Consider the following 115,343-nt stretch of genomic DNA (forward strand, 5'->3'; position numbering starts at 1 on the left):
GGCTGATCTGAATGTCATCGCTGTCCAGGTCGATCGCGGTGCCACCGACATCGATCGTGACTTTGCCATCGGATTGCATTTGAGCCATCATCTGGCCGCCATCGGCTTTGCCCAGCAATTGCTTGACTTGCGGGATCAGTTTGCCGACGCGAGGGCCCAGGCGTTTGAAGTTCGGCTGTACGTTGTAGGTGACGTATTTGTCCGCTTCGGTCGTGTAATTGACTTGCTTGACGTTCAGTTCTTCACGCAGCAAGGCGTCGTGCATTTCCAGCCACGCTTGATGCGAGTTGTCCGCCAGGACGACTTCGACGCAGGCCAGCGGTTGGCGAACCTTCAGCTTTGCGTTTGCGCGAGCCGAACGGCCCAACGAAGCGATCTCGCGCAGAAGGCTCATCCGCTGCGAAAGCGTTTCGTCGATGTAGTCTTCGTTGGCGGCGGGGTAATCGCACAGATGGACGCTCTTTCGCGGGGTCCCGACCGAAGCGGAAGTTGCCGATTCGGTGAAGGGGGCCGTCAGGTTCTGCCAAAGCGTTTCGGCCAGGAACGGCACAAACGGCGCGATCACCTTGGAGACTTCCAACAACACCTCGTACAGTGTCCAGTAGGCGTCTAGTTTGTTTTGGTCTTGCTTGTCGGCGGCCCAGAAACGATCGCGGCTGCGGCGGACGAACCAGTTGCTCAGTCCATCGACAAGTTCGTTGATCGCCTGGCAGGCGGCGTAGTTGTCGTAGGCATCCATCCGCTCGACGACGATCGCAACGTTGCGATGCAGTTCCGAAAGGATCCAGCGATCGATTTCGGCACGCTCCGAAACGTCGCGGTATCCGTTGGCCGAAACGAGTTCGGCCGGCGACAATTGGTCGACTGAATCGATTCCGGCGGTCGGATCGAACCCGTCGATCTCGGCATAGATGCTGAAGAAACTGAAGACGTTCCACAGTCGCAGCAGGAACTCGGGGATCGATTCCTTGATCGTCCGCTCGCTGTAGATGATCGAATTCCATGGCGCTTGGTTGGCGAAGAAGTACCACCGCAGCGCGTCGGCGCCGTACTGGTCGAAGATCTCGTTAGGACTGCGGTAATTGCGCAGCTGTTTCGACATCTTGCCGGTCTTCTTGTTGAAGCCTTTGTCGCCGCACGCTTGGCGGGCTTCGTCTTCGGAAAGGTATCGCTTGCTGGGATCCTTCTTATCTTCGTACCACTCGGCCAGCATCAGCCCCAGCACGATGCAATTCTTAAACGGATGCGGGTAATCGACGGGATGCTTCGGATCGCCCGCGTTCAACAGCGTGCTGATCGCCAGCTGGCTGTAGAACCAACCGCGGGTTTGGTCCAACGCTTCGCTGATGAAGTCGGCAGGGAATTGCGACTTAAACTCGTCGGCGTTCTGGTGCGGGTATCCCCACTGGGCAAACGGCATCGCACCGCTGTCGTACCAGCAGTCGATGACTTCGGTCACGCGTCGCATCCGCGATCCGGCGGCGAACGGCGAGTCGTACGAGACCTCATCGATATACGGTTTGTGGACGCGGAGATCGTCGACCAGTTCGGGGTTCTTCGCTTTCGCTTCGGCCCAGACTTCGGTCCCCGTGATGCCTGGCTTGGCGAGCAGTTCGTCGTAGCAACCGATCGCTTCCATCTGGCCGGTTTCATCGCAGACCCAGATCGGCAGCGGCGTTCCCCAGTAGCGTTCGCGCGATAGGGCCCAATCGACGTTCGATTCCAGGAAGTTTCCGAACCGCCCCTCTTTAATATGACCTGGCAACCAGTTGATCTTTTGGTTGTTGGCCAGCATCGCATCCTTGAACTCGGTCGTCCGCACGAACCAGCTCTCGCGAGGATATTGGATCAACGGATCTTGATCGGCTCGCCAACAGAACGGGTAATCGTGCAGGTACTGTTCTTGGTGCAGCAGCAGGCCGCGGTCTTTCAGATCGCGGCTGATCGCTTTGTCGGCATCCTTGACCCACTGGCCTTCGAATTCGGGGAAGGCTGCGGTGAACTTGCCGTCGGGACCGACGCAGTAGAGCAGTTCGGGAGCCTGGCCGTCGGCGAAGCGAGTTTGCTGTTGAGCCAACACGTCGTAATCGACTTCACCAAACGCAGGGGCTTGGTGGACCAAGCCGGTTCCGCTGTCGGTCGTCACGAAATCGGCAGCGACAACGCGCCAATAGAGGTGCTGTTTGCCCGAGCCATCGGCCAGCGCTCCCTCGGCGTCGGCGAGCTGCTTCGAATAGATATCGAATGGCGGCGTGTAACGTTTGCCGATCAGATCGGTTCCCTTGCAGGTGGAGACCACCTCCAACGTCAGCTTCGCTTTATCGGCGATCGTCTCGACCAATTGGCTGGCGACGTAGAACTGCTGGTCCGAGTCGGCATCTTTGACCAACGCGTATTCCAGCTCGGGATGGACCGCGGCAAACATGTTGCTCGGCAGCGTCCAAGGAGTCGTCGTCCAGACCAGCAGACTGGTGCTGGGATCATCGACCAAGGGGAAGCGAACGTAGACGCTGGGGTCGGCAACTTGGCGATAGCCCTGGCCAACTTCGCCCGCCGACAGCGCGGTTCCACCTTGCGACCACCACCAAACGATCTTGTGCCCTTTGTACAGCAGGCCGCGATCGAAGAAGTTTTTCAGGCTCCACCAAACGCTTTCGACGTAGCTCTGGTGATAGGTGACGTACGCCTTTTGCAGGTCGACCCAGAACCCGAGCCGGCGGGTCAGGTGTTCCCATTCCTGCATGTAACGCCAAACGCTCTGTTGGCATTTTTGGATGAACGGTTCGACGCCGTAAGCTTCGATCTGTTCCTTGCTGTGGATTCCCAGTTCCTTGCCGACTTCGACTTCGACCGGCAGCCCGTGCGTATCCCAGCCCGCTTTGCGTTCGCACAGATAGCCTCGCATCGTGCGGTATCGCGGGAACAGATCCTTGATCGCGCGGGTCAAGCAGTGGCCGGGGTGCGGCATGCCGTTGGCGGTTGGCGGACCTTCGTAGAAGACAAACGCCGGGGCATCCTTGCGCAGCTTCAGCGATTCTTGATAGATCTGGTTCTGATCCCAGAACTCCAGGATCTGTTGTTCTTGCGCGGGGAAGTTTACGTCCGTGGAAACTGCTTTGAACATGAGTTTATGTCGCGTGCTCTGGCGAAGAAGTTGTAGTGCGTCGGCTCGGTGAGGGCGTCCCGCGTTGGGAGTCCATGCTGCGTTGGGGCCCCGCGGCGATGCGGCCCGGTTCGATCATCGAAGCGCACCGCTTGGTCAGCGGCGGCCGAGCGTTGCTTTAGTCGATGTCTTCGAAATCGCCATCGGCATCGTCTTTGTCGTTGCCGGTGGAGAGATCGTCGTTGAGATCCAATTCGTAATCGTCTTCGAGTTCTTCTTCGAAATCGTCGTCGAAGTCGTCGTCGAAATCATCGTCGTCGATATCTTCGAAGTCGTCCAGGTCGTCGCTGTCGAGGTCGTCGCCAAAATCATCGTCGGCGAACTCGTCGTCCTCTTCCTCGTCGTCGTCGTCATCATCGTCGTCGCTGTCGTCATCGTCGTCGTCGAAATTCGACAGCTCCGCTTGCGAGCCGCTACCGATCCAGCCGGGGGAAGCTGGAACTCCTGGCGACAGGGGCGAGATGAAGGTTTCCGGTACGATCGGGGCAGCTAGCGAGGCGAGCATAGGGTGGCGGTTCCGGTACGCGATTGGGGGATTGGGTGCAGTTGGGTTCAAGAAGATATCAAAGTTTCGTCAACCTGGTTGGTTTGTCAACGCAACTTGATGCCAGTTTACAGTTTAGATCTGCGGGTTTTGTCCAATTCTGGGACTGCATCGGCCAGATTTCGAAAGCCGAGCTTGATCGATGACCGATCATGCCTGTAGGACCCTATATATTCCGCGGCCAATTCGTGGGGAGTCGCTCCGCGGCCCCCCAATTCGACGGATTGGCCCGCAGTTAGCTAGCAATGGAGCCCGCGCGATGGATCGCCGAACTTTTCTGTGCCTGACCGCTGCCACGACTGTCGCAGCGACCGGCTGCCGCAGCCACAATTACGCCCACATCCTCAAAGGGGACGACATCGATCTGGTCGGCAGCCACCAGGCCGGCGCTGCGGTCTGGAATCCATTGGTCGACGAATCGGTCGCCAAGTTGATGGGCCGATGCGTGCCGGGGGTTCAAGCAATCCAACCAGCGGGCCCCGAGGAGATCCCTCCTGGGGTGATGATGCCCGCCAGCCATCAATTGCCGCTGGTCGGAACTCGTCCCGCGACGGTCTGCTTTGTCGGGATCGAGAACAAGAGTTCTGAAGAGATCGGCGACTTCAAGGATCAATTGTACGAACGGATCGATTCGCAGGTCTCCGGGCACGATTCGTTCCAATTGGTCAGCCGGCGGATGGTCGAAGCGGCGCTTCGCGAAACCCGGCTCCGCCCCGATTCGTTGTTCCTGCCGACCAACCGCGACGTCTTTGCCGGGACGCTGGGACGCCAGGGATCGCCGATCGATTTCTTGATGCACGCCACGATCACGTCGGGAACGACCGAGCGGAACAAGTCGACGCAGCGCGATTATCTGCTGTCGTTGGAGATTACAAATATTCACACCGGCGAATACTTCAAGGAATCGGCGACGATCCGCAAGGGCTACCACGGTTCGCGTGGCGGCAAGTGGTGGCAATACGGAGTCTTCCAACAGGGCGATGGTTGATCGCGTGGCCGCTGTGAAGTCGGGCATTTACCGCCAACCCGAATCGGGCGGGCGGATGGCGACGCTGCGTCGCTGGTGTTTGGTTGGGCTGGCACTTCTGTGCTGTCTGCCGGCGGGATGTCGTGGCGGGATGCAGCTGACGACGGCTCGCAACCAGTTCTACCACGGCGCGTTCGACGATTCGCAAGCGACGCTCGAGAAGATCAAAGAGTCCGACCGGAAGGCTTCGGTCGTTTCGACGCTCGACCTGGCGATGGTCCACTTGGCCGCCGGTGAGACCGATGCCGCCGAGCAGTTGTTGCTGGAAGCTCGCGGTACGCTCGACGAAAATCAGGCGGCCGATCCGGTCGCCGGGACGATCAGCTACATCACCGATGATACCGCCCGCCAGTATCGCGGCTGGGGTTACGAACAGGTGATGATTCGGGCAATGTTGGCTCTTACCAGCATGATGTCCGACGCCGTCGATGCCGAAGCGTATGCGTTGCAGGCGCAAAGCAAACAGATGGAGCTGCAGCAGGCGGCGATCGATGCCGGCATGCTGGACGCCGACAAACACTATCAACCGTTGGCCTTCGCACCGTATGTGCGCGGCGTGCTTCGCGAGATGAACTACCGCGATTACGACGACGCCTCGCGGGCCTATCGCTTGGTCTCGGAGATCCAGCCGAGCTTTGCTCCCGCAGAAATCGACATCGCCCGCGCCGAGAGCGGAGTCCATTGCCAACCGGGGCACGGCGTCGTCTACATCTTTGCTTTGGTCGGCCAGGGACCGCAGCGAGTCGCTCAGCAGGCTCCCGTCACCAGCAATGTATTGTTGCTGGCCGACCGCGTCGTTTCGGCGGTCGGAAAGTACAGCGTCCCACCGACGATGGCTCCGATCGAGATCCCGGCGGTGGCGATTCCCGAGACCGCGATCGACACAGTTTTTGTGATGGCTGACGATCAGCCACTGGGGCTGACGCAGTCGATCACCGACGTCGGCCAGATGGCGGTGCAGCAGTACGAAGCGGAGAAGACCGACCTGTTGGTCCGAGCTGTCGCGCGGCGGATCGTCAAGAAATCGGCGGTCGCCGCCGGCAAAGACGCTTTCGGAATCCAAGACCCGATGTTGCAATTGGTCGTCGATCTGGCTGGCAGCGCGTGGGAGGCGACTGAAAAGACCGATACGCGATGTTGGAGCCTGCTGCCTCGCGAGATCCAAGTCCTCCGCGCCGAACTGCCGGTCGGCACGCACAACATCAGCATGCAAGCCTTTGGCCGCGGCAGCCCGTTGCAGCGAGATCCGACAGCTCGCACGATCGAGGTCGAAGACGGGCGCAACACCTACGTCCTGGCCACCGCCCCCAGCGACCGCGTGATCGCCGCGGCGGCGCGATAACGCTGCGATTGCCGCTCGGACGCATCTTTTTTCCGGGCGACCGCGAACCCTCTGCTCCACATCCCGCTCTGGGTTGTGGATTTGCTCATTTGGGCCAGGAAAGGCTTGCCAACCGACCGGTCGGTCGGTATGATCGCCGCGATGTCAAATTGCGAACAACCTAGCGAAGCTACCGACACGGTGACGAGGATCCTCGACGCGGTGATGGTGCTGATTCGCGATGGCGGACTGCCGGCGGTAACATTGTCCGCCGTCTGCCGCAAAGCGGGGCTCAGCAAGGGAGGGCTGATGCATCATTACCCTTCCAAAGAAGCGTTGGTCAACGCGTTTCTGCAGCGGGGCGGGCAGGAGCATTTGGCGCTTATTCAACAGGCGATCGAGCGACATCCCGCCGGTTCGGGGAATCGTTTGCGGGCGTATGTCGATTTGTTGGTTGGCGAATCGACAACCTTGCAGTGCGACGAGGACCGCGATTGCGCCGCCGTGATGATGGCGTTGATCCAAGGGGGCCGCGACAGCGACGAGGTCCGGAAGTTCTACGAGAGCTTGCATCAGATGTTGAGCGGCGATGGCGTATCGGATGAATTCCTGGAATTGATCCTGGCCACCGTCGACGGCGTTTGGTTGCAATCGGTGATCGAACCGCCCGAGACGATCGGGCCGCGGTCCGAACGCATTCGTCAGAACTTAAGGCGTTTGATCGCCAATGAAATCGCCGGCAAATAACCGAACACTTTTAGGAAACTACAACGATGAATCAAACGGTTGCTCCCGGCTCACGCCTGCGGTGGCTCCGCACTGCGATCGGGTCGATCTTGGTCGTGTTGGCCGTCGTCGGCATTTTGGCGGCGATCGGGTATGCCAAGGTCTGGCAGATCAAGTCAGCGATGGCCGCTCCACCGCCCCCAGAGATGCCGATCTCGGTCACGCTGGCGGCCGCCGAAGAATCCTCCTTCCGCCGCTCGTCGGTTGTTGTCGGAAATGTCCTGGCTCCCGAATCGATCACGCTGAAGACCGAACTGGCGGGCACCGTGACCGAAATCCCAATGATCCCCGGTGGCGAGGTGCAACGTGGCGAGGTGCTGTTGCGGCTGGATATCCGCACCGAAGAGGCGATGCTGAAAAGTCTTGAGGCGTCGCGAAAGCTGGCCGAATCGACTGTCCAGCGGTCGCGGCAACTCAATCGCATCAACGCGGGAAGCGAGTCGGAATTGGACATCGCCGAAGCGGAGCTCTCGCGAGCCGAGGCGGGAATCGAAGAGCTGCGGGTGCGGATCGACAAGAAGACGTTGCGAGCTCCGTTTGACGCGCGGGTTGGTTTGTTCGATTTGCACGTCGGCCAGTACCTGGTCGAAGGGAACCAGGTCACGACGCTGGAAGGGATCGCCGATTATTTCTTCATCGACTTTTCGATGCCCTCGCACGTCGCCGACGCGATCGAGATTGGCGACGACGTGTTTCTGCAGATCGGAGCGGACAAATTGCAGGCGACCGCGACGATCGTGGCTGTCGATGCATCGGCCAATCCGATCTCTCGCTCGGTGACGGCCCGCGCTCGGCTGTCCAATCCTCCGCCAAAGTTGCAGCCGAACGATTCGGTACACGTCACGGTGATGTATGGGCAACCGATTCCCGTTCGCCAGATTCCGGCGACAGCGGTTCGCCGCGGTCCCAGTGGATCGGTCGTTTTTGTCGCCACCGAAACCGAGAGCGGCTTGCGAGCCCAGTCGCGGAACGTGGTCGTGGTTCCCGGCGGAAGCGCTGTCGCGCGGGTGATCGATGGGATCCAGGCGGGCGAATCGATCGTGGCCGATGGATCGTTCAAAGTCTACGAAGGGGCGCTGTTGGCCGACGCGCGGTCGACGGCGGCATCCAACGATGAATCGGCGGCGTCGGTGCAAGATGCGGGTGTGCCGGCGGCAGTTGCGGCTGACGGTGCAATTCAGAATCGGGAGGCGGGAGAGTGAAATCGTTTACCGATATATTTATCCGCCACCCGGTCCTTGCGATCGTGGTCAATCTGATCCTGGTTTTGGTGGGGATTCGGTGCGCGTTGTCGCTGCCGATCCAACAGTTTCCGAAACTCGAAAGCACATCGATCACGGTCACGACCGTCTACTTTGGCGCTAGCGCCGAAACGGTCCGCGGCTTTTTGACAACTCCCATCGAACGAGCTGTCTCTTCGATCGCGGGGATCGATTACGTCGAATCGAGCAGCATCGCCGGGATCAGCACGGTCACGCTGCGATTGAATCTGAACCACGATTCGACCAAAGCGCTTGCCGAAGTGAACGCGCGGTTGCAACAGGTTCGCAGCGAATTGCCTGCCGAGGCAGAACCGCCGTCGATCGAATTGGTCCGCGCCGACCGGCCTTACGCCACGTTTTATCTAAGCTTCACGTCGGACCGATTCGATCTGCCGGCGCTTACTGATTATCTGACTCGCAACGTGCAACCGCGGCTGTCGATCATCAACGGCGTGCAGAAGGTAGGGATCGAAGCGGGGCAGACGCCAGCGATGCGGATCTGGATCTCGCCACAACGGTTGAGCGAATTGAACCTGACTCCGGGCGACGTTTATTCGGCGCTGCAGCGGAACAACTTTTTGGCGGCGATCGGACAGGTCAAAAACGACTTGGTGCAGGTCGACCTGCTGACCAACACCGACCTTCGCAGCGTCGATGAATTCGACGACTTGATCGTCTGGCAGGCACCAGCGTCCAGCACCGCCCCGGGGACGATCATCCGTCTGTCCGATGTGGCTCGCGTGGAGTTGGGGAGCGAAGAACCGACAGCGACAGCGCTCTATCGCGGTGAGAAAGCGATTTATGTGAGCGTTTGGCCACTGCCCGGCAGCAACGAGATCGAAGTCGCGACGCGGTTGCGGGCGGCGATGGCTGATCTACAACCCGATCTGCCGACGCACGTCGACATGCAACTGGCGTACGACGGCACCAAGTTCATGACGAAATCGTTGTCGGAGATCTCCAAGACGCTCACCGAAACGATTCTGATCGTCGGCTTTGTCGTCTTCCTGTTCATGGGCTCGGTCCGAACCGCGATCGTTCCCTTGGTCGCGATGCCGGTCTCGCTGGTCGGTGCGGCGATCGTGATGTATCTGATGGGATTCTCGTTGAACCTGCTGACTCTGCTGGCGATCGTGTTGGCCGTTGGTCTGGTTGTCGACGATGCGATTGTTGTCGTCGAAAACGTGCAGCGCCACCTGCAGGAAGGGAACGACAAAATCAAAGCCGCGCTGATGGGATCGCGCGAATTGGTCGGTCCGATTTTGGCGATGACGATCACGCTGGCGACCGTTTACGCACCGATCGGTTTTCAGGGAGGGCTGACCGGGATGCTGTTCCGCGAGTTCGCCTTTACCTTGGCCGCGGCGGTTGTCGTTTCCGGGATCGTGGCGGTGACGCTGTCGCCGATCATGAGCGCCTATCTGGTTCCTTCGGGAGGTCGCGAGGGAGCGATGACTCGTTTCGTGAACCGCATGTTTGCAGCGGTTCGCGATTTCTATGGCAAGCTGTTGGGCGGAGTCTTGCAGCTGCGTTGGTCGATCGCTTTGGCGACGCTGTTGGCCGGTGCGGCGGCGGTTCCGTTGTACATGTTCTCTCCGAAAGAACTCGCGCCGGTCGAAGACGAAGGGGCTGTTGCGGTGATGCTGACGGCCGCTCCCGATTCTACGCTCGCTTCGTCGACGCGGTGGACTCAGCAATTGTCCGACGGTTTTCAGGGGATCGAAGAGACCGATTACATGTGGGCTGTCGTCACGGCGAGTGGCGGGTTTGGCGGTTTGATCACCAAGGATTGGGACGACCGCCAGCGGAATACTCAAGCGATGTTGCCCGAGGTGTTTGGTGCGGCGTCGCAGAGTGCTGGGCTGGAAGCGTTTCCAGTCCTGGTGCCTCCGTTGCCCGGAGCCGGAAATTTCGATGTCGAATTGGTGCTCAAGAGCGATCTGCCGGTCTCGCGGCAGCGCGAATTGGCTGAAGAAATTGTGAAACGTGGCCGCGAAGCGAACATGTTTATGTTTGTCGACGCCGATTTGAAAGTCGATCTGCCGCAGGCGCGAGTGATCGTCGACCGGGAACGGCTGGCTGATCTTGGGCTAGACCAAGCCGCGGTTGGCCGCGAGCTTGGCGTTTTGCTGGGCGGTGGTTACGTCAACCGCTTCAATTATTTCAACCGCTCGTATCGAGTGATTCCACAGCTGGAGGCCGCCGATCGACAATCGACCGGCGCGCTGATGGACCTTCGCGTCCGTGGCCCTTCGGGAGAACTGATCCCCGTTTCGACATTTGCTTCGATCGAACCCGAGACCGCCCCGCGGACGCTCAGCCGATTCCAGCAGCAGAGTTCGTTTAAGGTCTTCGCCGCAGTCTATCCCGGCGTGACTAAAGAACAGGGGCTGACGACGCTGGAGAATATCGCCACCGATGTTGTCGGCGGATCGATGACGCTCGATTACGCGGGCGAATCGCGGCAGATTCGCCACGAAGGCGGCTCGCTGGCGGTCACGCTCGGCTTCGCGCTGCTGCTGATCTATCTCGTCCTTGCGGCTCAGTTTAAATCGTTCCGCGACCCGTTGATCGTATTGTTGGGGTCGGTGCCGTTGGCGATGACTGGAGTTCTGACGTTAACCTGTTTGGACTTCACCACGATCAATATCTATTCGCAAGTCGGGCTGATCACGCTTGTCGGGTTGGTTGCCAAGAACGGGATCCTGATCGTCGAGTTTGCCAACGCGTGTCAGGAGAGTGGAATGAGCAAGCGGGCGGCGATTCTCGAAGCGTCGCAAACGCGTTTGCGTCCGGTGTTGATGACATCGGCGGCGACGATTCTGGGACACCTGCCACTGGTCTTTGTGACCGGCGCGGGAGCTCAGGCTCGTAACAGCATCGGGATCGTGTTGGTCGCCGGAATGGCGGTGGGAACGATCTTTACGTTGTTTGTCGTCCCCGCTCTCTATCTGATTTTGGCAGCGGCGCATCGCCACGATACCAGCGAATTCGAACGCATCGAACAATCGTTGCAGTCGCCTTCGCATGCCAATGTCGGTTTGGAACAGCGTGAGCTGAACGCCAGCCAGCAGGATCAGCCGAGTTTGGCGTGATCCGTTTCCGTCGCTGAAGTTTGCGTTTCAAAGTCCGATCGCAGGTTGCCAACGCCGCAGCCTGCGATCGATCTGACGCTGCCGCCGCCGAGCATTTGGGGCGGCCAGCGTCGTCATGGGAGAGGTGTCGCGGGGCCCGCAAGCTTTCTTTTGCCATCGGCCGGTTTAGGGGTGTACAATCGTGGCTCGGTTCCATCGACCGATTTCACTCCTGCTACCACTCGCCCCCACGAGTTCTTCATGATTCGCCTGTCGTTTGCTCTTTTGTTGCTGACGTTACCCGCCACCGATTTGATCTCAGCCGATCCGCCCACCGTTGTCAGTTGGGAGACGCACCAGTTGTCGACGCAGTTCTTCAGCGAAGGAGCGACGGTCGGCGATTTCAATCGCGATGGCATCGCCGATGTCGCATCGGGACCCTTCTGGTACGAAGGGCCTGACTTCAAAGCACCACATCGGTTTTACGCCCAAGACGCCTTCGATCCCCATGGCTATTCGAACAACTTCTTCGCTTATACCGACGACTTCAACAACGACGGTTGGGACGACATCCTGATCTTTGGCTTTCCCGGCAAAGATGCGTCGTGGTTTGAAAACCCGAAGGGGCAGGATCGATTTTGGCCGCGTCACAAAGTGTTGGACGTCGTCGAAAACGAATCGCCAACGTTCGCCGATCTGACCGGCGATGGATCTCGCGAGATCGTTTGCAGTTCGGGAGGCTTCTTCGGTTATGCCGAGATCAACCGCGACGATCCGACAGCGCCGTGGAAGTTCCATAAGATCAGCGACCAATCGGCGGGCGGCCGGTTTACGCACGGTTTGGGCGTTGGCGACGTCGACGGCGATGGGCGGATGGATCTGTTGGAGAAGAGTGGATGGTGGCAGCAACCGGCATCGCTCGACGGAGATCCCGTTTGGAAAAAGCATCCCTTTGAATTTGCCCCCGGCCGCGGCAGCGCTCAGATGTTTGCATACGACGTCGACGGCGATGGCGATCAGGACGTGATCACTTCGTTGGACGCTCACGGATATGGACTGGTCTGGTATGAACAGCTCGACAGCGCCGCCGGTGGAACCGCTTCGCCGTCATTCGAGAAGCATACGATCCTCGGCTCCAAGACGAGCGAAAGTCCGTTTGGAGTCCTCTTTTCACAGCTGCATGCTATCGATTTGGTCGACGTCAATGGCGATGGACTCAAGGATATCGTGACCGGAAAACGCTGGTGGGCTCATGGTCCGCGAGGCGATGCCGCACCCAACGATCCGGCGGTTCTGTATTGGTTCGAACTGACGCGCCCCGGCGGCGACGATGGCGATGTCGTCTGGGTGCCTCACCAAATCGATGATGCTTCGGGAGTGGGGACCGATGTCCGCGTCGCCGATCTCAACGGCGACGACGCTGTCGATGTGATCGTCGGGAACAAAATGGGGACGTTCGTCAGCCTGCAACGACGCGAGTCGACCGATGCGGCGACGCAGGCTCGCCAACAACCGCGACCGCTGTCGATGAATGCGCGCAGCGCTAGCGATGGCCTGCCGACTAACGAAGGGCTGTCGCCCGCTGATGCCGCGGCGGCGATGACGGTTCCCGAAGGCTTCCGCGTGCAATTGGCGGCCGGTGAGCCGATGGTGCATCAACCGATCGCGATGACCTTCGATGCTCGCGGCCGATTGTGGATCGCCGAAGCCCACACCTATCCGGTCCGCGCCGCCGAAGGGGAGGGGAAAGACAAGATCATCATCCTCGAAGACATCGACGGGGACGGCGTCTTCGACAAACGGAAGATCTTCGCCGAGGGGCTGAACCTGGTCAGCGGGATGGAGGTCGGATTTGGCGGCGTGTGGGTTGGTGCCGCTCCTTACTTGATGTTCATTCCCGATCGCGATGGCGACGACAAACCCGATTCGGAGCCACAGATTCTCTTGGACGGCTTTGGATATCAAGACACGCACGAGACGCTCAACGCCTTCATCTGGGGCCCCGAAGGCTGGCTGTACGGATGCCACGGTGTCTTCACGCATTCGAAGGTCGGCAAACCGGGGACTCCCGAAGATCAGCGGACGCCGATGAATTGTGCTGTCTGGCGATACCATCCGACGCGGCACGAGTTCGACATCTTCGCTCGTGGCACCAGCAATCCTTGGGGCGTCGATTTTAATGAGCATGGTCAAGCGATGATCACCGCCTGTGTGATCCCGCATATGTTCCACATGATCCAAGGGGGCCGCTACCAACGTCAGGGCGGACAACATTTTAATCCCTACGTTTACGACGACATTAAAACGATCGCCGACCACGCACATTACGCCGGCAATATTCGCGATCACGCTTGGTGGGGACGCGACGCGGCGGCGGATCAAACCGACACCAACGCTGCCGGCGGTGGGCACGCTCACTGCGGCGCGATGATCTACCTGGCGGACAATTGGCCGGCGCAATACCGCGGTTCGATCTTCATGGCGAACATTCATGGCAATCGGATTAACAACGACATCCTGCGACGCAACGGCAGCGGCTACATCGCCTCGCACGGCGCCGACGTGCTGTTTGCCAACGACCGTTGGTTCCGCGCCATCAACATGAAATACGGCCCCGACGGCAGCGTTTATCTGATCGATTGGTACGACAAAAACGCTTGCCATCGCCGCGACATCGAGGTTTGGGATCGTACCAACGGCCGCGTTTATCGCGTCGCGTTTGGTGGCACCGATCTTCCCCGACCGACCTTTCACGACGCGTCGCTGCAGGAATTGGCGACAGCGCACCGCAGCACCAATGAACACCATGTCCGCACCTCGCGGCGGTTGCTGCAAGAAAGGTTCGCCGCTGACGCGGGGTTGGCGAGTTCTCCTGAGGGAGCGAAGGCGATCGGGCTGTTGCGTGAACAAGCGTTTGGCAGCGACAGTGTCGAGGACCGGTTGCGAGCGATCTGGACGTTGCATGCGGTGCAGCAGTTGACCGAAGCGGACACGATCGCGTTGTTGGACGAGCGTGGCCATCGATCGGAATACCTCCGCGGTTGGGCGATCCAGTTGGCGCTGGAGGACTTGGAAGTCAGCGATTCGCTGTTGCAGCGTTTCAGCGAAATGGCACGCGGCGAGCAATCGGCGTTGGTGCGTCTGTATCTCGCATCGGCGCTGCAGCGTCTTCCATTGCAGCAGCGTTGGGAGATCGCGGCGGGACTGGTTTCGCACGGCGAGGATGCGCAGGATCACAATCTGCCCAATCTGATCTGGTACGGGATCGAACCGTTGGTGCCAAACGATACGACGCGGGCGCTGGCGTTGGCGAAGGAGACGCGGATTCCCAAGGTCCGGCAATTCATCTATCGCCGTGCCGCTGCGGATGTCGATAGCATCGGTCCGCTGTTGGCTGAGCTGGGAAAAACGGACGACAAGGCGATGCAAGGGACGATCCTGAACGAAGTCGTTGCAGCGATCAAGTCGCAGGGACGGCTGAAGATGCCCCCGGGTTGGCCCGCCGTTTACGCAAAGTTGTCGGCGAGCGAAGACGCCAAGATTCGAGAGCAAGCGCAGCTGATCACGGTCAAATTCGGCGACGTGTCGATCTTCCCAGTGCTCCGCGAAATCGCAGCGAATCCAAAAGCTTCGCTCCCACAGCGAACGAGCGCGTTGGACGCTTTGCTGACGGGAAAAGATCAGGCGTTGGTGCCGACGCTTGTCGGTTTGCTGGACGATCAAGCGCTGCGAGGCAAAGCGATTCGCGGGCTGGCGCGGTACAGCGATGACACGATCGCTGACGAACTGTTGCAACGCTATCCCGCCTTGGATTCCGATTTGCGGAGCGACGCGGTTGCGACGTTGGCTGCTCGAACCGCTTGGGCGGATCGTTTGATCGACGCAGTCGCCGCGGGGAAGGTCGATCGACAAGAGCTTTCGGCGGCGACGATCCATCAGATCCAATTGCTCAGCGACGCCAAGCTGTTGGAAAAAGTGCAGCAGACCTGGGGGACGATCCGGTCGATGTCGGCTGATAAGAAGCAGCACATCGCGGCTTGGAAAAAGCGGCTGACGCCGGAGGTTTTGAGCAAAGCGGATCGCTCGCATGGACGCCTGGTCTATGACAATACGTGCGGCAAATGCCATCGATTGTTCGGATCGGGAGGCCAGATCGGTCCCGACATCACCGGCAGCAATCGAGCCGACTTGGACTACACGCTGTTAAACATCTTGGATCCCAATGCCTTGGTCGGCCGCGATTATCAAACCACGATGGTCGTGACCTTGGACGGGCGAGTGATCAACGGGCTGCTGAAAGAAGAGAACGAAAGCGCTATCGTGTTGCAGACCGCCAACGAACGCTTGGTGATCGACCGCGATGATATCGACACGCGTCAGCTGGCTGAAACATCGATGATGCCCGAGGGGCAGTTGGATCAGATGAAGCCGGACGAAGCCCGCGACCTGATCGCTTATCTGGCCAGTGCCACTCAAGTTCCTCTGCCCGGTGAAGGGCCGTTTCTGGATGAGAAGACGGGCCGCGTTGCGGGTGCGATGGAAGGGGAATCGCTGCGTGTGATCGAGAAGTCGGCGGGAACCACACGTGGCCAGCAGATGGGAGCATTTAAAGCGGATCGCTGGAGCGGCAACGATCACTTGTGGTGGACTGGCGCGAAACCGGGGGATACGCTGACGCTGAACCTGCCGGTTGAAAAAGCGGGAGAATACGACGTGTTTGTCGCGATGACCAAGGCCCGCGACTATGCGATCGTCGACTTTGCCGTCAACGCCGCGGCGGTTCCTGGCAAGCACGACCTCTATCACGGGAACAACGTGATTTCGACCGGCCCGGTTTCCCTGGGTAGACACCGTTTGAATCAGGGGGACAATACGTTGCAGGTGTCGATTGTGGGATCACATCCCGACGCGGTGAAAGGTTTTATGTTCGGATTGGATTATGTCTATCTGAGCGACAAAGAGATTTCGGAATAGTCCGCGCGGAGAACTCGCTTGACGCCATCGGTTTTGAATCGCCCCGCCAACCAAGTCGATCACAATCAAGTGGCTTGGATTCGCAAGCTGGAAGCCCGCGCGTCGGCGCGTTACGCCTGGCACTACGAACCGGTCATGGCCGCGGGCAAGCGACGTCGGTTTGCCTCGGCAACCTGTCCCGACGATCTCCTTGTTGCTGCGACTAAGCGACAGGAAGCGGGGGAACAGGGAGTCGAAGAACCGTTTTGGGCGACGGTTTGGCAGGCAGCGGTGGGACTCGATTGGTTCATCGAAACGTTTGATCTGCCTGGCCGCCAGGTGCTTGAACTGGGAGCCGGAACGGGCCGTGCTGGCCTGGCGGCGGCGCTCCGCGGTGCGGAGGTGACGATCACCGACGGGATGACCGATCCGCTGTTGCTGGCTCAGCTGTCGACTTGGGATCTGCCCAATTGCCACGTCCGCCGCTTGCGATGGGGCGAAGAGCAATTGGACCGCAAGTTTTCATTGATCCTCGGTTCCGACGTGACCTACAACCGCAAGTTCTGGACGGAGTTGGAAGTTGCGATGCGGCAACATCTGGAGCCCGGCGGAGTGATCCTGTTTTCGGATCCCTGCCGTTTGATCGCCAATGAGTTTCGCGACTGGATCGGGCCGCGCGGCTGGTCGTACAGCGAGAGCCACGTGCCACATTGCCAAGACGCCCACCGCAGCATCCGCATCATGCAACTGCGCCTGTCCTAACAACGCACCGACCCTGACGCGCTGGAGTCAAGGCTTCAGCCGATCGACACGCGCAGGGCGACGCCCCCGTCGTTTAACCGCGTGCCCATCGGGCCGCGCGTTTCGAGAGTTCGATACTGACGCGCGGGGCGTTGCCACCGCGGTTAAACGATTGTGTCGGCGTGCGAACTCGTTTAACCGCGTGCCCATCGGGCCGCGCGTTTTTGGAGCGAGACTCGGACGCGCGGGGCGTTGCCACCGCGATTAAACGATTGTGTCGGCGTGCGAATTCGATTAACCGCGTGCCCATCGGGCCGCGCGTTTCGAGAGTTCGATACGGCCGCGCGGGGCGTTGCCGCCGCGGTTAAACGATTGTGTTGGCGTGCGAACTCGTTTAACCGCGTGCCCATCGGGCCGCGCGTTTCGAGAGTTCGATACTGACGCGCGGGGCGTTGCCGCCGCGGTTAAACGATTGTGCCGGCGTGCGAATTCGTTTAACCGCGTGCCCATCGGGCCGCGCGTTTCGAGAGTTCGATACGGACGCGCGGGGCGTTGCCACCGTGGTTAAACGATTGTGTCGGCGTGCGAACTCGTTTAACCGCGTGCCCATCGGGCCGCGCGCTTCGAGAGTTCGATAGGGCCGCGCGGGGCGTTGCCACCGCGGTTGAACGATCGGGATCGTACTTTCACACCAGCAGCTTCGGCAGCAGATCGGCTAGGCGATCGATCTGCTCGACGTCGTTGTAGGCTTGCAACGAAACTCGCATCAGACGCGTGTCGGGTTTGGGGCCGGGATAGATCGGGAATTCGAAGCCGTGTTGATCGCGGAGAATTTTTTGCAGCGGAGCGTCCGAGATGGGCAGCGGCAACGCGACCAAGCTGCCGAGCATCGCATCGGGAGCTGGCGGTTCGATGTCGAGCGCCGCACACAATCGATCGCGCGACTGCAATGCCATGCGATGGTTCGACTGCATCAGTTCCGCGATCCCGCCGGGAAACAGCGAGTCGAGGAACTCGATCGCGGCGGGAACCGCCAACAACGGCGAGGGATCAAACGTGCCGGTCCAATCGAATTCGCTGATGAAGCGCGAGCGGCCATCGATCGCACGGTTGGCAGCATGGCTGATCACCGTCGGCCGCACCTGTGCCTGCAGCTCTGGCTTGACCCACAAAAATCCGGAGGTCTTTGGCGCGCAGAGCCATTTGTGGTGATTGGCGGTGTAATAGTCGACGCCGAGTCGCGGCAGATCGATCGCGAGCATTCCCGGTGCGTGAGCGCCGTCGACAAGCACACGCACGCCGCGTCGGCGGGCGACGTCGGCGATCGCTTCGATCGGGAAGACCAAGCCGGTCGGACTTGTAACGTGGTCGATCAAAAGCAACCGTGTGGCGTCGTCGATCGTCCGCCCGATCGCGTCAACGACTTCGTCGGGACTTGCGATCGGAAACGGGATCTCAGCCACTCGCACCTCCGCGCCGCAGCGCTCGGCGGCGTAGCGAACGGCGTTGCTGCACGCGTTGTAACCGTGATCGGTCACGACGACGTTGTCGCCCGGTTTCAGGGGGAACGATTGCACGACCGCGTTGACGCCGTCGGTGGCGTTGCGGACCCAGGCGATGTCGCGTGCGTCGGCATTCACAAGCTGTGCGATTACTTCGCGAACACGATCCAACTTGGGCAGCAGTTCGCGTTCGGGAGCAAGGAACTCGATCGGATCGCTTTCCATCGCGTCGCGGAATCGACGTTGGGCTTCCAGGACCACGGTCGGTGTTGCACCAAAAGAACCGTGGTTGAGGAAGTCGATCGCCGGATTCAATTGCCAATGCTCGCGGCGATGTTGCCCGGTCGCGCTATCGTTCATGGTGTTCCTTTCTGAATCGGTCCGAATCCAAGATGGTCGCAGATGGTCGCCTTTCGCTCCGCGAAAGTGCGGACGGAAAGAAAAATCAGGGTACGCACTTTCGCGGAGCGAAAGGCGACCATACTAGCACGAAGCGCGAGCGAGTGATTTCACCCGGAACACTCGCTTGCGCTTTTTGATGTTGCGCCGATGGATGCTTTAGTCAGGCGAGGCACCGGTATTCCTGGGATAAAAGCTCAGTGTAGCGTTTCCTCAGTGTGCGGAGGCCGTGGTTGGTTTTTAGCCGTCGCAGATGCCACTGGTGCTCGCGATAGCGAATGCCTAACAACAACGCCTCGCGGACGGTGTAGCTGCGAGCGTGCTTCCAGCATTTGCGCTGCCGATCGTCGATTCGGCGATCAGCCAGCTTGCGGCGACGAGTCCATTCCAGATAGCAGAACGTGATCAAGACGATCCCCATCCAGCTCTCGACCGCCTCGAAATCTTTGAAGCTGTACTGGTTCATTCCCAGCGTGCTCTTGAGTTCTTTAAAGAACAACTCGATCTGCCAACGTAGACTGTACAGCTCACACACCTGCCGAGCCGACAAGTGCTTTGCATTGGTCATCAACAACTTCGTCCCTTCACGTTGAATCTTTTTGCCAATCGGCTTACTCGAGGAAAAGACGAGCATGACCATGCCCACATTGTGGACCTCGCTTCTCTCGCTGTGGACGTGATACGTCCGAGTTGACTTCGTCCCGTCGCGGCGGAGTGCCGTTCGGTGGCAGGAGGCTCGACGCTGAGCAGCGTAAGGCCCCGAACCGATCGAAAGACGAATGGTTTGGAAACGTGATGCAGGAAGTTGTTCGATTCGCAAACTCACACGAGGCCGCTTGCCGTGCTTCTTTGCAGAGAAGACGCGATTGGTGTTGACCGGAACGATCCAGAAATAGCCTCGCTCCTGGCAAGCCGCACGCACGCATTTGGCGTCAAATGCGGTGTCTCCGAGCACAAGTCAGTTCGATGCCGGCGGGTACCTGCGCGTCGCAAATCAACTGCGCCGCAAGCTGCGCCTGCGTCCGATGTTTGATCTTGTGGGCCTTCGCATAAGGCTTGGTGTAGTACGGCAGCCACATCGGTACTCGTAGTCCATCGGGGGGCAGCAGCAATGCGAACACGAAACAGTGGCAACTCTTTCGTTGATACTTGTACTTGGTGTAGCGGCGATTCTTGGCTGGTCGTCGCTTGGAGTTACCGGTGCTGAAGGTGTTTTCGATGGTCTGGCCGGCAGTGGCGACGAGCGTTGAATCGAGCAGCAGGAGATAGCGGCCGTTCCAATCCTGATCACGAAGCATCTTTAGGGTTATCGCCGCGAGCAAATCGGCGATCGCCTGCCGGTACCGTTTAAGGAAGCGTCCGGGTTGTGCCCGATGCCGCGGTTTTCCCTCGATGGCGGAGGCAGCAGACATGCACGAGTTTCGACCGTGCCGCGTAAGAATAGCGATTAAGAATCGCAGCAGCATACTTCGAAAGTGAGCAGAAACCTGCGTGTTCGGCAGAAACGACTTGATCGCGGGGAGGGAATCTTCCATGATTGCCATCGGTGAGCTCCTGGGCTTTGTTTGTGTGGTAACTCACAAACTCAGGATGTCTCACCTCTTTCTGCAATACCAATTTTCGCTAGCAACCCCATCAACGCGCAACATCAAAACTTGCGCGTCGTGCTAGTATTGCCATCCCCCAACTTCGTTTAACCGCGTGCCCATCGGGCCGCGCGTTGGGGCTCCAGGTAGCGCGGGGCGTTGCCACCGCGGTTAAACGACTGCTCTCGATCGAGCTTGTGTGACCGCCAACAATGGCACTTACCCCTCGCGAAAATTGCTGAACTGATTCGGCAACAGCTCGCTCAATGAAATCCGCTGGGTGATTTGGCGGGTCGACGCTTCGACCAGCACGATTTCCAACGCCGCACCAAATTCGATCAGGAACTGTCGGCAGGCGCCACACGGCGAGACGCTGCCGGTTGTTACCAGCACCAAGGTTTTGAATGCGCGTTCGCCCGCGGCGACCGCAGCGCTAGCGGCCGTTCGCTCGGCGCAAAGGGTCAGTCCAAACGAAACGTTTTCGACGTTGCAACCTCGGTAGATCGCTCCCGATTCGGCCAGCAGAGCCGCACCGACTTGGAAGTTGCTGTACGGTGCATACGCTTGTTGGCGGACGTCGCAAGCGACGTCGATCAACGGAGTCAGCGGATCGGGATCTTCGGCGGCAGGCTTAGCGTCGTTAGGATTCATGGTTTCTTCGATTCGATGCGTTGAATGATCAATGGCCGCGGCGCGACAACTTCATCGGCGATGATAAATGCCTGCTGCAGTTCCTTCGTCCAGCGTTCGGCTTGGTCATCGCTGCAGAAGACGAAGCCGAGTGGTTGCCCCGATTCGATCCGTTCGCCGATCGCGACGTCGACTTGCACACCAACCGCCGGATCGATCGAGTCGCCGGTGCTGCGACGTCCGCCTCCCAGTTCGACCACGCATTGGCCGATCGTCGAGCACTCGATCGCGCTGACAAATCCCGCCCGCTGCGTTACGATCGGGTGCTTTGCTGCGACGGGCAGATGGCCGGAGATCCGGCCACCTTGTGCGGCGATCATCTTTTCAAATCGCTCCATCGCCGAACCATCATCCCAAACGCGTTGCAGACGCAACAGGGCCTGGTCGCGCGATTCGCAGGCCTTCGCGGCGAGCAAGGCTTCAGCCGATAACTGAAGCGTCAGTTCGCGAACTTCCCGCGGCCCCTCGCCTCGCAACAGGTCGAGGACTTCGTTCACCTCCAACGCGTTGCCGACAGCGCGGCCCAGCGGTTGATCCATATCGGTCATCAACGCCGTCACCGGCAGCTGCATTTCGCGGCCGGTCTCGACCAGCGAGTTCGCCAGTCGCATGGCATCGGCTTGCGATTTCATAAACGCCCCCGAACCAACTTTGACATCCATCACCAACGCGTCCAACGACGCTGCCAGCTTCTTGCTCAAGATGCTAGCCGTGATCAACGCCGCCGATTCGACAGTCCCCGTGACATCGCGCAGACTGTACAGTCGGCGATCGGCCGGCGCCAACCGCTCGCTGGCGCTAACGATATGGCAGCCGACCTCCTTCAGAAGAAGGGCGGATTGATCGAGATCGAAGTTGCAGCAGAACCCGGGGATCGATTCGAGTTTATCCAACGTGCCGCCGGTCAGGCCCAACCCGCGGCCGCTGATCATCGGAACCTGCACGTCGCAGCAGGCCAACAACGGAGCGAGGATCAAGGAAACCTTGTCTCCCAAACCGCCGGTGCTGTGCTTGTCGACTCGCGGAACGCTTGAAGAGTCGCGTGGCAAGGTTTCGCCACTGGCCAACATCGCCGCCGTCAACGCCGAGATCTCCTGCGGCGTCATGCCTCGCAAACAGATCGCCATCGCCATCGCCGACATCTGCGGATCGGAGACCTCACCGCGCATGAAGGCCTCAATGAACCAAGTGATCTCGGCGTCGTTCAACGGATGTCCATCGCGTTTCTTCGCGATCAATACTGCGGGGATCAATCCATTGCCTCCATTCGTAAAATCGACTCGATTCAGCAGCCTGTCCAGCACCCGTTATACCACGCTTCGCGTTCGTTTCGCACGCTGAGAAACGAACGCCAAGCGTGTTGGCGGCCCCCAAAAGATTGTCCTCCACATTGCGAGTGGCATAAAATGCACTCCAGGGATCGTCTCTTCTCGAAAACCGAAAGGCTGGTACAACGATGTCAAAAGCGGAGTCCAATCACAACGGAGCGGCGGAGTCACGGCGACCGATGGCCAACCTGTCGATCGGGGAATATTTGATCCGACGACTCAGCGATTATGGAATCGAACATCTGTTTGGGATCCCCGGCGACTACGTCCTGTCGTTCTACAGCATGCTGGAACAGAGTCGCTTGAAGGTGATCGGCTGCACGCGAGAGGACTGCGCCGGATACGCCGCGGATGCGTACGCCCGACTGCACGGCATGGGCGCTGTCTGCGTGACCTATTCGGTCGGCGGACTGAGCGTCTGTAACAGCATCGCCGGTGCGTATGCCGAAAAGTCGCCGGTCGTCGTGATCTCCGGAGCACCGGGGATGAACGAGCGGAAGAACAATCCGCTGCTGCACCACAAGGTCCGCGACTTCCGCACCCAATTGGAAGTCTTCCAAAAGGTGACGATCGATGCACTGGAGTTGACCGATCCATTGACCGCCTTTGCCGACATCGATCGGGCGCTCGATGCCGCCGACCGCTTCAAGCGACCGGTCTATATCGAACTGCCGCGCGACATGGTCCACGCCGTCCCGCCGATCACGCATTCGTTCCGCCAGCCGACGTGGGAGCCCGACGTCAAAGCGATCGACGAAGCCGCCGCCGAAACGGCGCAGCGGATCGCCGCTGCGGAGCGTCCCGTGATCGTCGCCGGTGTCGAACTGCATCGATTCGGATTGCAGAACCAATTGGTCGAATTGGCGGAAAGGATGCAGATCCCGATCGCCACGACGATCCTTGGTAAAAGTGTGATCAGCGAACACCATCCGTTGTTTGTCGGATTGTACGAAGGGGCGATCGGCCGCAACGAAGTGACCGAGTTTGTCGAACAGAGCGATCTGATTCTGCTGTTGGGCACCTTTATGACCGACATCAATCTTGGCATCTACACCGCCAATCTCGATCTCGACAAATGTGTCTACGCGACCAGCGAAGCGTTGCAGATCTCGCATCACCATTTTCATAACGTCGCGCTGGGCGAGTTCCTCGACCGGCTGAACTCCTTGGACCTGAAGCCGACGACGCGAACGATTCCCGATGCGATCACCTTCCATCGAGACCGCGAACCGTTTGAGATCGAACCGACAGCACCGCTGCGGATCAGCCGCTTGATGTCGCGACTGAACACCTGTTTGGATCTCGATACCGTTGTGATCGCCGACGTCGGAGACGCACTTTTTGCGGCGACTGAATTGGTGACTCACGATCGCGGCGAATTCCTCAGTCCCGCCTATTACACTTCGATGGGCTTTAGCGTTCCGGCAGCGGTTGGTGCCGCGGCGGCGAGGCCCGACCATCGCGTGGTCGTATTGGTTGGCGACGGCGCGTTTCAGATGACCGGCTGCGAATTGTCGACCTTGGTCCGCAATGGGTGCAGCCCGATCGTGATCGTCTTGGACAACCACGGTTATGGAACCGAACGCTATCTGCAAGCGGGCGACTGGGAATACAACGAGATCCAGCCGTGGGCCTATCACAAGATGCCCGAACTGCTCGGTGGCGGTAAAGGATTTTTGGTCGACACCGAAGCGGAATTCGACGCGGCGCTGTCGGCCGCTTGGGACGATCGATCCCAGCCGACGATCATCCAAGCCCGGCTGGTGGAAAACGACGCCAGCGAAACGCTGAAACGTTTGGGACAACGAATGGGCGAAAAGGTTGCCGGTCGATAAGCCGGTTTCAATAGTCGTCTTTTGCGAGAGCCCAGCCAGTCACGGTTCGGCTGGATCTCGCTGGTTACCGATCACAGATCGAAGCCCCCTCTCCGATCAGCCATTGCGACACGACGGCGCTGTTCTCGAGCGAGTCGCAGTGACGGCTGGGCAACCAAGCTGACCGATCATACGCCTGACCGGTGGTTGCTGTTTTATCTGCAACTGCTCCGCAACATCGACGGGGCCGACCGCTTTTCTTTTATTGCATGTGGCTCTCTCCATATCGATCGGGCTTAGAGCCGCGTTGCGTTTTTGGTTGGCACGCGATGTGCCATTTAGCCAAACATTACGATGGGCTGCGATGTCGAACTCGGGTGGGTCCGACGCGATCCGCGGCCCCATTCCCCCGACTGATTTGGTACGGAGAAATTTGCGATGAGACGAACTACATTTTGCACCGCCGCATTGGCTGCAAGTTTATTTGGATTCCAAGCCGCGAAGGCTCAGGATGTTGGCGACGCCGTCGACGGGGCGTTGAATGCGACCGGCGAGGCGGCTGCCGAGCTGGGGCAGGAGATCGGTGACGCTGCGGAAGCGGCAGTGCCGAATCAGCCAGCAGCCGAAGCGCAGGCCGATCTGGACGTTGATGCCGATGTCGAAGCAAAGGCGAACGTCGACGCGGATACTGACACGAAGGCTCAGGTCCAAGGCGATGGGCCGACGGCTGCCGATGTTCAGACCGGAACGAACACTCCGCTAGGTGTAGGCGTCGATGAGAATGGCAACCGACCCGCTGGAGTCGATGCCGATGCGGGAATCAATCCTCAAGCCGATCTGCAGTCGCAGCAGACTCGCGATTCGCAGGCACTACTGCAAGGCGACGCGGCACTTTCGGGAGACGCCGAATCGCAAGCCGATGCCAACGCAAACGCTCAAGCGAATAACGATGCCAACGACAAGTGGCGTTTCCGTCAACACAACGATCGCTGGTGGTATTGGTTGGGTGATCGCGGCAACGGTCGCTGGGCCTACTGGGATGATGGTCGCTGGTTCGACTACACCAACAACCGCTACCTGAACCCACGCCGCCAAGCGGGACACGACGACGGACATCAACCACGACATCGTATGGGCTACCGCGGCGATGCCAATAACCAAGGCGAGTTCGATGGTCCCTACTACTTCGACCGCGACGGCCGCCGATACCGCCGCGATGGCGATCGCTACATGAACGATTCGCAGTGGAACGACCGCGTCTGGGATGATGGCTACGGCCAACGCCACCAAGGCTATTGGAACGATCGCAACAACGGACGTTCCAGCACAGGAGCTCGCACTGGAGCATCGATCGGTGCAGAAGCAGGCGAGGCGATCGGCGGCCGTGCCGGCAGTCGAATCGGAGCTGAAGTTGGCGGAGCGATCGGTCGCGATCGTTAATCCGGACCGACGCAATCAACAATTGCAACCACATGACGCCCGCTGCACCATTCGCGTGCACGGGCGTCGTCGGGCGATTCGCTGTAGTTCTCAGTTGTTGTCGACGTATCCAAATTCCACGAGACTGCGTGGGCGAAACTTCACCGCCATTACAACGGTCGAAACTGAAGACTAATGTGAAGCGTAGTCCACCTCTCGAACACGTTTACGATCACGCAATTCTTCAACGACCGTTCTCAATCTTTCACGAACCATCTTAGCCCGGGTTGCAGGGATACTTTCGATGGATGTATATGGCGTCGAACTATCAGACGACGTAATCGAAATCGTCGCAAGGCCCGTAAGTCTCTGGAAAAACGTCTGAGAAAAGCCAATGTCTTTCACTCGATACAACTCCAGTTCGTTCATGTGCCGAGACAATACGCCCCACGAAACCCTGAACCTCTGATTCGTCAGTTCGTACCGAATAGAGTTTACGACCAAGTATCTCCAAATCGCGACGAAAATTGGGACAATGAGCCAGCAGAACAGGGCGCACATGATGTACGATTTTATATTCGTGATCTGGGACGGGCGGCCCTTCCACAACTCCTCTTCGCCACGCGAAATATTCTGTGTCGCATTCGACGTGATCGCTTCAGGCACAAAAGGAGGTGCTGGCTCAGGGATCTGCGGTGGCAGTTCAGGCATGACGTTGGTGGCAGCCTGATTCTTCAATTTAAGACTCGTCAACCGAGTGACCGGATGCCACGGCCCTGATTTGTCGTTTGCAACTTGAGCTGTGGATTCGATGCGACCTTCAGACGCAAGTAACTTCAATTTATCTGATCTATAGGGACCAAAACTTTTTCCACCCTGACGAATAAACCATTCTTTGGCCATTCAACGTCACCCAATTTGCGTAGTGTGCTTTCGAAACTGCTATCCTACTCGGTTTTACGATAGCTTCAAGATTGGGCAAAGCGGCGGATGCTCAGTACCGCTACGATTCAGCGGTCATAGACGTGATATGTTTCGCCGGTCACTGCTCTCAATTAAAGAAACGCGTGAGCCTCCGCTTGGCCGCAATAAGACGCGGACCTCATTGGATACCGCATGCTTCTCATCACTTACAGATAATACAGCAGCAGACAGACGGCTAGCAGCAGGGTGGCCCAGAGGGTCATTGTGCTGCTGGACCAGGTGCGGCCCAAGATGCCGTTTTCGTTGAACGTCGCTCGAGTGAAGTCCATGATGCCGTGGACGATCACCACCATGTCGCTGCGGAATGCGTCGTTGACGACATCGTAAACAGTTCGCAAGCCGCGGATGCAGGCGGGCAACAAGCGGCGGTAGATCCAGTCGGTGTCGAGATTCGTCGACCGCTGTTCGGCGGGATACAGCCCCGACTTCATCAACACGACAAAGGCCAGCAGTGCGAACAACAACAACTGCATCTGCGTGACCACATGCGTCACGGTGTAGGGATGGTAGTCGACCGCGTAGGGGAGCATCCGGTACAGCAGCGGATAAGCGATTCCCAAGCCGACGCAGAAGAAGGCGGCGATCGCCATCGCGGTCAGCATATTCCAAGGTGCCTCTTCCACTCGCTTGCCCGAATCGTGAGCGAAGAAAGCGAAGAAGGGGATCTTGATTCCCGAGTGCTCCATCACGCCCGCCGATGCGATCAGCAGCACGATCCAAACCCAGAACTGATGCTGTTCGGCGGCGGCGGAGATGATCATCGATTTGCTGATAAATCCGCTCAGCAACGGGAACCCCGAGATCGCTCCGGCACCGATGATGCAGAAGAGCGTCGTCCAAGGCATCGATTTGTGGAGCCCACCCAACTCGGTAGCCTTCGTCGTGCCGACGCGATACAGCACAGCTCCCATCGACATGAACAGCAGCGATTTGTAGATGATGTGACAGAACGCGTGAGCCACCGTGCCGTTGATCGCTAGTTCGGTTCCGATCCCAACGCCGACGACCATGAACCCCAATTGGTTGTTCAGACTGTAGGCGAGGACGCGGCGAAGATCGTTTTCGATCACTGCAAATACGATCGGGAAGAGCGTCATCGCGCAGCCGATCGGGATCAAAAGATCGAGCCCCGCAAAACCGCGGATCAATGAATAAACGGCCAGCTTCGTCGTAAACGCACTCAGAAAAACCGTCCCCGTCGCTGTCGCTTCGGGGTAAGAATCTTGCAACCAATTGTGCAGCAGCGGGAAGGCGCATTTGATACCTAGAGCCAGCAGGATCAAGGTCGCTGCGAGTCCCAACGGTTCCCCTTCGACGACAAAACTGGCGAACGTCAAGCTGCCGGATTGCACGTAGTGGATGATCGCTCCAGATAACAGCAGCACGCCCGAGGCGACTTGAATGATCAGGTAACGCATTCCGCTGCGATACGATCGCTCGCTGTCGCTAGCCCAGATCAGAAAGACGCTCGACAGCGCTGTCAGTTCCCAGAACACGAACAGCGTGATCAGGTCGCCAGCGCAACAGGCGCCGATCGCTCCGCCAGCGTAGACCAACGCGGCGATATGCTGTCGCGGATCCCGGACATGCAGCGCGTAGATCGACGACACGATCGCGGCAATATGAAACACGATCCCAAAGATCCGGCTCAGCGAATCGATCCGGACCATATTCAAGGTCATGCCGAACAGCGTGATGTTGCCATGTTCACCGGCGGGCGTGATCAAAAACAGGGCAAGGCTGATCACCGAAAGGGCCAAGACGCCGTAGGCTTGCAGCCGACGAGCGACAAAGGGCAACACGAGGGCCCCGAGAATCATGACCAAGCCAGGAGGCAGATTAGCGATCATAATAATCCTCCTTGCGGCCCACGATCATTCGCAGGATGCGGCCCAGGAAAACGATCACGACAAAGGAGACGAAGCCGAACCAAGCTTGGAATCCAAACGAGGTCTCGAGGTCGAAGTGCGGATGCGGATTGGTGTAGAACAGATCGGCGACAACCAACAATCCGCAAACGATCACCAATCCGGCGATCATCGCGTTGATGTTCCGCGGCTGTTCGAACCAGCTGGGCGGATCGGTCACTCGTTTGGATTTATGTTTGGAGGCATTCATTGCGATGAGACCAGCGGCAGCAAGACTTCGTAAATCGAACCGGCGGTGAAAAACAGCACGATGCTAAGCGCCGCGGTCAGGCACAGCGGCACGACGCACATCCACGGAGCCTCTTGAATCCCTGAGGGGGCAGCGTGCGGATCGGCTGTCGTTTCCTGGGGAGCCATGAAGGCGCGGATCGGAATGGGAATCAGATAGGCGATGTTCAACAGCGAGCTGACCATCAGCGCAGCGGTCAACAGATAGTGCTGCGTTTCGACAGTGCCAACCGCCAGGAACCATTTGCTCCAGACGCCACCACCAGGAGGCAGGCCGATAATGCTGAGCGATGCGATCAGGAAAGATGCAAACGTGAAGGGCATCTGCCGCCCCAGTCCCTGCATTTCGCTGATGTTCTTTTTATGCGTCGCCACGTAAATCGCACCGGCACAAAAGAACAAGGTGATCTTGCCGACGGCGTGCATCGCGATGTGCATCCCACCGCCGATCACGCTCGCGGGCGTCGCCAACGCGGCTCCCAACGAGATGTACGCCAGTTGGCTGATCGTCGAATAGGCAAGCCGAGCCTTCAGGCTGTCCTTCGTCATCGCGACGAGCGAAGCGGTCACCAGCGTCCCCGCGGCGACATAGGCTAGCCAGATGCTGACGCCCGTCGTTCGTAACAGGTCGATACCGAAGATGAAGACGGCGACTTTAAGGACCGAAAAGACGCCGACTTTCACGACAGCCACCGCGTGCAGCAGAGCACTGACGGGCGTGGGTGCGACCATCGCCGCTGGTAGCCAGCGGTGGAACGGCATCAAGGCAGCTTTGCCGATTCCAAACGCAAACAGCCCCAGCAAAACGCCGAGTTGTGTTTCGGTGATCTTCCCATCGGCCAAGGGCTCGGCAAGGATCCCACCCAATCGAAAGTCGAGTGTGCCGGCGATGTTCGACGTCCAAGCGATCGCGAACATAAAGAACGCAACCGAAGTCGAAAGCAGGATCCCCAAGTAGACGCGGCCTCCGTTGCGAGCCTCGCGGGTGCCGTGGTGCGTGACCAACGGATAGGTGGAGATCGTCATGATTTCGTAAGCGACGAACAGCGTGAACAGGTTCGCGGAAAAGGCGGCTGCCAAAGCTGCGAAGATCGCCGCGGCAAAGCAGGCGAAGAACCGCGTCTGGTGCGATTCGTGGTTGCCACGCATGTAGCCCGCGGCATAAACGGTCGTCAAAATCCAAAGCCCCGACGCGACCAAGGCGAACAGCATCCCCAACGGTTCGACCGCAAAAGCGATCTCGAACCCAGGGATCATTTCACCGATATGCCACTCGGGACGTCCGCCGGCAAAAACGTGTGATGCCAACAGGCAGGTGATGCCAAACAGCGCGATCGCGATCGTCAGCGAAGCGGCTTCGCGCACGTTCGGCAGCTTGCCAACCAGGAAGACCAGGCCGACGCCGATCAACGGCAATCCCATCGCCAGGATCAGAAGGTTTTCAGGAGTCATCAGGGTGTTCCTCCCAACAAACCGATCGCAGCAAATTGAGCCAAGCCGGCCGAATAGACGGTCCAAACGCCAAAGACCAATGTCGATCCAATCACCAGATAGGTCGGAATCAACATTCGCAGCGGCGGTTCGGTCGCTTGGCCCGCGATCTCCGTCGGCTCGTTAAAGTACAGCGTCTCGACGACTCGCCAGATATAAAGCAACGCCAACAGGGAACTCAGCAGCATCAAGATGCCGACCGGCCAGGCTCCCGAATCGATGACCGCCGTCAACAGCATCCACTTGCTGACAAAGCCGGCGGTCACGGGGACGCCGATCAAACCGAGGCCGCCGACGGTCCAGGCCAGCGCGGTCCAAGGCATCGTCCGCCCGGCGCCTCGCCAGTCGCTCAATTGGCTCGAACCCAATCGCAGTGTAAAGCAACCGACGACCATAAACAGACCACCTTTGATGATCGCATGGTTAAACATGTGAACGATCCCGGCGGACAGTCCCGCTTCGTTGCTGATACTGATCCCCAACAACATGTATCCGACTTGGGCGATGCTGGAGAAAGCGAGGATGCGTTTGACATCTTGTTGATAGATCGCAGCGAGCGAGGCGGCGAAGATGCCGACGATCGCCATCATCATCAGCCCCTTGGCCAACGGCAATTCGACAAACGCAAACTGCGGTGAGATGATTCCAAAGACGATGCGAATAAATGTGTAGACCGAGACCTTGGTCGCCGTTGCGGCGATGAAACAGGTGACAACCGAAGGGGCGTAGGTGTACGCTCCGGGCAGCCAAGTGTGCAGCGGAAAGACCGCCATCTTGATGCACAGCCCGATCGTTAAAAACGCAAACGCCACCAACCCGGTTCGCGTTTGCAAACCAACCGGCAACCGCTGGGCGATGTCGGCCATATTCAACGTGCCGGTCATCTGATAGATCAGCCCGATTCCGATCAGAATAAACGTGGCCCCCACGGTTCCCATGATCAAATACTGAAGAGCGGCCAACGGCGCGCGGCGGGTTCGCCCCAGACTGATCAATGCGTACGACGACAGCGACGAGATCTCTAAGAAGACAAAAACGTTAAACAGATCGCCGGTGATGCAGATCCCCAACAATCCGGTCAGGCACAACAGATAGGTTGCGTAAAACAGATAGTGCTTCGACGCCGGGATCTCGGCTTCCACGCTTGGCGGCGCGTATAGCAGCACGACCACACCGATCGCAGAGACAAACAGCAGCACAAATCCGCTGAGTCCATCGACGACGTATTCGATACCGTAGGGAGGCGCCCAATTGCCGATGTTGTAGTGAATCGGACCCGATCGAACGACCTCGGCCATCAGACCAACCGACATCGCAAAGACGGCGCAAGCGACGGCGAGAGCCAGCAAATAAACGAGCTTGCGATTTCCAATCAGCACGCACAGCGGTGCTGCAATCAACGGTACCACGATCAGCAGGACCGGCAGGTTTTGAGCGATCACGGCAGCCGATCCATTTCCAAAATCTTCTCCTCATCGATCGTTCCGTAGTCTTCACGGATACGCACGATCAACGACAGCGCCAGTGCGGTCGTGGCGATACCGACCACAATCGCCGTCAGCATCAAAACACTCGGCAAGGGATTCGAGTAGATGATCCCATCGACTTCTCCCGACATCCTCGCTCCCGCTTCGATCACCTCTTCCACACTCTTGCCCGTTGCGTGAGCCACTTCGGCCGCGTGCGAGGCGGCGTGTCCGGCGGCTTCCCCGTCGGCATGTCCATCGTGAGCGTGGTTCTGCACGATCCGAGGAGGAACGATCGGCGCGGTGCCGCCGTGGATCTTCCCCATCGTGATGTACAACAGGAAGACCGAGGTTTGGAAGATGTTCAGGCCGATGATCGATTTCATCAAATTGCGTCGGGCAATGACCATATAGAACCCGGTCATCATCAAAAAGATGACAACCCAGTAGTTATACAATCCGACGACTTGTTCCATATTCACAGAACGTGTTTCCTTCCCGCAAACGTGTAGAAGATCATCGTCATCACCGCGGTCACCGTGATCCCTACACCAAGCTCCACAACAAAGATCCCCAAGTGTTGGCCATGCGGCAGGATGCCGGGCAACAGATGGTGATCGAGGACTTCATAGTCGAGGAACTTTCCGCCCAACAAGATGGTGGTGATCCCCGTCCCCGCGTAGATCAAGACGCCCAACGCCATCATCTTTTCAACGGCCCAAGCTGGAACGACACGCTGCACCGCTTGCAGTCCGAAGACCAAGCCGTACAGGATCAACGCTGCAGCCAAGATCACGCCGGCTTGGAAGCCGCCGCCGGGGCCAAAGTCGCCGTGGAATTGAACGTAGAAACCAAACAACAGGATGTAGGGAATCAGTAGTTTGGTGACGACTCGAATGATCGGAAACGCAATCATTGGGAGACAGCCTCCCGTTCGGGTTCGTCTTTCTCTTTTCGTAAGATCAGCAGCACCGCGATACCAGCGGTCAAAACAACCGTCGTTTCGCCAAGCGTATCGTAACCGCGATAGCTGGCCAAAACGGAGGTGATCACGTTCGGCAAGCCGTGCATGTCGACTTGCGATTTTTCGACAAACGATGGCCGCGGATGCAGGTGAATCGGATCGTTGGGATCGCCAAAATGAGGCATGTCCAGCGTGCCGTAGACCAACGCACAACCGGTGATCGTGACAACCGTCAACGGCACCAGGGCAGGCTTGCGACGGCCGGCGTCGCTGGGACCGACCAGGACCAATGTGCTGAGCATCAGGACGGTCGAGATCCCCGCGCCAACAGCAGCTTCGGTAAACGCGACGTCGGGCGCGTCGAGGATCAGCATCCAACTGGCGCTAAGAAAACTGTAGATCCCCGTGAACATGATCGCTGCCCACAGATCGCGGATCCGCGCGACAGTGACCGCGGTCGCGGCGAGCATTGCGAGAATGGTAAAGACGATCAGATTCATACTTCCGTTCCCGAGCTTCCATCGCGTGGTGGGGAATCCAACACAGGCTTCAACCCATGTGTGACGGCGGACCGCGCCAACGCGTGGCACGAACTGGGGCTGGTCACCAGTAAGAAGAACAAGATCATTATCAACTTCACGGCGGCGAGACTTAGCCCTACTTGGAAGACCAGTCCCAACAAGATCGCTCCGGCCCCCATCGTGTCGGTGATTCCAGCGCCATGCAGTCGCGAGAAGAATTCGGGCAAGCGGACGATCCCGATTCCACCGACGATCGAAAAAAAGCCACCGATCAACATCAGGGCCCAGCTGAGGATATCCAACGCGATCATAGCTCGGTCCCCTCGCGGCTGAAGCTGCCGTATTCGGTGAATCGCAGCAGGGCGACCATCCCGATGAAGTTCATCAGGCTGTAGAGGAGTGCGAGGTCGAGAAAATCACCGCGTTCGGTGGCGACATCGACAACGGAAATCAGCAGAACGGTTTTTGTTCCGACCATGTTCAGCGCCAGCACGCGGTCGAAAACGGTTGGGCCGAGCATCGCACGGATCAGAGCCAACGCCATCGTGATCAGGATCGCGATCGATGTTACCAGGAAGATGCCGGTCATGATCGTTACTTCTCCAATGCGCAAACGCGGCGATCCATTTCGCCGGAGAGGTCTTCGGCGGCCCCTTCAAACGACAAGGCATGGACCAGAATCGAATTGCCTTCGACGCGAACGGTCACCGTTCCGGGAGTCAGGGTGATCGAGTTGGCGAGAATAACGCGGCCCAACTCGGTCTTTTGATTCGCCGAAACGCGGATCATGCTCCGTTGCAGCGGCATTTTGGGTGACAGGATGATCCGTGTGACTTCCATGTTCGACTGAACGATCTCTTTGATCAGCCACGGCGCGTAGGAGGTGAACGGTCGCAGGCCCAGATGAGCCGGCGCCCCTTCCTCGTCGACGATCTTCATCCGTCGCGAGATCGCCACTGAAATCAAACACGACCCAACTCCCAAAGCGATCAGGAAGGGATCGTCAAAGTGCCCCGACCACAACAACCAGGTTGCGAACAAGGCGATGCTGAGAGTGATGATAAACAGGTATTTCACAGTATGCTCTACGCATTCACGAACGATAGGCAAGATGGAAGCACTATAACGATCGATCAAGTCGACTTGCAGGGGGGCAGTTAGCCATTTCATGCTCTCGCTCGCCCCGTTTTCACCGCCTCCCCGCCAATGGCAACCGGTCCCGCCCAACGCCGACGCGGCGGCATCGAGGTCGCCTCTATAGACGCAGCGATCGAACAGCCCCGATCTTCGGCAAAACCGATTGGACCATCGACCCTTTGCTAGCCGCAGTGGTTCGATTGCGATTGCTGTTGCAGCGGCTAGAGCTAGATTTCCGAGGCGATACCCTAAACGTCTCCCCCGCGCCGACTAAGGTTGCGGCAACCCAAACGCCAGTTTCACCAACGCCCAAACAACGTGACGAATTACCAAGGCCTGCCCGATTCGCTGAGTCTGATGCTGATGAGTATCAGTCTATTGGTGGCGTTTTGGATCAGCGGCCCGCGAGATTCGGGCGGCGGCGTTGCCGCGGCGGTCGATTCACTCTCCAAACGCCCCTGGATCAGCCTGCTGCTGGTGTTTGCCGTCTCGTTGTTGACGAATCTCGGACTGACGCTGATTCGGTATCCGTTGCCTCGAATTCACGACGAGTTCAGTTATCTGCTGGCCGCTGACACCTACGCCTCGGGGCGGCTGACCAATCCAACGCACCCGTATTGGAAACACTTCGAGACCTACCACGTCCTCTCGCAGCCCAGCTACATGTCCAAGTATCCGCCGGGGAACGGGATCTTCCTGGCGCTAGGGCAGGTGACTACTGGGCATCCGATCGTCGGCAGCTGGCTGGCGTTGGCTCTGGGAATCGCCGCCACCTATTGGGCGTTGCGCGGCTGGATCCATCGTCGCTGGGCTCTGATTGCCGGACTGTTGCTGGCGATTAACGTCCCGATGCTGATGGCTTGGGGACAGACCTACTGGGGCGGCGGAGTCCAACTGCTCGGCGGTTCGCTGTTGATCGGCGCCCTGCGGCGGATCGTCGACCGCGATCGCTGGCCACGCCCAGTCTGGCAATACGCGAGCCTGTTTGCATGCGGAGCGGTCATTTTGGCGAACAGCCGCCCGCTGGAAGGCTTTTTGCTGTGCGGCGTCGCAGCCGTTGTGTTGCTCCACTGGCTCTGGAAGTCCCCCGCCTCGGATCGCATCAACAATTTGGTTCAGTTAGCGCTGCCGAGCCTGTTGATCGGCGGCATCGGGATCGCGAGCCTAGCGATCAACAACGCGGCGGTCACTAGCCGGGCGACTCAGTTGCCCTATTCGGCTCACTCCAAACAATACACCGCCACGTCGATGGTGATATGGAACGCATTGCCGCCGGTTCCGAAATACAACCTTCCCGCGATGGAAGCCTTTTACCGCGACTGGTGCCGACAACGGCAGCTCGATGCGCAAACGTTCGCTGGCTATACCGCCTTGGTTTCCAGCAAGCTGCAGCACCTGAGTCACTTTTACACGTTCATGGGCGGTCTGTGCCTGTTGCCCGCGTTGGCCCTGGTCCGCCGCGACCGATGGTTGCTGTTTGCCGTCGCCGTTGTGCTGGGGCTGTTGGTGATCGAGTTTCAATTTGTCCATTCGCGGACCTTCCCGCACTACGTCGCTCCGGTCGCTTGTCTATTTTATGTCGCAATGTTTCAGTCGCTGCGGTGGCTGCACGCCGCCGGACACCGCAATCGGCTGGCCCGCATGGTCTTGCCGACGATCGTCTTCTACAGCCTGTTAGCCTTGATCGCTTATGGCGTCGGCAACGCGACGCGAATCGAATCGCCCAACCGATCCGAGATCGCCGAACTTCTGGAACAAGAGCCGGGCAAACATCTTGTGTTGGTGGAATATTCGCCCGATCACAACGTCCATCGCGAGTGGGTCTACAACCGCGCCGACATCGACAACGCTCCAATCGTCTGGGCCCATCGCCTGGGGCCCGAAGCCGACGCGCCGCTATTAAAACACTTCGCCGATCGCAACACCTGGCTCTGGCAAGCCGATCGCGGCGCCGAAGGTCTAACGCAGTTCGAGCCACCGGCCGACAAACGGTATCGAGCAATCTTCTCTCAGTGACTGCTACCTAAGTTTCACCCCAAACTCCTAAGCCCGGAGGGCGGAACACGAACTGCCGGTGGTGTGCACCACCGAAACCGCGGAGCACCAAACCAGCTTCAAAGGCCGGAGGCCGACAAATTCTCTGCCGGTGGTGTAAACCACCGGAACCGGGGAGCCGCAAGCATTTTTAAAGGCCGGAGGCCGACACACTACAACCTGCCATTGGTTTTGGTTGGGGAAAGCAAGGCCTTGTGCCGGCCTCCGGCCTCGTGTTTTCGGGGTTGCTTGCTACCGGTGGTTTACACCACCGGCAAAGAATATGCCAGCCTGCGGCCTCCACCACCGGCAGAGACTTTGCCGACCTTCGGCCTGACGGGCGATACCCCCTCTCAACCCGCATCATTCAACTTCTGAAGCTGCTGGTCCGAGAGGGTTGGCGGTTGGGGCGGGTAGAAGTTTTGGTAGTAGGCTGGAAAGCGGTAGTAGGCCAATTGTTGGTCGTACCAACGGGTCAGAACATCGTGCAGGACCGCCGCAATGACGGGGTGTTCGCCCGCCACGTCGGTCGATTCCTGCGGGTCGTTTTCCAAATCGAACAACTGGACCGAATGACGCTGGCGATCGATCACCAGCTTCCATCGGCCGGCCCACTGCACTGCATCGCCGAGAGCGGCGCCGCTGTTGACGTGATGAAAGATCAGTCGCTGCGACAAGGGCGTTCGCTGATCCGACAACAGATCGCTACCTTGCAAATTGGGATGCGCCGGCCAATCGAGCAGCCCCATCACGGTTGGCAACACGTCGATATGTTCCAACGGATAATCGTCGGTCGCCGGAGCGATGAGATTGGGAGCGTGGATCACCGTCGCCACGTGCAGCGCCGGTTCGACCGGCTCGCGGGCGTGCCCCACCGATCCGTTTTCGTGGAACGCTTCACCGTTTTCACCCAATACGACCAAGATCGTATCGTTCAAAACGCCTTGCTCTTGGAGATGCTCCACCAACCGGCCAAGCTCCTTGTCGCAGTTGTGGATCGCGTTGTAATAGGCGTTGCGAACCAGCGGCGTCTTCTCCGGCGGATGGTACATAAACGTCACGTCGCGATCCATCCGCGCCGGCTGAAACGGCTCCTCCGTCCCCGGCGGCAACTCATACGGAAAGTGCGAAGTCTGCAGGTTCATGCTAATGAAATAGGGCGTCTGGCTGGCGAGTTGATCATCGATCCATTGCAGCGTGCGGTCCATCGTTTGGTTGTCGTAAAGACTGCCCGCGTGGAACGCTCCCACCGCTCGTTCCAACGCAAACCCGGGATCGCGAGCTGATGTGTAGGTCTCCAGGTTGCTGCGAGCCGAATCGAAGAACAGATCCAACGAAGGAACCTGCAGGAATTGATCCATCCCGCCCCACGATTCGTTTTGGCTGGACATGATCGCTGTCGCGTAGCCCGCTTGCTTGAATAGATCGAAAGCCAACGTCTTCGGCCATGGATCGTCGCTGCGGTAATAATGGTGCCGCTGAGTCCGCAGCGGATAGAGCGACGAGACGATGCAGACGTCGGCATAATCGCTGTGCGTCGATTGCGCGTAGGCTCGATTCCAAGTGAGTCCTTCGGCCGCCAGGCGAGTCAGGTTGGGAGCGACCAGTTTGCCCTGGTGCCGCAATCCGACGACGTCCGATCGCAGCGATTCGATGGCGAGAAAGATCACCGATGGCCTCGCGCTGTTTTCTGGCACGGTCCACGATGCCTCGCGAGCGACCAACGATTTCGGATCGATCGACGCCTGGATCGGCTCATGAGCCAGCAGGTCGTAGCTGGATGAGGCGAGCGTGACCAACGGGTGCAAGCGGCTGCGAACCGATTCGATCCGCGTCGCCGATCGATGGGCGCTGAGATCGCTGGCGATGGGCGTCCAGATTCCCACGAGTACGATTCCAGCCAAAATCCAGCTGGCGCGAAGATCGCGCGGCGAGCGGTCGCGGGACAGCGACGGCGTGTGCCGCAACAACCAACAAAACGCCCAGATCACCGCCGGAGCGGCGAGGCTTGCCAGGACGATCGATCGCCGTTCGCCCGGGCCCATATGATCCCAAGTCGAGAGGAGCGGGTTGGCGACGAGAAACAGCAGCGTATCCAAAGTGGCGAAGCGACCGATTTGAGTGTTCAGCCCCCAGCTGCCGATGCTGATCGCAACGATCATCGCCAGAGTGCAACCGACGGCCACGCGGAACAGTCGGGCGGCGAGCAATCCGCCACGCTGCTGAATCCAGTCGGCAGCCCGCGCCAGTCCGTAGATCGCCCAAGCGATCGTGATCCACAGCCAAGCCATCATCGCGATGGTGAATTGCGCCAACGGCGAGCCTTCGGCCAGAATGCCGCTCGCGTTGGTGATCTGCAGCGTGAGATCGATTCCAAAACCGAGGGAGCAGAGCGCCGCGAGGATTCGCGTCGGGAAGACCGTATCGACGGCATACGCCAGTCCGCGAAGCAGTTTCCGTTTCATCATTGGTCTCAATTGGGTTTTCAAAAGTTCGGCGGCAAGTCGTGGGTAGGCACGTCCGGCCCCTTCGTTTAACCGTGTGCCCATCGGGCCGCGCGTTTACGTTGGGATAGTGCTTCGCCGCGCGGGGCGTTGCCCACGCGGTTAAACAACGCGTCCCTCCCCCTTCGTTTAACCGCGTGCCCAGCGGGCCGCGCGTCAAACCGCATCCCAAATCTAAAAGCGCGGCCCGCTGGGCACGCGGTTAAACTAACGAGCGTGTGCCGGTGGGTTTGTCGTTGGCGTTCGCGCGACAGGGAAACCTACAGCGCAGCACGTTGTTTTCTGGCAACATTCGATTGCATCCCCGTCCTGCGAGCCGCGACGGGCAGGTGAGTTGAACGGTTGCAGCGATTGTGCTGTTTGCATCATCGCGTCGCTTGGGGAAATCGATGCGGGCAAGCTGCATGCGTTGCGATTTCACATCATCGACGAAAACGATGTCGTAGAGTCGTGCAGCAATTTGCAGATTCCCTCGCGATCTTCGATCGCCTATTTACCGCACGATCCGATCATGAAAAACCCAATCCGCATGCTGATGCTGACGCTATCGTTGACGATCGTCTGCAGCCAGGCGATGGCGACCAACGTCATGTGTCCGGTGCTGCGCGATCGCGAAGCAACCGACGAATACGTGACGACCTATCAAGGGAAAACGGTTCGCTTTTGCTGCAATGAGTGCCGACAGGAGTTCGAGCAAAACGCGGAACTGTACGCCAGCGAAGTGCCTCAATTACAAAACCTTGCCTGGAGCGATCGGCTGCGTGATTTCTTCGACACCAACACCCGATACGTCGCGATCGGTTTACTGCTAACGCTACTGATCGGATTGCGAGCCTACGGCTACCAGTCAACGAATCGAATCGGCGACGATCCGCCCACCGAAGCGGCGATCGACGTCGATGAACAATTTGCTCAACCAGCGTCCCTTCCAGCCGAACGCTTGCCACTGCGGCAGCGGTTGCTGACCGGCAAGGTCTCACCAGTGATCCCGTTGGTGATCTTGTGCGGATATTTGGGATACGAGATCTGGTCGCTGCGCGATCACATCGCGTCGACCGCCCTCGCCGAAGAGATCCACTTTGCAACCTTCTACGATTTCGGAACACCTCCGGTCCCCGAGCGGCCTGCCGATCTCGAGAATCGTTTGTCGGGATCGTATTATCGCGGCAACGACGAGCGCAGCCCGCGGTTGTTCAACGAAGGGAACTACCGCACCGCAACCTTTCATATCCAATTAGTCGACGCGCAAGGGACGCCACTGGTTGCCGGGGACGACATTTCCGATCGCGAGGTCTTCCTGAACCTCGACATCGATCGGCCACCGTTCACTCCTGATTTCCTCTATCTGCCACGGGTGATGGAGACGATGTTCTTGACCCGCAAGAGCGAGATCTTTTTGGGACGCGACAGTCCGGTCGAAGATGCGGTCATGTTGGAAACAGTCGAGCCGATGCAGCGTTGGAACGCACGTTTTTCGCTGGGCAAGATCTCCTGCTGCAGCAAAGAACTGCGCGGCGTCGTCTACGTCAGCGAACAACGGTTCTACAAGCCGCACTGGTGGTCCAGCAGCGAACAGGTCGGCGGCGCACGGATGCATTACGGCATTCGGTACGATCTGGCGACCGAAGTCGGACGACTGACCGAGGCGTCGGACATGTACATGGGAGCGCTCTATCGGACGCGGAAGTTTCCCAAATGGAAGGTCCCGATGACCGAGTGGTTCTCGCACCAACCGATCCCCGAACTGCCCGGCCCCAACGTCGAAGATAAAGCGCTGCTGGGAATCGACGACCACGAAGCCGATCGCGGCGTGATCGCCGAAACGCTATAAGCGGCCGCCCGAAGGCACGGCTTCTCTAGCAGCTTGCTGAGGTAGCCCACTTCAACAACAATGCAATCCACCCGCCGGGCTTCGCCAGGCGGGTGAAGTGCATGTTGCCAACGCGAGACTTCACCCTCCCACAAACGAAGTTTGGCAGGGGAGGGTCGAACCAGCGAAGCGAGGTTCGGGGAGGGGAGTCCACAAGGCAATTCCGCATCGATCGAAACAGCGTAAGGCCCTCCCCGAAAAACTTGCTAAACGCTCGTTTTCCGACCCTCCCGGCTTCGCCAGGCGGGTGAAGTGCTCGCGGCGTGAAATGCTCGCGGGGAAGAAGGCGTTTGGGAGAAGCTCAGGATTTTTCGCCCAAGGCGTCGACGGGGCGGTCTTCGGGATAGATCGACAGCCCGCCGGAAGCTCGCAATTCGATGAGGTACGACTTGCCAGCTTCGGTCTTCACCGAGACTGCTTCGCCATGGGCGGCGCGGATCCCTTTTTCGGCCGCCAGTTTGCGATCGTTGGCGAACTCCCAAAATTTCGACCAGATCTCCTGCTCGAATTCGTTGGGTTCTCCGCCTCGCAGATAGGCCTGCGGCATCGACCCAACCTCATCGATCACAAACCCATCGCTGGGCGTTTGGTGTTCGCCAAAGACGCGGCGGAAGAGGGTCAGCGACGTACCGCGGGCGATGTCGGCCGATTCGACAAACTTGTCCTCGAACTTCACCACCCAGTTATCGATGTAGACGACATCGCCATCGATCGTGAAGACCTTTGGTTTGCCGATCGGGTTCCCCTCGGGAGAGAGTTCGGTGAAACGGACTGTCGTCGAGACCATCTCCGACGCCAGCTGCGGTTGCTGGCTGAGCACTTCCAATCGCGCCAGACGCTGGTCGACCTTCAACAACTGAAGCGCCGTTTCCATCCGCGTGATCGTCTTGGCTTGTTCCGCGATCTCGACGCCGGCGTTTTCGAGTTCGACCTGAGCCGTTGCAAGTGCCGATTCGGTCTCGGCCAGCTTGCGTCGCTCGGCGTCGAACATATCGTAGGTCACGTATCCGGCGCTTCCCAGGATGCCCGCGACGCAGACCATCAGGAACGTGCGGACCGTGGTGTTGATCGTGTGTATCGTTTCTCCGACACGTCCCATCGTGAGGACTCCTGAGTTGAAAACATGGCATCGCGCCGCGAGGCGATAGCAATGCGAGAATTTCGTTTCGAATTCAACCGCCTCGACTTGCATTCAATCGGCTGGTCGCATTGATTTGCAACAAGCTGTTTCTCCTTGAATAGCAATGAGTTACGGAGATTTCTTGTCAATTCCTGAAGGATACACGGATTTCACGATGCCGACTATCCAGTTTTTGCAACTGATTTCCTGGGTGCGGGTGAGTTGAACTCCAACCTCGTCATCCTTCTCGACCGGCAAATGCTAGCTGCGGGGGCGGATGCGCTACAGGATGCCGTCCCCCCATGATCTTTACGATTATGGGCCGTTGTATCACGCGGTGAATGCTTTGACGGTGAGCATCTCGGATAGGGCGGGAAATAGAGAGCTCAAAAAAGCGAGTCGACTATTTCAGTTCCACCTTGAAACGGTTGATCGTTCCATTGAACGCAAACGGTCGTTTGTCGTAGTAGTTCAGCGATACGGTCGAACCGAGATCCGTGCCGACGTCGAAGGTTTCACTCGCCGAGAATGCGGCGGGGACCGTACGAGCGAGTTCGACTTGCCCGACTTGCTTCCCGTCGACGATCAGGGTCGCCGTGCCACTTTTGCCCGGCCCCGCGATCGTCGTCTCAATCTCGATTTGATGTTTACCAGCATCCAGCGGCTGGCGGCTGCGAGCTTCATACTGTTCGATGATGAACAGGTTGTACAGGTAAACAAGATGTCCATCCTCTAGGTACACCGTCACTCCGCCGCCAGCGCCGCCGAGTGCATAAAGCACGCCGTTGGCTTTCTCGGGAACTTCGAGATCAATCGTGATCTTATTGCTTTGGCGGCCGATACCCGGCGCAGCGAACTCCGGCATTCGCTTCGTGTTGGCGGTAAAGTTCCAACTTTTGTAAGCGGTCTTCACGCGGTCTTCAGGGTGCAGCCGCAGCCATAGTCCTGCTCCAATTGGAAAGTCGTTGTTGTCTTCTGCCAGCGCCAGAAACTGTTTCTTCAGTTCTTCGAGCTTCTGAGGTTGGTCCGCCGCTAGGTTGTTGGCTTCTGAAAAATCTTCGCTGATGTTGTAGAGCTCCCATTCATCCGAAGCAGAATCCCACTTCGCAACGCGAGGAACCGATGCCGGTGTGTTCCACGGAATGAACGGGCCAAACGCACAGGCAACCCAGCCGTCCTTGTAGATCGCGCGGCTGCCGTTGTTGTCAAAGAACTGGACGTCCTTTTTGGTTTGTGCATCGCCGTCAGTAAAAGTGTAAGCGAGACTCGTGCCGTCGATCTCGATCTGGTCCAGACCATTGACGGTCCGCGGCGGAGTGATCCCCAGTATTTCGTAGATCGTCGGTGCGATGTCGACGACGTGATGAAACTGGTCGCGGATCGTTGTGTCGGGTTTGATCCCCTTTGGCCACGAGACAACCATTGGATTCCGAGTGCCGCCGAAATGTGAGGCGACCAACTTGGTGGCTTTGAATGGAGTACTGCCGGCCCAAGCCCATCCCGAATGATACATGTTGTCCGTCTTGGGCGAGCCCAACGCATCGAGTCCGCCGATCTTGTCGAGTGCAGCAATTTGTTGTTCGACGGTGTTGGGAATATTGTTCTGCGCAAGCAACTCACTGATCGAACCTTCCTGTCCTTCGGCGCTCGATCCATTATCGCCCCAGATGTAGAAGATCAACGTGTTATCGCGCAGCCCACGTTCCTCCAGTCCGGCAACCAATCGGCCGACCTGCGCGTCGGTGTGTTCGGCGAAGCCAGCGAAGATCTCCATCCCACGACGTTGAAATGCGAGCTGGTCTTCGGGGATGTCTTCCCACGCGGTCATCGTGGGGTCGCGCGGCGTGAGTTTCGTTCCTGGAGGAATGATCCCCATTTCGAGTTGTCGTTGGTGAACGCGCTCGCGGTAGGCATCCCAACCGTCGTTGAACTTGCCTTTGTATTTGTCGGCCCACTCGGGAAAGATATGGTGTGGACCATGGACTCCGCCGGATGCCCAATACATCAAAAAGGGTTTGTCGGGAGCAAACGCCTGTTGATCATCGAGCCACGCGAGCGCCTTGTCGGTCAAATCTTCGGTGAGGTGATAGCCTTCATCTTCCGGCGGTTCGACGGCGTCGTAGTTTTCGACCAGTCGCGGTTCCCACTGCGATGTTTCGCCGGCCAGGAAGCCATAAAAGTATTCGAAGCCGTAACCGTTGGGCCAGCGATCCTTCGGGCCGATCGAAGTCGTTTCTGTCGCCGGGGTGTTATGCCATTTCCCAAACGCGGAGGTGTGATATCCATACTGTTTCAGCACCTCGGCAAATGTAGCGGCCGTCTTGGGGATAACACCTGTGTAACCGTCGAAGGCAACCGCCCGTTCGGCGATCGTCCCCGAAGATACACGCGTGTGGTTCCGCCCCGTCAACAACGCAGCTCGAGTAGGCGAACAGATCGATGTTGTGTGAAAGGCGTTGTATCGCAGTCCTTCGTTCGCAAGCTTGGTCAACGTCGGCGTGTGGACCTCCCCACCAAAAGTCTCCGAGATTCCAAAGCCCACATCGTCGACAAGCACAACTAAGATATTCGGCGAATCCTTGGGCAATCGTTGCGCAGGCTCGGGCCATTTCATCTGCGAATCTTGCAACCGAGGTTTCGTGACGCTCTTCATTTCCTGCGGAGGAAACGGAAGAACCGATCCGTCATCGGGAGGAGATTGCGAGAGGAGTTGGTTCGGTTGGATCGCTGCGAGCAAGCTCAGGAAACCGGCACAGAATAGAGTTCTTATCATTACGTTTTCCCGAAGCTCTTGAATCGTATTAACAACAGGTAAGGAACTCGCCGCCGACGTCAGGGTGTGAGGCAGAGGCGAGCGAGGAATCGCGGATCGCGCTGCGGCGAATTACAGCCCGACGTCTTTGGGTGGATACTTTTTGAAGGTCGCAGCATGTTGCTTAAGCTTCCCAAGGACCGTTGCCAGGAATGCATTTCGGCGGTGGCCGACTGGCATCTGTTCCTTCGGGTCGATGTAGAGGTTGAACAGCCACGGTGCTAGTCCAACATCCTGTATGGTCGCGTAGTCGATATGCATGTGCGTCGATTCGGGAAGTGCAACCTTAAGGTGTACTTTATATTCCCGCATCCGGCAGGCCATCAGTTCCGTGCCCCACCAAAAGTAGACGGCTTCACGTTGGGAATGACCTTCGTCGTGAAGCAGGAACGAAGTTTGATCGATGAAGTCGTAATACCGATCGGTTGGCAAGGTGTCGTGTTTGACACCACCGACGTTAAGGGCGACGCCGAAGAGATCCATCAGGTCGAACAGGTCATCGCTTTCGCGGCCCGGTTCGATCATTCCTTTCCAGTAGGCGATGCCGGGAACCCGGACACCTCCTTCAAACGTGGTCCCCTTCGCGCCACGAAACGGCGTGTAGCCCGCGTCGGGCCATCCATCCATCTGCGGGCCGTTGTCGCTGGTGAAGAAGACGAACGTGTTCTCCAGCACGCCCGCCTCGTCTAAGGCTTTGATGATTTCACCGACGTGCAGATCGACTTCCGCAACGGCTTCCTTGTAGAAGTACTTCGCGGCGCTCAGAGACCCGAGATCTGGGTTGGGAAAGTTGTCGCAGTGAACCTTCATGAAACAATGTTCGATGAAGAAGGGCTTGTCCCCTTTGGCCAACTCTTTGATCTTCTCAATCGTGAAATCTGCCAGGACCTTTTCGGCTCGCCCCATGTCTTCGAGCGATTGCACCTGTGCAAGCTTCTCGGTGCGGCCCCCCTTGAAACCGTGGGTGAGGTGATTGTCAGGCGCGATCGCCTCGAAGGCCCGCATTCGTTCCGGATCGTTGACGAGATCGGGGAACCGGCGGGAATCGAACCGTTGGGAGATCTCCTTCTGCGCCGGGTAGTAGCCGTAATATTCATCGAATCCGATATCGTGCGGCCGCATTCCCTCGGGTTCTCCCACATGCCATTTACCGGTGAGCATCGTGAAATAGCCGGCGTCGCTGAGCAACCTTGCCAAGCTCACTTCGTCCGCCCAAGGATTCTTGGTGAGTTTGTCGCCCGCTAGGATCGGCCGCGTCAATCCGGTTCGGTGAGGGAGTCGCCCTGTCAGAATCGCCGAACGCGTTGGCGTGCATGTCTGTTGCGAATAACAACTGGTCAGCTTCAGCCCTTCCCTCGCCAAGCGATCGATATTCGGAGTCGCTGCACCGACCGCGGCACCGCCGCCATAACATCCCGGGTCGCCGTATCCCATGTCATCGACGACCAACCAAAGAATATTCGGCTTTCGGCCTGTCTCCATCTTCAGCTTCGCAAGCTTCGTCGCAACAACGTCGTCCTGATCCGAACGTGGTATCGCCGGTTCGAAGTTGTCCGCGGTTCGCAAGGTGCGATCCAGATTGGGCTTTTGACCGAGTCCGACTGAAACCGGTCCCAACAATATCAATCCCAGCAACGTCGAAGTGGCGATCGGGTAAACAGTTCTCACGTGTTGGCTCTCAGGTTGGCGGATGCGGTCGAGATATGCTCGCGGATTTGAAAAGTTGCGATTGCCGATGACCGCTGTTCGACAACGAGGAATGAGCCGGCATGAGTTACCGATCTCATGGAACGAAGGTACAAACCGTGAACGATTCGCAGGGCTTGTTGGATCGATGTATCGCTGGAACGATTGCTTTATATCTTTCCAGAACCTGATTTACTACTTCTAGCCAAACACATTTGCTGCCGATGCGTCCGGTCGACAAAGTGATTCCGGCAAAGACATGCCATCCGAGGCAAATTCTAACTGTCACAGTGCCGAATCCCGCGGGATTGAATTTCTGTTTAATTTCGCAAAGTTTTCCCTAAGTCGTTTCGCCAACGATGTTTGCGACGGCACTTCCAACCGTTTGCTGTCTGAAATCGCAAAGTGGACGCACCGCGATCTCCTATAATCGGGATAAGCGGGAAACTTCCGATCGGTGCGTCGATTGCGCCCCTCGGTTTTGTCGACCGCCTGTCGGATGACGGGCGACTGCGAACTGCTTCGCATTCTCCGGCAACCGACGTCCTGCCGCCGTGAATCTAGTCTTTGCCCGCCGCAAGTAATCCAAACGACGAATTTTCGCGGGTGGGACTTCAAGCTTTTGCGCATTTGGGAGATTGCACATGGCCACCACAAACCGAACGGACATCGTTCAGCTTTATTCCGAGAGCTATTCGCAACACAAACAAGTCCGACTCTCTTTAAAGGAATATCTCGAAGCCGCCGGGAGCGATCCAAGCCTCTACGCATCCGCGTCGGAGCGGATGGTCAAGGCGATCGGCGAGCCCGAACTGATCGATACGTCCAACGACCCACGGCTGGGCCGGATCTTTATGAACCGGACCATCAAGTCTTATCCCACGTTCAAGAGCTTCTACGGATTGGAAGAGACGATCGAGCGGATCGTCGGTTTCTTCCGCCACGCCGCCCAAGGCCTAGAGGAGCGTAAGCAGATCCTTTATCTGTTAGGCCCCGTCGGTGGCGGCAAAAGTTCTTTGGCCGAAACGCTGAAACGGTTGATGGAAAAGCAACCTGTTTATGTGCTGTGCGCCGGCGACGAGATCAGCCCGATCTACGAGAGCCCGCTGGTTCTGTTCGATCCCGTCACGATGGGATCGGTGCTGGAAGAGGAATACGGCATCCCACGCCGCCGCTTGGCGGGTTACATGTCCCCCTGGGCGATCAAGCGGCTGGATGAATACGGCGGCGACATCTCCAAGTTTTCCGTCGTCCGCGTGACGCCGTCGGAGCAGCGTGGCTGCTGCGTGGCCAAGACTGAACCGGGCGATGAGAACAACCAGGATATCTCATCGCTTGTCGGTAAGGTCGACATTCGCAAGTTGGAATACTTTGGCCAGGACGACGCCGACGCCTACTCCTACACCGGCGGCCTTAACCGCACGACGCAGGGGCTGTTGGAATTTGTCGAGATGTTCAAAGCGCCGCTGAAGATGCTGCATCCGCTGCTGACCGCGACTCAGGACGGGACTTACGTCGGCACCGAAAACGTCGGCGCGATGCCTTACCAAGGGATCATCGTCGCCCACTCGAACGAGTCCGAGTGGGAGACGTTTAAAGCGAACCGCAGCAACGAAGCTTTCCTTGACCGGATCTGCGTCGTCAAGGTTCCGTATTGCTTGCGAGTGACCGAAGAGACGCAGATCTATCGCAAATTGATCCAGAACTCGCAGCTGGGGAACGCTCCGTGCGCTCCCGATACGCTGGAGTTGATGTCGCAGTTTTCGGTCCTGACGCGTTTGAAGGAGCACGAAAATTCGAGCCTGCACGCCAAGCTGCATGTCTACGACGGCGAGTCATTAAAAGATACCGACCCGCAGGCGCGGACGGTCCAGGAATACCGCGACGCCGCGGGCGTGACCGAGGGGATGGACGGGATCTCGACCCGCTTCGCCTACAAAATCCTCTCGGAGACTTTCAATTTTGACAACGAAGAGGTGGCTGCCGACCCAGTCCACCTGATGTACGTGCTGGAACAGTCGATCCGCCGCGAGCAGTTGCCCGAGGAGACCGAACAGCGGTACTTGGAGTTTGTCAAAGAGGAATTGGGAACGCGGTACGCCGAGTTCATCGGCAACGAGATTCGCAAAGCCTATCTCGAGTCGTACCACAGTTACGGCCAGAATCTGTTCGACCGCTACATCTCGTACGCCGACGCCTGGATCGACGACCAGGACTACAAGGATCCCGACACCGGCCAGTTGATGGACCGCGATGTCTTGAACGAGGAACTGGAGAAGATCGAACATCCCGCGGGGATCGGCAACGCCAAGGACTTCCGTTACGAAGTCGTCAAGTTTGCGCTGCGGGCTCGCGCCAAGAACAACGGGCGGAATCCCGATTGGACTTCGTACGAAAAGATTCGCGAGGTGATCGAGAAGCGGATGTTCAGCCAGATCGAAGAGCTGTTGCCAGTGATCAGCTTTGGCGCCAAAAAGGACAGCCAAGCTCAGCAGAAGCACAGCGAATTTGTCGACCGCATGACGCAGCGTGGCTACACCCCACGCCAAGTCCGCCGCTTGGTCGATTGGTACATGCGGGTCAGTAAATCGAGCTGACCCGTGGGTCGTCGTTCCGTGATCTGTGCCGCCTTCATTAGTTCGCAGGGAGATTATCGCGATGCACGTAGTCGATCGTCGTCAAAATCCAAAAGCGAAAAGCCTTGGCAATCGCCAACGTTTTCTGCGGCGGGTGAAGTCGCACATGCGGAAGGCATTTGCCGAATCGATTCGGCAGCGGAAGATCGCCGACCTCGAAGGAGGGCAAGAGGTTTCGATCAGCTCCAAAGATCTGCACGAACCGACGTTCCACCACGATCCCAAAGTCGGGCATCGCGATTACGTGCTTCCCGGCAACCACGACTATCGCCCCGGCGACGAGATCGAAAAACCGAGCGGTGGTTCGGGCAGCGGATCGGGGGGCAGTGCCGATGGCGACGGAGAGGACAGTTTTGTCTTCGCCCTGACTCGCGAGGAGTTTCTGGATCTGTTCTTCGAAGATCTGGAGCTGCCCAACCTCGCCAAGCGGAAACTGAAGTCGATGGCTTCTCCATCATGGGTCCGCGCCGGGTATTCGACCGATGGTTCGCCGCAGCGGCTGAATAAGCGCGAGACGATGCGCCGCAGTCTGGCTCGCCGGATCGCCTTGGGCCGGCCAAAGCTTGCTGAAGTCGAAGCGTTGCAGGCCGAATTGCAGCAGGCGGAGACCGCGGGAGACGCCGACGAGATCGCCCGACTGCGGAAGCTGATCGACGCGCAGCAGACTCGGATGCGAGCGGTTCCCTATCTGGAGACGGTCGACCTGCGTTACAGCCGCATCCAACGGGTCCCCAAACCGACGACACAGGCTGTGATGTTCTGTTTGATGGACACGTCGGCGTCGATGACCGAACAGCTGAAGGACATGGCGAAGCGGTTCTATATGTTGCTGCATCTGTTTCTGAAGCGGCACTACAAAGCGGTCGAACTCGTCTTCATCCGCCACACCTACACGGCTCAAGAAGTCGATGAGCAGACGTTTTTCCATGGCCGCGAGACGGGCGGCACCGTCGTTTCGTCGGCTCTCGAAGAGATGTTGAAGATCGTCAAACAGCGGTATCCGGTCGAGGACTGGAACATCTACGCCGCCCAAGCTTCCGACGGGCACAACTTCGATCACGACATGCCGCAGACGCTGCGTCTGTTGGAACAAGAGATCCTGCCGATCTGCCAATATTACGCTTACATCGAAGTCAACGACGACCAATGGCCGGGGGATAGCGTCCTGTGGCACGGCTACTTTCCTTTGGTCGATCGTCACGACAACTTCGCTCAAGCGGAGGTTGCCACGGCCAGCGAGATATTCCCCGTCTTTCGCGATCTGTTCGACAGCAGGCAACGTTCGGGCTCAAGCACCAAACCGCGGGTGGATCGATGAACAAACGGCACGGCAAGCTTTTATACAGCGGGTCGCAGTGGGACTTCCGTCTGCTGCACCGCGTCTACGATGCTGTCGAAGAGATCGCCTTGGGCGAACTGGGGCTGGACGTCTATCGCAACCAGATCGAAGTCATCACGTCCGAACAGATGCTGGACGCTTACGCGGCGATCGGGATGCCGCTGCTGTACCGCCACTGGTCGTTTGGCAAGCGTTTCGCCCGCGAGGAATTGCTGTACCGCAAGGGAGCCCAATCGCTGGCGTATGAATTGGTGATTAATTCGCAGCCCTGCGTCTCGTACGTGATGGAAGAGAACACGATGACGATGCAGACGCTGGTGATCGCTCACGCAGCGTTTGGCCACAATCATTTCTTTAAAAACAACCACCTGTTCCGTCAGTGGACGCGAGCCGATCGCGTGCTGGATGAACTCGCGTATGCAAAGAGCTACATTGCCGATTGCGAGCAGCGGTATGGATTTGCAGAAGTCGAATCGCTGTTGGATTCCGCTCACGCGCTGATGTCCCACGGCGTCAACCGCTACGCCACGCGGCGTCGTTCGCCGCGCGAACAGCAAGCGCGCAGCGAAGCCCGCCGCCAGCATCTCGAATCGACTTACAACGACTTGTGGCGGACCGTCCCGACCGAATCGAGCGACGCAAATGAAGTGCGGTCCATCGAACAAGATGAAAACGACATCGAAGCGGCAGCGTTGGAGCTTCCCGAGGAAAATCTGTTGACCTTCCTCGCCAACCACGCACCAAAATTGAAGGACTGGCAGCGGGAGGTGCTGCGGATCGTTCGCACGCTGGCTCAATATTTCTACCCGCAGCGACAGACCAAGATGATGAACGAAGGTTGTGCGACCTTTGTGCACTATGAAATCATGAACCGCTTGAACCATCGCGGTCAGATCGACGAGGGATCGATGCTGGAATTCCTGCACATGCATTCGGCGGTCGTCGCCCAACCGAATTTCGATTCCCGCGGCTTCGGCGGAATCAATCCCTACGCGTTGGGTTATGCCATGGTCCGCGATATCGCCAGGATCTGCGACGACCCCGACGACGAAGACCGCCAATGGTTCCCCGAGATCGCCGGGAAGGGGCGTTCGCTGGAAACGATCCGCGACGCTTGGGAACACTATCGCGACGAGAGCTTTATCCTGCAGTACTTGAGCCCGCGGTTGATCCGCGAGATGCGGTTGTTCAAAGTCAGCGACGACGCCGACGACGAACATATGACGGTCACCGCGATCCACGACGAATCGGGATACCGCGAGGTCCGTCGCCAATTAGCCGCCCAATACGACATCTCCAAGCAGGAACCCGATATCCAGATCAGCGACGCCAACCTGAAAGGGAACCGACGATTGGTCCTGACCCACCGCGTGCGCGATGGCAAGCTGTTGGAGAAATCCGAAGCCAATCGGATCTTGCGGCATCTGGCAAAACTGTGGGGCTACCGCGTCCGGATGGTCGAAGTCGACGCCGAGACTAAACGTCCACTCAGCGAATACGACGCCGTCTCGATGCCGTAAAGAAGCAGCTAGCATCGAGTGCTTTCGTTTATTCAACGAAGCGTAGTGGACGAGGTTACGAGTCCCAGCGATTTGGTCTGATGCAAAAGGACTCGTAACCTCGTCCACTACGTCCCGCCGATTCTATTCTTGCGGTTCGTCGCGGACGTTGAATTCCAACTTCCAGCGGCCGTCGCCATGAACCGCCACGCACCACAGTTCCAGAACGCCCAGTTCGGTGATGTTGGCATGGAATTTAACCGGCACGTGCGATTCGGTCGCTCCATCGGCCAGCGTTAACGTCGCTTCCATCGGATCGGTTTCGGTTAGTTCTGTGTCATCCCACCAATCCAATTGTTCGCCCGGCGTGTCGTCGGTGCGGACATTCGAACTGAAGAACCGGAACCGAGCCGGTTTGCCGACAACCAGACCGATCTCGCCCGAAGGGACGTCGGTCTCGGTACCCTCTTCCATTCCAAAGGGAACCACGCAGAGCGCCTTCAGCGGACGTGGGGCTCCTGGAATCGCCAGCCCCGCGGTTTCGATGCCGACGTAATATGAACGGGCCGTGCCGCCGCGAATCCGCAGACCGCCACGCTGTTTGTTCAGCCCGTAGTAACAGGCGCCGCGAGCGACGGCGTGGTCGAGGTCGTGAACGCCCTGCAGCGGTTGGACCTTCGAATCGCCCGCGTCGGCGGACCAGCTGTTGACGATCTCCAGCATCCGATTGCGGAATCCATCGGCTTTGAAGACGCCGCCGTTGAACAACACAAAATCGGGAAGCGACACGCTGTCGCTCTCCGCCGCGGCGCAGTGATTGGAGACAAACGAGGCCAAGTGCCGCGTGATGCCCGGATCGGATTCGAAGGGCAGTCCGATCTCTTGGAAGCCCGACGCGGCTTGCCGCTGCGGGACAGCATCTAATCCACACTTGGGAAGGAAGCCATCGACCAACAGCTGCGATATCGATTCGCGATCGACTTCGACACTCACCGTGCCGCCGATCAATTTGCTGCCGCGGCCAAGAACCGAGATCGTCTGTTTTTCGGAACCCTCGGGAGCCAGCAACGCCTCTTTCGCCGCGCGGCACGAATGCCACAGCGAGACCGATTGCCAAGGGTTTAGTTTCGTCTTCTTCTTGGCGAATTCCCCGGCCACGACATGGGCCATCGTCAGATCCATGTTGTCGCCACCGACCAACAGATGATCGCCAACCGCTTCGCGTCGCAGCGTCAGATCGCCTCCGTCCTCGTCGACGGTGATCAGCGTCAGGTCGGTCGTACCGCCACCAACGTCGCAGACCAGCACGCGTTGGCCGACGGTCAACATCTTTCGCCACTGGTCGCCAACGACCGACAGCCAAGCATAAAACGCGGCTTGCGGTTCTTCCAGCAAAACAAAGTTGGCTGGCAGTCCGGCCGCGATCGCAGCTTCGCGGGTCAATTCGCGAGCGACAGGATCAAACGATGCCGGAACCGTTAAGACGACTTGTTGTTGTTCGATCGGTGCGTCGGGGAACCGCTGCTGCCACGCCTGTACTAAATGCTGCAGGTACCGCTGCGAAGCGGTTACCGGCGAGATCTTCTCGACATCCTCGGGAGCTTGCCAAGGGAGGATCGGTTGGCGGCGATCGACACCGGTGTGGCAGAGCCACGATTTTGCAGCCCCCACGGTTCGGTCGGGAGCTTCGCCACCACGATCCCGGGCAAACTGACCGACAGCGTACGATTGATCCTTGCCCCAGGGAGCGTCCATGCCACCGGCGGATCGCTCTGCTGCATTGGCCAGATAGACAAACGACGGCAGGCTGTCGCGTTCTTCGACGGTTCCGGCGGCGACCAATTGCGGAATCGGCAGCAACTGGATCTCTGCCGCTTCCGAACTGCCCGCATTCGATTCGGGCTGAACCGGCGTGTAAGCCAGGACGCTGTTGGTCGTCCCGAGGTCGATACCGATGATGTATTTGGCTGTCATGCGATTTCCAATTCGATCGGTGCGATCACGCGATCCGATTCGGGGCTGCCCGACCAGCGAGGAAGCTCGCACTTCGCGGCCTTCCAGCCGTGATGGGCGATCGTTCCGCTGAAGGGAGCGGCTCCGTGGACGTTGCCGGTCAAACGGATCTGTCCCGGATCGACTTCCGCTGGCGTCTGCATCGAATCCCCTTCTTCGGAATCGGTCAGCGGAGCGATCGCAAACATGCGGTCGAGCACTTTTTTCGTGTCGCGAAGGACGTCGCGAGCTGCCGCACCGACCTGTTCGTCGCTGTAAGCGTCCAGCGATTCTTGGACGAGGTCGACAAAGCGGGCTTCGCGCTGCAGCGCCGCCAACAAACCGATCGCATCGCTGCGCGTCGGTTTAGGTGGCGCAGGGGCTTGGGCTTTGGCCGGAGCTTCCGCTGGAGTCGATTGGGCCGCCGCCGGCGTCGGTTGATCGGCAGCCTCGCCGCTGGTCAGCCGTTGATACGCCGCCGCAGCTTCGCGGTTAGACAGGATCTTAAAGAACGCCTGGATGGCTAAACCGATGCTCACGGCAATACGTCTCCAATAAACCGACGGGGAGAATTCGTGGTCAGATTTCTATCAGCCGCCACGCGCGCGGTCCCCGACCGCGAACCGCACGCTAGCGTCGAACGAATGTAGCTTACGCTTCGTCCAAGATATCGACAGCCTTAAACGCTTTGCCTTCGAGCATTTCCAAGCTAGCACCGCCACCGGTGCTCACGTGGCTGACCTTGTCGGCCAGACCGAACTGCTCGATCGCCGCAGCGCTATCGCCACCGCCGATGATCGTCGTGCCGGGGCAATCGGCAACAGCTTGAGCAACGACGCGGGTACCGGCGTCGAACGGAGGCATTTCGAAGACGCCCATCGGCCCGTTCCAAACCACGGTCTTGGCCGACTTGATGATCTCGGCGTACATCACAGCGGTCTTCGGTCCGACATCAAAGCCTTCCCAGCCGTCGGGGATCTGCCCCGCATCGACAACTTGTTTGTTGCAGTCGCCCGAAAAAGCGTCGCCGCAGTGGGTGTCGACGGGAAGGACCAATTTGTCGCCACCCTTTTCGATCAACTCGCGAGCCAAATCGACTTTGTCCTTTTCGACAAGGCTGCCGCCGACTGCGCCGCCGCGAGCCAACGAGAAGGTGTAGGCCATCGCACCACCGATCAAGATCTTGTCGCAGACCGACAACAGGTTGTTGATCACGTTGATCTTGTCGCTAACCTTGGCTCCACCCAGGATCGCCACAAACGGACGCTCGGGGCTGCTGATCGCATCGGCCAGGTATTGGATCTCTTTGGCGACCAGGTTGCCGACAACCTTGGGGCCGTCGATCTTTTGAGCGACTGCGTACATCGAAGCGTCGGTGCGGTGGCAGGTGCCAAAGGCATTGTTGCAGTAGATGTCAGCCATCGCCGCGATCTGGCCGGCGAAGGTTTCGTCACCCTTCTTTTCGCCTGGATTGAAACGCAGGTTCTCCAACAGAACGACGTCGCCATCCCCCATCGCAGCCACTTTGGCTTTGGCATCTTCGCCGACGGTGTCGGTAGCAAAAGCAACGGGTTTGCCCAGCAGTTCGCTCAACCGCGCCGCGGCGGGAGCCAAGCTGTATTTGCTGTCGCTGGCATCGCCACTGGGACGGCCCAAGTGGCTGCCGAGGATCACGCGGCCGCCACGATTGACGATCGATTGGATCGACGGCAACGCCATCCGGATCCGGCGGTCGTCGGTGATCTTCAGCGAATCGTCCAACGGCACGTTGAAGTCAACTCGCATAAAGACTCGTTTTCCCGCCACATCGATATCTTCGATACTTTTCTTGGCCATTGTTCGTTCTCGTGAATTGGTTCTTGTGGAAGCAGTGGGATCGTCGCCGACACTCGCTTGAAAAATGCTATCTCAACGGACTGATTATCTTGATCTTGGGCCACCTGTCGAGGGCGTACAAATAGCTAGCCTGAGCAAATCAGGCAGCTTGCGGGAACCTTTCCGGCTGGCATTCGACGGCTTCGCAGGATTGTCTGAACTTGAGGCCCCTCGGTAGACGAATAACCCATAAAGACGGCAGATTCGTAGTGGACGGATCGGCCAATTGCAGCCGCTTTGGGACGCGAAATGCCGATGCCTGTTCGCCGGTTCACAACCGTCCTGCTGTATGTCGTCTGCTGCTTGATGCTACTTGCCGGCCCCGTCCAAGGACTGGATTTCGGCGACAAAAGGGCTGAACGGGAGGCAGCGATCGCAGCATTACCGCTCGATCGCTTGACGCAGACCGCTCGAAAACGCGTGGAACAAATCATCTCGCATCCGACGATGTTTCGTCGCTTGCCGACCCAGGGGATGGATTGTGACCGCGATATGTTTTTGTTTCTGGTGCGACACCCCGAAGTGCTCGTCGGAATTTGGGACGTGATGGATATCACCCAAGTTCAGATGAAGCGGACCGGTCCCTACAACTTGGTCGCCAGCGATGGCCAGGGGACAACATGCGAGATCGAACTGATCTACGGCGACTCGCAGACCCATCTTTATATAGCCCGCGGTAAATACGAGGGCTCGATGGTCGCCAAACCGCTGACCGGCAGCGGCGTCTTTGTCCTGCACAGCAGTTACGCCCGCAGCAGTCGAGAGCGGGAGACGATCGGCGGACGGATGGATGTCTTCTTGGAACTCGACAGTCTCGGTGCCGACCTCGTCGTTCGCACCCTGGGACCGTTGATCGGTAAATCCGCCGACCATAACTTCATCGAGACGGCGAAGTTCATCGCCCAGATCTCGCAAGCTTCGGAAGTGAATCCCGAGGGGGTCAAGAAACTGGGGCTGCAGTTGCCTCAGGTTAGCGAGCCGGTGCGGTCGGGCTTCATCGACACCGCGATCGCTGTCGGACGCCGTAACGGGAACACGATCGCCGATGAACCTCCGATCGCCATGAACGATTCACCGCTTGGGCGGACTCTCGATGGCAAGCCGGCTGTCGAAACCAAAGTTCCAACGCCCGTTCCGGTACGCGTCGCTTCGAGTCGCCCGGCCGCGATCGACGCCGATCAAGACGCCGTCGATCGTTATGACAACCCGGTGCAACCGCGCAAGCTGGGCATGAATCTGCGTCGCTAGCCGAAGCGGTTGCGAAATAGCGGCCACTGGTGCCAGGCTTCGTCGGTTGCTGCGTTCTTAAACGAAAAGATCACGCGACCGGAGTCGCGTGATCATGTTTGAGTGACCACATTGCGTGGCCACATTACGTGGCCACAATTTTCAACTTGTCGCTATTCGGGCAGGCGGTTTTCTTCGACCTTCGGGAACGGACCGGTCAGCCCTTCTTTCATGAACGCGACCACATCCTTCTCCTCTTGCTCGGTCAGGTTCAGCGGCTTGACCTTGTCGCTCAACCACGGGTTCTTGTGCCCGCCCTTGTTGTACCAAGCGACGACTTCTTCGAGCGTCTTTTGGCTGCCGTCGTGCATGTAGGGTTCCGACAAGGCGACGTTGCGTAGCGTCGGCGTCTTGAACGCTCCCTTATCCTTCTCTTCTTTCGTCACGACGTAACGTCCCAGATCGGGATCGTCCACTTCCATTCCGACGCCCAAGTTGTGGTACTGTTCGTCGGCGAAGTTACCGCCGGCGTGGCAGAGTGCACAATTCGCTTTGCCGAAGAAGAGCGTCATGCCGCGCTGCGCCGATTCGCTCATCGGGTGCTTCTGAGCCGCTGCGACCATGTCGTCGTATTGCTTCGCCAAATCGGGATCTTCGCTTCGCAAAGCGTCCATGTCTTCCAGGTCCAAGGCGAAGACCTCTTTGAATTTCGCCAGCGGATTCCAGTAGTCGTAGGGAGCCGGGCCGGTGACGATCGCTCGTTCAAACGACGCCAATGCCTTGCCGACATTGTCGATCGTCACGCCGTCGTCGAAGATCGCTTTGAACTGCATTGCGTAGCCCGGAATCGCTCCCACGCATTCGATACACGCGTCGTGTGTGTTCCCCATCTCGATCGGGTTGGCGATCGGTCCGACAGCCTGTTCTTCCAGCGAAGCGGCACGGCCGTCCCAGAACTGAGCCTTGCTGAGGATCCGGTTGTAACTGATCGGTGAGTTCCGGTTGCCGGTCTGACCGCCGACGCCGACACCAAACTGAGTCTTGGCGCCGTAGCCCTCGCTGGGACTGTGGCAGCTGGCACAGCTGATCGTTTGGTCGGACGAGAGTCGCGCGTCGAAGTAGAGCTGGCGGCCGAGTTCGATCTTGGCGCGAGTCAGCGGATTGTCTTCGGGAATCGCCAGGTTGGCGGTCGATGCGTCCAAGCCCTTGGGCAGACTGACCTCGAGCGTCACGTGGTTTTCCGGCTTGGCCAACCAGGCCTCGATCTCCGCTTCTTTCAGCGGGCCCTCTCCGGGAATTCCCGTCAGCAATCCATCCTCTCCCAAGTTCACCCGCGCCGATTTGGGTTGTTCGGCTTGCAGGACGAGTCCGCTGTGCAGCAGCAATGTGACGATGAAGAAACGCGTGACCGGTCGCATTGAGGATTCTCCGAGTTGAGTTGTCGATAGGGGAAAGCCAACAGGCGGCAAGATCAGCCTGGGACTGTGGGGAGGGGGTGGGAAGGTTGTGCAACCAAAGCAGGAAAGCTGCACAAGCTACTTTCAAATTATACCAGAAAAAAACTGCAGATAGTGATCCCAATTGACAGCCAGCGGGCGAAATCGAGTGGATCTTCGATGTTGGCTGCCGTTGCAATCGGTGGGAACCGCGCTGCCGTCGGTGCAACCAGCTTTTCAGCATTCTGCCAACCGGCCCCCGACAGTTCCAAACGGCGAGTCAAACGCTGCAGGGAAATCAGGGGTTCAATTTGAGGTATCAGCCGGCACAGCGTCCCGAAATCACTCCCCGTCGGTCAGGCCTAGTTGAGCCAGCCATTTGCGGCCCTTCGACTCCGGTTTCCCTTCGGCCTTGGTCGCTTCGCGCATTTCGGCCAGTCGCTGTTCGATGTCGATCCGTTCGCGAGCCAGTTTTGCCCGTTCCAACGAGACGTCGATCTCTGCCTGCCGCAACTTCTCTTCCCATTCGGCTTGGATCCGCTGCAGCTTGGCTCGTTCCTCTTGAATCAGTTCGTCCTGATCGAGCATCTGCAGAACCGCAGCTCCGCCGATCGCCATGTCGCCCGCCGCCATGCTCTGTTGTTCCAACAAGCACCGCAGTTCGGCGATCTCGGCATCGCGCTTGCTCAATTCGCGATCGGTCTTATCGATCACCTCTTCGATTTTCAGTCGCTGTTGCGCCAGTTCGCTGTCGTTTAGTTCGTCGTCTTCGGCGTTCAAACGCTGCAGCATATGTAGCTTCCGCTGCTCCCACGACATGCTCTCCAGCGAGACCTGTCCGTCGGTCCCCGCACCATCGACTTGGCTCGCCGCCAGCTTGGCCGCCAGTTCGCGATTCTGACTCCTCAGCTCCTCGATCTCGTCTTCCGCTTCGTCGCGGCGTTTCCTCAGCCCATCGACGGCAGCTTGCAGCGTCGCGTTTGCTTCGCCGCTATCGCCTGTCGTCTCCCGATCGGCTTCGATCGCTTGCAGCTTCTGCCGCGTCAGTTCCAATTCGGCTTCCAGTCGTCGGCAAGCATCGCGTTCCGCTTCGACATGCGCCAGCGCCCGCTTCAGATCCTCGTCCAGCTGCGCCCGCACCTCGGCGACAGCTTGTTCGCGTTCGGCATCCCACTGCGAACGCTCGTCGGCCAGCGACTGATGTTGATCGCGCTGCGACTGCAGATCGGCCAACGCCTGTTCCTGTTCGGCTGCGTGCTGCGACCGCAAATCGGCTAGCGATTGTTCCCGCTCGGCTTGGTGCTGCGACCGCAGATCGGTCAGCGCTTGTTCGTGTTCGGCTTCCAGACGAGAGCGCAGTTCAGCCAGCTTCTGTTCCTGCTGCTGAGCCTCTTGAACGCGGGCTTCGGCCAGCTTTTCTTCCAGCTGTTGTTCGTGCTGCGACGCCTGATCGGCCAACCGCCGTTCCAACTCGGCGTCGAACTCCTCCCGCACTGCATCGAGATCCATGTCGCCGGCGCGGCGCGCCAGTGCGACTTCGGCCCGCTGAGCTCGCAATTGTTGAGCGATCAGCCGCCGCTGCTGCGACGTCTTCGCCTGCCGCTGCTGCAGCTGTTGTTCTGCTTCGGCGATCCGCTGCGCGTCGGCGTCCAACGCTTCGCTGCGTTCGAAGAGTTCCCGTTCGAGTTCTCGCAGCTCCTCTTCGCGCGGCTCCAGATCGCCTTGCATCTGAGCCCATTCGCTCTGCTGACGATGAAACTCCTGCTGTTTATCGTTCAGCTGAGTCAGCATCGTGTTGATCATGCAGAGCGATTGCAGCAGCGAATTGGACATCTGCGGCGGCTCGGGGCTTTGCGCTCCGGCCAGATTCGCATCGATCGAATCGAAGAGATTGTCGGCCTGTTGCTCGGTCGTTGCCGCGTTGGCTGCATTTGCATTGGGCGCTCGATCGACCTCGCGATCCGAACGTCCCTGATTGGCGACGTCCGAAGCGTTCGATAGCGGCTTTTGCTTTTTAATGCGTGACGAACGAGCCATAAGTACTTTTGGGGAAGAGCCGAGCGGCGCTCGACTCTCGATCTGCATGGGAGAAGTGTTCCGACGATTTCGGGGAGATCATCTCTGTTTAAGTACGTTGTATAGCGTTGCACGTCAAAACTTCATGAGCCTCAGATCGCCGGAACGCCGCAGCGACCGGCGAGCGCTTCGTCAAAATCGAATCGACCGCGCTACCCCCAACGATCCCACTCCCCCTTCAAGTTCCGCCCCGATCGGTTTCCCAAAATTGCAAACCGTTGTAAGAACGTCCAATCGCGCCGATCGCTCACCGGCCACCACGATCCCTCTGGACCAGCTTCCAAAAGAGCCAAACCCTTTACCTGAATAGACTTAGACGTCCCCGGAAGAAATGTTTAGCGATTCTGCCGCTGCTTTGGCACGCATTGTGCAATATCCCACCTTCGTTACCGAGTACTACTCGGAACGAGGTTTCAAACGGAAAGCTCTTCACTTAGGCAAAGGAGAATGCCATGTTGGTTCTAACACGCAAAGCAAAACAACAAATTCGATTGGGCGACGACATCATCGTGACGGTGTTGCAAGTCAAAGGAAATTCGATCCGCTTGGGAATCGAAGCCCCCCGTGAGACGCGAGTTGTGCGAGGTGAATTGGAGTTCTACGAAGAGCAGCCCAAGAGCGAAGGGGCATCGGGATCCCGAAAGCAGCCGGAACCGGCTGCCGTCGAAGCGAAGCCTGTCGCAGCCAAGCCGACCACGGCCGCTGGTCGATCGAGCGTTCGCGGCGCTTCGAAATCGAACGCCGCCGCGGTTCAAGTGCTGGGGCCGACGAAGCTGAAGATCCAGCAAAACTCGGCGGTCGCCACCCGCTTTCCGCGGACGGCTGAGCGAGGTCAGACCGTCGTCTCCGAAGTCAGCCCACTGAAACGCTTCATGCCCAAATCGATGGTGGAAGCTGTCGGGAACGTCTCGGTTTAAGTGGTGGCGGCCTCCAGCGGTCGGCAATCCAGGAGGGATTCCGGATTGCCCCTGAAGCGCCTGAGGGGGCTTAGGTAGCTCAACAAGTAGACCTTGTTTTCATGGGTGCGAAACGTTTAGAATTTTGATCGACCTCAACGGTCCACATGCCAGGCAGACGCCAACGCTAGCAGCTTTGGGAGTCGCCAGCAGCCTCCCCCGATCGCAAAATTCAACGGACGACGCGCGAATGCCAATTCTGGGCGAAGAACCGGACATGTTTCCGGAAACAATCCTCGAGCTTCCCGATGAGCCCGATACGCAGTGGTGGGCGATGTACACCCGATCGAGGCAGGAGAAGCAGTTGATGCGGAAGCTGCGCGAGTTAGAGGTGGGGCATTATTCGCCGGTGATCAGTCGCCGTTATAAGAGTCCCGCTGGGCGGCTTCGGACGACGCATCTGCCCCTGTTTGCCAACTACGTCTTCGTGCGGGGCACTGGGGAATCACGCTATCAAGCGGTTTCGACGGGCTGCGTTTCGCGATGCATCGACATCGCCGATCCAACTCAATTGGTCACCGACCTGCAACAGATCCACGCTCTGATCGAAACCGGCGCCGCACTGGCTCCCGAGGAGCGGTTGGAGCCGGGGGATTTGGTTCGCGTGAAGAGTGGTCCGTTCAACGGTTTCGAGGGGACTGTCGTGCAACGCGACGGCCAGCGACGATTGATCGTCGCCGTCCGTTTCATGAATCAAGGCGCCTCGGCCGTGCTGGACGATTGCCAGCTGGAATTCCTCGGCAAGTCGACGCCCGCCAAATAACCGCCCGCCGACCAAGCTCACTTTCATTTACCCGCGGCGGCAACATTCCATTTCGTTTAGCCGCGGTGGCAACACTATCTTTCGTTTAACCGCGGTGGCAACGCCCCGCGCGTCAAGCACGAGATAACGCTTCGTGCACCCGCGGCGACAACGCCGCGCGTGTCGATCGGCTATCGCCTGTCACTCCACGGCGCGGCGGCGAGTGCGCCGCGCGTGTTACAGCGGCCCGATGGCCGGGCGATGCTACTTCTTTTCAGCGTGGTCGTGATCGTCGGCGTGATCATGCCCTTCGGCGTGGTCATGGTCATGGCCGTGCTCGACCTTGATTCCGGTTGCGGTTTGCAGAGCTTCGACAGCTGCGGTGATCTCGGCGGATACGTCAGCGTAGTCGACGCCTTCGTCGCCGTGCATCTTGGCATCGACTTTGCCATAAGCATCGATCAACTTCTTCAGCGCTTCGCTGGCACCCTGCTTTTGTTCGTCCGACAGATCGCTTTTCGCGACCATCAGGCCAGCGGTTTGCAAGACGCTACCGATGTCATGCAGAGGGCCGTGAGCTCCATCGGGATCATCGGCGGCAAACGACTCTTGAATTTCGTCGGCCATATGATCGATCGACTCGACAGCTTCGGCGAGAGTTTCGGGAGCGGCGTGGTCGCCGTGGCTGTGGCCGTGATCGTCGCTGAGCGTTGGCGGAGCATCGGTGGTTGTCGAAGCGGCGGGGCAACCGAGGTTCAAACAAACGACAACGCCGCACAGCAAGCCGAGGCAAAGGGAGGTCAAGTGACGCATGATCTTTAGGTTCCTTGGAGACACAAGAAGGGAAACGGATGTGGGTTTGGAAACGGAGCTACAACCACAAACCGAGCAACCTCCCATTATGACCTCCCCCCAACGCCTCAGCCAAGAGGGCCCAAAGTCCAAGCGGTCCCGCGCCCCAAAACGCCGCAGGAGGGCCAGTCGCCCCCAGTTCGCAAGGTTGCCGGATAAAAAGGAAAGGCTCAGAACCGGCCCGCGAATAGCACGAATGCACGCGAATCGAAGACCAGGCAAGCGCACCAACTTTACAATGGTCGAGCCCCAACCATTCGCGTTATTGGCGTGATTCGTGGGCAAGTCAATGAGCACACCGGAGTTTGCCCGCGAATCGCGCGAATGCACGCGAATTGGAGATCAAGCAAACGCACCAACTTTAAATCGGTCGAGCCCCAACCATTCGCGCTATTGGCGTGATTCGCGGGCAAGGTGATGAGCGCACCGGAGTTTGCCCACGAATGGCGCGAATGCACGCGAATCGAAGACCAGGCAAGCGCACCAAATTTAAAATGGTCGAGTCGCATCATTCGCGTTATTGGCGTGATTCGTGGGCAAGTCAATGAGCGCATCGGAGTTGGCCCGCGAATGGCGCGAATGCACGCGAATCGAAGATCAGGCAAACGCACCAAATTTAAAATGATCGAGTTCCATCATTCGCGCTGTTGGCGTGATTCGCGGGCAAGTTGACGAGCGCAACGGAGTTTGCCCGCGAATGGCGCGAATACCGCGAATTTTGAGGCCCTGCATTTCGAGCTCGCTACTTCTCAACTCCTTTCAAATGATTCGCGTTATTCGTGTGATTCGCGGGCAAGAAACACCAGCGCATCAATGCCGGCCTGCAAATTGAAGACCGACAAAATCCTTGACTATCGGTGTGTCGCCTCGACTTAAATTTCGCGTGATAGGTGGGGCAATGGGGATGAGAATAAGGAGCGAATGTTTCTGCTCCAACAACGCCCCGCCGTGTCGGCTGTTTTACGCTGTTTGCGGATCCAGTCGCCGCACTGTCGAAGCCAAGTTGTGATGTTTGGTGGTACGATCGGTCAGGAGTTGACGTGTGGCCATAAGCCATCCCAACAAAGAAATCCGAGCGGCACTTGCAGCGGCGGAAGCGGCTGGTTGGGCGGTAAAGAAAAGTGGACCACGTGCTCACGCCTGGGGTACAATACACTGCGGATTGGGGCACACCAGTTGTTGGATAGCGATCTATTCGACTCCAAGAAACCCACAAAATCACGCAAAACAAATCAAATGCAAGCTGGCAGCGTGTCCGGGGCAAGGCGGAGGCGACGAGGAATCAGATGACTGAATACAGGTTTCGGGTGGTGATAAACCATCGCGTAGTCAACGAGCATCAGATGCTGGAGCTAGCGGACCGGCTCGCGGCAGCGGGATGCGATGACGGTCACCTCGGTGGCCACTCCGACGGCATCGAAGTTGTATTTGACCGCGAAGCGGCATCGCGCGACGAAGCGATGCGGTCAGCTATCGAACAGATCGAAGGCTGCGGACTTGTTGTCAAACGAATCGAACTCGACAGAGAAGTACTTGCCGCATAGAGCCCTCGGATCGAACAGTAAACCCACCTGCTCTGCCCGCCAATCACGCGAAGCTAAGTCCCAGCACGTAGAGTTGGGTACCTGCCAACTCGTTCCAATACATTCGCGCTATTGGCGTGATTCGTGGGCAGGTTGATGAGCGCACCGGAGTTGGCCCGCGAATAGCGCGAATGCACGCGAATTCGAAGGCCAGGCAAGCGCACCAACTTTAAAAAGCTCTAGTCCCAATCATTCGCGTTATTAGCGTGATTCGCGGGTAAGGTGATGAGCGCATCAGAGTTTGCCCGCGAATAGCACGAATCACGCGAATTCGAAGGCCAGGCACGCGCACCAACTTTAAAATGTTCGAGTCCCTGCCATTCGCGCTATTGGCGTGATTCGTGGGCAAGTTAATGAACGCACCGGAGTTTGCCCGCGAATAGCGCGAATGCCCGCGAATCGAAGACCAGGCAAACGCACCAACTTTTAAAATAGTCGAGCCCCTGCCATTCGCGCTATTGGCGTGATTCGTGGGCAAGTTAATGAACGCACCGGAGTTTGCCCGCGAATAGCGCGAATGCACGCGAATCGAAGACCAGGCAAACGCACCAACTTTTAAAATAGTCGAGCCCCAATCATTCGCGCTATTAGCGTGATTCGCGGGCAAGTTAATGAGCGCACTGGAGTTTGTCCACGAATCGCGCGAATGCACGCGAATCGAAGACTAAGCAAACGCACCAACTTTAAAATGTTCGAGTCCGATCATTCGCGCTGTTGGCGTGATTCGCGGGCAAGTTATTGAGCGCATCAGAGTTGGCCCGCGAATTGGTGACTCTGCATTTTAGAGTTCGGCACCTGTTCGCTCGTTTTAAACCATTCGCGTTATTGGCGTGATTCGTGGGCAAGTCAATGAGCACACCGGAGTTTGCCCGCGAATCGCGCGAATGCACGCGAATTGGAGATCAGGCAAACGCACCAACTTTTAAAATAGTCGAGCCCCAATCATTCGCGCTGTTGGCGTGATTCGCGGGCAAGTTGACGAGCGCAACGGAGTTTGCCCGCGAATGGCGCGAATGCACGCGAATCGAAGACCAGGCAAACGCACCAAATTTAAAATGTTCGAGTCCCACCATTCGCGCTATTAGCGTGATTCGCGGGCAAGTTGATGAGCGCACCCGAGTCTGCCCGCGAAGCGACGTGAATGAGACGCCCGGGAATAGCGTAACGGCTGTTGACTCGCGATCGAGACGCCGGTTGCGTTTCGACTGATTCCCGCGGTGGGAACGCGATCGTTTTGAGGTCCACTGGCAGTGGAGGGTGCTTGGAGGCGACGTGGTGCTTCTTGACGCTGGCGTGGCAACTGCGGCTTTTGTGTTGCGCATGGAGCGGCTGGGGATGGTATGTTTTGTCCAATCCGCCGCGCTCCGCGGCCGATTAGAATCAGACTCTCCCCCTAAATCTCCAACCGCAAAACCTCGGAGCGATCGATGAGCCTCCCGCGCCGCAGCTTTCTTCTCTCCTCCGCCTCCGCTTTAGCCGCCTCCCGCTTCGCCTGGGCCGCGCCAGCCAAACGCCGCGTCGCGGTGATCGGACATACCGGACGCGGCGACTTTGGCCACGGACTGGACACCGTCTGGCAACAGATCCCCGAAACCGAAATCGTCGCGGTCGCCGACGCCAACGAAGCTGGTCTGGCGCGGCAACTCAACAAACTGAAGATCGATCACGGTTTCCGCGACTACCAACAAATGCTCCGCCAGGTGCAGCCAGAATTTGTTGCGATCTGCTCCCGCCACGCCGATCAACACCATGCGATGGCATTGGCGGCGATCGAAGCTGGCGCACGCGGCCTGTATATCGAGAAACCGATCTGCCGTACGCCGGCGGAAGCTGATGCGTTACTGGCCGCCTGCGAGAAACACGACGCCAAGATCGCCGTCGCCCACCGCAACCGCTACCATCCCGCGCTGCCTCAAATCGATAGCCTGATCGCCGACGGCCGGATCGGGAACCTGTTGGAACTGCGGGGCCGCGGCAAAGGGGACCACCGCGGCGGAGCGGAGGATCTGTGGGTGCTGGGCAGCCATGTGCTGAACCTCGTCGACCATTTTACCGGGCCTCCCCAAACCTGTTCCGCCGTGATGTTGCAGGGAGGTCGCCGAGTGACAGCGGCCGACGTGCGTCCGGGAGCGGAGGGGTTGGGGCCGCTGGCCGGCGACGCCCTGCACGCTCGCTATGAAACCACCGCCGGCCCGATCGCCTATTACGACTCCGTTGCCAAAGATGGCACCGCGGGGACCGCGTTTTGTCTGCAGTTGATCGGCAGTCGCGGGACGATCACGATCCACATGGACGGCCGTCCGTTGGCTTATCTGTGCGAGGGGAGTCCGTTTCGGCCGCCAGCCGAACCGCGGCGTTGGTTGCCGATCAGCAGTGGCGGAGTGGATGTGGCGGAGCCGAATCCCAAAGCGGTCGCGGAGGCGACGCACCACATTGCGGCAGTCAAAGACCTTATCGAATCGGTCGATTCGGGACGTCGGCCGCTGTGCGATATGCAAAACGCTGCGACGACGGTGGAGATGATCTGCGGCGTCTTTGAATCGCACCGCCAGGAGAGCGCCGCCGTCGCACTGCCGCTAGCGAAAAGAGACAACCCGCTAACGCGACTGTAGGTTCGAACGCCGAACTCGCTCGGCCAAGCCAACGAGAAAGCCAACGCCAATACCCTCCGCCGCACTAACGCGAGCGGAGCAGTCCGGAACCGGAGAGCCCTTTAGTTGCGAACGATCTCCGAGACGGTCATCTGTTTGACGAACGTCTGCGAAGGATCCTCAATCCTCAACAGCACCTGAATCGCTTCGGGTGCCTGTCTCAACGGCGGTCGGCTCTTCAAGCCTGCCCCACGCTATTTCAACAACGGATTACAGATCTTCCGAGACGGTTAACTGTCGGATCTGCCGACTCCGTTTGTCCTCGATTCGCAGCGTAACTTGGATCGCGGCTGGCTTCGTTTGAAATGGTGCAACTGCATTTCCCAACGCGTCCAGCTCACCACCGATTGGTACCGTTGGCACGGTGCCGGTGGGAATCGGCCAAACCATCGTGTTGTACGTCGCGTCGTAATCGAAGGGAAAGCCCTCGGAATACTCCACCGACCACGTATCAAACGCGGGTTGATACCATCGCGGGCCTCCCGCCGCGGACGAATAACCATATTTCCCCGACAGCCGTAGAGACCTCATATGATCGAGTGCTCCGGTGTTATCGTCGTATACTGCTCCGCTGAATTCCGACTCAAGCAGAAGTCGAGCATTGACGCCAACATTAGACGGCATGGTTTGAATCATGGGATCCATCCGAGCCCGCACATTGCCGCCACGCAACGTTGCGTAGCCCAGATCGACAAATGCGCCACGAGAGATCAGCAGCGGATCGTTATCGGCAGCGCCACCCGGATGATTCTGCGCCGAACGGACAGCGATCGAACTATCGTCGGTTCCATCCCAATCGAGATTGGTATCGAAGAAATATCGATATCCTGGATCGTTTGGCGTAATCAAGACGTCGTCGCTATTGGCTTCCCCCATGTATTGCCACGCGTCTGGAAACGTTGGCGCAGTCCGATCATTCCCCGGATTGCCATCGTCTCCCGGCAGCATGACCAATGCCGTGCTGCGATCGAACAACTTTACGTCAAAACCAAGCATGTCGTCCAACACAACATCTTCGCCACGTCGGTCGCCGCCCCAGCCCGCGGGCATCGCGTACCCGTACGTTGTTGTTTGACTGGTTAGATCCGCAGCCGTTTGCGGGACCTGATATTCTTGTTTGAGCCCCAAGGCGAAATCGGGAAGCAAGAAGCCTTGCAGAAGGTGTGGACTTCCAAACGCCCAGGCTGGGTTGGTGTTTGCTCGAGCGACTCCAGAGGCAGCGGGCGTCGGCAGTGCGGACAACGCACTTGGATTCCCCATCGCCAGCAACGGCAAAGTTGTCTTGGCAACACCGGTGGTCGGCAGTGGCATCCGAACGTGCGCAAACCGGTTTTCGGGCCGCGACAGATCCTTCAGCGAGTTGGCGCGGATCTCGGTGCGTGGCTGGTCCCAGCCAATCGAACCTGACAGCGCTGACTGCGTTATGCGCGAGACCGAGAGGTCGCACATTTGATGAATCTTGGCCATCCCCGTAAGCCATCCAGCAGTTGCAATATTGTTGGCCCATGCGCCAGCCTGATACGCCGCGGGCAGCTGGAGATAGGGTTCGCCCCAAGCCATCGTGTTGTTATTAAGATCGGGGCGGATCAGTAGCACCCGACGATGCAATTGCAGTCGATTGGGGACCGGGACCGCGGTCGGCAACGTTCCACTGACGGGCAATGGCGGAATCGTATCGATCGAAAACGCTCCACCGGTTTCGGTGTAGGTAGGACCAATCCAATAGATGATCTCCGCATACTCCGACCGGATCGTAACCGGTGTCATATCGGTTCCCGTACCATCGGCGATAAACTTCGGCACGCTGCCGGTGAAGTAGGCGCCGGGAGGGGCTTGTGCGGTGAAGGCGAGGTAGTCATCGAAATCGCCCCACTTCGAAACATCTTCGCGGCCGATAGCCACCGAAGTCGTAACGTCAGCGACGGGCCCTTCGTAATAAACGAAGTAGCCGTCTTCCTGCCCGCGATCGAAGGAGATGTTTTGGACGGTGCGGTATTCGAGATCGTTCCGCAACTGCATCGCGACGCCACGCAGTTTGGTGCTCAGTCCGACCTCGACAGTCGTTTCGCGAATCCGCGTTCCAATCACGCTAAATGTCTGCGCCAACCCTGCCATGATCAGCAGAGTCACGGTCATCGCGATCAACATTTCGACCAGGGTAAAACCCGGCTGTTTTCTATATTTGACAAACATCAGGCTCAGTCCAAATTTCGTGAATGAATAATGGCGCGTTTGGCCGATTCCCCGTCGCCTGGTTCGTAGCGAACGGGAATCGTGCGATCGATGATATAGAACGATCGATAGCGACGGTCCTCGCCAATATCGGCACCGTATTCGTCCGCGGGGTCACCATTGGAATCGATGTTGAACAAACCAATCGTTGTCCAAACGGCAAACACCTGGGAGTTCGAATCGGTCAGATTCGGCAATCGTGTGATGCCCAAATTGCGATGGAATTGGCTGCGTGTATTCGACATGGCGCGTACCGTATCGTCATCGTTGCGACGAAACAGCGGTTTGGTCGCCGAGGCAGGATCAGGACGCAAAAGTCCGGTACTCAACGGAGTCCCGTTTTGCATCGTGGTTGAATACGACGGCGTATTGGTTGATGCGTCATAGTTGATCACCAACGGCCCAACACCAGCAAACCCGGAAGGCTTAAAGGCTCCCGCAAATTGAGTCGGACGTGTTCCATCCAAATAGGGCGATACCGGAACAGTAGACGTTGCTGGAATAGCATAGCCACGCCGACTTTCAATGTATGAACTCCAAAACGCGGGAGCGTCATTTTCGGTCTCCGTGATTGTCGAATAGGGCTGCATCAGATCGAGAAACGTGCTTCGACTCTGCAACGTATTGAGGTTGATCTTGCCGGCTCGTCCTGAATTCGGCTTCCAGTTGAACGGCGGACGCAGGATTTCGAACGGAACGAGATCGCGGAAGTCAAACACGTTCGGGTAACTGTTGACTTCGGGAGGCCAGGTCTGCGCCGCACTTTGGATTGGGCCAAGGTAATGGCCCGGATGAATCATCTCGTGCCGATAATCGAATGGATCGGGAGTTCCAACCCACTCCAGAACGCGTCCAAAGTTAGGGCTGTTATTGAAATCGGGATCCGCATCGAAGTAGTTGAAAAGATGCCCAAACTCACCGCGATACATCTGCGGAGCCGCGGGGGATCCGTTGGTCGTAGCCGACGAATCGTAGATGTTTCTCGCCGGCGTCACCATCGCGGGTGTTGAGAACTGCATCATCAACCGAGAACTGCTAGTCATCGGAACGTGCATGATTTCGTACGGCGATGCAAACGGCCGATTGTTCCACGTGATCCATGGGAATGGCCGTGTTGCGGGGGCGCCGACATAACGCAGTAGCTGACTCGATAGACTACCCGGATTTTGCACCCACCGTTCGCCAAACGCGGCATTCAAATAACCAAGCGTCGTCGAAGCGGTTCCCGCCGTAGGATTATCCTGCGGGCCACTGTTCAACAAGTCGTGAGCAAAGTTAGAGGTCGAAAGTGCGATCTCCGATGTCGTCTCTGGGACGCGGGTGCCATACGAGTAGATGTTGTTGTGTCCCATCCCCTCATTCAAAACCGAATCCGCGGCATTGATATTCCCATCGCCGTTCGAATCGTAGGTCGCGAAGTCGACACCGTTTTTGTAACGCGAAGCAAAGCGTTCATCCGGAGCACTTGTGTACGGATTTGGATCCGAAGGATCGATCCAGCCAGGCGTCCCGGCTTGATCGGTTTCCTGTTGGTTCTTCTCTTCACCGTTAAAGACCGTCAGATCCAACGGCATCCAATCGACAGTCATGTAGGGATTGGTCGTCGCGTTGTACGGCATGGTTGGATCAGCCAACCGTTGCAGGTACGCGGTCTTGTAGTTCAACCGTGTTCCCGTCCTTTGACCATCGGTAAAATCGTTCGCCAGTGGCGCCCACGATCGCTCGTCAAACGGTTGGTCGGGCAGACTGTTCGTTGGAGCTTCTTCATCGACATACGCGTCAAACGGATACGTATTGTCGGAACCTACCAGCCGATATTGTGGTTCGGGATAATAGGTCGTCTCCCATGGACCGGGTTCGGAGATGTTGACTCCAATTCGCTCCGGCGCCGTCGTCGCGGCATTCGACCAAGTTGCGGGAACTGGCGCAGATGCAATGATTCCCACCACGTCGCGAATCTGTTCACTATAGATTGGCGTGATCATGGCCCCGGTGGTGTCGCGAGTTTCAATCGCGGTCGGGGTCAACGTGATCGATTGAGGACTCGCATAGCTGCTGTAGTTCAAACCGACAGGCGTCGGAACGTTTTGAGCTCCGATGGCAGTAAACGTTCGAGAACCAATCACAGCATACTGTCCTCCACCCAATAGAATCCCATCGGGCGAATAGCTCGTGTCGGCGTTAAAGCTGTAGAACACCTTGGGCGTGCCGCCAGCGGTTTTTGAATCGTCGGGAAGTGTAACCGCAGTCGGGTCTTGCGATGTCATCCAGATTACGCGGTCGAACTTGAACGCGGGATCCTGCCGATACGGGAATGGAGAAGCGGCGTCGATTTTGGGAATAAACTGCTCTACGTCCGCAGCTCCCAAAAGGTCATTTGCCGACAACGCAGGATCTTGCAATCGCGTGACGGGGCTCAGTTGAGGATCGTTGTTATCCGCCGTTGGGTCCGAACTGTGGTTCGGGGTGATTCCAATTCGCCAAACGGGATTGTTGTCGGGCGCTTTGGCAGAAAGATTCAAATACCGCGTATCGGGAACCGAGTCGGCATCGGTATCGACAGCAGTGTAGAGATCGCTCGGAGCGGCCCAAGGGTTGGCGGGATCTGAACTGGTGTCGAACTTCTGAGGCGAACGCGGGCAGAACAATTCCAGGACTGTGGTCCCTTGGGGAATTCGATATTGATCGACGTCATCATCGTTGTCGCCCCAGTCATCCGTAGCGGGATCGGGCAGACGCTTGCTCATGTCTCCCGAATCAAATTCCGAATCTTTAACTCGACGATCGTGGAAGTTGAGCGACTCGGTCAGCAACAATTCAGGTGCTTCCATGCCCCACACGACACCGCGTGGCGTGGGGGTTGTACCATCGGGCAACGTGTCGTTGGTCGTCGCTAGGTTGCCGTCGACATCCCATCCATCGTACGGATCGACGTCGTATTCGAAGCCTGTCATGATGCTGTCGCCGTCGCGGAAGTCGACAACATTGACAGCCCATTGGGCCAATCGCCATGCGCGATATTCGGCTTCCGTCGCAGGATGCCCCGTTGTGCTCGAACGGTAGTCAAAGGCGGTGTTCGCGGATTCATCGCGAGTGACAAACATCGCCAAGCAATACAGGTGACGCGCGAGAAGCGTACGGCTATTGCGTGACACCTCTTCAGGAGTCAAATCGGCAGCCATCACACTGCCAGTCCCAGTTGTCCACTGCGTGTTGACGATCGATCCGGACGTCGCATCGATCGCTGGATAAAACGATTCGATCGCGGCTAGAATCTCTTGCGGATCATCGACAACACCGTCGCCATCGGTATCGATACCATTGCCGATCGGACGATTCAAATTCAGTCGTTGTCCCAATCGCAACTCGGGAGCAATCACCGACCAGAATCGCATCTGTTCTTCATTCAGCGAACCTGAGGGGGTATGCCCCTTTTCCAGAATTCGCAAGAAGTGATTCGTCAACCAAGTGCTAGCGTTTTCGGTTGCCGAACTCCGCCATTCAGCCGGCATCGTGGTTGGTGGTAGTTCCAACGACTCGCTGCGGGTCGTGAACCCGCGACGCACGATATCCGCTCGGGTTGCCAAGTCGGTTTGGATGATCGACGTAAGGCGATCAGCGGCACTCTCGTCTCGATTCAGTACCACATCCAAATCGGCTTCGGAATAAGGAAGATCCAAATAGACTCGGTATCGCGAAGCCATCTCGTAGGGATCGTTTTGACGCTCATCCAACGTGCGAGAGTTGACTGGATACGCGGCGGAAACCGAAGACGGTTGCGTTACCGTCATCGAGAAGCCATCGAAAAGAGGTTGTCCAAAAATTCCGATCGCTACGCGACCACGGCCCCATACATCCAGGGGACTACCGTAGTGCGAAACACCAAAATGCGTTGTCGGGCGTCCTGTTTCGCGGAAGAATCCGGTCAGGTCGTTGTCTAACAGGTAGTTCTGCGTGGACACGCCCGATTGCCCAGGGACGAAGGTTCCGTGACTGTCATCGTAACGGTCCCAGGCCAATCGAACGCGCGAGTTCGGAAACGTTCCGACTTGAGTCGTTCCATTTGAGTAGCCAAGCGGGATTTCGGCAGGTCCATAACCAAAGCCCGACGGAACGTCGCCGACGGTTTGGGTCTCAGGAGTTGGGCTCGGGAACGCGCCCGACAGTCCCTGTGCAATGGCTCCCTCTACAACCTTGGATACGTCGGCGTATCGCCCAGCATGGTTGATATCGATTCGGCCACCAAGGTCTTCGATGCGCACGGCAACCATCGGTTTTACACGCGTCCCGTCGGGCATCGTTGCGGTTGGCAAGCCCCCGTCGATCCAAACGCTGTCGTTTATGCCGTCACCGTCGTTGTCGACATCCCATGGCCCAGCGACGAGAGCGGTCGCAAGGCTTTGAATATTCCCGGCAATCGTGGCGACCGATGCAGTGAAATCGATACCGTCTTTTAACACAGGGTCTCCGCCAGAAAAATTTTCATACCGATTGACGGAACCGTCGTTGTACGGCAGCGGACGCAGATTGCATTGAACCAACATCCGATGGATCGTCTGCAACTGGGGTTTTGTGAGCGAGTTCAACGGTGCGTTGTAATAGTTCAACACATAGTTAATGATCGCGGGACGGACAAACGATGGCGCGGGCAATTCGGTCGATGGCGCATCAACGGGGAAGTGTGCCAAAAACCAGTCGTTATAGTCGGGGACGTCAAAAGGTTCGTTAGCATCACCAAGCAGGTTTGGCGCGTTTGCCGTTGTGAGATAACTGCCGTAATTGCCCATTAACGCGACCGAGGCATCGGCACCAAATGTTGCGTTAAGGTTTCTCGCCGTCTGGTTCAGATTGTACGTGCCGCTGCGACTCATCCAGCCCATGCCAGGGCCGTTCAGCCGGGTTCCGTTGACGTAAAATTTGTAACCCACGTCATCGGATCCGACGGCCGCAGCATAGTACGGCGAATCGGGACCGGCTCCCCAAGATTGATTGGCACCTTTGGAGTAGAACAATACTGCGGGGTGACTTTGAGTCGTACTCGAGGGGAGATCGAGCCACTTGGAAAGCGTCTTGACTTCATCGTCAATGGTAATCAGGTTGTCGAGGTACGGTTCGACGTCGACAACAATGCGTCCGTTCAACCGGTATTCATCTTCGACGTCGTCTGTCCCTGCGCCAGCCACGCCTCTGTGATCGCCAAAGTACCGCACGATCAGCAACGGCAAACCCTCCAACGGGCCTTCCTCAAAAGTTAGCACGCGACCGTTAAAATGATCGTCGAGCGCAAAACGTGCTCCTAGGTACAAGCGAGTGGAGAAGCTGACGTACTTCTTTCCCAGGTGAGGCATGGGGCGGACTGCATCACGGCGCGCGGCTGACCAGCTGCCAAGACCAAAGGCCGATGGCTCCAAGCAACGAAGAACCGTAGTCTCAGGGAGTAAGTTGTTTGTCCAGTAAGAGTTGTTCTCCGGTGACAGCGCGCCGCGATAGCCATAATAGTCCCCCAACAAATCGTGTCCCCAGAACGCACTGCCGGGTGCAGCACTTCCCGCGAGCACTTGTTCGATCGTTCGTTCCCGGAAGACTTGCGGATCAAACGAACTCGACTCCCGACGTGCAATCGCTTCGGATGCATACCGTGATTGAGACGTAAACAGCAGGAACGTCATGGCTAGGATGCTGAATAACGCCAACATGCCCAACACAACCAACAGGATGATTCCTGAACGTTTCGAGGGTTGTACGATGCGAGTCATGGGAAGCCTCTGAACGGAAAGTTCACACGGAGAAAAGGAGACGAGCGGAGTTTGTGGGTTTACAGCGTGATTTCGATTTCTTTAACGGCGATCGCGTTTTCGACGATCGTCATCTGAGTCGGAAGTGACGTCATGTCGGCTTGCGGCCAATCGGGACCGACCAGCGAAACGGTTCGCTTCCAGCCTCCAGTGAAAGTTGTCGAAGGAGATGTCTCCGAAACGTTATTGACTTCATACCAAACGTGAACCGCCGGTTGGCCTGCACTGAAGTTGCGTTGCGATAACATCACCCAATGCCCGGCCTTGATCGAATCGTTCATGTCGCTAGACGCTTCGATGGTAACCGAGCCGCCCAGACCTCCAACAAAGCCGATCCATCCCGTTACCAACGCAAGTCGTTCGTTGGTCGGGTTCGATTCGGCGTCCGCACTGACTGCGTAATTCAGCGGCGACGAGGAAGTGATTGGGTTGCTTGGGTGGGGAACAAAGACGCGATCGCGGATAATCACCACCGATAACTTCATCGCACCCGGTGCTATGATCGAATTCGACGGCGTCACCGTAGCGATCCATGAGTAATGTCCCTCGGACAACCGACGCACTGCGATGTTCGACGCGGCGCCAACCTGAGATGTATAAGCGAGCTGTTGCGGATAGAGTGTTGGATCATCAGGAAACTCCATCGACAGCGAGTCGTCATTCTGAAACACGCTTTGGATCGCGCCGCCAATTCGACGCGAAAGATTAGGACTGCCCGTTATGATCTCGGGAAAAACTCTCCATAACCGGGGGAACTGATTTGGATCACCCGTCGGCATCGCTGTAGCGTTGGGCGAAACGGCTGGCGAGTAATCAGAATCGTAGTACGGGAACACGCCCGCGTGGAAACCGTTGACACTACCGCTGGTATCGCGATAGGAGAGTGCATGGTTCAAAAACCATGGATCGATGCAAAACGATGGTGTGGTCCCAACCTGAAAACCGGCTGCGGGGAAATTGCCGGGCTCTCGGCGCGGCCGATTCCGCAGGTAATCGGAACTTAGCCCAGTCGTTTCATCGTTTACAAAAACCAAATCTTTGGGTTCGAGGAACTTCGACGAATTGATCAATGCAACAGCATGCGATGCATAGACCGTGCCGATATCGTTCTCGAGCGTTTGACGAGCGTAGTTCGCAGCGACGGGGATTACCGAAGCGATTCCCAACAGGCCAATCAACATGACTCCCATTGCGAACATCACTTCGATCAGCGTAATGCCGTTGCGTTTCTGAGTGGATTTTGACATAGGGCTTATCCGTGATTAGATCTTTTCTCGCGACACGTGCATCAGGGCTGAAATGCCGTTGTGCATTTCAGCTGGCGTTTTTTCAGCTGCCTGCAGGCCGCTGTCTCGCACGCTGGCGATCGGATTAGGAGTCTGAGTGGTCACTTCTCCAGAAACACCATTGATCACAACCCAGACCGATTGCAGATCGAAGGCTGTGGCTTGTTCCTTGGAACTAAGCGACATCGGGTCGGCGACGTCGGTCAAACCTTCTCGCCCGACCATCAGGTAGATATCGGAGTTCACCAGGTGATGCTGCATTCGGATAGCTTTCGAGCCTGGAGCCCCATATAACTCGCCATAGATCACCGAATAAACCGTTCCGTTAGGGGCAAACAGAATGTAGATGTCGCCGTACGGATAAGTCCGAGCGGACGCCACTACCGGAGAAGTCCCCGCCGTGTCGTACGCTGCAGTGGATGTTGCACCGCGAGCGAGATCGTATTGGTGTTCGATTTCCATCGGTGAAAACTGACATGCCGCGAGTCGTTGATGGCTTCCGAACGGAGTGCCGTAGTCCTTCACGGAGGCATCGCCGCGACGATATCCCGAAAAGGCGAGATCGATCATCGTTCCGGTCTGCAAGTACAACGGCAACGATGCCGTCTCGCGAAATCGAGAGATCGAATAACCTCGGGTTGCACTGCTGCCAGCACCCACCGCTACGTCCGAGACGACCGATGGATCGACAGGTTCGATCAGTAGGCTTACCAAATTAGGTGGTGTCGATGTGTCGTAAGTCACCTGACGGATTTGAAAGTTGACGTCGGAGTCGTCGAACTGAATCGTATCGCCAACGACAACAAAACCAGGAGGCGGCGTTCGAATGACGTCGTTGCCGTAGACCGGATTCCCACCATTGGTATTGGGAAACTGCACGATCCGAATCGAGGCATCATAAGTACCCGGAGGCGTGATAAGTGCAAAGGCATCGGATTCGTCACCCGAGTAAGACGATGCCAACCGACAGTATCGCAACTCGATACTGCGGGCACTTTCGAATCCGCTGGTCCCAGATCGCTTGATCACGACTCCGTAGGGCTTGCCGGTGTTCACGGCACGCGCTCGCGCGGTGTCGAGATAAGAACGAACCAGCGACGCGGTGCGGGTAGCTTTCTGATCGCGAAGCTGGTCGCGGACCGTCGGCAAAGCGATCGCTGTCACCAAGGTGATGATCGACACAACGATCAACAGCTCGACCAGCGTAAAGCCGATTCGGAAACTTCGTCTTTGTTGTTGCATCTGAGACATCGCCTAAAGCTCCGAACTGATGATGTTGTCAACCGCAGCGTCGTATCCGTCGCCATCCAGATCCGCCCTTGAACCAACGCCCTCGAAACCACCCTTCGTGTAATCGTTGTCCGCGTCCGCTAAATCTGTGTTGACGTAATAAGGATCAATCTCGTTCAGGCCACCAAAAACGATGCGAAACTGTGCGCCGACATAACTAATTTCCACTGTAGAATTAGGGTCTGTTCCGTTAAGGAAACGGGTGTCGAACTCACCATCAGGTCCTGCCGACACGACTAGTGGTTGAAGATTAAACGGATCGGGAAAGCTAGTGTCACGATAACGCAAGCTTCCATTGAGCAAATCGAAACCGTCTGGACCAAAGTCTGTGACGGGATCGGTCTCACTGATGCCAACCCAATAACCAGCTGGCCAACGCGCCCAGGCGATTGGAGTCCCCCAAGGGTCGACGATCTCGGGCATGCTGTCACCATCGGTATCGGCGATCTCCGAGGGACGAAACGCATCGAGCGCAGGGCGACCGGCAAAGTTCATCGCCGAAAGGATCAGATACAAACACTCAGCCGACTGATGTTCGCGAGTCCAAAGATCGTTATCGCTGGACGATGGTGGCAGCGAATCAACGCCCCCTGGAAACACATCGGCGTAGGTCGCCGACGCGGGAAGTTTCCCCAACGCGACGTACGTCTGTACGACTCGTTCTCGGTAGATATCGAACAAGGGGACTGTTACTGAATCTGCCGTTGCGGCTGCATAGGTTCCCGGGGCCGTCCGAACGGCGGTTACCCAGGTTTGGGCTGGACTTGCCAAGTCGGTTATCCGGTCAGGCATCTCAATACGCATTCGATCGCGTAACAATGCTAAACGGACGCGTGCTCTCTCCCTAGATGCTTGTCTTTGCTTCGTGCCACCAATGGATACCGGCATTTGCATGACCATGTAGTCATCCCAGCGATGCAACAGAATCTCGCGAATCTTGGCGACTTGCAATTTCGCGCGGGCACGTCGAGCGTCGCCTTGAGCACTGCTGAGTGCCATGCCGACCATCGACGCCATCACGCCGATCAACGCCATCGCAACCAACAACTCCACGATCGTGAAGCCTCGCCGTTGGCGTTCAGCTGTGATTTGGGTGCGAACTAACATGGGACTACTCCAGATCCGATTCGAGGGTCGTCGATGAGAAGTTCGTGACGTTGTCTTCCTGGAAATTCGCTGGGTCTGGCGTGTAGAGGTAGTTGCCAACTCCAGTGACTAAACCCGTGTTCAAGTTGAATCCCGTTCCGGCAGGGAAGATGTAGGCCATCGCCGCTGCGCCGGGGTCACCACCGTAGTGTTCGTCCTGCCCGCCGCTGACGATCTGGAAGCTGTCTCGGTTGACAAAAAACAGTCCATCGTCGGGGATGGAACTCGTCGTGCCGGTGTTCACCAACAACGACTTGTAAGGCTTAGCAACACCAACCGAAGCGGCAGTAGGCTGGTAGGCATTCACTACACGTGAGGTTGTACCGAGACTGTAAGTGCGCGAATCGAAGTAGACGAAAGGCAACGAACCATCGTTGTTCTTGCGGCGATAGACAGGGAAGAGATCGGCAACCACACCCGACGGTGCAGCCGCTGTGGCATTTGGAGCAACTGTTGCCCCGAGAGCCGCCGTGGAGGTGTTCCAGTAGATCCCTTCGTCGGTCGAATAACCGAGCACGCCATTGAGGCCCATCGTTAGCCGCACTTCATCAAACTCGAACAGTCGGTTGTCTCGCGATGTGTTGTAGTGGTAAGAATCCAAGTCATCGACGCTGCCAGTGCCAACATAGACGAATGGACCACCGCTTCCCGAAAAAGGAAACCTTGGATCGCTGCTAAAGCCACCCAATGCAAAGACAAGCGCTTCGGCGCGATCGACGCCATTGATTTGGAAAGTCGTGGAATCGGTCGGATCGACAAAACAAGCTTTCGCTAACAGCCCCATATCACGCGTGGAGATCTTTGGAAACGCTGTGCGATAGTGTCGTTGCACAACGGACCAATCCGAGAAGTCCGGCGGGTAATCGCCGTATTTGTCACGGTAGGCTTCCAATGCGAGTTCGATGTTGGTCAGTTCCACTTTCAGAGCGCTGTCAACAATCCGGCGCCGAGCCGACATCACTCCCGCGGTCACCAAACTCGTCAAGATGCCGATGATGATCACGACCACTAACAGTTCGATCAGCGTGAACGCTGCTCGGGTGATTCGGGTTCTGGGGCGGAGGGGCTGGGACATGCGTTTTACCTGTGCCTGTTGCGTTTGCATCACTCTTTTTCCTCGTGCGGCCTCGGGTACGGTCCGTCGGTGTAAAGCAGCGGTTGTGGCCATCGATTAGGGCCGCTGCTGGTGTCCAAGCCTCTTGGAGGAGTTGTTTTTTCAAACCACTCCCCCGTCGGCTCTAACCACTCTCGTTTTTGACTTGTTCCTTCGCGACCGCGCACTGCGACCGGTCTTCCGTCTGCCGCGATGTCTCCACGCCCTCGCGATCATGCGAGGTGGCAACACTGGCGGTCGATGCGACCGACGGTGTCGGTCAGCGTTTGTGTGTGTTTTTTTTGGGGGGGGCAATCGAGCGGAGTCGATTGGCCACCGTTTGTGTATTGTCTGGCTCTTCCATCGACCACCGTTTTTCGCGGTGGCCGATGGTTTGCGTCTTTGGCGTTGATTATCACAAGCTGCTGATCAGCGAGACGAGAGGCATAAACAGGCTGACGACGATAAATCCGACGACCAGACCGAGGAACACGATCAACAGCGGTTCCATCAACGCCATCATGCCGTCGGTCATTACGCGTACTTCCTCGTCGTATGTGTCCGCAACTTTGTAAAGCATTGTGTCCAACTCACCTGTCTCTTCGCCGACGTCGACCATGTTGACTACCAAGTCGTCGACGACGCGTTCTTTCATCTTCATCAGGTACCACAAGACGGCAAACACACAACCGCCGGCGGTTCCGCTAAACGCGATGCTTCGCAGCGTCTGGACCATCTCGGGGTTGTCGCCCAGCTTGGTGTAGTTGGCTGTCAGGGCGACCGACATCAACATGATCCCTGGAAACGCGCCCAAAAACGCCCAGAAAAAGGCGGCCATCGGGTGGAAGCCGGGGGTGCTGTTTTCGGCCAGCGGTTTGCTGATCACTTCACCCTGGCGGATCGATTCGGTGACTTTCGCAAACAGCCGCTCGAACATCGCGTTGCCCGAGGTCTCCCGGGTGATATTCAACGCCTCGAGGATCGGCACGCCGCTGGAGACCAACGTTCCCAACGTTCGCGTCGTCCGGGCCAAGATATTCTTTTCCAACAGGCCGCCGAAGATCGGGGCTTTGATGATAAACATGTCAAATCCCATCCGCCCCTGTTTAAACTTGCGGATCAATTTGACGATGATAAACATACAGACCGGGATCACGACGATCAGGAACCCGTACCGCATGATGTAGTTCGACAGCGCGATCAACAGCAGCGTCGGCGCCGGCAGTTCCAGGTCAAACTCCTCGAACATCTGTTCGAACGTCGGCACGATCTTGATCATGATAAAGGTCACGATCGCACAGGCGACGAAGACGACGACGCAGGGATAGATCAACGCACCTTTGACTTTTCGCTTGAGCGATTCAGCTCGCTCCATAAAGTCGGCCAGTCGCTGAAGAATCGTCTCCAACGCACCACCGGCCTCACCGGCTTTGATCATGTTGACGTATAAGCGGTTGAAGACCTTGGGGCTCTTGGCCATCGATTCGCTCATCGTCGAACCGCTCTCGATCTCCTCACACGTATCCAACAGCGCGTTTTTCAGTTTGCCCGGCTTCTGGTTCGCCTCGAGGATCTTCAGACTGCGCAGGATCGGCAGGCCCGAGTCTTGCAGGATCGACAACTGACGCGTGAACATCGCGATATGTTTTGTCTTGGCGCCACCGAAGCCGCCACCGCCGCGGCGCTTCTTGGTCGCCGCCGCTTTGGCTGCCTGCTTTTTGACGGAGATCTTCGTGACGAAGTATCCCATCTGACGAATTGTGGTTTGCGCCTCTTCTTCGTTCTGCGCATCGATCTCGTCCCGGATCTCTTGCCCGGTGGCGTCCATCGCTTCAAATAGATAGATAGGCATGGCGGAGGTCTACACTTTGAAGGGAAAAGTCAATTATTGAAATGTTCAACGTTTTATAAATCTGCATCCGGTGGCTGAACTGATCAGCCGCCACGCGATAGCGTCCGGTTGCTTTTGTCGTTTCTGTTTGTCGATCCGTTTGGCAACAGAGAACTCCGCCGCCGGCGACCGATCGGATGTTAGTGATCGACGGTCTCGCGAACGACCTCTTCGAGCGACGTGACACCCTTGTAAGCCAGCCCCATGCCGAAGGCGCGGAGCGTGGTCATGCCGTTGCTCTCGGCAACGTCGCGGATCTCGTCGGTCGATGCGTTGGCCATCACCATTTCGCGGATCGTATCGTTCATGATCATCAATTCAAACAGCCCCACACGCCCCTTGTAGCCCGTGTTGTTGCACTTGTCACAACCGCCCCCTCGGTAAAACTTGTGCTCCGCAACGTCGTCTGGTGACATGCCAATCTCCGCCAGCAGGTCCAGCGACGCCGGTGCCTCTTCGCGACAATTCGTGCAGATCCGGCGGACCAGTCGCTGAGCCAAGATGGCTTCGACCGTCGCGGTTAGCAGGAACGTCGGCACGCCCATGTCTTTCATACGAGTGATCGTGCTGGGCGAATCGTTTGTGTGCAGAGTGCTGAAGACCAAGTGACCCGTCAGCGCCGCTTGAACCGCGATCTCGGCGGTCTCCAGATCGCGGATCTCGCCGACCAGGATCCGGTCGGGATCCTGCCGCAGGATCGCCCGCAGGCAACTGGCAAACGTAACCCCCGAACCGACGTCGATCGGAATCTGCACGATCCCATCGATGTCGTACTCCACAGGGTCTTCGGTCGTGATGCACTTCTCGTCGATCGTGTTCAGTTCGGAGAGCGCCGAGTAGAGCGTCGTCGTCTTGCCGCTACCCGTCGGCCCGGTGACCAAGATGATCCCGTTGGGCTTTTCGATCGTTTTGCGGAACGGGACCATCACGTCTTCGTCCATCCCGACATTGTCGAGACTCAACGAAACGACCGAGCGATCGAGGATCCGCATTACCGTCGATTCGCCAAACATCGTTGGCATCACGCTGACGCGGAGATCGACAGGGTGGCCACCGACCATCAATTCGATCCGGCCGTCCTGAGGCATCCGGCGTTCGGCGATGTCTAGGTTCGCCATCACCTTGATCCGCGTGGTGATCGCAAACGCCAAGTGACGCGGCGGCGGAACCATTTCGTAAAGCACGCCTTCGGCTTTGATCCGGATCCGGAATTCATCCTCGAACGGTTCGAAGTGGATGTCGCTGGCGTGGTCTTTAATCGCCAGCAGCAGAACCATGTTCAACAGCTTGCGGACCGGCGCCGAATCAGCCAACGCCTCGGCATCGGTGATGTTAAATTTGTCCGACTCCAGCGCCGAGATCGCCGCTTTGAGGTCGTCGTCCTCTTCGAGCGACGCGATCACTTTTTCGACGCTCTCCGATTCGCTGTCGAAGTACCGCGTCATCGCGGCGACGATGTCGCGTTCGGTCGAGACGGCCATCCGGATGTCGTAACCCAGGAAGGTCCGCAGTTCGTCTTGGATCGAAAGGTTTTGCGGGTCGCAGGTCGCCACGGTCAGAGTGGAACCGTCGAACTTGACCGGGATCACGCGGTACAGCTGGGCCATCGTTTCGGTGACCATCGCCAGAACCTCTGGCGGCAGTTCGACGTCCTGCAGCTGAACCGTCTGCATGTTCATCTGCTCAGCCAAGCCCTGGGCCACCTGTTCGTCGGTGACCAAGCCCATGTCCTCGGCGATCCGCCCCAACAGGGCGCCCGGTTGCTGTTGCTGTTCCTCGAGGATCACCTCCAACTGTTCGTCGGTGATGAATCCGAGGTCGACGAGGATCTGTCCGATTTTTCGTGTAGCCACAGGTTTTCAGGCTTGAGGTTCGAGGAATGAAATGGAACTTCCGATGCCCGCGTCCTACTCGGGATGCGGTTCGCCCTGCTCTCCGTTTTCGCCGTCGCCGCGTCGGGCTTCGACGATCCGTTTCGCCAAGTCGTCGGGACGATGAGCTTTTCCTAACACGTCTTCGACCGACACCAGGCCACCGGCCCAGAGGTTGTAGAGCGCGTCGTCCATCAACTGCATGCCAAACTTGGCACCGGTCTGGATCGCCGAGTTGATCCGGAACGTTTTGTTCTCGCGGATCAGGTTGGCGATACCAGGGGTTACGATCAGTGTTTCATAAGCCGCACAGCGACCGCCGCCGATCTTGGGCAACAGCGTCTGAGCGACCACGCCGATCAGCGACGATGCCAACTGGGTTCGAACCTGATCCTGCAGGTTCCCCGGGAAGGCGTCGATGATCCGGTTGACGGTTCCCTGAGCACTGTTGGTGTGCAAGGTTCCAAATACGATGTGACCGGTTTCAGCGGCGCTGATCGCGGCTTCGATCGTCTCGAGATCGCGGAGCTCGCCGACCAGGATCACGTCGGGATCCTGCCGCAACGCGCGGCGAATCGCCTCGGAGAAACTAGGGACATCGACCCCAACCTCGCGTTGGTTGATCGTGCTTTCAATATGTTCGTGGTAGAACTCGATCGGATCTTCGATCGTGATGATGTGGTGATCGACCGTCTCGTTCAAGTAATTGATCAAGCTGGCCAGCGTTGTACTCTTGCCGCTACCGGTTGGCCCGGTGACAAGGAACAGCCCGCGAGGCCGTTGAACCAATTTGATGATCGCTTCGGAGAGCCCCAGTTGTTCGGGGGTCAGTTTGTCGTTGGGGATCTGCCGCAACACCATCGAGATGAAGCCGCGTTGCTTGAAAACCGAGACGCGGAACCGCGCCAGTTCTCCAAAGGCAAACCCAAAGTCGGTGCTACCGGTCTCCTGCAATTCGCGCTGACAGCGGTCCGGCGTGATGCTTTTCATCAACGCCACGGTGTCCTCGGCTTCGAGCACCTTGGTCTCCAATTTCCGCATCCGACCGTGCAGTCGGAAGACAGGAGGTTGGTTGACCACGATGTGGATGTCGCTGACACCTTGCTTTACCGCTGCTTGCAGCAGCTTGTCGATCAGAACGGTTGCCATACCTTAGTAGATCCTCGCGCTGTGGCGAATCGGTTCACGCATCAGTGGTGAACCCGTCAACAATCGATGCCCCCAACGGGCCTCTCTAAAACTTTACAAATCCGGTTTGAACGTTGGATGTTGGTTGCGGTGCCGAACCGCCGGTATTATTTCGAGTCTGATTGTCGGGATATAAAAAGGAAGACAAACAGAGAAATGAATCAATAGTTGTTGGCTTTTAGATAAGCAGCCATCGTCGGCTGTGAGGGTATTATCACCAACAACCACTCTGCAGACAACGAAATTGCAGTTCGGAGTGATTCTCGCGGCCCTCGCCCCTCTGCTGGCGGCAACCCCGAACCGCGTCGCCGAGCCTCGTCGAGGGGCCCTGTTGAGCCAGATTTGGCCGCGTGATCGGCCGCCGGCAACAGTCGCCTCGGAGCGGCTGCGACAATTCGATCCAGCCTGTTCGGCGAACCCCGGCAGCAGAGACGTCCCAAGTCGCGTAATGCGAGATACCCCGCCATTGTTGCGGAGAGGCGAGGAGCCCGCTCCGGCGGGGGAGGCTACGAAAAAAGCCGCGACGGCGATCGGCCGCGGCGGCTTGTTGTGCCACCATCGCGGCGGAAGGTCCCGCCGCAGGAAGAGCTAGCAAAGTGGGCGATTAGAGGTCTTCGGTCAGCAGTTGCTGGATCGCCAAGTGATCCTGTTCGGTCTTTTTGGCGACGCGGTAAACCTCTTCAAACGTCGTAATCCCCCGCAGGATCTTGCGGATGCCGTCGGCGTACAGCGTCGTCATCCCGTTTTCGATCGCCGCCTTGCGGATGTCCTGCGAACTGCGGGCCTGGAACATCATCTCGCGGATCGTGCTGCGGACCAACATCAGTTCGTAGATACCGATCCGGCCGCGGTAGCCGCTGCGTTGGCAATGGGCGCATCCTTTGCCCTTAACGAATTCCGCCTTCTTTACCAATTCGGGCGGAATGCCAGCATCTCGGATCAGGCTCTCCGGTGGCTTGTAACGTGTCTTACATCGCGGGCAAACCGTCCGCACAAGCCGCTGAGCGAGGACCGCAATCACGCTACTCGCCACCAGATAGGATGGTACACCCATGTCCATCATCCGTGTCGCAGCACTGGGCGCATCGTTCGTGTGTAGAGTACTGAATACCAAGTGTCCAGTGAGAGAAGCCTGGATTCCCATCGAAGCGGTCTCGTTGTCACGCATTTCTCCGACGAGGATGATGTTCGGTGCCTGACGCAACATCGCCCGAATGATGAGTGCGAAATCGAGTCCGATGTTGTGCCGGACCTCGCACTGGTTGATCCCCTGCAGGTAGTATTCGACGGGGTCCTCGGCGGTGATGATCTTGCGGTCGGGGCGGTTCAGCGCGTTGAGCGACGCGTAGAGTGTTGTCGTTTTTCCCGACCCCGTCGGACCGGTAACCAAGATGATTCCGTTGGGCCGTTTGATCAGCGATTGGAAGTTGCGGAAGTCGCGCTCGGCCAGGCCCAATTGGCGGATACCGACCTTGATGTTGTCGCGGTCCAACAGCCGCATAACCGCCGACTGGCCGTGGTTGGTCGGGATGATGCTAACCCGCAAATCGAGTTCTTTGTCCCCCACCGTGATCTTGATCCGCCCGTCCTGCGGCTTCCGCTTTTCGGCGATGTCGATCTTCGAGAGGATCTTAATGCGGGACATCAGCGCCATCAGCATCCGGCGGGGGGGGCTGTCTCGCTCGACCAACCGGCCGTCGATCCGATACCTAATTCGCACCCGGTCCTCGAACGGCTCGACGTGGATATCCGAAGCACGCAGCTGGACAGCTTCGGCGATCATTAGGTGAACTAATTTAACGACCGGCGGGCTCGCCTCGTCGAAGACTTCGTCGACATCGGCCCCGGAATCCTCTTCGGTCTCGGTAAAGTCGATCGCTGTATCGGTAAACTCCTGCAACATCGAGTCGGCCGATTCACCTTCGACCTGCCCGTAATAGCGGTTGATCGCTTCTTGGATCGAGGTTTTCGGAGCGAGCGCTGTCTCGACCTTCCGGTTCAGGATAAACCGCAGCTTTTCGACCGTCTCCAGATCGAAGGGGTCGCTGATCAGGACCTTCAGGACGCTCTCGTCCCCCCCGATAGGCAAGACGTTGTTTTCGCGGGCGACCGATTCGGGGACCAATTCGATCACCGTTTCGTCGATCCGAATCTCGCCGAGGTTGACGTATTCGAGTTTATGGAAGTCGGCCAAGGCTTTGGTCGATTCCTCGGGAGTCGCGTAGCCCAGTTTGTCGAGCGCTTCGCTGATCGGCAGCCCCGCGTCGCGAGAGACCTGCAGCGCCTCGTTGAGTTGGTCGATACTGACGATGCCCCGCTGGAGCAATAGATCGGTAAAGTCGCGTTTTGGACCAGCCATGAAATCCCTCGTAGCGTTTCGGATCCGATGAGCGACGGCGCAGCTGCGTCGAGACGAGCGCCCCGAAATTGATTTCGCGGGCAGCGAGCGTGAAGCCGTCGGTTGTTTGGGTTTGATGTTGCGTAGGGCTCCCCGAGGGAGCGACCTGGTGGTCCGTCGAAACGAACCGCCGCGCTGCGGCAATTGTACAACAGTCTTCTATTGTACAGAGGACAACCCAAGAGGATGCGTTGTTTTTCTCGAGGGTAAATCAGTTTTCCAAAGTAGGATCGGCACCATCGCCCACCGGCCGCCAATCTTGTTCCCGCAGCCGTGATCAAGCGCCGCGCGAAGCCGCTTCGCGGGCTGCCAACGCACCTGGCCCGCGCTCTCGATCAGGCGGCGCGATACAGGATCGCGTTGCCTCGCTTGCCGCACGGATCCAGAGCCCCGGTCTGCCGCAAGCAGTAGGCGATCTGTTGAGCTGTCCCGCGAGGGCATTCGATGTGCCCGGCCAACTGGGCGGTGTCGAAGGGATGGGGCAGTTGATCGCTGCCGATCAGGTTCAGCAGGTCGGCTGTCGTCCGCAATTCGTGAGTCGATTCGATGCTCTCGAGCACGTAGTCTTTGGTTCTGTAGTCCTTTCCTCGCCGCCGTCGCTTGCGGCGATCCGGCGGCAACCGCCAGTGCTGGACGTTGACCATCGGGACTTCGATTGTCAGTCGCGGGTGGGGAAAGACGCGAGTGAAATAGATAAGCTCGTCGAAGATCTCCAGCAACGCACCCCGTTTAGGGCTCAACCGACGCCCCAAAACCGGCCCCTCCGCAGTCGCCTGGCGGACGATTCGACGGCGGTTGATGATCGGTTTGACGATCCGGACGTCGTGCCGTTTCAGCAGCGCCTGGATCTTGGGCCGGATTGCACTGAGCGAGGCGAACTGGATCTCGATCAACTCATCGCCGCGGATCGCGTCGATCCGGTAGTCGCCCAGCCGGACCTCGGTATCCGCTTCCGACGCGGCGTACATCGATTTCATCGCTCGGTGCAGCGAGGTCTCCATCGTTCCATCCTTGGATTGAGTCTTACGGTCGCCTTTCGCTCCGCGAAAGTGCGTGGGGCCCGTAACGCACTTTCGCGGAGCGAAAGGCGACCATACGAGCACGAAGCGCAAGCGAGTGATTCCACCCGGCGAATCGAGCGAGTGGTTCCACCCGGCAAATCGGGCTAATGATTCCACACGCAAATCGAGCGATCGGTTATTCGGGTTCGATGCCAAAGTCGCGGATCGTTAGCAGCGTTTCCAGCTTCAACCCACGCTCGGCAAACTTGGCTTCGCCACCGGCTAGGCGGTCGATGATTCCCAGGACGCCGAGCACCTTCAAACCGAAGGCTTCCGCGGCGTCGACTGCCTGCAACGCGCTGCCGCCACTGGTGATCACGTCCTCGACGATATAGACGCTCTGCCCCTCGGCAACCGGCCCTTCGACCTGCCGCCCGGCTCCGTGGCCCTTTGGTTCTTTGCGAACCATAAATCCACGCAGCGGCAATCCCTGCTGGCCGGCTAGCGTGACGATCGACGCGGTGATCGGATCGGCACCGATCGCCATTCCACCGACTGCCGAAATCTGGTTGACGCGGTCGCCCAACATCGCCAGCATCCCCGCCGCGATCTGGTTGGCACCTTGCGGATGCAGCGTGATCTGCCGGCAATCGAGGTAATAAGAAGCGGTTTTCCCACTGGCCAGCGTGAAGGTTCCGGTTTGCAAGGCAAATTCACGCAACAAGGCTTTGAGGGCTTCGCGGTCGTATTCAGCTGACATGGGCTCGTTCTATCAGTTGCGGGGGATCGGGAGTGGTTTCGACGACTCGGCAGCTTAATGCCATTCGCCCATATGCACCACGCCAAATCACCCGCTGCAGCGATTTGACCAACGTTTCCCGCCAGTGGCCAGCCGATTGCATCACCTGGCCGGGCCGTCCAGAGAGCACTCTACGGAGTTGGAATCAGGCGGATTTGGCGGATGTCACAGACGGCTCCTTTGACTTTTTCGATCGCTCGCAAGTCCAGCGAATAATCGCCGGCCGCATCGACTCGGATCGTGCCGATCTGCCGCGGTTTGAAGTTCTGGAAGTGGCCGGTGTCCTCGACGACGAAGCGGACCGTCTTGCCAGCCAACTCGATCGCGACGGTGCTGCCGCCGTGCCCCTTGCCGCAACCCTGCAGCACTTCCACCTGGAACTCCATCGGTTGCGAGACGTGCAATTGCCACTGAGCCCAGTCGTTGGCATCGGCCCAATAACCGACGGTGTTCTTGTGCGGTTGCGGTTCGTATCGCAACAGCTTGCCGTGCGTGGCCGCGTGGTGAGCCGCCAGCGTGAACGAACCGTCCTTCGATTGCAAGATCCGGTGCGGCTGCCGAGCCAACAGGACCGGTTCGAGCGTTTCGAAAACGACAACCTTCCCCTGCGGATCGACATCTTTGGGGAACGTGATATCCCAGGTCTTCGGTTCCGGGCGGAACTTCAGCTTCGTCTGCTCCGGATTCTCTCCCTGCATATATAGACTCTTCATCCGGTTGTTCAATCGCGGAAACGAGATCTTGCGATCCTCCGGCAGCGACTGGACATGCAGCTCCAGCGACGACGGCTTCCAAACGATCTCGCCCCACGATTCCTCGGTCACCGTCGGCGACGGCTCCGCCGGGTCGGCTCCCAGAAGGCAACACGCCGTGATCAGAATGCCCGCCGTCGTCGTGATGCTGCGCAGAAGTGACTTCATCGGTTTGCTCGTTTGCCTGTGGGGGAGGAGAATCGCATGGAACAGCAAAATGCTACTCAGCCCGATCTGCCGACGCAAACCTCCGGCGAAGAAACAGATGAAAGTGGTGCTTCGAATGAAAGAAAATACCAGCACGAAGCGCAAGCGAGTGGATTCGATACTAGCACGAAGCGCAAGCGAGTGATCTTGGCCGCGAACCCGGTAATCGATGGAGTGTGATCACTCGCTTGCGCTTCGTGCTGGTATGGGGTGGGCATTTGTGATCACTCGCTTGCGCTTCGTGCTGGTATTGCAATCGTCGGCCTTGCCGCGGGGGGGCGTGATCGCGGGTTGCAGTTTTGTGCGGGCATTGCCGATGGTCGCCTTTCGCTCCGCGAAAGGACGCGGGCCCTGGCAACGCACTTTCGCGGAGCGAAAGGCGACCATACCAGCACGAAGCGCAAGCGAGTGATTCCACCCAGCGAATTGAGCGAGTGATTCCACCCAGCGAATCGGGCGAGTGATTGGCTTGGGATCACGCGATTAGTGAAATCACTCGCTTGCGAACCACTCGCTTGCGCTTCGTGCTGGTATGGGGTGGGCATTTGTGATCACTCGCTTGCGCTTCGTGCTGGTATTGCAATCGTCGGCCTTGGCGAGGGGGTGCGTGAACGCGGGTTGCAGTTTTGTGCGGGCATTGCCGATGGTCGCCTTTCGCTCCGCGAAAGGACGCGGGCCCTGGCAACACACTTTCGCGGAGCGAAAGGCGACCATGCTAGCACGAAGCGCAAGCGAGTGATTCCACCCGGCGAATCGGGCGAGTGATTCCACCCAGCGAATCGGGCGATCGGTTGGCTTGGGATCACGCGATTAGTGAAATCACTCGCTTGCGAACCACTCGCTTGCAAACCACTCGCTTGCAAACCACTCGCTTGCAAACCACTCGCTTGCAAACCACTCGCTTGCAAACCACTCGCTTGCAAACCACTCGCTTGCGCTTCGTGCTGGTATGGGGGGCATTTGTGATCACTCGCTTGCGCTTCGTGCTGGTATGGGCGGGATGGTATGGGGCGGAGAAGGGGACAGGTCGGTTCTCATTGCCCAGCCGCCTGATTGCTACTATGCTCAACCCTCGATGCACCACCGCTCAACATCCACTCGCCGCCACTCGCACGCTTCTATTTAATAGGAAAGGGAGGTGGCGATGCGCATCGATCTGGTGATTACCGAATTGTTTGTCGGGGGAGCCGAGCGCCAGTTGACTCAGTTGGCGATCGGACTGGCACGGCGAGGCGCCGCGGTGCGAGTGATCTCCTTGGACGCGTTGCCCGAATCGGCCCCGGACGATGCATTGGTCCGCCAACTGCAGGATGCCGGGATCGACGTCCGTTCGCTCGGTTGCCGATCGACGTGGGCGGTTCCGCAAGCGATCGCGCGGCTGAAGCGACTGTTCCGCGACGACCGCCCCGATCTGGTGCAGACCTTCTTATTCCACGCCAACGTCGTCGGCACCTGGGCTGCGGCTCGGGTTGGAATCCCGATCCGCGTCGGCGGCGTGCGAGTCGCTCAACCCAATTCCGCTCGCTTGTGGTTGGAGCGGCAGGCGGCGCGACGGATGCAGGCGATCGTCTGCGTCAGCCAGTCTGTCGAGAAATTTGCCGCCCAGCACCTGGCGACATCGGCGACGACCCTGCTGACGATCCCCAACGGCGTCGACACACAGCGGTTTGCCCAAGCGAAGCCGATCGACTGGGAGACCCTCGGGCTGGATCGCGCCGCCGAGGTGATCTTGTATGTCGGCCGGCTGCATCCCCAAAAGGGAACGGATTGGCTGTTGGAAGCCGCGCCGCGAATCCTGGCTGAAAACCGGCGGGCTGCGCTGGTCCTCGTCGGTTCGGGGCCGTGGCAGCCGCGGGTCGAAGAGGCGCTGGCGAAGCTGCCGGCGGGCCGGGCGGTCCATCTGCCGTTGCAGGCCGATATCGCCCCACTAATGCTCGCCGCCCGTCTGTTGGTGCTGCCGAGCCGTTACGAGGGGATGCCTAATGTGGTGATGGAAGCGATGGCGGCGGGGATGCCGGTGCTAGCTACCGACGCAGAGGGGGTAAGGGAACTGCTGGGAGAGTGGGGTGAGCCGCAGATCGTCAGCTTTGGCGACACCGATTCGCTCTGCGGCCAGCTGTCGCACCTCCTCAACGACGCCTCGCTCGCAGCGCAAGTGTCGCACAGCAATCGACTTAGAGCATCCGCAGAATTTTCGGTCGACGCGATGGTCGATCGCTACTGGGAATTGTACGGCCGGCTCAGCGGAACGTCCTGAACGGCGGGACGGCCGGGGGCGAAAAAAGTTCCCGGTCCCGAAGTGCTTGTCAGGTAATGACCTAAGTTTGCTAGCAACTCTCCAGGTTCGCTGTTTTCTCACGCGATTTGGTTGACCGCAGGGCGGGGATCGGTATTCTGTGGTGGTCACGCATCGCGACGTAAGATCTTCACGGAACCGGTCTTACGCTCGCATTTAAGGGACGAAATCGATTGCAAGACGCGAACATCACCCTGTCGGGAAGAGCATCAGAGATTATGCTAAACGGCAACGGACACACCAAGGATTGGCGGTGGACGAGCGCCGGGCTGTGTAATCACGACCTGCCGCGACAGAAACAAGAACCAATCGCGAATGACGCCTTAGAAGGCACGAATAAATCGACTTGACGAGTCGATCCGAATTCGGGTCCATGGGGTGCCATTTCGCACCACGATCCTCCCTCCGCGAGGAACGCCTTGCATGGATTCGGACATTCGCCGCAGCCAACGGCCACTGGCTGACGGCACGATAGTTCAGATCGACGGGGATTCTTTGAATCACCATCCTCTGGAGTATTGAAGAAAGAGTCCATGGACTGTAGACAGGATGTGTACAGTCGCGATCGCACGGTGAACAACTACGGTTGTCCGCCGTGCAAGTCTTGACCACTCGGGCACATGGACGTGCCCCGGTCAGGCTTGCTTTGCTCTCCTTGCCGCGGCCCGTTCCCATTCCCTTCGCCAACGCATCCCCAGATCTCTCATGCCCGATTCCGATTCTTCGACCAGCATGCACGTGCCGGTTCTCCCTTCGGAAGTCATCGAGGCGTTGGACCTCAGCCCGGGCAAGCGGATTGTCGACGGGACGTTTGGCGGCGGCGGCCACTCGCGGCTGATCCTTCCCGCGATCGCTCCCGGCGGAATGCTGATCGGCCTCGATCGCGACCCGCGAGCGATTCAGCAATACGGTCCGCAGTGGCGCGATTCGCTTCCCGCGATCGAGTCCGACCCGTCGCCTCGGATCGAACTGATCAACGACAGCTACCATCGTCTGCCGCAGCTGATGGAAGAGCTCGAGATCGATGGCGTCGACGGGATTCTGTTAGACCTGGGGCTGTCGAGCGATCAATTAAACGACCCATCGCGCGGCTTCAGCTACCAGACCGATGGCGATTTGGATCTCCGCTTCGATCCGACCTGTGGCGAAGCGGCCAGCGATCTGCTGTTGCGGCTGCCCGAAAAAGAGATCGCCGATCTGATCTATCAGTTTGGCGAAGAGCGTTGCAGTCGCCGGATCGCGCGGCGGATCGTCGAGCGACGCAAAGAGCGGCGGGCGGTCAAGACAGCCGACGAATTGGCATCGCTCGTCCGCAGCTGTGTTCCGCGCGGCAAGAACCACCGCATCGATCCCGCGACGCGAACATTCCAAGCGCTGCGGATCGCCGTCAATCAGGAACTGCGGATCGTCAAACAATCGCTCGAAGACCTCCCCGGTTGCCTCCGCCCCGGCGGCCGCTTGGCAGTCATCAGTTTCCATTCGCTCGAAGACCGGCTGGTCAAACACGCATTTCGCGAAGCGGACGATCTGGAAATCATAACCCGCAAACCGATCCTGGCATCGGACCGCGAAAACGCCGAGAACCCCAGAGCCCGCAGCGCCAAGCTGCGAGTGGCGGTAAAGAGGTAAGCCTCCCGCAGCGCGTCGATGGCACGCTCCCGATCCCGCAGGGATGCCAGAAGGTAGCCGGTGGCCGGAGCGTAGCGAATACCACCGGTATACGACGCCGGAAACGATCGCCGCCCCCGTCGGGGGCGTACAGCGATCTGCGATCCCTTCGGGAGCATCGCGCATCGTGACGCTGCATTCCGGAGGTGCGCCGCTGCGCGACGACCTCCGGCTACCTTCTTTGATCCCTTCGGGGATCGATTGTCGATTCCGCAACGACCGCAGCGCGTCGATGATGCGCTTGTAACGGAACTCCTCGCGGCGAAATTCGTCCAGAGTTTCGGTGTGTGGCTACTTGCCAGAAATCGAAATTCTTGACGGCCTGTTGATTTAATCAGCCGTTTGGGCGTTAGCCCCGGTTTAGCGGTGCTTGAACCGGGGCTAACGCCCAAACGGCTGATTCAAGAAGTTCGCGTGCGATTAAAGCAACAGGCCGTTGTCGACTTCCGCTACGGCCCTGGCGTCATTCGGTCGGTCAGCGAGCAGCTTGGTCGGCAAACCGCCTTCTGCGACGGGGGGATCGTTGGGGTCGTGGGAAAAGCTTGCTTGCGCGGAGCCTCCCCGTTCTGGCACATCAATTGCATTGAGCCCGACAGCGCGATCCACGGCGGAGGTTCTAGACCTCCTGCATCGTTAAGACCAACTCGAGCAGGAAGACTATGGCTAAGAAGAAGGCACAAAAAGCGGCGGCGGAAACGGGGCACTGGGGCGAGGGGGGCGAGTTGCACCAACGGTCGAAGAAGGGGGACCAACCGCTGACGACAAACCAGGGCTTAGTCGTCGCCGACGATCAGAACACGCTGTCGGTTGGGCCGCGTGGGCCGCAATTGCTCGAAGACTTTATCATGCGTGAGAAGATCACGCATTTCGATCACGAACGGATTCCCGAACGCGTTGTGCACGCCCGCGGCTACGCAGCTCATGGTTACTTTCAGGCCTACAAATCTCACGCCAAACTGACCAAGGCAGCTTTCCTACAGGACGCCGAGACGAAGACGCCGGTCTTCTGCCGCTTCTCCACGGTCGCTGGCAGCGCCGGTTCGCCCGACACCGCTCGCGACGTCCGCGGCTTTGCCGTCAAGTTCTACACCAGCGAAGGGAACTACGATCTGGTCGGCAACAACATGCCGGTCTTCTTCATCCAAGATGCAATCAAATTCCCCGACTTGATCCACAGCGTCAAACCAGCACCCGACCGCGACTTCCCGCAAGCCCAATCGGCTCACGACACCTTCTGGGACTTTGTCTCCTTGAATCCCGAAAGCATGCACATGCTGATGTGGGTGATGTCGGACCGGGCGATCCCGCGATCGTTTCGAATGATGGAAGGTTTTGGCGTCCACACGTTTCGGATGATCAATAAGAAAGGGGAATCGCAGTTCGTCAAGTTTCATTGGCGTCCCACGCTGGGAACCTTCTCGGTGATCTGGGACGAGGCGATGAAGATCTCCGGCGCCGATCCCGATTTCCATCGCCGCGATTTCTGGAACGCTATCGAGTCGGGCAACTATCCCGAATGGGAGCTGTCGGTTCAAGTGTTCAGCGAAGATCAGGCGAACGAATTCGATTTCGACGTGCTCGATCCAACCAAACTGATCCCCGAAGAACTGGTTCCGCTGACGCCGTTGGGAAAGATGGTTCTCGATCGAAACGTCGACAACTTCTTTGCCGAGACCGAACAGGTGGCGTTCTGCCCGTCACACGTGGTCCCCGGGATCGATTTCTCCAACGATCCGCTGCTGCAAGGTCGACTGTTCTCCTACCTCGACACGCAACTGTCGCGACTGGGCAGTCCCAACTTTCATCAGATTCCAGTCAACAAGCCGAAGTGTCCGTTTGCCAACTTCCAACGCGATGGGCATATGCAGATGGAGGTGCCGACGGGACGTGTTGCCAACGAGCCAAACAGTCTCGACGATGGCAGTCCTCGCGAAGACGCGATGGCCGGTTTCAACAGCTACCACGCCGCCGAAGCGGGCGAGAAACGGCGGTTGCGTCCGGAGAGTTTCGCCGATCACTATTCGCAAGCTCGACTGTTTTGGATCTCGATGACCGAGCCCGAACAGCGACACATCGTTGGCGGGTTTGCGTTTGAGTTGGGGAAATGCAACGAGTCGAAGATTCGCACTAGGATGCTGGGGCACCTGGCAAACGTCGACCAAAGCCTGAGCGATCGGGTTGCCGAGAAGCTGGGGATGTCGGGGCAAGCCGATACGATCCAGCCGCGGGTGCCGGTCCGCGACGTGCAACCGTCGAAGCCGTTGTCGCAGTATTCGGTCGCCCCCGAATCTTTGCAAGGCAAAAAGATCGGATTGCTGACGACCGACGGGATCGACGCGAAGCTGCTGGACGCAATTGCTACCGCCGCCAAGAAGGAAGGGGCAACGTTGGCGGTGATCGCGCCGACTCGCGGTGCGATCCATACCAGCGACGGCAAGGAACTGGCGACCGACGACTTCCTCGCCGGTGCACCATCGGTGCTGTTCGACTGCGTCATCGTTGCACCGGCGGCAGATCATGCCGAGATGCTGGCTGGCGAAGCGGCAGCGGTGAACTGGGTTCGCGATGCGTTTGCGCATCTGAAAGTCATCGGCTTCACCGACACGGCGACGGGGATCTTTGAGAAAGCTTCCGTCGCTACCGATGCCGATGAAGGTGTGATCTCGATCGATTCGTCAACCTTGAGCGAGTTTATCAAACAGGCGAAGCGACACCGGATCTGGGCCCGCGAACCTCAATTGCGGACGTTGTGACCGTTGGCCCCCAGCGGCCGCGAGGCTGCAGAACGGCAGCCGTCCGTCAGCTTCTCTTTCCCGTTGTCAAACTCTCTGCCGATGCGACATCCACGAACGCCCGACGGTCGCTATTTTGTAGTTCGCGGGCGATTGTGGCGCTGCACCAATCCGCACCTGTCCGAGGTCGAGCGGCAGTTGTTAGTCGATGAATTGATGGCGGCGCGTCGGGAGGTGAAGCGGGCTCGAGAAGCGGCCGACGACGTTGCGTTAAAATCCGCACGCCAGTCGGTCGACAAGGCCAAGCGTGCATTGGGAGAGCGGGGGCCGACGTGGTGGGACGACGACACCGATTTCAATCGCTGTATGATCCGCAACACGCCCTATGCAAACTGGTGGTTGGGAAGGTCGAATGAACTGTGTTGATAGCGGTAACGGGAAGGCTCGTTATGCTTTCGTTTTCCGGGCTTGGCTATTCCCTTTGACAACGAGCGAATCGCCGCTGCGTCATCTCGCACCGACTCCTTTAACTGGGCAGGTCGGCGTTTCATTTTAAGTATCATCTATCGCGCGTTGGCCTTCAGTTCTCTTGGAATTAGGCCGCTATCGCGTGCCAGCTGATTCCCCTAAACACTAAGCCTAAATCGATCTGGACTGTCTGGTTCTCTACCTGATGCACCGCAGAAAATCTGGTACGATCAGTTGGGTTTGCGATCGACAATCGGGGATGGCATTGGGGCCAAACGAACCGTTTGCTACAGCCCGATCGATAGTTGGGCAGCGAGCGGCTGCGGAGACACCGATGTCGCCTCGTGATACGCTGGCTTGGGTGCGTTCTGCGACGGATAAGGACAAAGTTCATGACGGGCGAAAGCAAGATGGCATTCGAAAGAATCAGCACGGGGATCGAAACGCTCGATGAGATATTGCATGGTGGGCTGACCCGCGATCGGTTGTATCTGGTCGAAGGGACTCCGGGGACGGGGAAGACAACGTTTGGACTGCAGTTCCTTCTGGCGGGACGCGATCGTGGCGAGAAGGGAATCTACGTCACACTATCGGAAACAAAAGAAGAACTGATCGGGATCGCGCAGTCGCACGGCTGGTCGCTCGACGGCATCTATATCCACGAACTACTGAATCCCGAAGACGCCGCCGGCCGCGCACAATACACGATGTTCGAACCGTCGGAGGTCGAACTGGGAAGCACCGTTGGAGAGGTGCAGAAACAGGTCGAGGCGATGAAGCCGCAAAGGATCGTGTTTGATTCGCTGTCGGAAATGCGGTTGCTGTCTCAGGGAGCGTTGCGATACCGCCGGCAGATCCTGGCGCTGAAGCAATTTTTTGTCGGCCGCGGCTGCACCACGTTGCTGTTGGACGACAAGGCGACCGGCGGCGAAGACCAACAGCTGCAGAGTCTGGCTCACGGCGTGATTCGACTCGAACAACGACTGACCGACTACGGCAACGAACGCCGTTCGTTGCGAGTGATCAAACACCGCGGGTCCGACTTCATCGGCGGTGCTCACGATGTCCAATTGATGCGCGGCGGGATGCAAGTCTTTCCGCGAGCGACTGTCGACACAAGTCCGTGGTTTGCCGACGGCCGCGTGATCAGCAGCGGCTTGGATTCGTTGGACCAATTGTTGGGTGGCGGTATCACCGAGGGTTCGAGCACACTTTTGTTAGGCCCCGCCGGTGTCGGTAAATCGTCGATGGGTGTGCAGTTCGCGGTGGAAGCGGCCAAGCGTGGCGAGCGGGCGGTGCTGTTCGAATTTGAGGAGAGCGATAACGCGTTGTTGACGCGTTCCGAAGGACTCGGACTGCCGCTGCGAAAATACATCGATGACGGCTCGATCGCCGTTCGGCATCTTCCCGCCGGCGAGATCGCACCCAATGAGTTTGCGATGAAGGTGCGTTCGGAAGTCGCCGAGGATGCTCAGGGGCGAAAGACAACTGTCGTGTTGATCGACAGTCTCAACGGCTATTTGAGTTCGATGCCACACGAAAACTTTCTTGTCGTCCAGCTGCACGACATCTTGAACTATCTTGGCAAGCGAGGGATCGCAACCTTCCTGGTCGTTGCTCAGCATGGCATGATGGGGCACGGGATGGGAACGCCTGTCGACACAAGCTATCTCGCCGACGCGGTGATCCTGTTCCGCTACTTCGAAGCCGCTGGCGAAATTCACCGCGCGATATCGGTCGTCAAGAATCGCACGGCCAATCACGAGCGGACGATTCGTGAATTCGGCTTGAGCGATCAAGGCCTTGTGATCGGCCAACCGTTGACGAATTTTCGCGGCGTGCTGGCCGGAACGCCCGAGTTCATCGGACCTCGCGATGTGCTGTTGGATCCCCGAGAAGCGAGTACCGAATGAATTCCCTGGAACCGTCCAGCGACATCAGCCAACGCGTGGCCATTTTCGCACCGACTCCGCAGGACGCCAAGATATGCAAGCAGATCTTGGACGACGTCCAGATCGAAGCCGATTTCTGTTCGTCCATCGACCAGCTTTGCGATGCGATCGAAGCGGGCGTCGGCGTCGGTTTGGTGGGCGAATATCACCTGGGGCACGTTCAGCTGCAGCGGCTGCACGATGTCCTGTCGCGACAGCCCGAATGGTCCGACTTTCCCGTCTTGGTGCTGTTGGGAACCGAAGAGCTTTCGTCGCAGCGGGTGGAGCAATTGCTCTCGATCGGGAACGTCACGCTGGTTCCCTGCCCGCTGCGGATCGCGGTTTTTGTCAGCAAATTGCGGGCTCGGCTCCGCGATCGACGCCGGCAATACGCGGTTCGGGATCTATTGATCGAACGTCGGCGAGCGGTCGAGGCGGCTGCTGTCGATGCCCGCCGGCTGCGACTGGCGTTGCAAGCTGGCCAGATGGGCGTTTGGGAATGGAGCCAAAAAGAACTCTATTGGTCGCCGACGTTCTACGATCTGTATGGGTTTGAAAAAACGGTTACCCCCGACCCCCAACGATGTTTCGAACGCGTCCACGCCGACGACCGCGACACCTTGGTCTCCCAATGGACCCGTTCGTTGGAACAGGGAACCGAATTGCGGATGGAATTTCGGATCGCGCATCCGCAGCTGGGCCAGCGTTGGTTGTCGGCCATTGGCGAACCGGTGCGATCCAAATCGGGAAGAGTGTTGCGTCATTCGGGGATCATCTGGGACGTCACGCAGCGGCATGAATCGGAAGCCGCGTTGTTGGAAGCGCGCGAACAGGCCGAGAGTGCAAACCGGGCGAAGAGCGAATTTCTGGCGAACATGAGTCACGAGATCCGCACGCCGATGACGGCGATCCTCGGCTACATCGATCTGATCGATGAAAAGGTCGACCACGAAGAGACGCGAGACCACATCGATACGGTTCGCCGGAACGGCAAGTTTTTGCTGGCGATCATCAACGACATCCTCGATCTATCGAAGATCGAAGCTGGCAAGTTCGATCTGGCGGTCGAGCCGTTTTCGCCGAATCGCTTGATCGAAGATGTGCGAAGCATCATGAATGTCCGCGCTACGGAAAATCAGATCGACCTGCATATCAATTATGAGGGACTGGTTCCCGAGACGATCCAGACCGACCCAAAACGGCTGAAACAGATCCTGATCAATCTTGTCGGCAACGCCATCAAGTTCACCGACCGCGGCTCGGTCACGCTTTCGGTCTCTTACGACCCGTCGGCCAAACGAGTCTTGTTTCAGGTTGCCGACACCGGCATTGGGATGACGACGCGCCAGATCAATCGACTGTTCCAACCGTTCAGCCAAGCCGATTCGTCGGTCTCGCGGACCTTTGGTGGCACCGGTTTGGGACTGGCGATATCGCAGCGATTGGCGAGCATCATGGGAGGCGAAATCTCCGTAGAGAGCGAACCGGGCGAAGGGAGTTGTTTTGCCGTATCGATCGATCCCGGGGATCTCACCAACACGCGTCTGGTCCCGCTGCGACCGTTCGAAGACGTGCCGGTGTCGGAGTCGTCCAGCGATGTCTCGCCGCTGACCTGCAGCGTGCTGCTGGTCGACGACCGCCGCGACATTCGCTTCCTTGCTTCGCGTCTGTTATCCAACGCGGGGGCGACGATTACCGAGGCCGAAGATGGCCAGGAAGCTGTCGACAAGATGCAAGAGATGCTCCGCAACGACCGCGTCGTCGACCTAATCCTATTGGACATGCAGATGCCGCGACTCGACGGTTACCGAACCGCCGATCAACTGCGACGGCTTGGCTACAAGGGGCCGATCATCGCACTGACCGCCGACGCGATGCAGGGCGACATGGACCGCTGCATCCAGTGTGGCTGCAACGACTATTTGAGCAAGCCGATCGACAGTGCGCTGCTCTTAGAAAAGGTCCGCAGCTTCGTCGGATCCGAGTTTCGACTCTAGCCTCCATACGCACCGGTTTCTCAACGATCAACGCGGTCGTCCCGAAACCATCTCTTTTGCGATCGTATCACCAAGTGATGCGGCATGCGATGCAAATCGCCGTAAAAACGGGAGCGGCAACCGACCGCCGGTTTGCGGCATGGGGTTTGCTTTCAGTAGCGGATCAGTTGAACTTTGCAGCCGCACTGCGTCTGCAAGCTGATAAATATCCATGCTGGAGTAAAACCTATGGCGGTCCTCGAACAGGAAAACGGCGTTGCGGAAGAGTGCCAGTCGGCCAGTCGACCGCACGTCCAATCGGCTGACGGCATCCTCGACTGCGTCGGCCAAACACCGTTGGTTCAGATGCGTCGCTATCTCGAAGAGCCTAGCGTCGAACTATACGCAAAGCTCGAATCGGCGAACCCGGGTGGAAGTGCCAAAGATCGTCCCGCCACGCGAATGTTGCACCATGCGATACGGCAGGGGGAACTTGCGGAAGGGGCGACGGTGATCGAATCCTCTTCGGGAAACATGGGGATCGGTTTGGCTCAGGCGTGTCGGTTTCACGGCTTGCGATTTATGTGTGTCGTCGATCCGCATGCCCAACCGCAAAACGTGGCGATCATGCGAGCGTTGGGAGCGGAGATCGTACGCGTTGAGCGGCAGGTCGACGGGAGCTTCCTGGCGGCTCGATTACAGCGGGTGCGAGAACTGTTGGAAGTCACTCCCAACAGCTATTGGCCCAACCAATACGCAAACCGCCAGAACCCCATCGCTCACCTGAATGGCACGATTCGCGAGATCGATCGCGATACCGGCGGCGACATCGACTATCTCTTTGTCGCGACCAGCAGCACGGGGACGGCCCAAGGCTGTCGCGACTACTTACGCCGCCACCGTCGCAATACGAAAGTGATCGCTGTCGACGCCAACGGCAGCGTGTTGTTTGGCGGTTCGCCCGGCGAGCGGTTGATTCCTGGATTGGGCGCTGGCCACGAACCTGCTCTCGCCCGCGATCAAACGTTCGACCAAATCGTTCGCGTCTCCGACATCGATTGTGTCGTTGGCTGCCGCCGGGCAGCGGGGCGCGAAGCGATGCTCGTTGGCGGATCGGCGGGCGGGGTTTTAGAAGTTGTTCGATCGATGGAAGCAAACCTGCGCGGCAAGCGTTGTGTCGCGATCCTTCACGATTCGGGGACTCGATACCTGGACACGGTCTTCAACGACGATTGGCTTCAGTCGGCGCTTGGCACAAATGCTGAAGAAGTCGAATCGCGGAGCGATTCGCCAGCACTTTCGTCGACCGAAGCGAGGTCGCAATGAGTGCTCCGCTGGCAGCATCGGTTGCCGTCGGAGATCGATCGAACCTGTCGCACGGGGCGTCGCGGTTCCGGATCGGGATCGTCGGTTGTGGTCCGCGTGGGCTGTACAGTTTGCAATCGCTGAGCGATGAACTGCGGCGAAGTCGCTGTGTTCAAAGCCTATCGATCGACATCTTCGAGCCGTCCGAGTTTCCCGGTGCGGGGAATGTCTACGCGTCCTGTCAGCCTCATTACCTGAAGATGAACTTCGCCGCGAAGCACATCAACGCTTGGGCGGATTCCGGTGAATCGGGGGCTAAACGTCTCGACTTCGTCGGCTGGTTGAAGCAAAGGTACGGGACATCGGTCGATCCAAACGAATTTGCCCCACGAGCGATCGTTGGCGAATATTTGCACGACTGTTACCGAAGAGTTTACGCCGAACTGGAGGAATTCGCGCAGCTGAAGCTTCACCGCTGCAGCGTCTCGCGAGTCGACCGCCGCGACCGGCGCTGGGTTGTGCAGACCGATCGGCTCGAAGCGGAATACGACGAACTGGTTTTGACCGTCGGGCACGAGGGATGGCGGACTCCGCAACCGTCGCAAGGAGAAACGAAGCCGGATTTCATCTCCGCTTTCCCAATCCGGAAGAATCTGTCCGTCGAATCGATCCACCCTCGAGAGACCGTCGCAATCCGAGGTTGCGGTTTGACGTGGATCGACGTCACGCTGGCGTTGACCACCGGACGCAGCGGAGCTTTCATTGTCACGGGAGACAACTGGCGTTATCTGCCCAGCGGCTGTGAACCGCGGCGGATCATCCCCTTTTCGCGCAGTGGGCGACCGATGTTGGCCAAACCGAACGAGTCGCTGTTTCCGCAGCCCGCTGCGTTGGATGCGATCTGGGAACGCGGTCGCGATGCGATCGATGCGCTTCAACTGCCAATCCACCGCTGCGATCGAGAGAGCCAGTTCTGGCAGATTCTGACGCAATCAGCCGCCGCAGCAGTAAACCATTTCCGCGACCGTTCGTTTGGCACGTCGACTGAGGTTCAAAATTGGTTTGACGATTGGTGTCGCGGCACGATGAAACCTGCGACGTCGTTGGCCGCGATGCGTCGTTCGTTTCGCGTCGCAACTGGTCGCGAGGCACCCGATGTTGGATGGGCGATGGGAGCCGCTTGGCGAAACCTGTATCCTGCGATCGTTCGTCAAGTCAGCTATGGCGGACTCGCCGCGGACCAGTGGAAGACGTTTTGGCATATCGCGGCAGAGATGGAGCGAATCGCCTTTGGCCCACCCGCCGACAACGTCGGCCGGATGTTGGCATTGATCGATGCCGGGATCGTCGACCTGCGTTTTCTCACCTCGGAACTGCAGATGGACACTTCGCGCCGCGAGGGAACTTGCACGATCGGCAACGGCATCGATACCGTAGCGGTCGATCGATGCGTCGACGCCGTGCTCCCCTCACCGCTTCAACTTCACAGCTCCGGGCCGCTGCATGGTTTACTGGATGCTGGCACGATTCAGCGGTTGCACGGCAGCGAGGGGATCGAAGTCGATCGCCTGGGGCGTCCGGTGACTGAAAAAGGTCGAGCGGTCGACGGACTGGCGATCATTGGGCGGTCGACAGAAGGCTGTGTGTTGGGCAACGATACGCTCAGCCGAACGCTGCACGATCAACCTCAACGCTGGGCGGCCGGAGTCGCAACAAAAATTCAAAATCGGAAAGAGAACGAATGACCTGTAGCATCGAAACTTCGGATCCCACCGACCGCCAGCGGATCGCCACGCTGAGATCCTTCTGCCAAGGAACGCCCCCGTTGGACGCGGTGTTGGAACCTTGGATGGTCGAACTGTTGAGCGACCGAAGGCCGGAACTCGATGCGGCGTGCGAGCGATTTGGTTCGCCACTGAACGTAATCTCGGCCGAACCGATGGTCCGCAATATCGAGCAACTGAATCGAGTTGCTGCCGAACGCGATCTCCGTTTTCAGGTCTACTTTGCCCGGAAAGCCAACAAGTGTTTGGCGTTTGTCGATGCAGCCAACCGGATCGGGGCGGGGATCGATGTCGCGAGCGAGGCGGAGTGCCAGCAGGCGATCGAGCGTGGCGTGCGCAGTGCGGACATCCTTTGCACCGCAGCGATCAAGCCACGATCGTTGATCCGGTTGTGCGTGCAGAACCGAGTTCCGATTGCGATCGATAACATTGACGAACTTCGGTGCGTCGAAGCGGTGGCGGCGGAACTGGCGATCGAAGCGGAGGTTGCGATTCGGATCAGCGGTTTCGAGCATGAGGGTGAGAAGCTGTTCTCGCGTTTTGGTTTTGATATCGACGAAGCGGGCCATCTGCTCCGCCAGATTCCCGACCCCAGCGGCGAAGCTTCGGTTCGCGTCTGCGGTATCCATTTCCATCTGGATGGTTATAGCGCAGCTCAACGCATTAGTGCGATCCGCCAATCGCTGCCGTTGATCGACCGATTCCGGTCGCTTGGCCATGACGTTCGGTTTCTCGATATCGGTGGCGGTCTACCGATGTGTTATTTGGAGAGCGAGTCGCAGTGGGAAGCGTTTCACGCGGCGCATCGATCCGCACTGCTGGGCGAACGCAAACCGATCACCTTCAAAAATGATGGCCTTGGATTTCTTAACGTCGATGGGAAATTGCACGGCCATCGCAACACCTATCCCTATTACCAATCGCCCACCGCCGCAGCTTGGTTGGCTGGCGTATTGGATGCGGAATTCGAACCGGGGGAAACGCTCGCCGCTGCGATTCGCCAACGGCAGCTGCAGTTGCGATGCGAGCCCGGACGCAGCGTCTTAAACGGCTGTGGCATCACCGTCGCTCGCGTTGAGTTTGTCAAACGCCATCCCAGTGGAGATTCGTTTGTCGGGGTTGCCATGAACCGCACGCAGTGTCGAACCGGCAGCGATGACTTTCTCGTAGATCCCTTGGTGCTACGAACGAACGAAAGTGCAAGCTTGGATCGCAACGAGGCGTTGGCGGGATATTTCGTCGGCGCGTACTGCACCGAATCGGAACTGATCTCGCTGCGACGGTTCCGATTTCCCCAGGGGATTGCTGCCGGCGATCTGGTGGTTTTGCCCAACACCGCCGGCTATTTCATGCACTTTCTCGAGAGTCGGTCGCACCAATTCCCATTGGCAACCAACGTCGTGGTCGATCGCGACGGCGAAGAACTGTTTCGCGTCGACGCGATCGACAGCTAGACTTTGATGACGCCAACCGATCGATCGGTTGGCGTCGCGCGGCAGAAGCGGCTTCCGATTAACGCTCGCCGTAAACCGGAGCCTTCCAGTCCTTGGGAAGCCGTCCCTGCGGGCGGACGCCGGTTGCGTCGGCTGGGATTTTTACATCCTCAGCGGTCTGCAGCGGCATGTCATCGGGGAGGTGCTTGATTTTGAAGTCCTTGTATTGGATCTTCATCGCCGGTCCAACGTGGACCTGAACCGCAAGCACGCCTTCGAGCGCACGTCCGTTTTCGTCGAGATCGATCAGGTCGGCGGTTTTGTGTCCGTCGATCCAATGCTGGTGATGATTGCCACGCACCAGCACTCGGTAGTCGTGCCATTGGTCAGTAGCAAACTCCTTGACCGGCATCTTGTCGACGATCCAAGGTTGCCCCTCGGGATCGATGACAACTTGTTCGCCGGTGTGCGACAAAATCCGGCGGCCGCGTTCCTCGTAGAGCATGCCGTTGTATTTGGGGACATTGGCGACGACGTCGCATTGGTATCCGGTCACGATATCCAGGCCGAGATCGGGACGCGAGGTGCCGCGGTATTGGATACCGCTGTTGCCGCCCGCGGTGACTTTCACTTTCACGCGAAGGTCAAAGTTGCGGACCGTCGAATCCTCCCACGTCAGGAAGCGATTCATTTTCAGCGAGCCATCGGTAACGCCGGTGATCGCGCCATCTTGGACCGACCAATACTTCGGATCGCCCGACCAGTGACGCAGCGTCTTGCCATCGAACAGCCGCACGAAGCCCTCCGCATCGGCGCGAGCTCCGACCATCGCGGCCGCTTCGGGATAAGGGACCGTCGACGACGTGAACTCTCCCTTCAGCGGATCCAACGGTCCACCTAGCTCCTTCACGCGGGCGTCGGTTCGCGCCCGCATCGCCGCCAGGGTCTCTGCGTGTTTCGGATCGCCGGCGAGGTTGGTCAATTCATCGGGATCGTTTTTCAGATCGTGCAGAAATTCGTAGTTGCCGTGGTCGAAGTAGCGAACGTATTTATATTCCGCGTTTCGCAGTCCTTCGAAGGCGGGGATCCGGTGTCGCACGGCGAAGTGTTCGTGAAAGCTTTCGGTCCGCCAGTCGGCCGGCTTTTGATCGGCGACGATCGGTCGCAAGCTGCGGCCCTGATAACGCTTGGGGATCTCCGCGCCGGCCCAATCGACGAAGGTCGCTGGAAGATCGAGATTCAGCGCGATCGCGTCGCTGACTTTGCCACGCTGCGAGCTATCGACGCGAGGGTCGGCGACGATCATCGGGACGCGAAGCGATTCTTCGAAGTGAGACCATTTGCCCGCCAAGCCGCGGTTGCCCATGTGGTAACCGTTGTCGGCGGTGTAGACGATGATCGTGTTGTCGGCCAGTCCGGCGGCTTGCAACGCTTCGAGAAAACGCCCGACAGCCGCATCGATTCCTGTCGTCATGCGGTAGTAGGCGCGGATGTTGGTTTGGTACCTGGCGTCGGTGTTCCATCGCCAGAAAAAGCGTTCGCGGTTGATCGTCGTCCGTAGAAACTCGGGGAGCGCGTCGAAGATCGCTGGATCGTTCAAACGAGGCGGCGCGAGGACGGTGTCCTCGAACTTGCCGTCGACGCCTTGAGGCCACGGGAAGGCGCCGATCCCCGGCCGGCGATCTTTATCTTCGGCGTGGCAAGCGTTGAACCACATGTTCAATGCAAAGGGTTTGTCGGCCGGTTGGTTCTCGATGAACTCGATTCCACGATCGACGATCAGATCGGTCTCGTGACGCAGGCTGCCGTCGGGCATCCGCTTGTAATAAGGGTTCCGCGAGATCGCTTCGAATTCGTCGAAGTGATCCTTTTGCTTAAAGCCACGCGGCATCTTGGCGTGCCATTTCCCAAAGTATCCCGTCCGGTACCCACGCTCGCGAAGGATGTCGCTGTACAGAGTCTCTACGGCGTCGGGACGGGCGAGTTCCGGGTTGGCAGCGGTGCCGTAGCTGCGTCCGGTCAGCCCCGTCAGGATCGTGGTGCGGCTGACCCAACAGATCGACTGAGAGACAAACGCGTTGTCAAATCGCGTGCCGCGAGCGGCCAGGGCGTCGATGTTCGGTGTTTCCGCGGCGGCGTTGCCGTAACATCCCAGCGAGCTACTGGTTTGATCGTCAGCGAAGAAAAAGACGATGTTTGGACGTTCGTCGGCGACGACGTTTCCGCAGCAAATGAGTGCCAACGCACCCAACAGCAGATTGATTTTCATGGCTTTCCGTGGACTTCGATTCGTCGGGGGCTCGATCGATCAAACGCGCGACGTCGCTTGATGGCGACGCCCGATGCGTCGCAGGGGATCGAGGGATGGGTGAACCGAGTTTAGCCGAAGTCCGGCCGCGATGCGCGTCGGACGACGGAGAAAGCCTTCTGGAGGAGTTGGGAGTGGAGGAGTTGGGAACGTTTCCTAGGCGGCTTTGCTGCTGAAGTCGTTGCCGACCAGGCTGCTGTAGAAATCGTTTCTGCCCAGCAATTGATGATGGGTGCCGACGTCGGACAATTCGCCCTGTTCGATGATCGCGACTCGATCGGCCAGTTCCAAAGTGGTCGGTCGGTGAGTGATCATGATGCCGGTTCGATCCTTCAGGAATTCGCTGAGCACATCGTGGATCAGGGCTTCGCTTTCCAGGTCGATCTGGCTGGTCGCTTCGTCGAGGATCAAGATCTCCGGATCTCGCAGAATCGCTCGCGCCAAAGCGAGCCGTTGCATCTGGCCGCCGCTAAGGTGCATGCTGCCGCAGCCTAGCAGGGTCTGGTAGCCATCGGGCATCTTGCTGGTGATAAATTCATCGGCGTGGGCTCGCTTGGCCGCCTGGATCGCTTGCTCTTCGGTCGCTCCTGGCGTTCCGTAGCGGATGTTGTTGAGGATCGTATCCTCGAACAAAAACGTCCGTTGGGTGACCAGTCCGATGCGGCGACGCAGATCTCGCAACCGGATCTCGTTGATCGGCACATCGTCGATCGTGACGCTGCCCGATTGAGGATCGTAGAAACGGCACAACAGATTGATCAGCGTGCTTTTACCCGAACCGTTGGGGCCGACGATCGCAATCGTTTCCCCTTGTTTGATCTCAAGGTTCAATCCCTTGAGCGTCACGGGGCCCGAAGGATAAGAGAACTGGATGTCGTTGAAGGCGATCTTTTGATGGCTGCCGGCGAGGCTCTTCGGTTCCGCCGGATCGACGACGCGAATCGGTTGGTCCAGGACTTCGAAGATTCGATCGGCGGCAGCGATGCCGCGTTGCAGAACGCTCCAGACATCGGTCAGTTTCCGCGCCGGGTCGGTCGTCCCGATCAGGAAGGCGAAAAACAGCAAGACCTCTGCGAACCCGAGTTCGGTGTAGGTCATGCGGATTCCCAGCAAGTGGGTCTTTTGGTTCAGCACCAGATAGCCGCCAGCGATGATCGCCAGCGAAATCATCGCCATCCCCAACAGCTCGGTCGCGGGGCGGGTGAGCGAATGATACCAAGAGGCCTTCATCGACTTGGAATAACAGAGCTGAGCGGAGCGCGAGAAACGAGCTCGCTCGAAGCCTTGGGTGTTGTACGCTTTGACGACTTTGATGCCAGCAAATGCTTCGTTCAGCACGCTGAACATCTGCGTCATCTCTTCCATCACGCGGCGGCTGGCGCGGCGGATCGATTTGCTGAGCACCGAGATCACCCAAGCCATCAACGGGGCGACAACCATGACCAGCAACAGCAGTCGCCAGCAGACAATCGCGGCGCCGGCGACGCAGACGATCATCTTCATCGGTTCGCGGATCGTGCGTCCAAACAGGACGTTGATCCCGGTGGCAATATTGCCAACGTCGTTGGTCAATCGAGCGGTCAGGCTGCTGGAGCCGTTGTCGCCGAAGCTGTCGAGGTCCAACCGCAACGACTGGCGAAACAGCATGTTTCGCACATCCATGCAGGTCCGTTCGGAGACCTCTTGGACCAGCATCAAGTTGGCGGTCAGGGCGACTAATTTGATCGCCGTGCCGATCATCAGCACCACGATCAACATCACCAGAACTTGGAACGGGCTGTCGGGCATTTTTTCAGCCCACGGTCGTGCCCATGCCAGCGCATCGGCTTTGCGCAACTCGAGCTCGCGTTTGGAGTTCTGCCACAGGATCTTGTTATCGATCTGTTGCCGTTGATCGTCGTTGGCTGCGGATTCGCGTTGCTGCGCCAGTTGTTCCAAATCAGCATCGATTTGGGTGATCTGAACGTCCAGCTTCGCCTGTTCTTTCGCGACGTAGCTGGAGACTCCTTCGCCCTCGAAGACGATCTCGATCATCGGGTACAGCGTACCGATGTTCAGGCCCCACAGCAAAGCGACGAAGGCTGACGACAGGACAACGCCAGCGATTGCCAAACGTTGCTTAAACGAGATCCGCAGGATGCGGCAAAAATTTCGCATGGATGAGCGACCGTCCTTGATCGCGAGAGATATACGGGAAATCCAATCAGATGCAATCGTAGGAATGCTTATCGTTTGACGCAAGGGAAATATTCAGTCGCGATGGGTTTGCTAGCGATAGCAGTTGTCCGTCGGTTAACGATTGTGGGGGTTACGAAGAGCCGGGCAATCGTCCGTTTTCGGCGATTTCATCGGTCGGTCGACAGGTTGCGCAGCGACGCCCGCAGCGCGATCGGGCGAACCACCAAGACAAACGAGGGGAAAACAGGATAGGCATCGATTCGCCAATAGCCACCGCGGGCCGAAGGTCCAGCAATTTGCATAGCCCAGCCTGCAGGGCTGGGTATCGGCCGGAGGCCCGTCGCGTCCCAGGTCCCGACAGGTGAATTGGGACAACGGCCCGGGGGGCGCTCATCTATCGGGCCTTCAGCCCAGAAGGTTTTGAAATTGTCGCGGCCTAAACCCAGGCCGATGGCCTGGGCTATGCAAATGGTCGAGCCTTCGGCCCTGATTCGGCGTGTCCCTGATGGGGGCGAGCGATATGGCAAACGAAAGGGACAGGCACATTCCGCCGCCATCCACCGCGGGCCTAAGGTCCAGCAATTTGCATAGCCCAGCCTGCAGGGCTGGCCAATGGCCGGAGGCCCGTCGCGTCCCAGGTCCCGACAGGTGAATTGGGGCAACGGCCCGGGGGGGCGCTCATCTATCGGGCCTTCAGCCCAGAAGGTTTTGAAATTGTCGCGGCCTAAACCCAGGCCGATGGCCTGGGCTATGCAAATGGTCGAGCCTTCGGCCCTGATTCGGTGGCAAACGAAAGGGACAGGCACATTCCGCCGCCATCCACCGCGGGCCGAAGGTCCAGCAATTTGCATCGCCCAGCCTGCAGGGCTGGGTAACGGCCGGAGGCCCGTCGCGTCCCAGGTCCCGACAGGTGAATTGGGGCAACGGCCCGGGGGGCGCGCATCTATCGGGCCTTCAGCCCAGAAGGTTTTGAAATTGTCGCGGCCTAAACCCAGGCCGATGGCCTGGGCTATGCAAATGGTCGAGCCTTCGGCCCTGATTCGGCGTGTCCCTGATGGGGGCAAGCGATATGGCAAACGAAAGGGACAGGCACATTCCGCCAACAGCCACTGCGGGCCGAAGGTCCAGCAATTTGCATAGCCCAGCCTGCAGGGCTGGGTATCGGCCGGAGGCCCCCAACACACTCTGATCAGGCGAAGGGCCAACGGCCCGGGGCTGAGCTATCGCGCAACGGCTAAACTGCTTTGATACAAACGCTCAATAGCCGTAAGGTGAAATGAACAGCCCCCATACCAATTCACTCGCCCGGGTTTAAGATACCGACAGCGGAAAAAGATCGCTTCCTGGTGCCAACTGGATAAACGCAATATGATCACTCCCATGAATCCCCCCCGAATTGGCAAACCGCGTTGGCTGTGTCTGATTTTGATCGTCGCGATTCTCTGTGCCCCTTGGGCAAAGGCGAACGCACAGGACGACACGGGCCCCCGAGCATTGTCCCGAGCGTTTCAGAACGCAGCCAAATTGGCGACCGCTTCGGTGGTGACCGTCGTCGCCTACGGACAGAACCTGGATGACCAGGGGATGCCGGTCGGAGCGGACGAGGCGGACGACTTCGATATCGAATCTCCCGACGATGGCGATGAGCTCTCCGATTTGGATGACATCCCGCACACCAAAGAGATGCTGCCGGCGACCGGGTTGGGATCGGGAGTAATCCTGACGGCCGAGGGGCTGATCATCAGCAACAATCACGTGATTCGCGACGCTCGCCGAGTGATCGTACGGTTGCACGATGGACTGGAAGTCACCGCGACGAAGGTGTTGGGCGATCCGGCCAGCGACATTGCCATCATTCAAATCGAGACCGAAGAAACATTGATTCCGGCCAGGTTAGGGAATTCCAAAGATCTGCAGATCGGGGAATGGGTGCTAGCGATCGGCAGCCCGTTTCGCTTGGATGCAACCGTCAGTGCGGGGATCATCAGCGCGATCGGCCGCCGCTTGGACGCGATTCGCCGCGGTCGTTTGCTGCAGACCGATGCGGCGATCAACCCGGGCAACTCGGGAGGTCCGTTGATCAATCTCGATGGCGAGGTGGTTGGGATCAGCACCGCGATCGCGACCCGCAGCGGCGGTTACCAAGGCATTGGTTTTGCGGTCCCGATCAACCAAGCGAACTGGATCGCTCGCGAGTTGGCCGAATTTGGCGAAGTCCGCCGCGCGTCGATCGGTTTGTCGTTGGCGATGTTAAATGCGCGGATCGCTCGTCAGTTGGAACTGCCGATGAAGACGGGGATCTTGGTCGTCGCGGTCACTAAAAATCATGCCGCTGCCAAAGCCGGTGTCGAACCCTATGATGTGATCTTGGAATTTAATGGCCAAGCAATCGTCAAGCCTCGCGATTTACAAGAGGCGATCGAACGCGAACCGATCGGGTCGACGCAGCAGTTGACATTGTTCCGCAAAGGGGAACGTTTGGAACTGACAGTCACCCTGGAAGCCGCTCTCTAGAATCCTCTTTCGCGGCGGCTTGTTCGCGATACGTTCTCCCCCTGCATTCCTTCCTCGACAAACTTTAACCCAGCGATCCCTATCGTGCTCGAAGCCTTCTTAGAACATTTTTTTGCGTTCGATCTACTCACCTGGTTGCACACCGCCCCGTGGATCTTAATCGCGTTGGGATTGGTCGTCGGCGTGTTGATGCTGGGCAAATCGGCAGACGTGTTGGTCGATGAAGCGACCGAGTTGTCGTTGAAGTTGGGGATGCCACGGGTGATCGTGGGAGCGACGATCGTCAGTCTTGGCACCACCACTCCCGAAGCTGTCGTCAGCGTAATGGCGGCGATCGGCGGAACGCCAGGCTTGGCTTTGGGGAACGCTGTCGGATCGATCATCTGCGACACCGGTCTGATCCTGGGCGTCGCGTGCCTGATCGCGCCGATTCCTTTGGACCGTTGGTTGGTCAATCGCCAGGGTATGGTTCAATTTGGTGCCGGATTGTTGTTGATCGGGATGTGTGTGCCATGGACCCGATTGGGGACCATGATGACCGAGGGAGGCGTGTTGCCGCAGTGGGGCGGTTTCATGTTCCTGGGACTGCTGGCGGTCTACGTCTTGTGGTCGATCCACGTTGCCAAATCGAAAGGTGTCAGCGACGAACCATCCGATGAGAGCGGAGAACCGGAGGCGGTTCGATCGACGGTGGGGATGGTCTTCATGCTGCTGGTCGCCACGTTTTTTGTCGTCGTGTCGTCGGAGATTTTGATCTCCGCAGCGATCGAGACGGCCGCGCGTTTAAATGTTCCCGAAGGAGTGATCGCGGCGACGTTGGTCGCGTTTGGCACCTCGCTGCCCGAGTTGACGATCGCAGTCACCGCCAGCTTAAAAGGTCGCGGCGAATTGGCGATCGGCAACGTGATCGGTGCCGACATCTTGAACGTGTTGTTTGTCGCTGGAGCCGCCGCGGCGGTCACGCCCGTTGGTCTCAACGCGGCGCCGGAGTTTTTCCGAGTCCAGTTCCCCGCGATGTTAGCGGTCTTGATCACCTTCCGCGTGGCGATCATGTGTGCCAAGGGAGACCAATTGCCCCGCTGGGCCGGCGGTCTGTTAGTCGGCTTCTATTTCGCCTACCTCGGCTTCAGTTTCGTGATGCGGTAGCAGGCGTCCAATGGCCCTGCGCTAAGGCTTGTCGATGTTAATTAGCCGTTTGGGCGTTAGCCCCGGTTCCCAGGCCACCAAACCGGGGCTAACGCCCAATCGGCTAATTTAAGGCAGCTCGTTGTGACTAAATCGACAAGCCGGCTAGCGATTCCCAGATCCAGCGTCCCAAAGAGCGACGTTGGCATTGCAGCCGCACAAAGGCTCGCTGCCCGCAGCGCAGCCGCAGGCTTTGCGTTTCGGTCAGCGAGACGTAGGCGTTGATCCGCGGTTCGCACAACTCAAAACGATCCTCTTCGGATTTGATCACCGCCAGGCTGCCGCCGTAGGGAGCGATCAACGCGTCGTCGGGAACAACCTGCGACGCCCGCGATTCGGCGTGAGCGAGATGGGCTTTCCAGGCAGGCTGCCGATGGACGATCACGGTTACCGGCATCTGGCTGCCGTCGTCGCTGAAGTTGGCTTCGCGTTGACTCAGCGAAACCTTCAATCGCTTCCGCTGCTCGAATCCGACAGCTCCCAATTCATCGCCTTGCTGAACGTAACAGCTCTGCAAGAGCTCCAGTTGGCGAGCCACGATCCGACCGTCGCTCGGTGCGCGGACGATCAGGCTGTCGACCTCGGTCTGTTTCTGTTGCCTCTGCTGACGCAATCCGATCAGCCGGGATTTGGCATCGGCTGACTGCGATAGGTCACCGTTCCAACGCGCTCCGCGGAGTTCCTGTTCCAGTTGCAACAGTTCTTTATTCAGCATTCCCAACCGCTGTTGCAGTTCGTCGTTGCGGAGCGTTGCGATCGGTTGGCCGGCGACGACGCGGTCGCCATCGCGAACATGAACGCTGTCGACAAATGCATCCAGCGGAGCGCGGACGATCGCGGGAGGATCGTATTGGACAACCGCCGGAGTGGTCTGGCGCAAATCGGCAGGAACAATAAACAGCAACAGCATCGCGATCGACACCAGTCCGCCCAGCCGAATCGCCAACCGCGCGGCAAACAATTTGCCTTCTCGGTGCAGTTGCCGCAGATGTTGGCTCAATCGCCACAGCGGCAACAGTGCAAAAGAGATCGCGCCGGCGGCGGCGATCAAAATTCCCGCGCCATGAAAAATGGCCGCTGCGGCCAACGTCATTCCCGAGACGGTGAACACCCGGTAGACGGCTGCGGCAAGTCCATAGACTTTTACCCAGACGGGATCCCCCGCGGGCATCGCTGGCTGGCGTGGATCGAGCCCCAGCACGTAACGAGATCCCCAAAACCGCGCGTACGATTGGCCGTATCCGTACAGATTGTCGATGCCGGTGATGTCGGCCAGAGCAAAGTAGCCATCGAACTTCAGCAGCGGGTTGAGGTTAAACAGGATCGAACTGATCGAGGCTAATAGAAAGAGGTCGGCGGCGGCTTGTTGAAGCGGCAGGGATTCGGTCAGATTCCAGG

77 protein-coding genes (2 of these 77 cut by a window edge) are annotated in these 115,343 nt (G+C 58.3%); 32 read left to right on the forward strand and 45 right to left on the reverse strand.

Going from position 1 to position 115,343, the window contains the following annotated elements; all coding sequences use genetic code 11:
* A protein-coding gene (gene ileS, locus CA51_RS09160) for an isoleucine--tRNA ligase (RefSeq protein ID WP_145119856.1) crosses the window boundary here: on the reverse strand, positions 1-3,124 show its 5' portion. The gene continues 347 nt to the left of window position 1, outside the view; 3,124 of the gene's 3,471 nt are visible here — the first part of the coding sequence; the start codon lies at positions 3,122-3,124; its stop codon lies beyond the left edge, outside the window.
* Positions 3,125-3,159: 35 nt separating this feature from the next.
* Between ileS and CA51_RS26340 the strand changes: the two genes are divergently transcribed.
* The gene (locus tag CA51_RS26340) at positions 3,160-3,285 is read left to right on the forward strand and encodes a hypothetical protein (protein ID WP_261343074.1); all 126 of its coding nucleotides are present in this window, start codon (positions 3,160-3,162) and stop codon (positions 3,283-3,285) included.
* Here CA51_RS26340 and CA51_RS25765 read toward each other — a convergent pair.
* Positions 3,282-3,668: a hypothetical protein gene (locus CA51_RS25765; RefSeq protein WP_197451703.1), complete on the reverse strand. Its 387-nt coding sequence runs from the start codon at positions 3,666-3,668 to the stop codon at positions 3,282-3,284. The two genes, CA51_RS26340 and CA51_RS25765, sit on opposite strands and share 4 nt — an antisense overlap.
* Positions 3,669-3,966: 298 nt before the next feature.
* Between CA51_RS25765 and CA51_RS09170 the strand changes: the two genes are divergently transcribed.
* From CA51_RS09170 to CA51_RS09200, 7 genes are all read left to right on the forward strand, one after another.
* Positions 3,967-4,695 (forward strand): penicillin-binding protein activator LpoB, encoded by a 729-nt coding sequence (locus CA51_RS09170; protein ID WP_145119858.1) that lies wholly within the window; start codon positions 3,967-3,969, stop codon positions 4,693-4,695.
* Positions 4,688-6,076, forward strand: coding sequence for a COG3014 family protein (locus tag CA51_RS09175; RefSeq protein ID WP_145119860.1), 1,389 nt, complete (start codon positions 4,688-4,690; stop codon positions 6,074-6,076). The genes CA51_RS09170 and CA51_RS09175 overlap by 8 nt, the downstream gene beginning before the upstream one ends.
* A 141-nt stretch (positions 6,077-6,217) precedes the next feature.
* The gene (locus CA51_RS09180; protein WP_197451705.1) at positions 6,218-6,802 is read left to right on the forward strand and encodes a TetR/AcrR family transcriptional regulator; all 585 of its coding nucleotides are present in this window, start codon (positions 6,218-6,220) and stop codon (positions 6,800-6,802) included.
* A 26-nt stretch (positions 6,803-6,828) separates the two neighbouring features.
* Positions 6,829-8,043, forward strand: coding sequence for an efflux RND transporter periplasmic adaptor subunit (locus tag CA51_RS09185; RefSeq protein ID WP_145119864.1), 1,215 nt, complete (start codon positions 6,829-6,831; stop codon positions 8,041-8,043).
* A complete protein-coding gene (locus tag CA51_RS09190; protein ID WP_145119866.1) occupies positions 8,040-11,198 on the forward strand; it encodes an efflux RND transporter permease subunit in 3,159 nt (1,052 codons plus the stop codon). Before CA51_RS09185 ends, CA51_RS09190 begins: the two co-directional genes overlap by 4 nt.
* Before the next feature lie 240 nt (positions 11,199-11,438).
* Positions 11,439-16,151: a PVC-type heme-binding CxxCH protein gene (locus CA51_RS09195; protein ID WP_145119868.1), complete on the forward strand. Its 4,713-nt coding sequence runs from the start codon at positions 11,439-11,441 to the stop codon at positions 16,149-16,151.
* 18 nt (positions 16,152-16,169) lie between these two features.
* Positions 16,170-16,892: a protein N-lysine methyltransferase family protein gene (locus CA51_RS09200; protein WP_231746087.1), complete on the forward strand. Its 723-nt coding sequence runs from the start codon at positions 16,170-16,172 to the stop codon at positions 16,890-16,892.
* Positions 16,893-17,557: 665 nt separating this feature from the next.
* On the opposite strand, the gene CA51_RS09205 is transcribed toward CA51_RS09200, so the two are convergent.
* The 5 genes from CA51_RS09205 to CA51_RS09225 form a co-directional block, all read right to left on the reverse strand.
* Positions 17,558-18,733, reverse strand: a complete 1,176-nt coding sequence (locus tag CA51_RS09205) for an aminotransferase class V-fold PLP-dependent enzyme (RefSeq protein WP_145119870.1) — start codon at positions 18,731-18,733, stop codon at positions 17,558-17,560.
* 202 nt (positions 18,734-18,935) lie between these two features.
* Entirely contained in the window at positions 18,936-19,727 is a 792-nt protein-coding gene (locus CA51_RS09210; RefSeq protein ID WP_197451706.1) for a transposase, read from the reverse strand.
* A complete protein-coding gene (locus CA51_RS09215) occupies positions 19,705-20,316 on the reverse strand; it encodes a hypothetical protein (RefSeq protein ID WP_145119875.1) in 612 nt (203 codons plus the stop codon). The genes CA51_RS09210 and CA51_RS09215 overlap by 23 nt, the downstream gene beginning before the upstream one ends.
* 261 nt (positions 20,317-20,577) lie before the next feature.
* Positions 20,578-21,009, reverse strand: a complete 432-nt coding sequence (locus CA51_RS09220) for a cytidine deaminase (protein ID WP_145119877.1) — start codon at positions 21,007-21,009, stop codon at positions 20,578-20,580.
* Complete coding sequence (locus CA51_RS09225; RefSeq protein ID WP_145119879.1) at positions 21,006-22,301, reverse strand: thymidine phosphorylase; 1,296 nt, start codon at positions 22,299-22,301, stop codon at positions 21,006-21,008. Before CA51_RS09225 ends, CA51_RS09220 begins: the two co-directional genes overlap by 4 nt.
* Before the next feature lie 203 nt (positions 22,302-22,504).
* Between CA51_RS09225 and CA51_RS09230 the strand changes: the two genes are divergently transcribed.
* The gene (locus tag CA51_RS09230; RefSeq protein WP_145119881.1) at positions 22,505-24,211 is read left to right on the forward strand and encodes an alpha-keto acid decarboxylase family protein; all 1,707 of its coding nucleotides are present in this window, start codon (positions 22,505-22,507) and stop codon (positions 24,209-24,211) included.
* 417 nt (positions 24,212-24,628) lie between these two features.
* Entirely contained in the window at positions 24,629-25,630 is a 1,002-nt protein-coding gene (locus CA51_RS09235; protein WP_145119883.1) for a hypothetical protein, read from the forward strand.
* Positions 25,631-25,801: 171 nt separating this feature from the next.
* On the opposite strand, the gene CA51_RS09240 is transcribed toward CA51_RS09235, so the two are convergent.
* The 11 genes from CA51_RS09240 to CA51_RS09290 form a co-directional block, all read right to left on the reverse strand.
* Positions 25,802-26,512 carry a PH domain-containing protein gene (locus tag CA51_RS09240; RefSeq protein WP_145119885.1) on the reverse strand — a complete coding sequence of 237 codons (711 nt, stop codon included), beginning with the start codon at positions 26,510-26,512 and terminating at the stop codon, positions 25,802-25,804.
* Positions 26,513-26,739: 227 nt separating this feature from the next.
* Entirely contained in the window at positions 26,740-28,449 is a 1,710-nt protein-coding gene (locus CA51_RS09245; RefSeq protein ID WP_145119887.1) for a Na(+)/H(+) antiporter subunit D, read from the reverse strand.
* The gene (locus CA51_RS09250) at positions 28,433-28,711 is read right to left on the reverse strand and encodes a hypothetical protein (protein ID WP_145119889.1); all 279 of its coding nucleotides are present in this window, start codon (positions 28,709-28,711) and stop codon (positions 28,433-28,435) included. Before CA51_RS09250 ends, CA51_RS09245 begins: the two co-directional genes overlap by 17 nt.
* A complete protein-coding gene (locus CA51_RS09255) occupies positions 28,708-30,201 on the reverse strand; it encodes a proton-conducting transporter transmembrane domain-containing protein (RefSeq protein WP_145119891.1) in 1,494 nt (497 codons plus the stop codon). The genes CA51_RS09250 and CA51_RS09255 overlap by 4 nt, the downstream gene beginning before the upstream one ends.
* The gene (locus CA51_RS09260; RefSeq protein ID WP_231746089.1) at positions 30,201-31,682 is read right to left on the reverse strand and encodes a monovalent cation/H+ antiporter subunit D family protein; all 1,482 of its coding nucleotides are present in this window, start codon (positions 31,680-31,682) and stop codon (positions 30,201-30,203) included. Before CA51_RS09260 ends, CA51_RS09255 begins: the two co-directional genes overlap by 1 nt.
* A complete protein-coding gene (locus tag CA51_RS09265) occupies positions 31,679-32,182 on the reverse strand; it encodes a sodium:proton antiporter (protein WP_145124092.1) in 504 nt (167 codons plus the stop codon). Before CA51_RS09265 ends, CA51_RS09260 begins: the two co-directional genes overlap by 4 nt.
* Before the next feature lie 2 nt (positions 32,183-32,184).
* Positions 32,185-32,622 carry a Na(+)/H(+) antiporter subunit B gene (locus CA51_RS09270; RefSeq protein WP_145119894.1) on the reverse strand — a complete coding sequence of 146 codons (438 nt, stop codon included), beginning with the start codon at positions 32,620-32,622 and terminating at the stop codon, positions 32,185-32,187.
* The gene (locus tag CA51_RS09275) at positions 32,619-33,170 is read right to left on the reverse strand and encodes a DUF4040 domain-containing protein (RefSeq protein ID WP_145119896.1); all 552 of its coding nucleotides are present in this window, start codon (positions 33,168-33,170) and stop codon (positions 32,619-32,621) included. The genes CA51_RS09270 and CA51_RS09275 overlap by 4 nt, the downstream gene beginning before the upstream one ends.
* Positions 33,167-33,502: a monovalent cation/H(+) antiporter subunit G gene (mnhG, locus tag CA51_RS09280; RefSeq protein WP_145119898.1), complete on the reverse strand. Its 336-nt coding sequence runs from the start codon at positions 33,500-33,502 to the stop codon at positions 33,167-33,169. Before mnhG ends, CA51_RS09275 begins: the two co-directional genes overlap by 4 nt.
* Complete coding sequence (locus CA51_RS09285; protein ID WP_145119900.1) at positions 33,499-33,780, reverse strand: MrpF/PhaF family protein; 282 nt, start codon at positions 33,778-33,780, stop codon at positions 33,499-33,501. The genes mnhG and CA51_RS09285 overlap by 4 nt, the downstream gene beginning before the upstream one ends.
* 5 nt (positions 33,781-33,785) lie before the next feature.
* Positions 33,786-34,268 carry a Na+/H+ antiporter subunit E gene (locus CA51_RS09290; protein ID WP_145119902.1) on the reverse strand — a complete coding sequence of 161 codons (483 nt, stop codon included), beginning with the start codon at positions 34,266-34,268 and terminating at the stop codon, positions 33,786-33,788.
* Between the two features lie 378 nt (positions 34,269-34,646).
* Here CA51_RS09290 and CA51_RS09295 point away from each other — a divergent pair, with 378 nt between their 5' ends.
* The gene (locus tag CA51_RS09295) at positions 34,647-36,344 is read left to right on the forward strand and encodes a hypothetical protein (RefSeq protein WP_145119904.1); all 1,698 of its coding nucleotides are present in this window, start codon (positions 34,647-34,649) and stop codon (positions 36,342-36,344) included.
* A gap of 371 nt (positions 36,345-36,715) precedes the next feature.
* On the opposite strand, the gene CA51_RS09300 is transcribed toward CA51_RS09295, so the two are convergent.
* Positions 36,716-38,830 carry a sulfatase family protein gene (locus tag CA51_RS09300; protein ID WP_197451707.1) on the reverse strand — a complete coding sequence of 705 codons (2,115 nt, stop codon included), beginning with the start codon at positions 38,828-38,830 and terminating at the stop codon, positions 36,716-36,718.
* 370 nt (positions 38,831-39,200) lie between these two features.
* Between CA51_RS09300 and CA51_RS09305 the strand changes: the two genes are divergently transcribed.
* Positions 39,201-40,697, forward strand: coding sequence for a hypothetical protein (locus CA51_RS09305; RefSeq protein ID WP_145119908.1), 1,497 nt, complete (start codon positions 39,201-39,203; stop codon positions 40,695-40,697).
* Positions 40,698-41,037: 340 nt separating this feature from the next.
* Here CA51_RS09305 and CA51_RS09310 read toward each other — a convergent pair whose 3' ends face one another.
* From CA51_RS09310 to CA51_RS09320, 3 genes are all read right to left on the reverse strand, one after another.
* Positions 41,038-41,835, reverse strand: a complete 798-nt coding sequence (locus CA51_RS09310) for a hypothetical protein (protein ID WP_145094522.1) — start codon at positions 41,833-41,835, stop codon at positions 41,038-41,040.
* Positions 41,836-42,259: 424 nt separating this feature from the next.
* Positions 42,260-44,629, reverse strand: coding sequence for a sulfatase family protein (locus CA51_RS09315; RefSeq protein ID WP_145119910.1), 2,370 nt, complete (start codon positions 44,627-44,629; stop codon positions 42,260-42,262).
* A 111-nt stretch (positions 44,630-44,740) separates the two neighbouring features.
* Positions 44,741-46,303 (reverse strand): arylsulfatase, encoded by a 1,563-nt coding sequence (locus CA51_RS09320; RefSeq protein ID WP_231746176.1) that lies wholly within the window; start codon positions 46,301-46,303, stop codon positions 44,741-44,743.
* Positions 46,304-46,998: 695 nt separating this feature from the next.
* Here CA51_RS09320 and CA51_RS09325 point away from each other — a divergent pair.
* From CA51_RS09325 to CA51_RS09335, 3 genes are all read left to right on the forward strand, one after another.
* On the forward strand, positions 46,999-48,951 hold the full coding sequence (locus CA51_RS09325; RefSeq protein ID WP_145119912.1) for a PrkA family serine protein kinase: 1,953 nt from the start codon (positions 46,999-47,001) through the stop codon (positions 48,949-48,951).
* 61 nt (positions 48,952-49,012) lie between these two features.
* Positions 49,013-50,308: a YeaH/YhbH family protein gene (locus tag CA51_RS09330; RefSeq protein WP_145119914.1), complete on the forward strand. Its 1,296-nt coding sequence runs from the start codon at positions 49,013-49,015 to the stop codon at positions 50,306-50,308.
* On the forward strand, positions 50,305-51,849 hold the full coding sequence (locus CA51_RS09335) for a SpoVR family protein (protein ID WP_145119916.1): 1,545 nt from the start codon (positions 50,305-50,307) through the stop codon (positions 51,847-51,849). The genes CA51_RS09330 and CA51_RS09335 overlap by 4 nt, the downstream gene beginning before the upstream one ends.
* A 123-nt stretch (positions 51,850-51,972) precedes the next feature.
* On the opposite strand, the gene CA51_RS09340 is transcribed toward CA51_RS09335, so the two are convergent.
* From CA51_RS09340 to CA51_RS09350, 3 genes are all read right to left on the reverse strand, one after another.
* Positions 51,973-53,802 (reverse strand): Hsp70 family protein, encoded by a 1,830-nt coding sequence (locus tag CA51_RS09340; RefSeq protein WP_145119918.1) that lies wholly within the window; start codon positions 53,800-53,802, stop codon positions 51,973-51,975.
* Complete coding sequence (locus CA51_RS09345; RefSeq protein WP_197451708.1) at positions 53,799-54,359, reverse strand: DUF2760 domain-containing protein; 561 nt, start codon at positions 54,357-54,359, stop codon at positions 53,799-53,801. Before CA51_RS09345 ends, CA51_RS09340 begins: the two co-directional genes overlap by 4 nt.
* Positions 54,360-54,471: 112 nt before the next feature.
* Entirely contained in the window at positions 54,472-55,656 is a 1,185-nt protein-coding gene (locus CA51_RS09350; protein ID WP_145119922.1) for a phosphoglycerate kinase, read from the reverse strand.
* A 294-nt stretch (positions 55,657-55,950) separates the two neighbouring features.
* Between CA51_RS09350 and CA51_RS09355 the strand changes: the two genes are divergently transcribed.
* Entirely contained in the window at positions 55,951-56,943 is a 993-nt protein-coding gene (locus CA51_RS09355) for a hypothetical protein (RefSeq protein WP_145119924.1), read from the forward strand.
* Between the two features lie 152 nt (positions 56,944-57,095).
* Here CA51_RS09355 and CA51_RS09360 read toward each other — a convergent pair whose 3' ends face one another.
* Both CA51_RS09360 and CA51_RS09365 read right to left on the reverse strand, forming a co-directional pair.
* A complete protein-coding gene (locus CA51_RS09360) occupies positions 57,096-58,340 on the reverse strand; it encodes a cytochrome-c peroxidase (protein WP_145119926.1) in 1,245 nt (414 codons plus the stop codon).
* Positions 58,341-58,700: 360 nt separating this feature from the next.
* Complete coding sequence (locus tag CA51_RS09365) at positions 58,701-60,395, reverse strand: coiled-coil domain-containing protein (protein ID WP_145119929.1); 1,695 nt, start codon at positions 60,393-60,395, stop codon at positions 58,701-58,703.
* A 491-nt stretch (positions 60,396-60,886) separates the two neighbouring features.
* On the opposite strand from CA51_RS09365, the gene CA51_RS09370 reads away from it, so the two are divergent.
* On the forward strand, positions 60,887-61,351 hold the full coding sequence (locus CA51_RS09370) for a carbon storage regulator (protein ID WP_145119931.1): 465 nt from the start codon (positions 60,887-60,889) through the stop codon (positions 61,349-61,351).
* A gap of 256 nt (positions 61,352-61,607) precedes the next feature.
* Positions 61,608-62,153, forward strand: coding sequence for a transcription termination/antitermination protein NusG (gene nusG / locus CA51_RS09375; RefSeq protein ID WP_231746090.1), 546 nt, complete (start codon positions 61,608-61,610; stop codon positions 62,151-62,153).
* A 243-nt stretch (positions 62,154-62,396) separates the two neighbouring features.
* Here nusG and CA51_RS09380 read toward each other — a convergent pair whose 3' ends face one another.
* On the reverse strand, positions 62,397-62,945 hold the full coding sequence (locus CA51_RS09380) for a hypothetical protein (protein ID WP_145119935.1): 549 nt from the start codon (positions 62,943-62,945) through the stop codon (positions 62,397-62,399).
* Between the two features lie 1,382 nt (positions 62,946-64,327).
* On the opposite strand from CA51_RS09380, the gene CA51_RS09390 reads away from it, so the two are divergent.
* The gene (locus tag CA51_RS09390; RefSeq protein WP_145284097.1) at positions 64,328-64,528 is read left to right on the forward strand and encodes a hypothetical protein; all 201 of its coding nucleotides are present in this window, start codon (positions 64,328-64,330) and stop codon (positions 64,526-64,528) included.
* A gap of 1,466 nt (positions 64,529-65,994) precedes the next feature.
* Entirely contained in the window at positions 65,995-67,179 is a 1,185-nt protein-coding gene (locus CA51_RS09395; RefSeq protein WP_145119941.1) for a Gfo/Idh/MocA family protein, read from the forward strand.
* A gap of 249 nt (positions 67,180-67,428) precedes the next feature.
* On the opposite strand, the gene CA51_RS09400 is transcribed toward CA51_RS09395, so the two are convergent.
* The 13 genes from CA51_RS09400 to CA51_RS09460 form a co-directional block, all read right to left on the reverse strand.
* Positions 67,429-69,411 carry a PulJ/GspJ family protein gene (locus CA51_RS09400; protein ID WP_145119943.1) on the reverse strand — a complete coding sequence of 661 codons (1,983 nt, stop codon included), beginning with the start codon at positions 69,409-69,411 and terminating at the stop codon, positions 67,429-67,431.
* A gap of 5 nt (positions 69,412-69,416) precedes the next feature.
* Entirely contained in the window at positions 69,417-75,206 is a 5,790-nt protein-coding gene (locus CA51_RS09405) for a hypothetical protein (protein ID WP_145119945.1), read from the reverse strand.
* A gap of 59 nt (positions 75,207-75,265) precedes the next feature.
* Entirely contained in the window at positions 75,266-76,492 is a 1,227-nt protein-coding gene (locus CA51_RS09410; protein ID WP_145119947.1) for a type IV pilus modification PilV family protein, read from the reverse strand.
* Between the two features lie 15 nt (positions 76,493-76,507).
* On the reverse strand, positions 76,508-77,782 hold the full coding sequence (locus CA51_RS09415; RefSeq protein ID WP_145119949.1) for a prepilin-type N-terminal cleavage/methylation domain-containing protein: 1,275 nt from the start codon (positions 77,780-77,782) through the stop codon (positions 76,508-76,510).
* Positions 77,783-77,785: 3 nt separating this feature from the next.
* Positions 77,786-78,928 carry a type II secretion system protein gene (locus CA51_RS09420; protein WP_145119951.1) on the reverse strand — a complete coding sequence of 381 codons (1,143 nt, stop codon included), beginning with the start codon at positions 78,926-78,928 and terminating at the stop codon, positions 77,786-77,788.
* A gap of 4 nt (positions 78,929-78,932) precedes the next feature.
* The gene (locus CA51_RS09425; RefSeq protein WP_231746091.1) at positions 78,933-80,042 is read right to left on the reverse strand and encodes a type II secretion system protein; all 1,110 of its coding nucleotides are present in this window, start codon (positions 80,040-80,042) and stop codon (positions 78,933-78,935) included.
* Between the two features lie 433 nt (positions 80,043-80,475).
* Positions 80,476-81,912, reverse strand: a complete 1,437-nt coding sequence (locus tag CA51_RS09430) for a type II secretion system F family protein (protein ID WP_145119955.1) — start codon at positions 81,910-81,912, stop codon at positions 80,476-80,478.
* Between the two features lie 179 nt (positions 81,913-82,091).
* Complete coding sequence (locus CA51_RS09435; RefSeq protein WP_145119957.1) at positions 82,092-83,804, reverse strand: GspE/PulE family protein; 1,713 nt, start codon at positions 83,802-83,804, stop codon at positions 82,092-82,094.
* A gap of 54 nt (positions 83,805-83,858) precedes the next feature.
* The gene (locus CA51_RS09440; protein WP_145119959.1) at positions 83,859-84,971 is read right to left on the reverse strand and encodes a type IV pilus twitching motility protein PilT; all 1,113 of its coding nucleotides are present in this window, start codon (positions 84,969-84,971) and stop codon (positions 83,859-83,861) included.
* 643 nt (positions 84,972-85,614) lie between these two features.
* Positions 85,615-87,369 carry a GspE/PulE family protein gene (locus tag CA51_RS09445; RefSeq protein ID WP_145119961.1) on the reverse strand — a complete coding sequence of 585 codons (1,755 nt, stop codon included), beginning with the start codon at positions 87,367-87,369 and terminating at the stop codon, positions 85,615-85,617.
* A 374-nt stretch (positions 87,370-87,743) separates the two neighbouring features.
* Positions 87,744-88,409 (reverse strand): DUF8091 domain-containing protein, encoded by a 666-nt coding sequence (locus tag CA51_RS09450; protein WP_145119963.1) that lies wholly within the window; start codon positions 88,407-88,409, stop codon positions 87,744-87,746.
* 196 nt (positions 88,410-88,605) lie between these two features.
* Positions 88,606-89,169, reverse strand: coding sequence for an orotate phosphoribosyltransferase (gene pyrE, locus CA51_RS09455; RefSeq protein ID WP_145119965.1), 564 nt, complete (start codon positions 89,167-89,169; stop codon positions 88,606-88,608).
* A gap of 170 nt (positions 89,170-89,339) precedes the next feature.
* A complete protein-coding gene (locus CA51_RS09460; RefSeq protein WP_145119967.1) occupies positions 89,340-90,128 on the reverse strand; it encodes a DUF5077 domain-containing protein in 789 nt (262 codons plus the stop codon).
* Between the two features lie 36 nt (positions 90,129-90,164).
* On the opposite strand from CA51_RS09460, the gene CA51_RS09465 reads away from it, so the two are divergent.
* The 10 genes from CA51_RS09465 (at position 90,165) to CA51_RS09510 (ending at position 105,781) form a co-directional block, all read left to right on the forward strand.
* Positions 90,165-90,347 (forward strand): hypothetical protein, encoded by a 183-nt coding sequence (locus tag CA51_RS09465; protein ID WP_145119969.1) that lies wholly within the window; start codon positions 90,165-90,167, stop codon positions 90,345-90,347.
* A 964-nt stretch (positions 90,348-91,311) separates the two neighbouring features.
* Positions 91,312-92,424, forward strand: coding sequence for a glycosyltransferase (locus tag CA51_RS09470; protein WP_145119971.1), 1,113 nt, complete (start codon positions 91,312-91,314; stop codon positions 92,422-92,424).
* Between the two features lie 744 nt (positions 92,425-93,168).
* The gene (gene rsmH, locus CA51_RS09475; protein ID WP_145119973.1) at positions 93,169-94,092 is read left to right on the forward strand and encodes a 16S rRNA (cytosine(1402)-N(4))-methyltransferase RsmH; all 924 of its coding nucleotides are present in this window, start codon (positions 93,169-93,171) and stop codon (positions 94,090-94,092) included.
* Positions 94,093-94,790: 698 nt separating this feature from the next.
* Positions 94,791-96,884 carry a catalase gene (locus CA51_RS09480; protein ID WP_145119975.1) on the forward strand — a complete coding sequence of 698 codons (2,094 nt, stop codon included), beginning with the start codon at positions 94,791-94,793 and terminating at the stop codon, positions 96,882-96,884.
* 81 nt (positions 96,885-96,965) lie between these two features.
* Complete coding sequence (locus tag CA51_RS09485; RefSeq protein WP_145119977.1) at positions 96,966-97,289, forward strand: hypothetical protein; 324 nt, start codon at positions 96,966-96,968, stop codon at positions 97,287-97,289.
* Positions 97,290-97,741: 452 nt separating this feature from the next.
* A complete protein-coding gene (locus CA51_RS09490; protein WP_231746092.1) occupies positions 97,742-99,244 on the forward strand; it encodes an ATPase domain-containing protein in 1,503 nt (500 codons plus the stop codon).
* The gene (locus CA51_RS09495) at positions 99,241-101,259 is read left to right on the forward strand and encodes a hybrid sensor histidine kinase/response regulator (protein ID WP_145119981.1); all 2,019 of its coding nucleotides are present in this window, start codon (positions 99,241-99,243) and stop codon (positions 101,257-101,259) included. The genes CA51_RS09490 and CA51_RS09495 overlap by 4 nt, the downstream gene beginning before the upstream one ends.
* Before the next feature lie 228 nt (positions 101,260-101,487).
* Complete coding sequence (gene sbnA / locus CA51_RS09500; protein WP_145119983.1) at positions 101,488-102,564, forward strand: 2,3-diaminopropionate biosynthesis protein SbnA; 1,077 nt, start codon at positions 101,488-101,490, stop codon at positions 102,562-102,564.
* Positions 102,561-104,288 carry an FAD/NAD(P)-binding protein gene (locus CA51_RS09505; RefSeq protein WP_145119985.1) on the forward strand — a complete coding sequence of 576 codons (1,728 nt, stop codon included), beginning with the start codon at positions 102,561-102,563 and terminating at the stop codon, positions 104,286-104,288. The genes sbnA and CA51_RS09505 overlap by 4 nt, the downstream gene beginning before the upstream one ends.
* A complete protein-coding gene (locus CA51_RS09510; protein WP_145119987.1) occupies positions 104,285-105,781 on the forward strand; it encodes a Y4yA family PLP-dependent enzyme in 1,497 nt (498 codons plus the stop codon). Before CA51_RS09505 ends, CA51_RS09510 begins: the two co-directional genes overlap by 4 nt.
* Before the next feature lie 58 nt (positions 105,782-105,839).
* Here the strand turns inward: CA51_RS09510 and CA51_RS09515 are convergent, their stop codons facing one another.
* The 3 genes from CA51_RS09515 to CA51_RS26345 all read right to left on the reverse strand — a co-directional run bounded on the left by CA51_RS09515 (position 105,840) and on the right by CA51_RS26345 (position 110,548).
* Positions 105,840-108,029: a sulfatase-like hydrolase/transferase gene (locus tag CA51_RS09515; RefSeq protein ID WP_145119989.1), complete on the reverse strand. Its 2,190-nt coding sequence runs from the start codon at positions 108,027-108,029 to the stop codon at positions 105,840-105,842.
* Between the two features lie 195 nt (positions 108,030-108,224).
* Complete coding sequence (locus CA51_RS09520) at positions 108,225-110,225, reverse strand: ABC transporter ATP-binding protein (protein WP_145119991.1); 2,001 nt, start codon at positions 110,223-110,225, stop codon at positions 108,225-108,227.
* Positions 110,226-110,413: 188 nt separating this feature from the next.
* Positions 110,414-110,548: a hypothetical protein gene (locus tag CA51_RS26345; protein WP_261343075.1), complete on the reverse strand. Its 135-nt coding sequence runs from the start codon at positions 110,546-110,548 to the stop codon at positions 110,414-110,416.
* A 1,078-nt stretch (positions 110,549-111,626) separates the two neighbouring features.
* Here CA51_RS26345 and CA51_RS09525 point away from each other — a divergent pair.
* Entirely contained in the window at positions 111,627-112,760 is a 1,134-nt protein-coding gene (locus tag CA51_RS09525) for a S1C family serine protease (RefSeq protein WP_197451711.1), read from the forward strand.
* A gap of 84 nt (positions 112,761-112,844) precedes the next feature.
* Complete coding sequence (locus CA51_RS09530) at positions 112,845-113,906, forward strand: calcium/sodium antiporter (RefSeq protein ID WP_197451712.1); 1,062 nt, start codon at positions 112,845-112,847, stop codon at positions 113,904-113,906.
* A gap of 127 nt (positions 113,907-114,033) precedes the next feature.
* On the opposite strand, the gene CA51_RS09535 is transcribed toward CA51_RS09530, so the two are convergent.
* Positions 114,034-115,343, reverse strand: partial view of a biotin/lipoyl-binding protein gene (locus CA51_RS09535; RefSeq protein ID WP_145119995.1) — the 3' portion only. The gene runs 817 nt beyond the window's last position; 1,310 of the gene's 2,127 nt are visible here — the last part of the coding sequence; its start codon lies beyond the right edge, outside the window; the stop codon is at positions 114,034-114,036.

It is taken from the genome of Rosistilla oblonga, assembly GCF_007751715.1.
Classification (GTDB): domain Bacteria; phylum Planctomycetota; class Planctomycetia; order Pirellulales; family Pirellulaceae; genus Rosistilla; species Rosistilla oblonga.

Bases quoted from the DNA above. Each gene is read 5' to 3' on its own strand.
- CA51_RS25765 (WP_197451703.1), bottom strand. From the start codon at position 3,668: ATGCTCGCCTCGCTAGCTGCCCCGATCGTACCGGAAACCTTCATCTCG.
- CA51_RS09170 (WP_145119858.1), top strand. From the start codon at position 3,967: ATGGATCGCCGAACTTTTCTGTGCCTGACCGCTGCCACGACTGTCGCA.
- CA51_RS09175 (WP_145119860.1), top strand. From the start codon at position 4,688: ATGGTTGATCGCGTGGCCGCTGTGAAGTCGGGCATTTACCGCCAACCC.
- CA51_RS09180 (WP_197451705.1), top strand. From the start codon at position 6,218: ATGTCAAATTGCGAACAACCTAGCGAAGCTACCGACACGGTGACGAGG.
- CA51_RS09185 (WP_145119864.1), top strand. From the start codon at position 6,829: ATGAATCAAACGGTTGCTCCCGGCTCACGCCTGCGGTGGCTCCGCACT.
- CA51_RS09195 (WP_145119868.1), top strand. From the start codon at position 11,439: ATGATTCGCCTGTCGTTTGCTCTTTTGTTGCTGACGTTACCCGCCACC.
- CA51_RS09205 (WP_145119870.1), bottom strand. From the start codon at position 18,733: ATGAACGATAGCGCGACCGGGCAACATCGCCGCGAGCATTGGCAATTG.
- CA51_RS09215 (WP_145119875.1), bottom strand. From the start codon at position 20,316: ATGGCAATCATGGAAGATTCCCTCCCCGCGATCAAGTCGTTTCTGCCG.
- CA51_RS09220 (WP_145119877.1), bottom strand. From the start codon at position 21,009: ATGAATCCTAACGACGCTAAGCCTGCCGCCGAAGATCCCGATCCGCTG.
- CA51_RS09230 (WP_145119881.1), top strand. From the start codon at position 22,505: ATGTCAAAAGCGGAGTCCAATCACAACGGAGCGGCGGAGTCACGGCGA.
- CA51_RS09235 (WP_145119883.1), top strand. From the start codon at position 24,629: ATGAGACGAACTACATTTTGCACCGCCGCATTGGCTGCAAGTTTATTT.
- CA51_RS09240 (WP_145119885.1), bottom strand. From the start codon at position 26,512: ATGGCCAAAGAATGGTTTATTCGTCAGGGTGGAAAAAGTTTTGGTCCC.
- CA51_RS09250 (WP_145119889.1), bottom strand. From the start codon at position 28,711: ATGAATGCCTCCAAACATAAATCCAAACGAGTGACCGATCCGCCCAGC.
- CA51_RS09255 (WP_145119891.1), bottom strand. From the start codon at position 30,201: ATGACTCCTGAAAACCTTCTGATCCTGGCGATGGGATTGCCGTTGATC.
- CA51_RS09265 (WP_145124092.1), bottom strand. From the start codon at position 32,182: ATGGAACAAGTCGTCGGATTGTATAACTACTGGGTTGTCATCTTTTTG.
- CA51_RS09270 (WP_145119894.1), bottom strand. From the start codon at position 32,622: ATGATTGCGTTTCCGATCATTCGAGTCGTCACCAAACTACTGATTCCC.
- CA51_RS09275 (WP_145119896.1), bottom strand. From the start codon at position 33,170: ATGAATCTGATCGTCTTTACCATTCTCGCAATGCTCGCCGCGACCGCG.
- mnhG (WP_145119898.1), bottom strand. From the start codon at position 33,502: ATGATCGCGTTGGATATCCTCAGCTGGGCCCTGATGTTGATCGGTGGC.
- CA51_RS09285 (WP_145119900.1), bottom strand. From the start codon at position 33,780: ATGACCGGCATCTTCCTGGTAACATCGATCGCGATCCTGATCACGATG.
- CA51_RS09300 (WP_197451707.1), bottom strand. From the start codon at position 38,830: ATGATGAAACGGAAACTGCTTCGCGGACTGGCGTATGCCGTCGATACG.
- CA51_RS09310 (WP_145094522.1), bottom strand. From the start codon at position 41,835: ATGGGACGTGTCGGAGAAACGATACACACGATCAACACCACGGTCCGC.
- CA51_RS09315 (WP_145119910.1), bottom strand. From the start codon at position 44,629: ATGATAAGAACTCTATTCTGTGCCGGTTTCCTGAGCTTGCTCGCAGCG.
- CA51_RS09325 (WP_145119912.1), top strand. From the start codon at position 46,999: ATGGCCACCACAAACCGAACGGACATCGTTCAGCTTTATTCCGAGAGC.
- CA51_RS09330 (WP_145119914.1), top strand. From the start codon at position 49,013: ATGCACGTAGTCGATCGTCGTCAAAATCCAAAAGCGAAAAGCCTTGGC.
- CA51_RS09335 (WP_145119916.1), top strand. From the start codon at position 50,305: ATGAACAAACGGCACGGCAAGCTTTTATACAGCGGGTCGCAGTGGGAC.
- CA51_RS09340 (WP_145119918.1), bottom strand. From the start codon at position 53,802: ATGACAGCCAAATACATCATCGGTATCGACCTCGGGACGACCAACAGC.
- CA51_RS09350 (WP_145119922.1), bottom strand. From the start codon at position 55,656: ATGGCCAAGAAAAGTATCGAAGATATCGATGTGGCGGGAAAACGAGTC.
- CA51_RS09355 (WP_145119924.1), top strand. From the start codon at position 55,951: ATGCCTGTTCGCCGGTTCACAACCGTCCTGCTGTATGTCGTCTGCTGC.
- CA51_RS09360 (WP_145119926.1), bottom strand. From the start codon at position 58,340: ATGCGACCGGTCACGCGTTTCTTCATCGTCACATTGCTGCTGCACAGC.
- CA51_RS09365 (WP_145119929.1), bottom strand. From the start codon at position 60,395: ATGGCTCGTTCGTCACGCATTAAAAAGCAAAAGCCGCTATCGAACGCT.
- CA51_RS09370 (WP_145119931.1), top strand. From the start codon at position 60,887: ATGTTGGTTCTAACACGCAAAGCAAAACAACAAATTCGATTGGGCGAC.
- nusG (WP_231746090.1), top strand. From the start codon at position 61,608: ATGTTTCCGGAAACAATCCTCGAGCTTCCCGATGAGCCCGATACGCAG.
- CA51_RS09380 (WP_145119935.1), bottom strand. From the start codon at position 62,945: ATGCGTCACTTGACCTCCCTTTGCCTCGGCTTGCTGTGCGGCGTTGTC.
- CA51_RS09390 (WP_145284097.1), top strand. From the start codon at position 64,328: ATGCTGGAGCTAGCGGACCGGCTCGCGGCAGCGGGATGCGATGACGGT.
- CA51_RS09395 (WP_145119941.1), top strand. From the start codon at position 65,995: ATGAGCCTCCCGCGCCGCAGCTTTCTTCTCTCCTCCGCCTCCGCTTTA.
- CA51_RS09400 (WP_145119943.1), bottom strand. From the start codon at position 69,411: ATGTTTGTCAAATATAGAAAACAGCCGGGTTTTACCCTGGTCGAAATG.
- CA51_RS09405 (WP_145119945.1), bottom strand. From the start codon at position 75,206: ATGACTCGCATCGTACAACCCTCGAAACGTTCAGGAATCATCCTGTTG.
- CA51_RS09410 (WP_145119947.1), bottom strand. From the start codon at position 76,492: ATGTCAAAATCCACTCAGAAACGCAACGGCATTACGCTGATCGAAGTG.
- CA51_RS09415 (WP_145119949.1), bottom strand. From the start codon at position 77,782: ATGTCTCAGATGCAACAACAAAGACGAAGTTTCCGAATCGGCTTTACG.
- CA51_RS09420 (WP_145119951.1), bottom strand. From the start codon at position 78,928: ATGTTAGTTCGCACCCAAATCACAGCTGAACGCCAACGGCGAGGCTTC.
- CA51_RS09425 (WP_231746091.1), bottom strand. From the start codon at position 80,042: ATGTCCCAGCCCCTCCGCCCCAGAACCCGAATCACCCGAGCAGCGTTC.
- CA51_RS09430 (WP_145119955.1), bottom strand. From the start codon at position 81,912: ATGCCTATCTATCTATTTGAAGCGATGGACGCCACCGGGCAAGAGATC.
- CA51_RS09440 (WP_145119959.1), bottom strand. From the start codon at position 84,971: ATGGCAACCGTTCTGATCGACAAGCTGCTGCAAGCAGCGGTAAAGCAA.
- CA51_RS09445 (WP_145119961.1), bottom strand. From the start codon at position 87,369: ATGGCTGGTCCAAAACGCGACTTTACCGATCTATTGCTCCAGCGGGGC.
- CA51_RS09450 (WP_145119963.1), bottom strand. From the start codon at position 88,409: ATGGAGACCTCGCTGCACCGAGCGATGAAATCGATGTACGCCGCGTCG.
- pyrE (WP_145119965.1), bottom strand. From the start codon at position 89,169: ATGTCAGCTGAATACGACCGCGAAGCCCTCAAAGCCTTGTTGCGTGAA.
- CA51_RS09460 (WP_145119967.1), bottom strand. From the start codon at position 90,128: ATGAAGTCACTTCTGCGCAGCATCACGACGACGGCGGGCATTCTGATC.
- CA51_RS09465 (WP_145119969.1), top strand. From the start codon at position 90,165: ATGGAACAGCAAAATGCTACTCAGCCCGATCTGCCGACGCAAACCTCC.
- CA51_RS09470 (WP_145119971.1), top strand. From the start codon at position 91,312: ATGCGCATCGATCTGGTGATTACCGAATTGTTTGTCGGGGGAGCCGAG.
- rsmH (WP_145119973.1), top strand. From the start codon at position 93,169: ATGCCCGATTCCGATTCTTCGACCAGCATGCACGTGCCGGTTCTCCCT.
- CA51_RS09480 (WP_145119975.1), top strand. From the start codon at position 94,791: ATGGCTAAGAAGAAGGCACAAAAAGCGGCGGCGGAAACGGGGCACTGG.
- CA51_RS09485 (WP_145119977.1), top strand. From the start codon at position 96,966: ATGCGACATCCACGAACGCCCGACGGTCGCTATTTTGTAGTTCGCGGG.
- CA51_RS09490 (WP_231746092.1), top strand. From the start codon at position 97,742: ATGGCATTCGAAAGAATCAGCACGGGGATCGAAACGCTCGATGAGATA.
- CA51_RS09495 (WP_145119981.1), top strand. From the start codon at position 99,241: ATGAATTCCCTGGAACCGTCCAGCGACATCAGCCAACGCGTGGCCATT.
- sbnA (WP_145119983.1), top strand. From the start codon at position 101,488: ATGGCGGTCCTCGAACAGGAAAACGGCGTTGCGGAAGAGTGCCAGTCG.
- CA51_RS09505 (WP_145119985.1), top strand. From the start codon at position 102,561: ATGAGTGCTCCGCTGGCAGCATCGGTTGCCGTCGGAGATCGATCGAAC.
- CA51_RS09510 (WP_145119987.1), top strand. From the start codon at position 104,285: ATGACCTGTAGCATCGAAACTTCGGATCCCACCGACCGCCAGCGGATC.
- CA51_RS09515 (WP_145119989.1), bottom strand. From the start codon at position 108,029: ATGAAAATCAATCTGCTGTTGGGTGCGTTGGCACTCATTTGCTGCGGA.
- CA51_RS09520 (WP_145119991.1), bottom strand. From the start codon at position 110,225: ATGCGAAATTTTTGCCGCATCCTGCGGATCTCGTTTAAGCAACGTTTG.
- CA51_RS26345 (WP_261343075.1), bottom strand. From the start codon at position 110,548: ATGCAAATTGCTGGACCTTCGGCCCGCGGTGGCTATTGGCGAATCGAT.
- CA51_RS09525 (WP_197451711.1), top strand. From the start codon at position 111,627: ATGAATCCCCCCCGAATTGGCAAACCGCGTTGGCTGTGTCTGATTTTG.